The organism is Pectobacterium sp. PL64, assembly GCF_022477975.1.
Classification (GTDB): Bacteria; Pseudomonadota; Gammaproteobacteria; order Enterobacterales; family Enterobacteriaceae; genus Pectobacterium; species Pectobacterium jejuense.
This window is the reverse complement of record NZ_CP092070.1, coordinates 2993802-3109144: the sequence shown is the minus strand read 5'-3', so window position 1 is coordinate 3109144 and position 115343 is coordinate 2993802. Positions and strand designations below refer to the sequence as shown.

The window sequence follows — 115343 nt, the reverse complement described above, 5'->3', positions numbered from 1 at the left end:
GGCAGGCAGATGAATATCCCGTACGGTGACATTACCGGATAAGCCAGTTTTTTCACCCAGCGTTGAACCCGACAGTAAGTTAACGCTGTCCGGTGCGGTGGTCTGGTATGCCGCGGCGGGCGTTTTAGCGTGTACCAGTGTGAAAGGGGCGGAAAGTATCAGAGCTAAAGCTACACTTTCTGAAAAACGTTTTGCCATGGTCAGACATATCCCTTGTTGGTTAGTCGAAAACGGTTAATGAACCCAGGCGTTATCAAAGGAAGGTCGCTGTTTTTTATCGCTCTTGTCACGGCCTTTAGCGAGAACGTCGGGCTTTTATTGTGCACCCAAGCCTATGCCTAAACGAGGCTTCTTTGATGAAATAACTATTCATTAAAAATGAAATGTTATTTTAATAAGACCTTGTTTTTTGTGACCCACCTCTTTTTTAGCGGAGCACTGCCGTATTGGCATATAGATTTGTGATCAATAAGGTGTTTTATACCCGTCATACTTCAAGCTGCTTGCGCGTTGGCCGCCCTTACTCACCCCAGTCACTTACCTGTAGTAAGCTCCTGGGGATTCGCGCAGTTGCCGCCTTCACGCAACTTGAATTATTTAGGGTATGTTCTGGTGGTTTTCTGAAAGATGAAAAAAAGGCCGCAAAAGCGGCCTTTGGGTTTGATCCGTTATCAATGAGGGTTAGACAACTTTATGCGGACCAAAACATTCGTAATGCAGTTGCTCAGCGAGGATACCCATAGCCAGCAGCTGCTGTGCGATAAACTGCATGAAAACCACGGGGCCGCACAGGTAGTAGTGCATATCTGGCGTGGTTAATTCATCTTTTAACGAGGCCAACTGCATCAGCCCGCTGTGATGATAGTCTTCGCCCGGACGATCGGCCTTCTGCGGTTCCCGATACCAGATGTGGTGCTGGAACTGTGGCAGCGACTGTCCCGTTTTTCCGGTTTCATCCGCAAACGCATGCGCCGTGCCATTTTCTGCTGCATGCAGCCATAGCACCTTTGCCTGATGATTCTGCTGCTTGAGCGTATGCAACATGCCCAGCATCGGGGTTTGCCCTACGCCGCCAGAAATCAGGGCAACCGGCGTGGAAGCGGGGATATCAAGGAAGAAATCGCCGTGCGGAGCCGCCAGATGAATGATATCGCCTTCACGCGCGGTATCATGCAGATAGCCGGAAACGGTGCCCTGTGCTTCACGTTTCACTGCAATCCGGTAGGATTTTCCATTTGGTGCGTGAGTCAGAGAGTATTGGCGAATCTCCTGGTTGGCAAAACTGTCATGCTTGATGTAAACCGCCAGATACTGGCCCGGTTGAAAATCAGCAATAGGCTGGCCGTCGGTGGGTTCCAACGTGAAGCTGGTAATCACCGAGCTTTGCGGCTGCTTGTTCACAATACGGAAAGGTCGCACGCCGCTCCAGCCGCCGTTTTGCGCTTCGGTGCTGCGGTAGATATCGCCTTCGCGCTGAATGAAGACATTCGCCAGCACGCCATAGGCTTTACCCCAGGCATCCAGTACTTCTTGCCCTGGGCTAAACAGTTCATCCAGCGTTGCCAATAAGTGATTACCCACGATCTGATACTGATCGGCCTGAATGTTAAAGCTGGCATGCTTCTGGGCGATACGCTCAACCGCAGGCAGCAGCGCGGCCAGGTTTTCAATATTCGTCGCATAAGCACAGATGGCATTGAACAACGCTTCACGCTGATCGCCATTGCGCTGATTGCTCATGTTAAAAATATCTTTGAGCTCAGGGTTATGCATAAACATGCGGTCGTAGAAGTGTGCGGTCAGTTTCGGGCCTGTTTCCGCCAGCAGAGGAATGGTTGACTTAACGATGGCGATAGTTTGGCTATCCAGCATGGTGACTCCTTATTTATTGGCATGACTTATAAGTTGTATTTTATATGCATCTTATTGGGTTTGTCCGCCGCTGTAAATTACCTTTTTGGTGGTAGGGGTTTTTAGGCGGAGCCAAAGGGAATAACATGAAGAAATAGCAGGTTGAGAATGAAGAAAAATCCGTTTACCACTGCGCAGCAGATATTTGCTGAAGCCTTGTGCTGCCTGTAGCTAATCGTTTGCGTAAAAACCTCTGTCAAGACCTATCTTCATTAGGGAAAAACGGTTTACACTATACGCCATTCCCCAAAAGGGTAGCCCAATTCCCAAATGGGCCATTAATTCCCAGTATATTTATGTTAGCTGAGTCAGGAGATCCGGATGTTAAAGCGTGAAATGAACATTGCCGATTATGATGCCGACCTGTGGCAAGCAATGGAGCAAGAAGTGGTGCGTCAGGAAGAGCACATCGAACTGATTGCGTCAGAAAACTACACCAGCCCACGCGTTATGCAGGCTCAAGGGTCTCAGCTGACGAACAAGTATGCTGAAGGTTATCCGGGCAAGCGTTACTACGGCGGCTGTGAGTACGTTGACATCGTTGAGCAGTTGGCGATCGATCGTGCGAAAGCGCTGTTCGGTGCAGATTATGCCAACGTGCAGCCGCACTCTGGCTCTCAGGCTAACTTTGCCGTTTACACTGCGCTGCTGCAGCCGGGCGACACCATTCTGGGTATGAACCTGGCGCACGGTGGTCACCTGACGCACGGTTCTCCGGTTAACCTGTCAGGTAAACTGTATAACGTCATTCCTTACGGCATCGACGAAAGCGGTAAGATCGACTACGACGAAATGGCTGAACTGGCGCGTACGCACAAGCCAAAAATGATCGTCGGCGGTTTCTCTGCTTACTCTGGCGTCGTTGACTGGGCGAAGATGCGCGAAATCGCTGACAGCATCGGTGCTTACCTGTTTGTTGATATGGCACACGTTGCTGGCCTGATTGCCGCGGATGTTTACCCTAACCCGGTTCCTCATGCTCACATCGTGACCACCACCACGCACAAAACGCTGGCTGGTCCACGCGGTGGCCTGATTCTGGCGAAAGGCGGCGACGAAGAGCTGTACAAGAAATTGAACTCTGCGGTATTCCCTGGCGGTCAGGGCGGCCCGTTGATGCACGTTATCGCCGGTAAAGCGGTTGCGCTGAAAGAAGCGATGGAGCCTGAATTCAAGGTTTACCAGCAGCAAGTCGCGAAAAACGCCAAAGCAATGGTTGAAGTCTTCCTGTCACGTGGTTTCAACGTGGTTTCTGGTGGAACCAGCAACCACCTGTTCCTGCTGGATCTGGTGAGCAAAAACCTGACTGGTAAAGAAGCTGATGCTGCGCTGGGCCGTGCAAACATCACCGTGAACAAAAACAGCGTGCCTAACGATCCGAAGAGCCCGTTCGTGACTTCCGGTATCCGTATCGGTACGCCAGCGGCAACCCGTCGCGGCTTTAAAGAAGCGGAAGTGCGTGAACTGGCTGGCTGGATCTGTGATGTGTTGGACAACATCAACGACGAAGCGACCATTGAGCGAGTGAAACAGAAAGTTCTGGAGATCTGCGCCCGCTTCCCGGTTTACGCATAATTCGGCATTTTCTCTGACATCACTGTCGGAACACGTCCTAAACGCCAGCCTGAGTGCTGGCGTTTTTTATGGCGGCCATCCGGCCGCCACCCTTCGGGCCGTCGCAAGCGACGTTGAAAAACGTTCCTCACGTTTTTTTATGGCGGCATCCCTGGCCGCCATCCTTCGAGCCGTCGCATCATGACACTATCCCCGTTCACGTTTAATGGTGAATAACGCGTTGCACCGCCGTGTGCTCTCTGACAGAGTAGCCAGCAAAAAAGAGTAGCTAGCAAAAAAGAGGCGAGGCTAGGGGAGTTCGTCATCGAAAGGGAGACATCATGGTTTTGCAATCGACGCGCTGGTTGGCGCTGAGCTATTTCACCTACTTTTTTTGCTATGGCGTTTTCCTGCCATTTTGGGGCGGGTGGCTGAAAGGCGAGGGGCTGTCTGCCGAGTCGATCGGCATGCTGCTGGGCGCGGGGCTGGTGGCGCGCTTCGTCGGCAGTCTGGTCATCACGCCCAGCGTGAAAGATCCGTCCAAATTGATTACGGTATTACGTGGACTGGCGTTGCTGTCACTGGCGCTGGCTGTCGGTTTCTGGCTGGGGAATGCCTGGCTGTGGCTGATGATAGTGATGATCGGGTTTAACCTGTTTTTTGCGCCGCTGGTACCACTGACGGATGCATTAGCCGCGACGTGGCAGCGGCAGATTGTGATGGATTACGGCAAGGTTCGCGTCTGGGGTTCGATCGCGTTTGTTATCGCTTCTGCGGCGACGGGGGAATTGGTCGCTATTTGGGGACACCCCGCGATTCTGGCAATCCTCAGCGCGGGACTGGCCGTCATGCTGTTGGGCATGCTGCTTCGCCCTAGCGTGATGCCGCAAGCGGCAACGTCGACAGCGCAGTCGGTTAGCGTGACGCCGTGGAAAACCTTGCTGACTGAACCCGCAGTATGGCGCTTCCTGCTTTGTGTGTCGCTGCTGCAAGGCGCACATGCGGCTTACTATGGTTTCAGCGTCATTTACTGGCAGGATTCGGGCTATTCCGCCTCGATTATTGGCTATCTCTGGTCGTTAGGCGTGGTCGCGGAGATTGTTATCTTTACCTTCAGCCAACGCCTGTTCCGACGTTGGAGCGCCAGACAGCTTCTTTTGCTCTCTGCCGTATGTGGCGTGGTGCGCTGGGGCTTGATGGGCGCGACGGTGGCTCTGCCATGGCTGATTGTGATACAGATATTGCACTGTGGCACCTTCACCGTCTGCCATCTGGCCGCCATGCGCTTTATCGCCGCACGCACCGGTGGTGACATCCTGCGGTTACAGGCGGTGTATTCCGCGCTGGCGATGGGCGGAAGTATCGCGGTGATGACGATGGTGTCCGGTTTCCTGTTTGAACACTTGCAGGGTGGCACGTTTTGGGTGATGGCGCTGCTGGCGGTTCCGGCCCTGTTTATTCGGCCTTCTGTCAGTCATCACTCTGTGGCCGGAAAAGCATAAGAAATGGCGTGCATTGTCAATATAACGCAGTATGGTAAAAATAATGTTACATTATAACGCTTTGAAACGATGGTGCGGACGGATAACGTTGCTGATGACAGGTCTGGCGTTCGGCCAGCCCGTTTTCGCTCACCCACACAGTTTTATTGATATGCAGACGACAGTTGAGAGCCAGAACGACAACATCACCGGTTTACGCATGCTGTGGACGATGGATCCCATCACGTCTGCCGACCTGTTGTATGATGCTGGGAAGGCCAAGAAGGACTCTGAAGTCTGGAAAAAGCTGGCGGCGGAAGTGATGGCGAATGTGTTAGGACAGCACTATTTCACCGATATTTACCGTGATGGTCAGCCCGTGAAATATGCGCCGATGCCAACCGAATATCACCTTTCCCGCAAAGGCAATCAGGCGGTACTGGAGTTTGTGCTGCCGCTGGCGCATCCACAGCCGCTGGCCGGCAAGCCTTTGCTGATTTCTACTTACGATCCTACCTACTTTGTCGATATGTCCTACCAGAACGATAAGGCCGTTACGCTGGCGCCAGCGCTGGCTTCACGTTGTAAAATCTCACTCGTCACGCCGGAACCTAACGCTGAACTGCAATCCTATGCGCTGTCGCTGGATAAGAACGATGCGCCGGATGAAGACATGGAGCTAGGGAAACAGTTTGCGCAGCGGGTGACGTTGCAATGTCAGTGAACCTCGGCTCACTGCCGCGTCAGCGCTCGCTGTTGAGTCGATTGCGCGATCTGTGGCCGCTGTGGCTGTTCTTGGCGCTGCTGGTCTCGGCGCTGCATTACATCGTGGGATACTGGCCGCAAATCGTGCTGCAAAGCGCGATCTGGCAGAAGTCGCTGCATCAGCAGATGTCGCACCTATTGCAGATGGTGGAACAGCAGCCGCATCAGGCGGGGCTGAGTCTGATGATGTTCAGTCTGGTCTATGGCGTGCTTCATGCCGTCGGGCCGGGGCACGGCAAAGTCGTCATCATGACCTATCTGGCGACACACCCGTCGAAGCTGAAAAGCAGCCTGAAGTTGACGCTTGCCGCGTCGCTGGTTCAGGGGCTGATGGCGGTAGCGCTGGTGACCATAGTATTAGGGATCTTGCAGTTATCCAGCCGAACGTTGCATAACAGCAGTTTCTGGATGGAAAAGGGGAGCTTTGTGCTGGTGGCGGGGCTCGGGCTGCTGCTCTGTTTCCGCGCGTTGAAACAGCTGTATATCGCCGTTGTGCGGCAGCCTAAACCGGCGACGATTTTGCGTGTAACGCCTTTGCACGTAACCCCTTCTCACGTCAGCCAGTTTAACGTACCAACCGATAAACGTATGGTGCTTCGCCCGGCGCCTGCGCTTTCCTCTTCTTCTCATCAACACGATGCCGACTGCGGCTGCGGGCACCGCCATCTCCCGAGCAATGAAGAACTTGAGCGCGACAGCAGCTGGCGTACGCGCCTGATGATTGTGCTGGCGATGGGAATGCGCCCGTGTTCCGGCGCTATTCTGGTGCTGCTTTTCTCTAAAGTGATCGGCGTGTATTGGTGGGGCGTCGCCTCTGCGCTAGTGATGGCGGCTGGAACGGCGATCACGATCTCGGCACTGGCCGTGTTGGTTTTTTACTGTCGTCGCGTGGTTGAGCGCTTAGGTGCAAACCGTGCCTCGCCCGTGTGGCAGCGTGCGACGTTTTCTCTTCTGGCGTTTGCCGGCGGGCTGGTTTTAGTTGGCTCCGGTGTCCTGCTTTACCTCAGCGCACAGCCCGCAATGATGGGCGGCATTCGGCCATTCTCCGGCTAATTTTACCTTTTATTAACGCTGCGCTAAAAACCCATTGCTTCGGATAATCACGGCAGGATATCATTTCAATAATGATAACTATTATCATTTATAACCATAATCGCAGAAGGGAATAATAATGAAGAAATGGCTGTTTTCAGTCGTTGCTCTGTTGGGACTGAGCGCGAGCGTTGTCGCTAGCGCTAACCCGATTGTTATTGAAGACGTTAGTGGCAGGAAAGTAGAGATCAAATCCGAAGTGAAGCGGATTATCCTCGGGGAAGGTCGACAGATTTATCTGCTGGCTGCCTTTGATACCGAGGCACCGTTCCAGCGCGTGGTTGGCTGGCGTGACGATCTGCCAAAAGCCGATTATGACGGCTATATGGCTTATGAAAAGCAATACCCGGAAATCAAAAAGCTGCCGACCTTTGGCGGAGCGAAAGACGGCACCTTCAACGTTGAGCAGGCATTGACGCTGAAACCGGATTTGGTACTGATGAATCTGGAGTCAAAAGCGGCGACGGATGAAGGCAAACTGATCGAGAAACTCAATTCGCTGGGGATTCCAGTGGTGTTCATCGATTTCCGTGAGAAGCCGTTTGAGAACGCAGAAAAAAGCATTCACATCATGGGGCAGCTGGTTGGCAAACCACAGCGTGCGGAAGAGATCATTAAATTCCGCCGTGAGCAGATTGAGCTGGTCACCGATCGGTTGAAGAACTATCAGGGTCCACGTCCGAAAGTGATGATCGACCGTGCGGGCGGTTATGACGAAGAATGCTGCATGTCATTCGGTGATGAAAACTTTGGCCGCATGGTTGAGGTTGCTGGCGGTGACAACATTGCCAAAAACATCATCCCCGGCACGTTTGGTACGCTGAACCCAGAGCAAATTATCAGTTCTCGCCCGGATGTCGTGGTGGTGACCGGAGCTAACTGGAAAAACTACAACACGGCGAATGGCTGGGTTGGCGTTGGACCGGGAGCCGATCAGAAGGAAGCGCTGCAACGCCTGCAAAAACTGATGGAACGCTCAGCATTCAAAACGCTGCCAGTAGCAACCGATGGCAACGCGCATGCAATCTGGCATCAGTTCTATGATAGCCCGTATCAGTTTGTGGCGATTCAGGTGTTAGCAAAATGGATGCACCCGGAACTGTTCAAGGATATCGATCCTGATGCAACGTTCCGTACTTTCCACGAGAAGTTCCTGCCGCTGCCATATCAGCCAGGCTATTGGGTTACGCTGCCAGCGAAGAAATAACATCGTCACACAGTAAGCCAGATAATGCAGTAAGCCAGATAATGCAGTAAGCCAGATAATGCAGTAAACCAGATAATTCAGTAAACCAGATAATAGAAAAGCACTGAACCTCATCGGTCAGTGCTTTTTTTTGTGCTTTTTTCACCGATTTTATCGCCTGACGAACAATTGAAAAATATATCTACCGTTCATCGCAACATGGCTGATGAAGGATTTTTCGCAAGCCATTCTCTTCTAATTAATTTGTTGCAGGATCAATGGATGTTTGTGACGATCGATTATCTTACTTTGATAGATTTTAACTATTGTTTTGGGATTATTAAGTGATTTTAATGATCGATGCTATCAAGCTGTCTGCTTCTGTGGCGATAATTGAACGTGGTAAAGGTATGTCTGACTTTTACGCAAAACGCCACGTAGGGAGGGACATTCGGTTTATTCGACATACCGGAATCAGGAAAAAAATGCGGTATAAAAATTCAAAAAATGGAGCGGTTATGAATATCACGCAACGCCTGCTGTTGACGTTTTCACTAATGTCGCTGGCGCTTATCTCATTAGTTATTGTCACTTTATCATTGTTATCAGGGTTCCAATCTCGTTTTGAATATGTTCAGGATAATGCGATTCCGAGCATTAAAGATTTAAATAGTCTGGTGGATAAAAGCAACTCGCTGGTGCTTTTTTTGTATCGTCATCAGACCACGGATGACGATCGCAAGCTGCCCGCGATCGAGCAGGATATTAATAGAACCATCGATGAAATAAAGACGCTTAATGAGTATTACCTGATCAATGATGCCTCCAGCGAGGAGGATCGCCAACTGACCCATACGGCGATTGATCTGACCAAAAAATTACAGGCGTCGCTACCTGTTTTTCTTAACGCATCAAAGGCGAACCAAAACGAGATCGCGCTTGGCCTGTTGCAAGGAGCAAACGGACCTGGAGAAGCGGTACGTGAGTTACTCGCCAATTACCGTAAGCAATTCGATCTTAATGTTGAAATGGGCGACGAACTGCGTCAGATGAATAAACGGATTTATGATCAAACGTGGTTTGGTCTGTTGTCCGGTACGTTATTGATCGTGTTGCTGATCGGCTTTTTCGCGGTGAGAACCATTCTGGGTATTAGAAAAAGTTTGAATAACATGAGTCAGACGATGGAAAGCGTTAGCACCCATCTTGACCTGACGATTCAAGCGGACGATCGACGCAAGGATGAAGTGGGAAATACCGCTCGTGCCTTTAACAGCCTAATGCAGCGGGTATCCTCTGCGCTGGCTTCGGTGAGTGCTTCATCGCAGTCGGTGAGCAGCGCGGCGACGCAGATTGCGGCGGGGAATGAAGATCTGTCATCCCGCACCGAGGAACAGGCTGCTTCGCTGGAACAAACGGCGGCCAGTATGACGGAAATCAGTGAGACGGTGCGCCAGAACGCGGAGAACACGCAACAGGCGAGCTTGTTGGCAGGCAATGCCAGCAAGATCTCCATCAATAGCGCGGATTCCGTCAATACGATGCTGAATACGATGGAACACATTCGCACCAGCTCAGGCAAGATCACCGAGATCATTGCGCTAATCGAAGGTATCGCGTTTCAGACCAATATCCTCGCCCTGAATGCGGCGGTAGAAGCTGCTCGCGCCGGTGAGCAGGGGCGTGGTTTTGCGGTGGTGGCGGGAGAAGTGCGTACGCTGGCACAGCGATCGTCTACAGCGGCGCGTGAAATCAAGGATTTGATTGATGCCTCAAACTCGCTGGTGTCGGCGGGCGTGGATCAAGCCAGCGATGTAGGGAAAAACATGTCGGCGATGAAGGATGCGATCCAGCAGGTGACGGATCTAGTCAATGAAATCGCGGCGGCGACCGAAGAGCAAAGTCAGGGAATCAGCCAGGTGCATCAGGCGGTTAACCAGATGGATGATGTGACTCAGCAAAACGCCTCATTAGTGGAAGAAGCGTCTGCGGCGTCGCAGTCGTTGCAGGAGCAGGCAAGTACGTTGAGCCAACTCGTGGGGCAGTTCATTGTGGGACAGGTTACCCCTCTGGCGCTGGCTTCCGCTTCTGCATCCGGGCTACCAGGAATATCCGCGCCGCGTCTTTCTCCCGTAAGGAAAAAAGCTGCCGTTGCTTCGGATGAAGCGGACTGGCAGCGTTTCTAATCTATCGCGCCGTATGCTGTGCAGTAAGGCGGTATGCGGCTATAGGTTCGATTGACCAGCGGCGAAAACCAAGGGAGATGACGGTATGGAACCGATTGAGCACAGTGCGGAAAATCTGGGGGATTATGCGTCGCTACTGACGGAATTCGAGCATATGACCGCCTTGCTTACTCAGCTAATGAAAAGCGATTACCGCACGCTTGATCTCTATCTCAATAATTGCAGCCACCTTATTTTGCGATTTACAGCAATCTATAAACTGCTCGATAAGCCCGAGTTTGAACATTATCTGAAGCATTATGACGCGGCGCTCTACTACAACGTAAACAGCGTGGGTTTGGCATTGCGTTTGTTTGAGAACATGCTGACGAACATGCGCGATGGGCTTGCCTCTGCGCGTTTGTGCTGAATAGCGGTAACGTGAGGTATAGCACGTACGGTGTATGGTTCTGGTGTGGTGAATCAGCGTCGTCGCGTTTGGTAAGGTGAAGGTAAGGAAGACGGTGAGGGAACTCACCGTCTATTCGTCCAGAGAAAAGCTTAGATGGTCGGTTCGCTGACCAGCCCGTCGATAATCACCTGCGGCACGCCCTGCGAACAGCGCTCGATGCGTCCGCGTACGCCATAAACTGCTGACAGGCTTTCCGGGCTAATCACTTCTGCCGGTGCGCCATTGGCAATCAAATTGCCGTTTTGCAGCATCAATACGTGGTCGCCGTGACGCAGCGCGATATTGATGTCATGCACTACCACGACGGTGATGATGTTGCGCTTACGCGTTTCCTTGCGTACCAAATCCATCACGTGGAACTGATAGTTCAGATCCAGCGCGCTGAGCGGTTCGTCCAGCAGGAGCAGCGAGGGTTGACGGATCAGCGATTGCGCTAACCCTACCAGCTGTTTCTGTCCGCCGGAGAGCTGCTCGAGATAGCTCAACGCCAGATGCTCAATGCCCAACTGGCGCAGCAGGCTCATCACTTCATCCTGCTTTTCGGCGTTGTGCATGCCGCCGGACGCGCGCTGTGCGACGATAATCGATTCCAATACGTGCAGGTGAACGCCCGCAGGCAGGGATTGCGGCAGATAAACGACTTTTTCCGCCCGCTGGGCAAAAGGCAGTGCCATCAGGTTGGTGTCATCCAACCACAGTTCACCTTCGGAAGCATTCAGACCTGCCATTGCACGCAACAGCGTGGATTTACCGCTGCCGTTAGGGCCTAGCAGCACGGTAATTTTCCCGCGCGGCAGCTGTGGTACGGACAGATCGCGAATCACCTGACGCTTGGGGTAACCGGCGCGAAAGTGGGAAAGGCGTAATCCAGAAGAGGTTTGCTGGTTCATACGTTTCCTCTGTGGCGCAGGATGATACTCAGGAAGAAGGGAACACCAACCAGTGATGTGACGATCCCGACCGGGATAATGACGCCGGGGATGAGGTTTTTCGAGGCAACGGACGCCATCGACAACACCAGCGCGCCAGTTAACGCACTGGCAGGCAGATAAAAGCGGTGATCTTCGCCGAAAATCATGCGTGCGATATGCGGAGCCACCAGACCGATGAAGCCGATAGGGCCAACAAACGCGACTGAAATGGCGGATAAAATACTGATGCGCAGCAGCGTCGCCAGACGCAGGCGGCGGACGTTAATGCCAAAACTCACGGCGCGATCTTCACCCAACCGCAGCGCGGTCAGTTTCCATGAGCTCATCAGGGAAATTGGCATCACGATGACGAGCACCAGCAGCAGAATTCCCAATTTTTCCCACGAGGCGCGGGCCAGACTGCCCATCGTCCAGAACACCAAACCTTGCAGCGTGTCTTCATTGGCGATGAACTGGAGCATGGAAACCAGCGCGTTGAAGGTGAACACCAGCGCGATACCGAACAGCACGACGCCGGAGGTGGCGACCTGCGTCCAGCGCGTAATGCCATCAAGCAGCAACGCTGCCAGCAGCGCAAAGATAAAGGCGTTTGCGGAGATAAACCACTGAGCCGGAATACCGGGGATGCCGATACCGAGGACGATAGCCAGCGCAGCACCGAACGCAGCGGCGGAAGAAACGCCGAGCGTAAACGGGCTGGCCAACGGGTTGTTCAGGATCGTCTGCATTTCTGCACCGGCCAGACCAAGCGCTAGCCCGACCACGATAGCCATCAGCGCGTAAGGCAGACGAATATCCCAGACGATCACGCGCGTACCCGCATCGGCGCTGGCCGGATCGGTCAGCGTCTGCCAAAGTACATCAAGCGTCAGCCCTGAAGGCCCCATCGTAAAATCCAGCAACAACGAGCCGATGATGATCAACAGCAGTATCGCCATAACACCCACACGGCGTCGAATGATGCCGCGATAGTTGTCCATAATGGTGTTGGCATCCGCGGCAGTATTGCGGATACCCGGTTCAGTGGTTGTACTCATTAAAAATTACTCACCTTGTTTCCAGGCAAAGATAAAGTCACTGTCAGGCAGCGAGGTAAAATTCTGAATGATATGGTGATACGTATCATCAGGATTCAGGCTGGTAAAGGCCTGAGGATAAATATCCTTGGCCAGATATTCCATACCGACAATGTTGTAGGGATGGTTGTAAAAATGGTGGTAAACGCCGTAGACGTGTTTTGCCTGAACCGCGGGGATCTGACTGATACCCGTGCGATTTAGCAGCGTAGCGGCCTGATTGCGCACGTCTTCTACGCTGGCACCCAAGCCTAGCGGCAGGACCTGACTGTTGCCACGCTTAGAGCCTGTCATAATGTAGACATCGGGCTTCATGCTGATGATTTTTTCCAGTGAGACAAAGCCTGATGCACCCGGCAGCAAATCTGATCCTATATTTTTCGCGCCGACCGCTTCAACCAATCCGCCCCAGCCGCTGTTGCTGTGTGTGAAGCAGCAGGAGTCTGAGTTACCGGCAATCGGTTCAACAAAGACGTTAGGTTTCGGGGCGATTGCAGCGGTTTTCTGCTGAATAGCATCGAAATGTTGACGATAGAAATCGGTATACGCTTTGGCATTGGCTTCCCGGTTTAGAACTTTACCCAACAGGTCGACGCTGGGGGCGGTATCTTTAGCCGGATTCACTTCATAATCGACGAACAGTACCGGAATATTCAGCGCGCTGAGCTTGTCGATCACACCGCTTTCCTTCAGCGCTGCCTTGGCACGCAGCTGGGCAATCATCAAGTCCGGCTGTTTTGACAGCACGCTTTCCAGATCGACGTTACCTTTGTCACTGAAGCCCATATCCAGAATGCCAACGGACTGAGGCCATTTTCCTTTCAGCATATCCCAGGTTGCGGTGTCCTGTTTTTTCGCCAGATTGTTCCAGGCGACCAGACGCTGAAAGGGATTATCGCGGTCAAGCAATGCCATCGTCATAATATCGCGCCCATCTTGCAGAATGATGCGCTGTGGCTCTTGTTTAATGGTAACACTTCTTCCGTCGAAATCGGTGACGGTAAGAGGGTATTGGGTGGCGTAGCTGAAAAGCGGGGTGGTGAGGAGTGCGGTCAGAAAGAGTGATCTTACTGATTTTCTTAACATGGTGGCGATCCTAATTCACAGTTTATCAATGTGATGAAGTTATCAGTGTAATGAGTTTGATAATTATTATCGTATAAGGATAAACAATGCGTATACAGGATTCATATGTAAAGAAAAATAACAACTCCGGCCCAATTTCGTTTTTATGGCGGTGGGCCGGAGTGGGTCGGAATTAGCGTTTCAGCGCGTCGCTCAATTCTTCACGGATGGTGCCCAGAATGGATTTCACCACACGTGGGTTACCTGCAACCAGATTGCCGGATGCCAGATAGTTATGGCCGCCAACGAAATCGGTCACGATCCCGCCAGCTTCACGTACCAGCAATTCGCCACCAGCAAAATCCCACGGCTTCAGGCCGATTTCAAAGAAACCGTCAACGCGACCCGCGGCCACATAGGCCAGATCCAGTGCAGCAGAACCCGTACGGCGGAAATCCGCACAGTGGGTGAACAGCGCGCCGATGGCGTTGATATAGCTTTTGCTGTGTTGTTTTAATTTGAAAGGGAAACCTGTTGCCAGTACGGTGCCTTCCAGATCGCGGGCAGTGCTGCTGCGCAGACGGTAGCCGTTCAGCTGTGCGCCTTGACCACGAGTCGCGGTAAACAGTTCATTACGCATAGGATCGTAAACAACGGCAACTTCGGTACGGCCTTTAATACGGACCGCGATAGAAACAGCGAAGTGAGGTAAACGTTTGATGAAGTTGGTGGTGCCATCCAGAGGATCGATAACCCATTGTACTGCCGGATCTTCGCCAACCAACTCGCCAGACTCTTCACCAATAATGGTGTGCTGTGGGTAAGACTTACGGATGACTTCAACGATCAGACGTTCTGCATCCCGATCGACGTTGGTCACAAAATCGTTGCTGCCTTTCTGGCTAGCTTCGACGGCGTCTGGCGTTTCATAGTTCTTGGCAATTAAATTACCGGCTTTACGCGCAGCGCGTATAGCGATGTTGAGCATCGGATGCATGGTATCGGTCCACTGGAATGTTAAAGAACGGAAAGCGGCGCAGAGTATAGCAGTAGAAAAGTAAAATAGCTAAGTTTGTGTTAAGGTATGCCGTTTTCCTTTTCGCACGACTTCCTTCTATCTATCGCATAACAGAGTTCATATGTTAGACAATATTCGCATTGTTCTGGTTGAAACGTCGCACACTGGCAATATGGGATCAGTGGCCAGGGCGATGAAAACCATGGGGTTAAGCAAACTGTATTTGGTCAACCCATTGGTGAAGCCTGATTCGCAGGCAATTGCGTTGGCGGCAGGCGCCAGCGATGTTATCGGCAATGCCACTATTGTGGATTCGTTCGATCAGGCGCTCGAAGGCTGTGGTCTGGTCGTTGGCACCAGCGCGCGTTCTCGAACCTTACCTTGGCCGATGCTGGAACCACGCGAGTGCGGCGTTCGTAGTGCGCAGGAAGCGGAACACGCGCCGGTCGCGCTGGTGTTTGGGCGTGAACGCGTGGGGCTGACGAATGAAGAGCTTCAGAAATGCCATTATCACGTGGCGATTCCCGCGAACCCGGAATACAGCTCGCTCAATCTGGCGATGGCGGTGCAGATCATTGCTTATGAAGTGCGCATCGCGCATTTGGAGCGCTTACAGGCTGGGCAGCCGGAACACGAAGAGTCGCCGTACCCGCTGGTCGACGATCTGGAGCGGTTTTACCAGCATCTTGAACAGACGCTGCTGCAAACCGGATTTATCCGACCGGCACATCAAGGGCAGGTGATGAACAAGCTGCGCCGCCTGTTTACCCGCGCCAGGCCTGAAAGTCAGGAGCTTAACATCCTGCGTGGAATACTGAGTTCGGTACAGAAAACACACGACGAATAATACTTGAGTGTTTTACTTGGTTAAATAGTTGACTAAAACACTCAGGAATGTCAGACTCGCGGTATGTTCTGCCAATACATGTTTTCATAATACATGTTTTATCTACAGGTACCACTATCATGAGACTGACATCCAAAGGCCGTTACGCCGTTACCGCCATGCTCGATGTGGCTCTGCACTCCCAGGAAGGACCCGTTCCATTGGCGGATATTTCTGAACGCCAGGGTATTTCACTGTCTTACCTGGAGCAGCTGTTTTCGCGTCTGCGCAAGAATGGGCTGGTTGCCAGCGTTCGTGGCCCAGGCGGCGGTTACCTGCTGGGTAAAAACGCGAATGAAATCGCTGTTGGTATGGTCATTTCGGCCGTCGATGAATCCGTTGATGCAACGCGTTGCCAGGGCCGCGAAGGCTGCCAGGGTGGCGATCGCTGCCTGACGCACACGCTGTGGCGCGATCTGAGTGACCGTATTACCGACTTCCTGAATAACATCACGCTGGATGAGCTGGTGAATAATAAGGAAGTGCTGGATGTGGCGGATCGTCAGGATGCTGACACGCGCCGCATCGCCAATGGACGTATCCAGGAAACGATCAACGTTAACCTGCGCGCCTGATACACCTTCAACGTGACGAGTAACCCTTACTCGTCACGTTTTGCCTTTCTGATAGCCGCATAATCCTGACCACATTGCCCAATGTGGCGTTGGTGTTAGTCCGACTGTCACGGCGTGTTCTGACGATAAATGGTTCCACGATAACATCGCCAGATTTTTGCATTGGCCCGAGAGGTTGCGGGTATAAACAGCCTGTCAATAAAACAAAACGCATTGTACGTTTTGAAGTGATGTACGGAGTTTATGAGCAATGAAGTTACCTATCTATCTCGACTACTCAGCCACCACGCCGGTTGACCCGCGCGTCGCTGAGAAAATGATGCAGTGTTTGACCTTGGACGGTACGTTCGGTAACCCGGCTTCCCGTTCCCACCGTTTTGGCTGGCAAGCGGAAGAGGCGGTTGATATCGCCCGTAACCAAATTGCTGAATTGGTCGGTGCCGACCCACGTGAGATCGTCTTCACGTCAGGCGCGACCGAAGCCGATAACCTCGCGATTAAAGGTGTTGCCAACTTCTATCAGAAGAAGGGTAAGCACATCATCACCAGCAAGACCGAGCACAAAGCCGTGCTGGATACCTGTCGTCAGCTTGAACGCGAAGGCTTCGAGGTCACTTATCTGGCCCCGCAGCGTAACGGCATTATCGATCTGGCTGAACTCGAAGCGGCAATGCGTGAGGACACCATTCTGGTTTCCATCATGCACGTCAATAATGAAATCGGGGTTGTGCAGGATATTGCCGCTATCGGTGACATGTGCCGCAGCCGCGGTATCGTGTTCCATGTTGATGCCACGCAGAGCGTAGGTAAACTACCTATCGATCTCAACCAGTTAAAAGTGGATCTGATGTCTTTCTCCGGCCATAAAATCTATGGGCCGAAAGGGATCGGGGCACTGTATGTTCGTCGTAAACCCCGTATTCGTCTCGAAGCGCAGATGCACGGCGGCGGCCATGAGCGCGGCATGCGTTCTGGCACCTTGCCTGTGCACCAGATTGTCGGCATGGGCGAAGCCTACCGCATCGCGAAAGAAGAGATGACCGCAGAAATGGATCGCCTGCGCACGCTGCGCGATCGTCTGTGGAACGGTATTAATGATATTGAAGAAGTCTACCTGAATGGTGATATCGAGCAGGGCGTACCCAATATCCTGAACGTCAGCTTCAACTATGTTGAAGGTGAATCGCTGATTATGGCGCTCAAGGATCTGGCGGTATCGTCTGGTTCTGCCTGTACGTCGGCCAGTCTGGAGCCCTCCTACGTGTTACGTGCGCTGGGCATGAATGATGAGCTGGCACATAGCTCGATCCGTTTCTCGCTGGGACGTTTTACCACCGAAGAAGAGATCGACTACACCATCGAGCTGGTACGTAAATCCATCGGCCGTTTGCGCGATCTTTCTCCGCTGTGGGAAATGTTCAAGCAGGGCGTGGATATCAGCAGCATCGAGTGGGCGCATCATTAATTCAGCAGTTCGGGGACGACTATCATGGCTTACAGCGAAAAAGTAATTGATCACTATGAAAATCCACGCAACGTGGGTTCATTTGATAACGCCGATCCTTCTATCGGCAGCGGCATGGTCGGCGCGCCAGCGTGCGGCGATGTGATGAAGTTGCAGATAAAAGTCAACAATGAGGGTATCATCGAAGATGCCCGCTTCAAGACATACGGTTGTGGTTCTGCCATTGCCTCCAGCTCGCTGGTCACAGAGTGGGTAAAAGGCAAATCGCTGAATGAAGCTGAAGCGATTAAGAACACGCAGATTGCCGAAGAGCTTGAGCTACCGCCGGTGAAGATTCACTGCTCCATTCTGGCGGAAGACGCTATCAAGGCAGCGATTGCGGATTACAAAAGTAAACGCGACGCGCAGTAATCTCTGCGGCTGAACTCGGCGGGGCACCGTTTCTTGCGGTGCCTGATTCCGTCGAGGTGGCGAACGATCGAGGTAACAGTATGTCGATTTCTCTGAGCGAAAGTGCGGCACAACGCGTGAACGCTTTCATCGCAAACCGGGGCAAAGGCCTTGGGCTGCGTCTTGGCGTACGGACATCCGGCTGTTCCGGTATGGCGTACGTGCTGGAGTTTGTTGATGATTTGAACGATGGCGATACGGTCTTTGAAGACAAAGGCGTGAAGGTCATCGTGGACGGCAAAAGTCTGGTCTATCTTGACGGAACCGAGTTGGATTTCGTCAAAGAAGGGCTGAACGAAGGCTTTAAGTTCAATAATCCGAACATTTCCGGCGAATGCGGTTGCGGCGAAAGTTTCAACGTCTGACCCCTCTTGGGTAGTGAGCGTGCGATCGGTTAATGGCATGCGTTGCTACCCAGAACTCCCAGAGTACCACTATGGATTACTTTACGTTATTCGGGCTGCCGATTCGCTATGATGTGGATGGCGGCCTGCTTGCATCCCGTTTTCAGGACTTGCAACGTCAGTTCCATCCTGACCGTTATACTGCCAGCCCAGAGCGCGAGCGCATGCTGGCGGTGCAGCAGGCGGCGACGATCAATAACGCCTATCAGGCGCTCAAGCATCCGCTGAGACGCGCGGAGTATATGCTGTCGCTGCACGGTTTTGATGTGAACAACGAACAGCATACGATGAAGGACACAGCATTCCTGATGGAACAGCTGGAACTGCGCGAAGAACTGGACGCGATCTCACAGCGACTGGATGCCGATGAGGCGCTGACGGCCTTCGCCGAGCGATTGCAGGCAACGATCGTTAAGCGCTGTTCACATATGCGTGATGAACTCGATAATGAGACGTGGACAGACGCCGCAGACACCGTGCGCAAGCTACGCTTTTTAGACAAGCTCCAGCAACAGGTTGAAGAACTCGAAGAACAATTGCTGGACAGATAACTGGTTAATCCGGCGGGTAACCCGATGGTGATTGCCATACCGGGTTTTTCGCCAGCCAATTGATGGAAGCTCAATATGGCCTTATTACAAATTAGTGAGCCTGGCCTTAGCGCCGCACCGCACCAGCGTCGTCTGGCTGTCGGTATTGATTTAGGCACCACCCATTCTCTTGTTGCCACCGTACGCAGCGGTGAAGCTCAGACGCTGGCAGATAGCGACGGGCGAGACCTGCTGCCGTCGGTTGTCCACTATCGTCACGATGGTCACAGCGTCGGCTGGGATGCACGCGACAATGCTGCCCACGATCTGGAAAATACCGTCAGCTCAGTGAAACGCCTGATGGGGCGTTCTCTGGACGATATTCAGCAGCGCTACCCGCATTTACCGTATCACTTTCATGCCAGCGATAACGGCCTGCCGCTGATTCAGACCTCGGCTGGCAATCTTAATCCTGTACAGGTATCGGCGGATATTTTGTCCGCGCTGGCTGCGCGTGCGGAAGCGGCGTTAGGCGGCGTGCCGGATGGCGTGGTGATTACCGTTCCTGCGTACTTCGATGACGCACAGCGTCAGGGCACCAAAGATGCGGCACGTCTTGCCGGGCTGCACGTATTGCGCCTGCTGAACGAACCGACTGCGGCCGCGATTGCCTACGGGCTGGATTCCGGTAAAGAAGGCGTGATCGCCATTTACGATCTGGGCGGTGGCACCTTTGATATTTCCATTCTGCGCTTGAGCCGTGGCGTCTTTGAAGTGCTGGCGACAGGCGGCGATTCTGCGTTGGGCGGTGATGATTTCGATCATCTGCTGGCGGAGTGGCTGCGTGAGCAGGCGGGCATTCACGATCGTGACGACCGTCAGTTAGATCATGCTTTTCGCCACGCGGCGGTGAAGGCTAAAGTTGCACTCAGCAGCGCCGAGTCGGCGCGTGTGGATGTGGCTGGTTGGCAGGGTGAGATCACCCGCGAGCAGTTTGATTCGCTGATTGCTTCGCTGGTGAAACGCACGCTGCTGTCCTGCCGTCGCACGCTGAAAGACGCGGGGCTGACGCCGGAAGAGGTGCTGGAAGTCGTGATGGTGGGCGGATCGACGCGCGTTCCACTGGTGCGCGAACAAGTCGGAACGTTTTTTGGTCGTACACCGCTGACGTCGATCGATCCAGACAAGGTTGTCGCTATCGGCGCGGCGATTCAGGCGGATATTCTGGTGGGCAACAAGCCAGACAGTGAAATGTTACTGCTGGATGTGATCCCCTTGTCGCTGGGGCTGGAGACGATGGGCGGGCTGGTGGAAAAAATCATTCCGCGCAATACCACGATCCCGGTTGCCCGCGCACAGGAGTTCACCACCTTCAAAGACGGCCAGAGCGGCATGATGATCCACGTCTTGCAGGGTGAGCGCGAAATGGTGGCGGATTGCCGCTCGCTTGCGCGTTTCTCACTGCGCGGCTTGCCGCCGCTGCCTGCCGGTGGGGCACACATTCGCGTGACCTTTCAGGTTGATGCGGATGGCCTGTTGAGCGTCACGGCGATGGAGAAATCGACGGGCGTCGAGGCTTCCATTCAGGTTAAACCGTCATACGGTTTGAGCGATACGGAAATCGCCACGATGATCACCGATTCGATGCTGAATGCGAAGGAAGATATCGGGGCGCGTCGTCTGGCAGAGCAAAAAGTGGAAGCGGCACGCGTGCTGGAAAGCTTGCAAAGCGCGCTGGTGGCTGACGCCGAGTTATTGAGCAATGACGAAAAAAGCATCATTGTCGCGGCATCCGAACATCTGCATACGATGATGCAGGGAAGCGATCCCGTGGCGATTGAAGCCGCGATTAAAACAGTCGATCAACAAACCCAGGAATTCGCCGCCCGTCGCATGGATGCCTCTATCCGTCGCGCGCTGGCAGGCCATTCTGTGGATGAGGTGTAACATGCCTAAGATAGTCTTTTTACCGCATCAGGATCTGTGTCCTGAAGGGGCGGTTTTGGAAGCGGAACGCGGTGAAAGCATTTTGGAAGTCGCCCTGCGTAACGGTATTGACGTTGAGCACGCCTGCGAAAAATCCTGTGCCTGCACCACCTGCCACTGCATCGTGCGCGAAGGCTTCGACTCGCTGGCAGAAAGTACAGAAGAAGAAGACGACATGCTGGATAAGGCCTGGGGGCTGGAGCCGGAAAGTCGTCTGGGCTGTCAGGCGCGTATCGCCGGGGACGATCTGGTCGTCGAGATCCCGCGCTATACGATCAACCACGCACGCGAGCATTAATCTGCATAGGGAGCAACCGTTATGGGATTAAAATGGACAGACAGCCGGGCTATCGGCGAAGCGCTTTACGACCAGTTTCCCGATCTCGATCCGAAAACCGTCCGTTTCACGGATATGCACCAGTGGATCTGCGATCTGGATGAGTTTGACGATCGGCCTGATGCCTCCAATGAAAAAATTCTGGAAGCGATCCTGCTGGTCTGGTTAGATGAAGCTGAATAGCACGATGACGGGGCTGCCTTGGGTGGCCCGTTTTATTCTCGTGCCAAAATTCGTAACATTTGCATGTCATGATGCACCGTTTATTTATCTGCAAACCGAGTATTTATAAGCGAGAGCGTTTATAAACACGTATTGAGAAGCAGAACGTCTGTAAATATGAACATCACCTGCAAACATGAAACGTGGCAGGAATACCTATTATCGGAGAAGCACTATGACGAACAATACCATGCTGATTTCACTCTCCACTCAACCTGCTGACGCGCGCTGGGGAGAAAAAGCGACGCTGAGTGTGAATGAGCAGGGTTTTACCATTCATGTAGGGGCGTCCCTGAATGGCAAAGCTGCACAGGCGGTGATCCAACGTGCTGCCCGCAAAATTGATGGGCAGGGAATTAAACACGTTCAGTTAGCCGGTGAAGGCTGGGATCTGGCAAACAGCTGGGCATTCTGGCAGGGGTATCGCGGGCCGAAAGGGCAAAGAACGGTTGAATGGGCGGAACTGAACGACGCTGACAAGAAAGAGCTGAACGATCGCCTGAAGATTGTGGACTGGGTGCGTGACACCATCAACCTGCCTGCTGAAGATCTGGGGCCAGAGCAACTGGCGACCCGTGCAGTCGACCTGCTGTGTGACGTTGCCTGTGATGCTGTCAGCTACCGCATCACCAAAGGTGAAGATCTGCGTGAGCAGAATTATGCTGGTCTGCACACAGTGGGCCGCGGTTCTGAGCGTCAACCAGTGCTGCTGGCGCTGGACTATAACCCGACGGGTAACGCGGATGCGCCCGTCTTCGCCTGTCTGGTAGGTAAAGGGATTACGTTTGATACCGGCGGCTACAGCCTGAAGCCTAGCAGTTCCATGGATTCCATGAAATCAGACATGGGCGGTGCTGCCACGCTGACGGGCGCGCTCGCGCTGGCAGCGGCTCGCGGTTTGCAACAGCGCGTGAAACTGTACCTGTGCTGTGCAGACAACATGGTGAGCGGCAATGCATTCCGGCTGGGTGACATCATTCGCTACCGCAACGGTAAAACGGTTGAGGTCATGAACACGGATGCGGAAGGGCGTCTGGTGCTGGCGGATGGCCTGATCGATGCCTCCGAGCAGAATCCACAGTGGATTATCGACTGCGCAACGCTGACGGGTGCGGCAAAAATGGCGCTGGGCAATGACTATCACGCGTTGTTCAGCTTCGATGATGAGCTGGTGGCGGCATTACAAGAAAGCGCGACAGAAGAAAACGAGCCATTCTGGCGTTTGCCGCTGGAAGAATTCCACCGCAGCCATCTGCCGTCCAGTTTTGCGGATCTGAACAACATTGCCAGTGGTGCACATACCGCCGGTGCCAGCACAGCAGCGGCTTTCCTGTCGCACTTTGTGAAAAATTACCAGCAAGGCTGGCTGCACATTGACTGTTCCGCGACGTACCGTAAAGGCGCGGTAGATCAGTGGGCGACGGGCGCAACGGGACTCGGCGTACGCACGCTGGCGAATCTCCTGCTGAGCAACGCCAAGTAATCGGTTCAGGTCTTAAAGCGTCGGTTTTTAACGTAATCATGTTGAGGAAAGTATGGAGTTTTCGCCACGTAATAAACTGGAAGAAGTGCTGATTCTGGCTGCAACAGAGCCAGCGCATCGTCCTGAATTTTTCAGTGAACTGATGGAAGCCACGGTGTTTGTGCTGGGCAGTACCGATGACGGGGATGAATCCGGTGAGGTGGTATTGCACGCGGGCAGTAATGTGAACATTCAGCACTGGGAAAAAGACGATGGTTCATCCGCCATTCCTTTCTTCTCTTCTCTGGAAGCATTGCAGAGCGTGATTGAGGAAGAAGCCGCTTTTCTGGCCCTGCCGACGCGTTCGCTGTTTGAAATGACGCAGGGTGTCACGCTGTTCCTCAACCCTAAGCTGCCGTATGGCAAAGAGTTTTTGCCACAGGAAATTGAACATATTCTGTCTGGCGAAGGTAACGGTTTTGTTCAGCAGCGCGTTGTTGAAGAAGAGATGCAGGTCGTACTGAGCCAGCCAGCCGAGATGCCAGCGCAGATGATTGATTCCCTGACGCAGCTGTTTACCAAACATCGCCATGTAAAACGGGCGTTTTTGGCACAGATTCAGGAACCGGGCGAAGAGCAGCCGCACCTGCTGATTGGGATTGATGCCGATCAGGATGAAGAAATCATCATCCGTGAAGCGGGCAGCGTCGCCAGTGACACCTTACCGGACGAGCGCCCTGTCGACCTATGTCTGGTGAAGGACGGCGAATCGGGTATCAGTCATTATATGATTAAGCACACCACGCCGTTCTACGAGCGTAAGTGGGGGAGTTTCCTGAGGGAGTTTAAGGGAAGCGGCAACGCCTGATACCGGGTATATAAATTTGATGAAGGCAACGGCGGATTACGATTTTTCCGCTGTTGCCTGCAATAGCAGTAGATCGATCAACATCACCAGATTCGATTCAAATGAGCTAATCTCACCGGCTTCCGCCGCATAGTGAACCGCATCATCGTAGAGCCGGAAGTGCAAATCGGCTAACTCGCCTAATGAATTCAACGACGCACGGGTAAATGCGATGACCTTCATGCCAATGTTTTTGGCGATACGCGCCTTATCCAACACCTGCTCGGTTTCCCCACTGCGGGAGATGGCGATAAACACCTGATACTTTGGCGCATTATTGAGAAAAATGCCTCGGCTGTCTCCTAATCCGGAAGAGAAGGCATCTTTCCCCAGCACCTGTAGTTTCTTCGCCAAATATTCAGCAAACAGATGGGAAAACCCCGCGCCGTACAGGAAAAAGTGGCTTTCCTGTCGCAGGATAGCGCTGAAAGCGGCTCTATCCTGATGGCTAATGTAGGCAAACGTGCGCTGGTAATTGTCGACAAAATGCTGGAAAGCATCAGGAAGCGAAGCGTTATTGGGCGTAACGACAGGCGAGGGAGCCAGACGCGGATGCTCCGTGAGCAGCGTTTTGCAGTGATAAATGAATTCACTGTAGCCGCTAAAGCCGATTTTCTGGCACAGCCGCATGATAGTCGCCGTGGAAACATAGGTTTTCTGCGCCAGCTCCCGCACCGTGATTTTGCCTATCAGCGATGAATGGTCGGCGATAAAAGCCAGCACGCGGTATTCCGCGCGCGTCAGCACCTGACCGTGCTGCATTAAAGACGCCAGCCGATTATCCACCTGCTACCCCTGATTGACGGCAATAAAACACGGAACGGAACTAATCACGCTCAATTGGGACATCATCGCGGCTCCCCCAATCGCTCCACGATCCGTCGTACAGCGTCACATTCGGGACATTTAACTGCGTCAGCGCCAGCACGACGACAGAGGCCGTTACGCCGGAGCCGCAGCTGGCGACGATGGGACGAGTAAAATCAACCCCGTGTTTATGCAGAATGGTCGCCAGTTCGGCATTAGGTTTCAGCGCACCGTTACTTACCAAATCAGTCCACGGCACGTTCAGGCTACCGGGAATGCGACCGCGATGCAGGCCGGGACGCGGTTCATCCACCTCGGCATTAAAACGGGGTGCGGGGCGGGCATCGACAATCTGTTCTGATTTATCCCGGCTGATGGAAAGCACGTCATCGCGTGAGCGAATGGCGTTTTCATCCAGCGTGGCATGGAACGTGGTCGGCTTAGGTGTTACATCACCCTGTTCCAATGGCAAATTCTGTGCTTTCCAGCCCGCCAGACCGCCGCTCAGGATTGAGATGGATGTCGCACCGAAGGTGTGCAGCATCCACCACGCACGTGGTGCGGAGAAGAGATTGCCTTCATCGTAAATCACCAGATGCTGCTGACTATCGATCCCCAATTCGCCCATCGCGCGTGCGAAGTCTTCGCGAGTCGGCATCATATGTGGCAGATCGGTGCTGTGATCGGACAGCGTTTCAATATCAAAAAAAACCGCGCCAGGCAGATGACCGGCGCGGTATTCAGCGTGAATATCACGGGTGCTGTTGCCCGGCGGTAGCATCCGGGCGTCGATGAGCGTGATGCTGCTGTCATTCAGGTGGCTGGCAAGCCAGTCTGCGGAAACAAACCGCTCATGAGAAACGGGCAAATCAGAAGACGATGCTGACATAGATCCTCCACGTTGAGGCCGACGAATTCGACCCCGAATCTATCATTGATGTGCAATGATAGATTCATTGTCAGCGATTTTCCCTCATCCGACAAGTCGCAGATTATTGGGCAATACCGTCTCTATATGCTTGTTTTAATTGCGGCCAGTAATCCTGATTGGCTTCAATCATCTCGTCCAGAATGGCTTTGGCGTGCTGCATTGTCGGCACGGTTCGGTTCAGAGTAAATGCCTGCAAGGCCTTCTCGTAGCTGCCTTCCAGCGTGGCTTCCACCAGCAGTTGTTCAGACGCCAACTGCTGTTCCAGCAAGGCACGATGGAACTGCGGTACATTCCCCATCCTCACTGGTTCTGGACCTTGCGCGGTGATATAAGCGGGTACTTCCACCATCGCGTCGTAAGGCAGATTGGCGATGGCACCTTTATTCTCGACGATCACCAGATGACGCTGGCGCAGATCGAACGCCAGTGAACAGGCGACATCAACGATGAACGAGCCGTGCACGCCAACGTGGAACGCATCGGACAGAATCCCCGTTTCCTTGTAGCTGGCGGCGGCCGCAAACAGCTTCTTCTCACGCCCGTCCATCACTTCATTGGCGCGCGTATAGTCAGGATCCTGATGCTCCACGATCTGATTCGGCATCAGGTAGTACTGCAAATACGGATTCGGCACGAACTCTGGGAAATGATCCATGACGGGTTTGATATTACGCCAGGTTTTCACCCATGACGGATCGGCGTGCTGCGGATCGGTATCGGCGGCATCGGCAGTCAACAGGCCGTAGCGGGCGATGTGCTCGCGCAGCTCTGGCATACGATCGACGCCGTCGACCAGCACGCGGGTAAACCAGCCAAAGTGATTCAGCCCAAAATAGTCCACCGTGATGTCGTGACGATCGACGCCCAGCACGGCAGCGATGTTACGCATCGCGGCAACCGGCATATCGCAGATATTCAGTACGCGGGCGTTAGGACGCAGGCGGCGCACGCCTTCGGCAACAATCGCGGCCGGGTTGGAGTAATTGACGATCCATGCCTCTTTATGCGCATAGCGCTCAACCAGATCGATCAGCTCAGCCATCGGCAGAATGGTACGCAGGCCGTAGGCCAGTCCGCCGGGGCCACAGGTTTCCTGCCCGACGACGCCGTGACGTAGTGGGATTTTCTCGTCCTGTTCGCGCATCTTGTACTGGCCGACGCGCATCTGGGCAAAGACAAAGTGGGCGCCGCTAAACGCGGTCTCCGCGTCGGTTGTGACGGTAAAGACGATGCTGTCACTGTGGTCGCGAATCACTTTTTCCACCACCGGTGCAATGATGTCCTGTCGCGGGCCGTCGATGTCATACAAACGAATCTCCGCCAGCGGGAAATCCGCGAGACGTACCATCAGACTCTTTACGATGCCTGGGGTATAGGTGCTGCCGCCGCCGGCAATCGTCAGAATGAATGGGGGTTTCGTCATGGTCAGTCTCCTGTTAAAGCGCGTTTTCAACTGCTTCGCGTATCGTTTTGACGTGAAGTCCGTAAACCACCTGTACGTTGTTACCCTGTCGGATAACAGCTTTCGCACCGGTGTTCTTAAGCTGTTGTTCGTCTACCAAAGCCGTGTCGATGAGCGTGACCCGCAGGCGGGTGTAGCAGTTGTCCACCACCTCGATATTGGGTTTGCCACCCAGTCCGGCGATGATGGTGGCACCCACAAGCTGGGCATCGCTTTTCACTGGCTCCTGCGTTTTTGCCGGATTCTCGGCCTTGGCCTGATATTCGGTTTTGGAATACAGCCGCGTCTCTTCCTCATCGGTTTCACGCCCGGGGGTTGGCATGTCGAAATACAGAATCAGGAAGCGGAAGACGAAGAAGTAAATCACCGACATCGTCAGCCCGACCGCGATGTACATCGGCCAGTTGGATTTCTCGATGCCCAGCGGCAGGTTATAAAGCAGGAAGTCGATGACGCCGTTGGCACCAATCGCATGCACGCCCATGATGGAGAACAGCATCATCCCTATGCCGGTCAGTACGGCGTGGACGGCAAACAGCATCGGGGCGACGAACAGGAACGAGAACTCCAGTGGTTCGGTGACGCCCAGTAAGAAAGAAGTAAACGCGGCCGGAATCAGAATGGCTTTGGCGGCCAGCCGTTTTTCTGGCTTCGCTGTCACGTACATCGCCAGCGCAGCGGCCGTTAGACCAAACATTTTACTGATGCCGCGTGCATCCCAGACCACGGTGGAACTTAGCTGTTTGACGTCCTGACAGGCCATTTCAGCAAAATAGATGTTACGTGCGCCCTGATACAGCTTGCCGCACACTTCTGCGGTTCCGCCCAGTTCGGTGTACAGGAATGGGGTATAGACCAGATGATGCAGCCCGGTAGGGATCAGCACGCGTTCCAGAAAGCCATATATCGCGATGCCAACAGGGCCCGCACCTTTTATAGCGAAGGCGAGCCAGGTAATGCCGTGTTGAGCAAACGGCCACAGGGCGCTCATCGCAAAGCCCAGAGCAATCGCCAGCGGAATAATCAGAATGGCGACGAAGCAGTGGCCGGAATAGATCGCCATCACGCCGTTAAATTGTTTACTGGAATAGCGGTTATACAGATAGCCTGCGAATCCGCCGATCAGGATACCGGCGAAAACGCCCATTTCCAGCACCTGAACGCCCAGCACCATACCTTGCCCAGCGGCGCGCATTTCTGCGGCTGGTACGAGTTTGCCCTGTAATTGCAGCGTGATGTTCATGGCATTAATGAAGATGATAAACATCACCAGACCAATCAGCGCAGCGTAGCCCTTATCGCGTTTCGCCAGCCCGATAGGGATCCCGACGGCGAACACCAGCGCCAAATTAGCCAGAATCGCCACGGCAGATTTGGAAACCAGTTGACCAAAATCCTGAATCAAAGGATGGTTAAGTAAAGGGACATAGCCCGCTAGATTGCCGTTACCGAACACATTCCCAAATGCGATGAATAACCCGACAATCGGGAGTATCAGCACCGGCCCATATAGGGACTTGCCGAAATTTTGCAATGCATTGACCGCTCTTTTCATTATCAGCCCTCTTACTGGCCATTATGGTGGGTACAGCAGCAGGCTAGCAGTGAATGACAAAGAAATTCCAGTTATCTTATTGTTTTAAAAACAAATAACCTATAACGTTACAAGTAACCTTCAGAACTGTGATCGCCGATGATTTGTTACATTCAGTACGGGTGCGGTAGGAAACGAAAACGTACGATGCGTAATCGTTAATGAAGGGAAAACGAGAGGTAATATTTTTTTAATAAAATGTTATTTCCTTGGTAGGCAACAACGGCCGCTACCCCTATAATTTGCGCCACTTTCACTGGCTGGGTATACAATTCTTATAATCCGGCTGTAATCTGACAGTTTAGTTAATGAGGTCAATATGACGATAGAACGTACCTTCTCCATCGTAAAACCTAACGCGGTTGCTAAAAATGCCATCGGTGCGATTTACGCACGCTTTGAAAGCGCGGGTTTTACCATTGTTGCGGCTAAAATGCTGCGTCTGAGCCGTGAGCAAGCGGAAGGTTTCTACGCTGAGCATAAAGGCAAGCCGTTCTTTGATGGCCTGGTCGAATTCATGATGTCTGGCCCGATCATGGTGCAGGTGCTGGAAAGTGAAAACGCTGTCCAACGTAACCGTGACATCATGGGTGCCACTAACCCAGCAAACGCACTGGCGGGAACGCTGCGTGCTGATTACGCGGACAGCTTCACGGCGAACGCGGTACACGGTTCTGATTCTATCGAATCCGCTCAGCGTGAAATCGCTTATTTCTTCAGCGATGACGAAATCTGCGCGCGCGCGTAATCTTGCGCGTGATAAACAGGTTAGCGCGAGTGATGTTGCTTCTTTTTCGTTGCGTTAGTGCGCCGTGTCGATGTAATGACACAGAAAAAAAGCGGTGATGGTAGCTTACCTGTTTTAAAATTTGTACAATGCTGCGCCCCGGATGAGCCTGCACTTATCCGGGGCGTTTCTTTGGTGATCACCATCGAATTCAACCTTCTTTTTAGCGCCATAACGTGTAATAACGAGGCCAGGATTGACAATGTCTAAGCAAATCGCGTCTGAAACCGTCGTGTCTGAAACGACGGCATCTCACACTACCGCATCTAACACTACCGTATCCGAGCAAACCGTGTCCGAATTCTCTCCGGCGTCTGCTGATGCCTCTCAATCCGTCAAAGCCAGTGCGGAAAAAATTAATCTGTTGGATCTTAACCGCCAGCAAATGCGTGACCTCTTCATGTCGATGGGAGAGAAACCGTTCCGCGCCGATCAGGTCATGAAATGGATTTATCACTACTGCTGTGATGACTTCAACCAGATGACGGATATTAACAAAGTCTTCCGCAGCAAATTGCAGGAGATCGCTGAAATTCGCGCTCCTGAAGTGGTGGACGAACAGCGCTCTTCTGACGGCACGATTAAGTGGGCGATTCTGGTGGGTGGTCAACGGGTTGAAACCGTTTATATTCCAGAAGAAGATCGCGCCACGCTGTGTGTGTCATCTCAGGTAGGTTGTGCGCTGGAATGCAAATTCTGTTCAACGGCGCAGCAGGGCTTTAACCGTAACCTGCGCGTATCGGAAATCATCGGTCAGGTGTGGCGTGCGGCGAAGATTATCGGTGCGTTTAAAGTTACCGGCCAGCGCCCCATCACCAACGTCGTGATGATGGGCATGGGCGAACCGTTGCTGAACCTGACTAACGTCGTGCCAGCGATGGAAATCATGTTGGATGATTTCGGCTTTGGTTTATCCAAGCGCCGTGTGACGCTGTCCACGTCAGGCGTGGTGCCTGCGTTGGATAAACTGGGCGATATGATCGATGTTGCGCTGGCGATTTCTCTGCATGCGCCGACCGACGACATCCGCAACGAAATCATGCCGATCAACAAAAAGTACAACATCGAGACGTTTCTGAGCGCGGTACGCCGCTATCTGGAAAAATCCAATGCAAATCAGGGACGTGTTACCGTTGAGTATGTGATGCTGGATCATATCAATGACGGCACCGAACACGCGCATCAACTGGCTGAATGCCTGAAAGATACGCCGTGCAAGATCAACCTGATTCCGTGGAACCCGTTCCCGGGCGCGCCGTATGGCCGCAGCTCAAACAGCCGCGTTGACCGTTTCTCCAAGGTACTGATGGAGTATGGCTTCACGACGATCGTACGTAAAACCCGTGGGGATGATATTGATGCCGCCTGCGGTCAGCTGGCGGGTGAAGTCGTAGACAGAACCAAACGTACGCTGAAGAAGAAAATGGCCGGTGAACCTATCTCGGTGAAAGCGGTCTGATAACAAATGGGCGCGGGTTAACGTGAAGCGCTAGCCCGACGTCGTCCGCTGAGGTAATTTGCAGGGCAAAAGTGAGCAAATTGCGAGGCGCGCCGCGTTGTTGTCAGGCCCGACTGCCACGCTGTTCATATTCAGGTAACCTCGCTGGTCAGGATGTCTGGCAAAGACGACAAGGCGAGGGGCAGGGATGGCAAAGCCACTATCACAGAGACTTTCTTTATGGCAGAGAATGTCTTTATTACAGGGAACGTATTGGCTGAGTGGCCTGTTTGCGGTGCTGTTGCTGGTGGGGTGTGTGAAATCGCCTCAGGAGACGACCAATCCAGCGGTTGCCCAAACCCGCTTGCAGTTAGGGTTGACCTACCTGGCGCACAATAATCTGGATGCGGCCCGGCAGAATCTTGAGAAAGCGGTTGCGATTGCTCCGCAGGATTATCGAACACAATTGGGGATGGCGCTTTACGAGCAGCGGATAGGTGAAAATCGTCTGGCTGAACAGCGTTATCAACATGTGTTAAACATGGCGCCGGAAAATGGCAGCGTCATGAATAATTACGGTGCGTTTCTGTGTAGTTTAGGGCAGTATGTAGCGGCTCAGCGACAGTTTAGTGCGGCTGCACAACTTCCTGATTACAGTCAGGTTGCTGATGCGTTGGAAAATGCGGGATACTGCTTTTTCAATGCCGGACAGGCTGAAGATGCGCGCAATTTATTAAGTCGGGCGCTGAAGTATGACCCGACGAAAGGCAGTGCCTTGCTGGCGGAAGCAAACAAACAGTTTGCTGCCGGGAAAAATGAGCAAGCGCGGCTGCTGCTTGATGTTTATCAGCATAGTCTTCCGGCCAGTGCCGAAAGCTTATGGTTACAGATTCGTTTCGCCGCGTTAGCGGGCCATGATGGCGATAAAGAACGTTATGGCAACGTGCTGGCGCGAAGTTTTCCACAATCTAAACAGTACCAGCATTTCTTAGCTAATGAATACTGAAGCCACCCAAGATACAACAGAAGCAAAACTACCCGGCGAACGTCTGCGTGAGGCGCGTGAACGCCTTGGGCTAACTCAGCAAACTATTGCTGAGCGTTTGTGCCTTAAAATCACCACCGTTCGCGATATTGAAGACGGTACGACGCCTGCCGATTTAGCGCCGACTTTTCTGCGCGGCTATATCCGTTCTTATGCCAAGCTGGTTCATTTACCCGAAGATGAACTGCTTCCCTCTGTGGATAAACAGGCCATACCTAAAACGATCTCTGTTTCGCCGATGCAGAGTTTTTCGCTGAAAAAAAGCCGCAAAAAGCGTGATGGCTGGTTGATGACAATCACCTGGCTGGTCGTGCTGGTTGTTTTGGGGCTAACGGGCGCATGGTGGTGGCAAAACCATCAGGCTCAGCAGGCGGAAATCAACAGTATGGTCGATCACGCCAGTTCGATGCAGGCACAAACGGAAGGGCAGTCTGTTCCGCTAATGGACAACAGCGCACCGCAGGAAACGGCGACGACGGATTCTGCTACGGCACCGGTTTCTACACACGTCGACCTTTCAGCCACTGGATCGGAGACACCGTCAACGCCTTCTTCTGCCTCTACACCGTCTGCTGCACCTTCCAGCCAATCACCTTCACACGCGAACGCTGCACAGCCTGTGGGTAATGCATTGTTAGGTGCCGGCGCTGTAGCTCCCGCTGCGGGTACGGTAGCGGAAACCAATCCAGCCCCTGTTGCTCATGCATTAGTGATGACGTTCACGGCCGATTGCTGGCTGGAAGTCACCGATGCCAGCGGTAAAAAACTGTTCAGCGGCATGCAGCGTAATGGTGGCACACTGAATCTGGATGGTCAGTCACCCTATAAACTGAAAATCGGTGCACCTGCTGCGGTACAGATTCAATTTCAAGGCAAGCCGGTTGATTTAAGCCGCTTTGTGCGCAGCAATCAGGTTGCACGCCTGACGCTGACCGCAGAATAACGTGTTGTTCAGGTAAGACTGCAATGTTGGAGATGAAGTAATGCATAACGCTGCACCCATAACCCGTCGAAAATCAACACGAATTTACGTCGGCAAGGTGCCTGTTGGTGATGGTGCGCCGATTGCGGTGCAATCCATGACCAACACCCGAACCACCGACGTTGAAGCAACCGTCAACCAAATCAGAGCGCTGGAACGTGTTGGCGTCGATATCGTCCGCGTTTCCGTACCAACCATGGACGCGGCGGAAGCTTTTAAGCTTATCAAACAGCAGGTGAATGTCCCGCTCGTCGCCGACATCCACTTTGACTACCGTATCGCGCTGAAAGTTGCGGAGTACGGCGTCGACTGTCTGCGCATCAACCCCGGCAATATTGGCAACGAAGAGCGTATCCGCTCGGTTGTCGACTGCGCGCGTTACAACAATATCCCGATCCGCATTGGCGTTAACGGCGGTTCGCTGGAAAAAGATTTGCAGGAAAAATACGGTGAGCCAACGCCGGAAGCGCTGCTGGAATCAGCGATGCGCCATGTCGATATTCTCGACCGCCTGAACTTCGATCAGTTTAAAGTCAGTGTTAAAGCCTCGGATGTCTTCCTGGCCGTGCAATCCTATCGTCTGCTGGCGGCACGTATCGATCAGCCGCTGCACCTTGGTATCACCGAGGCCGGTGGCGCACGTAGCGGCGCGGTGAAATCGGCTATTGGCCTCGGTCTGCTGCTGTCTGAAGGCATTGGCGACACGCTGCGTATCTCGCTGGCGGCCGATCCGGTTGAAGAAGTGAAAGTCGGCTTCGATATCCTGAAGTCACTGCGCATTCGTTCACGCGGAATCAACTTTATTGCTTGCCCGACCTGTTCCCGTCAGGAATTTGACGTGATCGGTACGGTGAACGCGCTGGAACAACGACTGGAAGATCTCATCACGCCGATGGATGTCTCGATTATCGGTTGTGTGGTGAATGGTCCAGGTGAAGCGCTGGTGTCCACCATTGGTGTTACGGGTGGACACAACAAGAGCGGCTTCTATGAAGACGGCGTGCGGCAGAGAGAGCGCTTCGATAACGAACAGATGATCGATCAGTTAGAAGCCAAGATCCGCGCGAAAGCCTCCATGATGGACGAAAATCAGCGTATTACCGTCAATCTGGTAGATAAGTAACTCTGACGGCGTGACGGTCTGCCGTCACCCGCCTAATTCACGATTCCTGAACCCGATGGGGATGCCCCGCATTGAAGATGCGACGACAATCCCTCTATAATCGGGTTTATTTTTTGAAAAACGCATAGAGAACTGACGTGGCAAAAAATATTCAAGCCATCCGTGGCATGAACGATTACCTGCCAGCCGAAACGGCATTGTGGCAGCGTATTGAAAACAGCCTGAAACAGGTGCTCAGCGGCTACGGCTATAATGAAATTCGTTTGCCGATTGTTGAGCAAACGCCGCTGTTTAAGCGCGCTATCGGTGAAGTGACCGATGTCGTCGAAAAAGAGATGTATACCTTTGACGATCGCAATGGCGATAGCCTGACTCTGCGCCCGGAAGGGACGGCTGGCTGCGTCCGCGCCGGTATTGAGCACGGTATTCTCTATACATCAGGAACAGCGGCTGTGGTATGTCGGCCCGATGTTCCGCTACGAGCGTCCGCAGAAAGGGCGCTATCGCCAGTTCCATCAGTTGGGCTGTGAAGTGTTTGGTCTGCAAGGGCCGGATATTGATGCCGAACTGATCCTGATGACAGCCCGCTGGTGGCGTGTGCTGGGCATCGCCGATCATGTGAAGCTGGAACTGAACTCGATTGGTTCGTTAGACGCGCGCGCCCGCTATCGCGAAGCGCTGGTGGCGTTCCTCGAACAGCATAAAGATCAGCTGGATGAAGACTGCCTGCGCCGGATGTACACCAACCCGCTGCGCGTTCTGGATACGAAAAATCCGCAGATTCAGGAACTGCTGAACGATGCGCCAGTGCTGACGGACTATCTGGATGACGAATCACGTGCACACTTTGAGGCACTGGGTGAACTTTTAACGCAGTCCGGCATCCCATATACCGTTAATCCGCGTCTGGTTCGTGGTTTGGATTACTATAACCGCACCGTATTTGAGTGGGTGACGACCAGTCTGGGCGCACAGGGCACGGTCTGTGCCGGTGGGCGTTATGATGGTATGGTGGAACAGCTGGGCGGACACGCGACGCCGGCGGTTGGTTTTGCCATGGGTCTGGAGCGTCTGGTGCTGCTGGTGCAGTCTGTGAACCCGGATTTCAAAGCACAGTCAGGCGTAGATGTTTATTTGATTTCTTCCGGTGCGGGAACGCAGGTTGCGGCAATGCAGCTGGCGGAGAAATTACGTGACGCGCTGCCGCAGTTGAAACTGATGACCAACTACGGCGGTGGCAACTTTAAGAAGCAATTTGCTCGCGCTGACAAATGGGGCGCACGCGTCGCATTGGTATTAGGCGAAAATGAAGTGGCGGCTGGTCAGGTTGTGGTTAAAAACCTGAGCAATGGCGAGCAGGATACATTGGCACAGGCCGACGTCGCATCGCGGCTGGCAACGTTACTGGATTGAGGAGAGAGACACCGTGGAAGTCTATACCACAGAGAATGAACAGGTTGATGCACTACGTCGTTTCCTCGCGGAGAACGGAAAGGCGTTAGTTGTCGGTGTTGTGCTGGGCGTTGGCGCACTGGTTGGCTGGCGTTTCTGGCAAAGCCACCAAAATGACAGCGTAATGGCGGCATCTTCATCTTATCAGCAGGTGACGGAGCAATTGGCCGAAGGTAAAGCCGACGCGATTACGGCAACCGAGAAATTTACGGCTGAGAATAAGAATACCTATGGCGCGCTGGCTTCTCTGGAACTGGCTCGTCATTACGTTGATCAGAAAGATTTTGCTAAAGCAGCGCAGCAGCTGGTACAGGCGCAGTCGCAGACTAAAGATGCCGACCTGCTGGCTGTGGTGAATCTGCGTCTGGCGCGGGTTCAGCTACAGGAAAACAAAGCGGATGACGCGCTGAAAACGTTGGATGCTATCAAGCTGGAAGGCTGGGCATCACAGGCTGCGGAAGTGCGTGGTGATATTCTGGTGAGCAAAGGCGATAATCAGGCTGCGCGTGATGCTTACAACAAAGGGTTGTCTTCCAATCCATCGCAGGCACAGCAAGCGTTACTGCGTATGAAACTGAATAACCTGTCCAGCTAAGAGGAATTCCATGCAATTGCGTAAAACACTTTTGGTAGGACTGGTTTCTGTTGCCCTGCTGAGCGGATGCTCGCTGTTTAACAGCGAAGAAGATGTTGTCACTATGTCTCCACTGCCGCAGGTGGAAAACCAGTTCACGCCAACCAAGGTGTGGAACAGCTCGGTTGGGAGTGGTATTGGTGAGTTTTATTCCAATCTTCACCCCGCATGGCAGGATAATCGCGTTTTTGCGGCCGATCGCCGTGGCACCGTGAAAGCGATGGATCTGAGTGATGGCAAAGAGATTTGGCGCGCGGATCTGTCAGAGAAGACCAATTTCTTCTCCCGCAATAATCCGGCGCTGCTGTCCGGTGGCGTAACGGTTTCTGGTAACCATGTCTATGTCGGCAGCGAAAGGGCGCAGGTCTATGCGCTGAATGCGGAAGATGGTACGCCAGTATGGCAGACCAAAGTGGCTGGCGAAGCGCTGTCTCGCCCTGTCGTCAGCGACGGCGTGGTGCTGATTCACACCAGCAACGGTATGCTGCAAGCATTGAATGAAGCCGATGGCGCAATCAAGTGGAGCGTCAACCTGGATATGCCGACGCTGTCTCTGCGCGGCGAATCTGCCCCGACAACCGCATTTGGTGCGGCGATTGTGGGTGGTGATAACGGTCGTGTGAACGCCGTGATGATCAATCAGGGTCAGCTCATTTGGCAGCAGCGTATTTCACAGCCGAGTGGCGCAACTGAAATCGATCGTCTGAACGATGTCGACACCACGCCAGTAGTTGCGGGCGAAGTGGTTTATGCGCTGGGTTACAATGGCAACATGACCGCGCTGGATCTGCGTTCTGGTCAGGTTCTGTGGAAGCGTGAACTGGGTTCAGTGCATGATTTCATCATTGACGGCGACCGCATCTATCTGGTCGATCAGGACGATCGCGTTGTTGCATTGAATACCAACGGCGGCGTGAGCCTGTGGCGTCAAAGCGATCTGCTGCACCGTAACTTAACGGCTCCGGCACTGTATAATGGTTATCTGGTTGTCGGTGATACCGAAGGGTATCTGCACTGGCTGAATACGGCAGATGGTCGCTTCGTGGCGCAGCAAAAAGTGGATAGCTCAGGCTTCCTGAGCAAGCCTGTGGTTGCCAGCGACAAGCTGCTGATTCAGGCGAAAAACGGTGATGTCTACGCGTTCACTCGCTAAGTAACCCGTATCAATTTGGAGCACAGCGTTTTGGGTGTGCTCGTATAACGGCTCCTGACATTATCAGGGGCCGTTTCGTCTTTTTATCGTCAGCGAGTATTTCGCTGTAACGTATTGAAATATAAGTAATGAGGTTGTAACAATGATACCTGTCGTCGCGCTGGTCGGGCGCCCGAATGTGGGGAAATCCACGCTATTTAACCGCTTAACGCGCACTCGTGATGCATTAGTGGCGGATTTCCCTGGGCTGACTCGTGACCGCAAGTATGGTCGTGCAGAAGTGGAAGGGCATGAATTTATTATCGTCGATACCGGTGGTATCGATGGCACCGAAGACGGCGTGGAAACGCGCATGGCGGGTCAATCGCTGGTCGCGATTGAAGAAGCGGATATCGTGCTGTTCATGGTGGATGCACGCGCAGGGTTGATGCCTGCGGATGAAGGCATTGCCAAGCATTTGCGCAGCCGCGAAAAGACAACCGTGCTCGTCGCTAACAAAACCGATGGTCTTGACCCAGATATGGTCACGGCAGATTTCTACTCGCTCGGAATGGGCGAAGTGTACGCGATCGCGGCGTCTCACGGCCGTGGCGTAACGTCGCTGCTGGAAACGGTTCTGCTGCCGTTTGTACAGGATGAAATAGAAGAGCCAGTCGAGCTAACCGAAGAAGAAGAGAACGCGGCTTACTGGGCAGCGTTAGAAGCGGAAGAGCAGGCCAGCGAAGAAGAAGCAGAAGACGATTTCAATCCTGAAGATTTGCCGATCAAACTGGCGATTGTCGGGCGTCCGAACGTGGGTAAATCCACGCTGACGAACCGTATTCTGGGTGAAGAGCGTGTGGTGGTGTTCGACATGCCCGGCACGACGCGCGACAGTATCTACATCCCTATGGTGCGCGACGAACGTGAATACGTTCTGATTGATACCGCCGGGGTGCGTAAGCGCGGCAAAGTAACGGAAACGGTAGAAAAATTCTCTGTCATCAAGACATTGCAGGCGATTGAAGATGCCAACGTAGTCCTGCTGGTTATTGATGCGCGCGAAGGCATTTCCGATCAGGATCTCTCGCTGTTGGGCTTTATCCTCAATAGTGGGCGCTCACTGGTGATCGTGGTGAACAAGTGGGATGGCCTGTCGCAGGAAGTACGTGAGCAGGTGAAAGAGACGCTGGATCTGCGCCTCGGCTTTATCGATTTTGCCCGCATCCACTTCATTTCTGCGCTACACGGTAGCGGCGTAGGTAACCTGTTTGAGTCGGTCACCGAAGCCTATTCTTGCGCCACTCGTCGCGTTAGTACGGCCATGTTGACCCGCATCATGCAAATGGCATCAGACGATCACCAGCCGCCGCTAGTGCGCGGTCGCCGCGTGAAGCTGAAATATGCGCATGCCGGTGGTTATAACCCGCCGATTGTGGTGATTCACGGTAACCAGGTGAAAGACCTGCCGGATTCTTACAAGCGCTACCTGATGAACTACTATCGTCGTTCGCTGGAAGTGATGGGCACGCCGATTCGTATTCAGTTTAAAGAAGGGGAAAACCCCTTTGCAGACAAGCGCAATACACTGACGCCAAACCAGCTCCGCAAGCGTAAGCGTTTGATGTCGCATCTTAAAAAAAGTAAGTGATTTATTTACGGGGCGAATAGCGATATTCGCCCCGTTTTGTTAGAGGTGAAACAAGCAGTCGCTAATAAAACGACCATTCTAATAAAACCAATAATCATCAAGGAAAGTCATGTCCTGGGAAACCTGGAGTTTTGCGTTCAACGTCACAATGCCCAATTTGTTGATGTTGTTTATGGGCGTTGCGTTGCGCAAAATCGGCCTGCTAAATGATGCCTTTTGCGATGCAGCGATGCGTTTGGTGTTCAATCTCTCTTTGCCTTGCCTGCTGTTTTTCAGTGTGGCAAGCAATCATCAGTCGTTTTCGGATCAGTGGCCGTTGGTGCTGTATGGCACGCTAGGCACGCTGGCGACATTCCTGTTGCTGGAAATTGCTGCTGTCCGCCTCATTAAAGAACCCACTGAGCGTGGCATCTTCGTGCAGGGCGGCTTCCGTTCTAACACGGGCATTATGGGGCTCGCGTTTGCCGTGAGCGCATATGGTGAAGAGGGCGTGGCGGTGGGGTCGCTGTATCTGGTTGTCACGGTGATCATGTTCAACGCGCTGTCAGTGATTACCCTCACGCGCAGTTTGCAGCGTAAGTCACCGGATCAACGCATCAGCGTTCTCATGTTATTACGAGGCATCGCCACCAACCCGCTGATTATCGGTTTACTCTGCGGTGCCGCGTATGCGCAGAGCCATTTGCCGATGCCTGGCGTGATTAAACAAACGGGCAGCTTTATTTCCTCAATGGCGCTGCCGCTGGCGTTACTCTGCGCCGGAGCCAGTCTGGAATGGCGCAGCATGTTTCGGTCATCTAACGTCGCCATGCTTGCTTCCGTGGCGAAGCTGTTGGTCGTTCCGGGGCTGCTGACGTTTGGGGGATGGCTGGTCGGTTTCCGCGGTGTTGAACTCGGTATTATCTTCCTGTTTTCCTCAACGCCGACGGCATCGGGTAGCTACGTGATGACGCGAGCGATGGGCGGAAACGCTACGCTAGCGGCCAATATTATCGGGCTGACGACGGCGGGAGCCTTCTTTGTGATTGCGCTGGGGCTCTACGTTTTACGTTCACTGGGTGTGATTTAGCGCTGTTGGCTTCTGTTGCAGTAAGTGACAGAGTCTTACGTCTGCCTTTTGGCTGACAGAACAGGAATTTGATAGCGTACTCTTGGACAGTCTTTTTCCTGAGGCGCAGTGATGAAAACAACACATTCTGAGCGGGACGTATGTTGCCAGCGAATTGCCCCGCAGACCCAGTATCAAGGCAAACAAGGCTTGGTTTATTCGGTTGGGATTTCACGCGAGACGGTGGGGTCTCAACATCTTCATATGCAGTTAGCGTGGATTCCACCGCGTTCGCAAGGAAAGGCGCACAAGCACGAACATCACGAAACGGCAATTTATGCGCTAAGCGGTGTTTCCTGTGTGTATTACGGGGAACAGCTTGAAAACATGATTGAATTACCCGAAGGCAATTTCCTCTATATCCCTGAGAACGTCCCGCATTTGCCCTATAATCCCAGTGACGATGTCGCCGTGCTGGTCATTTCCCGCACTGACGCCAATGAGCAGGAAAGTGTGGTTATGCTGCCGGAATTGGACAGAAATGTGCTGCCTGAACGTGGTGAAACGAGAGGATAAATATGGAAGCAAATTGCCCGAGCTGTGGTCATCTTCTGGCCTGGAAAAGCGGTGCGCGGTTTCAGTGTACTGCCTGCCAGCAAGATTATCTGCGTGAGGCTGCGTGCCCTGAATGTAAGCACTCGCTTCAGGAATTGAAAGCCTGTGGCGCGGTGGATTACTTCTGTCAGCAGCACGGGATGATTTCCAAACGGCAAGTTGTGTTCAGCTACGCGCCTGCCGATTAAATTCATTATTACTTAATCAATGGTTACTCCTGTACGCCGTTGCGCCACAGCTCGGTCAGCTCCGGTGGCGCGCGGTCTTCGGGGATCAGCAGAATGATATCGGTATATTGATTCTGCTGCGGTTGGCAGTAGCTGATGTGGATGCGGTAATAGAACTGGTCGCCGCGCCCTGGGCCATCGGGTTCGCCGGGTTCGCGAGCCTGAGGAGCGGCATTACGGATCGCGTTACAAATCCGCTCCCGTTCGGATGGCGGTACGCTGGCGAGCGCGAAGCGTCGCAACCCCGCCAGCTTGGGGATAAAGGCGAATCCCCCTTCACGCGCCAGCTCAATGATGGCATCGTCGTTGAGCTCCGGCAGCGTTTTCATAAGAACTCCTGCCGTACCTCCACCCCTACCGTTTCCCACGACTGCATGACGATATCGGCAACGGTGTGGTTAAAACGTTGAGCGGCATGTTGAATGGTGTGGCGTGCGAAAATTTCGAAATCCGCATTTTGCGGCAGCGTTTTATCACACAGCGTGTCGTACCAGATGCGACCCGCTTTTTCCCATGAATGGCCGCCCAGTGCGATGGCTGTGAGATAGAATGCCCGGTTGGGAATGCCTGAATTCAAGTGTACGCCGCCGTTGTCTTCACGCGTGTTCACATACTCGTTCATGTGAGAGGGCTGCGGGTCGATACCGAGTAGCTCATCATCATACGCCGTGCCCGGATGAGACATTGACCGCAGCCCCATGCCGTGAATACCATCGGCCAGAAGCTTGTCACCGATAAGCCAATCGGCCTGCTCAGCGGTTTGCCCCAAATGATACTGCTTGACCATGGAACCAAAAACATCGGACAGCGATTCATTTAGCGCACCGGACTGCCGGAAATAGATCAATCCCGCTTCATTTTCGGTGATGCCGTGCGTGAGTTCATGGGCGACCACATCAAGCGCAATCGTGAAGCGATTAAAGATTTTGCCGTCGCCGTCTCCGAACACCATCTGCTGCCCGCTCCAGAAAGCATTCTGGTACTCCTGACCGTAGTGTACTGTGCCAGCCAGCGGCAGCCCCTCGGCGTCCAGCGAGTTACGTTGGAAAACCTTCCAGAAGAAATCGTAAGTGACGCCTAGATAGTTGTAGGCCTCATCGACGGCAACATCACCGTTGCTGGGTTGGCCTTCCGCGCGTACTAGCTTGCCGGGCAACTGTTGTTGCTGTTCGGCATCGTGAATACTGCGATTTGCCTGCCCGGCGGGTAATTTCTCATGGGGTTCCGGGCGTGGATTGTGGCTAACCATCAATGACTGAACGTGCATCAGTGTTTGTTGCGCGCAGTGGCGCTGCTCGTCTGTGCCGTTTGCGATAATGCGATGCAAAATGTAAGGGGGTATCACGCTACAAATCGGTCTGGACTTCATACCTCATCTCCTTGAAAACGCTCATCAGGGGTAACACAGACGATCAACAAAGCTCACTGTCTTTTTATCCTATCCGCGTCACCGCGCAGAGGCTGATAACCCGTGCGGTGAAAACGGTGAATATAAGTTAGTGAGCTGGGAATAAGTATAGTTCAGATGGCGGGGGTAAGAATGGGGGATCGCCGTTGTTTTAGGACAAATCCCCGTTCACACATTTTATACCGATCGCGTTATTTTGGCGTCGGGGATGAGGGTTTTCGCCGCTTTTTCTCGGAGTTTTGATTCGGAGCCAGCGTCGTGACCTGACTTTCTACCCAACCGTCCTGCAAGCGGGTTTTCAGCGTGTCGCCAGGGGAAATTTGCGCGACGTTTTTCAGCACTTTACCGTCCGAGGCGGTGGTGACGTTATAGCCACGCGCCAGCGTCGCCAGCGGGCTAACGCCTTCCAGTCGCGAACAGGCGATGCCTAGCTTTTGCTTGTTCTGATTCAACTGACGTTCTACTGCGCTTTGCATCTGATAGCTAAGCTGCTGCAAACGCTGCTGCGCTCGATGAATACGAGTCTGCGGCTGCTGTTGCATTAGGCGCTGTTGTAAGCGTTCACTTCGGCGTGAGGTCTGCCGGAGCTGCTGCTGCATGGCGTCCTCCAACCGCTGACGCAGTTTAACCAGCTGTGCCTGCTGACGTGCCAGTCGCAACTGCGGATGCTGCTGCTGTAAACGGTGGTGCAGACGGGTAAATTCCCGATTGCGCTGAGCAAGGTAATAATCCATCGCCATTTCCAGACGCTGGCGCTGGGACTGTATCTGACGCAATAGCTCAAGTTGGTTACGACTCACTAACTCGGCAGCGGCGGACGGCGTGGGTGCGCGCAGGTCACCGACGAAATCGGCGATGGTGACATCGGTTTCATGGCCGACGGCGCTGACGATAGGAATGCGGCTGGCGAAAATCGCGCGGGCGACCCGCTCGTCATTAAAGCTCCACAGATCTTCCAGCGAACCCCCGCCGCGCCCGACGATTAACACGTCACACTCATCCCGCTGGTTAGCCAGCTCAATAGCGCGAACAATCTGTAGCGGCGCTTCCGCACCTTGTACCGACGTGGGATACACGATCACTGGCAGCGACGGATCGCGGCGCTGCAACACTTGCAAGATATCGTGCAGGGCGGCACCGCTGGCTGACGTAATCACGCCGACCTGTTTGGCGGGAGAGGGGAGCACTTGCTTGAACTGCTGGTCGAACAACCCTTCGGCAGCGAGGCGCTGCTTGAGTTGCTCAAACTGTTGCTGCAACAGGCCGTCGCCGGCGGGCTGCATACTTTCCGCCAGTAGCTGATAGTCGCCACGAGGTTCATATAGCGTGATGGTTGCACGAATCAGGATCTGCTGACCGTTCTGTGGGCGGAACGTCACTTTGCGGTTGCTGGTGCGGAACATCGCACAGCGCACCTGCGCACGCTCGTCTTTCAGCGTGAAATACCAGTGGCCGGATGAGGGCTGAGAAAGGTTGGAGATTTCGCCGGAGAGCCAAATCTGGCCCATTTCCATTTCCAACAGTTGTCTAACCGTCTGATTCAGGCGGCTAACGGTAAAAATTGCAGAGGAGGGAAATTGAGACATTGTGAGCCAGATCAAATTTTAAAACAGTCACTTAATTGATCGATACTACCTACCTGAAACAGGTAATCAAGCATTTTAGTAAAATAATGCTGGAGGCAACCGATTACGCTCTGTATAATGCCACGGCAATATTTTATCTATTCTTACATCCACCTTGGTGAGATATTGCCCATGCTACGTATCGCTAAAGAAGCACTGACGTTTGACGACGTCCTCCTGGTTCCCGCTCATTCTACTGTTCTGCCTAACACTGCCGATCTGTCCACGCAGTTGACGAAAAACATTCGCCTGAATATTCCTATGCTGTCCGCAGCGATGGATACCGTTACCGAATCCGGCTTGGCCATTGCGCTGGCGCAGGAAGGCGGTCTGGGCTTTATTCACAAAAATATGTCCATTGAGCGTCAGGCTGAAGAAGTTAGCCGCGTGAAAAAACACGAAAGCGGCGTTGTGGTTGATCCACAAACAGTGACGCCAGAAACGACGCTGCGTGAAATGAAAGAGCTGACCGAGCGCAACGGCTTCGCTGGCTACCCAGTTGTGGCGAAAGACAACGAGCTGGTCGGTATCATCACCGGTCGTGACGTGCGTTTTGTTACCGATTTGGAAAAACCGGTTAGCGCGTTCATGACGCCAAAAGAGCGTCTGGTTACGGTCAAAGAAGGCGAAGCGCGTGATGTCGTGCTGCAAAAAATGCACGAAAAACGCGTCGAAAAAGCGCTGGTGATTGACGATCAATTCCACCTGATCGGCATGATCACGGTAAAAGACTTCCAGAAAGCAGAACGTAAACCGAACGCGTGTAAAGACGAACACGGTCGCCTTCGCGTAGGCGCAGCGGTTGGCGCAGGTGCAGGCAATGAAGAGCGTGTTGATGCGCTGGTTGCTGCAGGCGTTGACGTTCTGCTGATCGACTCCTCACACGGCCATTCTGAAGGCGTATTGCAGCGCATTCGTGAAACACGTGCTAAATACCCGAACCTCGAAATCATCGGCGGCAACGTGGCAACGGGTGCAGGTGCAAAAGCGCTGGTTGAAGCGGGCGTTAGCGCCGTGAAAGTCGGTATCGGCCCTGGTTCTATCTGTACGACGCGTATCGTGACTGGCGTGGGCGTTCCGCAGATTACGGCGATTTCCGATGCGGTTGAAGCGCTGGAAGGCACAGGCATTCCTGTCATCGCCGATGGTGGTATCCGCTTCTCTGGCGACATCGCTAAAGCCATCGCAGCAGGCGCGGCGTGCGTCATGGTCGGCTCCATGCTGGCGGGTACGGAAGAATCCCCAGGCGAAATCGAACTGTATCAGGGCCGTTCATTCAAATCTTATCGCGGTATGGGTTCACTGGGCGCGATGTCCAAAGGTTCATCAGACCGTTACTTCCAGACCGATAACGCTGCCGACAAACTGGTGCCAGAAGGTATCGAAGGCCGCGTAGCCTATAAAGGCCGCCTGAAAGAGATCGTTCACCAGCAGATGGGCGGCTTGCGCTCCTGCATGGGCCTGACCGGTTGTGCGACTATCGACGCACTGCGCACGCAGGCTGAGTTTGTACGCATCAGCGGCGCGGGCATTCAGGAAAGCCACGTTCACGACGTTACCATTACTAAAGAGTCACCGAACTACCGTATGGGTTCATAAGGTGATTTAACGCAATAAACCCTGTACTATTTCGCGCCGCTCTGCCTTTGCATAAGGCTGAGCGGTTAGCTGGGTTTACTTTTCGCTTTTGTCTTTTGCTTTTTGGAACATGCTCCTCATGACTCAAAACATTCATCAACACCGCATTCTTATTCTGGATTTCGGCTCGCAGTACACGCAGCTGGTTGCACGTCGCGTGCGTGAACTGGGCGTTTACTGTGAACTGTGGGCATGGGATGTCACGGAAGCACAGATTCGCGGGTTTAATCCGAACGGGATCATCCTGTCCGGCGGCCCGGAAAGCACCACTGAGTTTGGCAGCCCACGTGCGCCAGAATACGTTTTCAATGCTGGCGTACCGGTATTAGGCGTGTGCTATGGCATGCAGACGATGGCGATGCAGCTGGGTGGCCACGTTGAAGGTTCCAACGAGCGTGAGTTTGGTTATGCGCAGGTAGAAGTGAAAACGGATAGCGCGCTGGTGCGTGATATTCAGGATGCGCTGAGCGCCGCTGGCGCACCGCTGCTGGATGTCTGGATGAGCCACGGCGACAAAGTGACGGCGATCCCTGAAGGGTTTGAGACCGTTGCCAGCACCGATACCTGTCCGTTTGCCATCATGGCGAACGAAGAGAAGCGTTTTTACGGCGTGCAGTTCCACCCGGAAGTGACGCACACCCGTCAGGGCCAGCGCATGCTGGAGCGTTTTGTTCTTGATATCTGCCAGTGTGAAGCACTGTGGACGCCAGCCAAGATCATCGACGATGCGGTGAACCGTATTCGTGAGCAGGTAGGCAACGATCACGTGATTCTGGGTCTGTCTGGCGGCGTGGATTCTTCCGTTACCGCGATGCTGCTGCACCGTGCGATCGGCGATCGTCTGACCTGCGTGTTTGTCGATAACGGCCTGCTGCGCCTGAACGAAGCCGATCAGGTTCTGGAAATGTTCGGCGATCATTTCGGTCTGAACATTGTTCACGTGGCAGCGGAAGATCGCTTCCTGAGCGAGCTGGCGGGTGAAGATGAGCCAGAAGCCAAGCGTAAAATCATCGGTCGCGTGTTTGTTGAAGTGTTCGATGAAGAAGCCAGCAAACAAGCCGACGTGAAATGGCTGGCGCAAGGCACCATCTACCCAGATGTGATCGAATCAGCGGCTTCTGCGACGGGCAAAGCGCACGTGATCAAGTCACACCACAACGTGGGTGGCCTGCCGAAAGAGATGAAGCTGGGTCTGGTTGAGCCGCTGAAAGAGCTGTTCAAAGACGAAGTACGTAAGATCGGTCTGGAACTGGGTCTGCCGTACAACATGCTGTACCGCCATCCGTTCCCAGGCCCAGGTCTGGGCGTGCGCGTGCTGGGTGAAGTGAAGAAAGAATACTGTGACCTGCTGCGTCGTGCAGATGCGATTTTCATCGAAGAACTGCACAAAGCCGACCTGTACAACAAGGTTAGCCAGGCATTCACCGTCTTCCTGCCGGTTCGTTCCGTGGGCGTGATGGGCGATGGCCGTAAATACGATTGGGTTGTCGCGCTGCGTGCGGTAGAAACCATCGACTTTATGACCGCGCACTGGGCACACCTGCCATACGATTTCTTAGGTCGCGTCTCCAACCGCATCATCAATGAAGTCGACGGCATCTCCCGCGTCGTTTATGACGTATCGGGTAAACCACCTGCTACGATCGAGTGGGAGTGAGGCTGTTATTTAACCTATTGTTTTAATTGATTTAGTGAATGCCATTGATGATATTGACTGCATTATCAATGGCATTTTTCATGGTATAAGGCCGACGCTGAATCGAAGATATAGCAAATACCATGTGACCGCATCAGCAAATGCCATGGTATCGACAACCGGGGGCATTGCAGCGCTGTGCTGATGCCATCGATGCCCGCTTTTGGTCATAACCGCTCTCTCGACCCAAGCCTCCAGATCGTTAAATATGCGCCAGAAGAGCACCTCGTGATCGAAATTGTGAATAAGACAGCCGCCGCTCGGAATCGAAGTCTCCATATGGGTGAATAAAGTTTGCGGAAAACACGCTGAGAAAATAGAAAAGCTTCAATGACGGGACATAGCAATGGCGATTAACGGAGAGGACGGTGTTAGTGCAGTCACCGTGGATGAACTACTCAAGCAAGGCCTTCGGATACCGAACTATCAACGCCCATACAGTTGGGAAGTATTGACCGCTCTACAACTGGTGGATGATCTCAGCGAAGCTCTTCGAGATACCGAACGAAAAGATATTCCCTATGTTTTGGGTGCAATCATTCTTCACGATGATGGTGAGTATCTCAATGTAGTCGACGGACAGCAACGTCTGCTGACTTTGCGAATGATTCTTGCGGCCTTAGATCCGATAAATCATCAGATTTCGGTGTCTGGTAACAGCGAAACCCCTGTCTCCCTGGTTTGGATGGAGCTTCAAAGACGCCTGTCGCAGTTGCAAGATAAAAAAGAATTTTTGGATTTTATCTGTCACAAATGTCAGTTGGTGCGTATTGTGACGGACGATATTGATGAGGCATTTCGTGTCTTTGATTCCCAGAACTATCGCGGCAAACCGCTTGCCCCTCACGACTTGCTCAAAGCACACCACCTGCGCGAAATGCACGATGAGTCCGCTGCTATGAAAGTGGCTGTCGTTGAGGCTTGGGAAGCCGTAAAAGATGAGGATCTGGACAGGCTTTTTTCTACTTTTTTATACCGGATATCCAAGTGGTCACGAGGCGAAAGTTCGCTCGAATTTGCTATTCGGGACATCGGCATGTTCAAGGGAATTTCATCACGATCCCACAGAACATTTTCGCCAAATCTGCGATATCACCTTGCAGCACAAGCCGCTATGCCACTTCTAAGTGCATGGGCGGTGTCCTCTACACATGATGCACGAAATGCCGGGCGCAGCCGCTTTCAGCTTGATGCCCCGATAATCGCTGGGCGCTCATTTTTCGAGATGGTGACATTCATGCTTGACGAATTGAAGATACTGGAGAAAGAGGTTATCGACAGAGGTTTCAAAAACTTTGGCCCATCTCAAAGTCGCTACCGCTACGTGTACGAATTGTTCATTGCCGCGCTGCTTTGCTATACAAACAAGTTTGGCGATGAAGATGTGGATGAAGTGCGAAATAGGTTATTCGCATGGGCATATGCCTTGCGGGTCGAGTTACTTCGTGTGCAATTTGTATCTGCTGACAACCGAGCGCGAGGTAAAAACGATGCAAATAAATCGCCTTTTGTTTTGCTACGCAACGCGATGACTGGAAGTGTTGTCCGCAAACTTTCAATAGCAAGTCAGCCATACAACGATAACCACGAAAAGGAACTCGTTGCTTTTATCAAGGGGCTGCAATGAGCAAGAAGGAGTTGAAACCCGAACTGCTAACAGTCGGCAAGCTATTCACGGACAATTATCTGATTCCTGTTTATCAACGGAACTATGCTTGGCGGGCCGAACAGATTGAGCAACTTATCAGCGATATTCAAGACTCGGTGGTTGGGGGCCAGGACGACTATTTTCTTGGGAACCTTGTTGTAGTCAAGCGGGGTAGAGAGGACGAGTTCGAAGTCATAGATGGACAACAACGACTTACAACCCTCTATCTGCTTCTGACCTTCCTGGAGCAAGACGGTGAGGGTGAGAAGCCGTCGGTTGGCCATGCAGGCCACTTGCAATATGAGTCGCGCGCACGGGCAACGGAAGCCCTGCGGCGAGTAGTACAGGAGGCGGCTAAGGAGCACGTCCGACCGCAGGGCTCCACGAGTAATGCAGATGCTGGCATCCATGAAGGCTACAGCATCATCAATCAGTTCTTCAAACAAAATGAAGCCCTTAATCGCTCACGCGAAAAATTCTCCGATTTCTTGCTAACGAAGGTGACTGTCGTTCGTGCCTCGCTGCCACCCAATACCGACCTCAATCGCTACTTCGAGATCATGAACACTCGTGGGCAGCAACTCAAGCAGGTTGATATTGTTAAGGCTCGCCTGATGAGCAAGCTGCCCAATCAATATGAACGCGAATGCTTCGCGTGGATTTGGGATGCCTGTGCTGACATGGATTCTTATGTCCAGATGTCTCTGACCCGTGGTGACACCAGTTTGCGAAACAAAGTATTTGGCGATGAATGGTCCTGGCTGGAGGTGACCAGCTTCGCGTCGCTAATGGAAAGTCGTCCGCAATCCGGCATCAATTCATCAAGGCAATCCTCCGAAGGGGTATCGTTGTCCTTGGATGAGGCGTTGTCAAAATACGCTAAAGAGATCGAGTCAAATTCCACTGAAGACGAGGGCAACGAGCGGTTTCGTTCGACTATTGAGTTTCCGGCCTTTCTGCTACACGTTCTAAGAATTATGAAAGGCGATGAGGTCGAAGACGAAGGCCAGCTTGACGACAAGCGCCTCATCAAGTCATTTGACGACACCGTAAATAATGTACCCGATGCTAAAGCCGATTGGGTGCGTAGCTTTGCATTCATGCTTCTCAAGTGCCGCAACCTCTTCGATGGCTTCATCTTGAAGCGTCAATTCACGGCGAACATCAGTGACGATGGCGATTGGTCTCTCCAGCGATTGAAGAAAGGCGGCGCGGACAAGAAGCCAACCCCGACGTACATCCATGTTTTCTCGGCCAGCAATGGAAACTTAGAGGAGGACGGCGGTGCTGACGCACATACCCGAGATGTGTTGCTGCTTCAGTCCATGCTTCGGATTACCTACACTTCTCCGCGAACGATGCACTGGATTACCAAAGTTCTTCGCTGGCTATCCGTTAAAGCTCCTCAAGACACGAAACATGCGGATCTTGCCGATTTGTTGAAGGGGTATGCCCGCAGCAAGGTCAAAGAGACATTCCCCTTTGAGGAAGATCAGCAACCACAAGGGTTTGGTATCAGCCGTATCGTCTTTTCGTATCTCGACTATCTTCTGTTGAGCGATTCCTCAAAACGAGATTTCAAATTTCAGTTCAGAACTTCCATTGAGCACTTTTATCCACAGCATCCGGACAAAGAACAGTCTGGTGCGGTTGTTTCAGGTTCTAGCCTTAACCTGCTTGGCAACCTCGCGCTCGTAAGCGTCAGCGCGAACTCAAAATTCAGCAATAGCCTTCCCAGAGCGAAGGCCGAAAACTTCAAGGATACGATTGAACGTCAAAGTCCCAAGCTCAAGAGAATGGCGGAAATCACTCGAAATACAAGCTGGGACGATCAGCAGATATCAGCACATCATGAAGAGATGGTGACATTGCTTCGTGATGATGTAAGTCTGGTGGAGGCAAGCGGAAGATCCTACCCGGGGCGTTGACTTCTTTGAATAACCACTTTTGGACGAATGTCCCTTGTGGAGTGCAAGTTATCAGTCTAATAGCGTTTTGCGTCGGGCGACGCGATCAGTACAGCTCCCAAGTTTTCTTGCCATGGTATTTTGTATGGTATCGACATGCAAATAAAATGATATCATGTTGATTTTATAGTTTTTTAATGTGGCATTGATCATCGAGTGGGAATGATTTTTTAATTCATTGATTTTATTGTTTTTTTTTGTGAAATTGGTGATCGCAGTGCATCATCAATGGCATTTTTAATTGTATCGATCTTGGTGTCACAAAAATGGCGGCACCGATACCAAAGTTGAATGTATCAACTGGCATGGTATCCGTCTGAAACTTACGAAGTTGCGTAAATTGAGTCACTTGTTATCGTTCTCTCGGTGGAAGGCTCTGACTGTTCTGCAGCGTTCACGGGCATTGGCGATTTGACGCTGAATCTCTCTGATTGGCCGAAAGCGGACCTTTATCAGGTCAAGCCCTTCCCCAGAAACTGACCAACGGACATTTGCGATTGGTGGCACAGGGGGGTTGGCGATACCTTTCCCCCCTGTGATGCAGTTCAGGTACCCCTGCACGGTTTTTCTGTATGTTGAATGCTAAGTCCAGCAGCGCCTCGTTGAGGGTGTCGAACAACTGCACCTACTCCTCCGTAAATGCAATTCACACTCAGAGAAGCAGCCAAGATTCCTGGCTGTGGACGTCGATAGACACATATTCGGGCTGCCTCTAACCCAGTATTGGTGTTGTGGTGCACTGGATGCTTATACCACCACCACATGGGGGATTGAACACTGCGGGCAGGCCGTTCCAGCCCACTAGGATACCACCAAGATTTGCGCCGGCGACTCCAGCAGCAGTATGTCGTGCGGTCGCTCTGACGTCATCGACGGAGTTAGGATCCTTATCAGCCGGAGTGGGTAAGTGCCATGCTCCATGAACCCACCCAGCCCCTATATTTAGCGTCGCCACGTTGAGTGTCGGGTGGCGAACACCTGTTGCCCCGTGTGCATTGTCGGGGCCAAATGAATAGAGCAGGCGGCAGTACCCGTCAACACCGCGGAATGGATTTGGTGCAGTGCCCCCTCCACTAAGGTTTGCTCCATGATGAGGGACTATCACAGCAATAGGATTCGTAGGCGCCAATAAGGGCTCGATATGCTTATAGTTGCAGTCGCCAGTTAGAAGCCAAGTTCTACTAGGACTTAGATTTCTGTTCTCCACTACGGCAACAATTCCAGTGTCGTTTCTGCCATTCCCGGTTCCGAGCGCCAATCGGAGTTCTGTCCTCATAGAGAGTGCGACCGTATCAATCTTTCCTGGGGGCGGGCTGTAGATTAAGAGGTTGCCACCTTGGGCAATTATGTCATTTGCAAAGGCAATGTGCAGTGGTCCGACGGCTTGTAGCGGTGCAATCCATGTGCGCAGAAGTGCGGGATAGGTTAGTGGAGTACTGACTCCAGATGCGTACGCACCAGCCCAATGATCTGCATCCCAGTGTGACAGTATAATTGGCGGGCAGAGTGTAAAGCAGAAAAGCAAGGGAGTCGGCGTCGTGTGCTTGTTACGGTATACCCCAGCACCAAGGTCAAAGTAGAGCGACGGTAGCGGATGACAAGAGGCGAATGAATTCAATTTGAGTAAAGCGTTCGCGTTTCCCTGTCCGACATCGTAGACAGCGAGCATGTCTGCGGTAGTTTCGTTGAGAGTAGCTTGAAGGTCAGCCCCCGATACCTTTTGAAAATGCTGTAGCGAAAATATTCCTGCCAGTGCATTGGCGTGAACAGGTGTCGGCATCATTCCCTTAACAAACGCGGGAACGGGCGGGGCGAATAAGCCCGGATAGATTAGCGCAGGCGTGAAGCCTTTACTGTCGGTTGCAGACACCTCGAACCTAAACCATGCGCCCTCTAAAGCCTGCGCACCTGTGTTCGTATTTCCTCCTTCGTAGTCAGGCAAGAATGGCAGTCCAAATGGATTTGTTCCGACATCTAATTCTACTTCAATGCGAAATAGTGGGGCGCTTTCAAAGATGCTCGGAGTTCTAGGTGTTGGGAAGCCTTGGCGCTTCCAGGCTGCAGCTGCTTTTGTTGGACTATCAATGTCAAATCGCGAGTCTTGTTTTGCTTGGTCATTCAGCCACTCGACGTCAATTGCATCAACTGCAATTAGCACAATGTTGGCCGGAGGCCCGGACGTAACGACATGGTCTACCCGCCCAAATACACTTGGTGGCAACTTGACACAGTCGTCAAAGTCCCTTTTGAAATGGCGATTCATACGCCTCCCTTTTTCAGAATTGTTGAGTTATCGAACAGTGGCGGACATATTATGTTATGTGTGCCGTACGACGTCATTTGATCGATGTAAACGGGCCAAGCTTGTTGCCGCGCAATTAGCACAGGGCTGTATCAGGCAAGGTAAGCTTTAATACCCTGGATAACGACCTCTATTGCGGCAAACGTGAGGTCTACGAACGTCCGGTGACTGGTGCATAGAATGACTTCCAGTAAGCCGACATTCGCAAAACGACTGGAATCGCCGCATACCTTCCTTCCGGTGGCACAATCTGAAAAACCGCAATGAGCTTGGTCCGGACATTCGGGCCTTGAATGCGAGTTCCCGTGGTTGGCGGATGTGTGGCACTATGCGTTGACCATAAACCCGATTACACTCCGTTACAATGCTATCCTTGCCGCCATGCATTTCTACAATGGCATTTTTCATGGTATTGAATAGTGTATGATTTTCATCATATTGTTTTATAATGCTTTGTTATTGTTATTGTTATTGTTATTGTTATTGGTGATTGAGTGGGAATGATTTTTTTCTAAATTTTGTACCAGTGAAAACACCAGTATGTTTTTTGGCTACTGGTGTTTTTTATCGGGAGTCCACTCTCATATTTGTGATGAGTATATTATTAATATTGCAGGGAGGTAAATTATGGGAGATATCTAAGTGCCCGTTTTACTATCTATAGATTACTTTTTTTGATTAATTGCATTTGTAATAGCCAAGCGAATTTCATTGAAGACAGCATTACTGTTTGAGGGAGTTACATTGATTTTAATATTGTAGATGTTATTCGATTTTGCTGTATCTATCTCCCATTTCACCCAAGGGGAAACTCTAATAGAGGCTGTATTCAATAGAAGAAAAATATCTGCTTGTTGAAGTTCATTTTCAACCCTCGCTTGTTTATCTTCAGAGTTATTATGCAAGAGATCAATGTATAAACATCCTAAGTCAGATATTCTTGATTCTAACTCAACAAGAAAATCGCTTGTTATTATATTATCTCTAGTTGTATAGCTAATGAATATTTTCATGCTGAGTGACTATTTATGCAGTTTTTTAATAAAAAATAGGTTATGGAGTTTAAAAAGATAAACATGAATACTCCAGTGCAGTACATATAAAGTATCATTGATTTATTAAAAATAGCTGCAATCCAGGAATTTTCAAGCTGAGTTGCTAACTTATTCTCCCCAAAATTTCTATTTGAAATTTTTGTTTGAATGTCATGAATTCGTTGTCGATTAACCCGTTGATAATAATAGGCCGTGGTATCACACATCCAGAATCCTATAGTAATAAAAAGACAGGTCAGCGATAGTAATAATGGATTTGTTTCTGTCCCAATTTTCAACATTGCTGCTATGATTATGCCAAGAGCGCCCACACATAATTTTTTGTATTCGAAACACTGATTACTAATTTGCATTGTCGATTCATGATACTGATTGATAGATGAAAAATCCAACTCATCAGCGCAGCTTTTTTTATACTCAGACGTCATGTTATCCATAGCGAGTCCTCTTCTTAAAGTAGCAATCATACTCTTTAACAGAGTTTTTTCCAATATTAAAAAATCAATAAAGTATCATAAAATGCAGTCTTAGCTCGGTATTAGGTCAGCAAAGCCAACATTTCTTGAATTTAACTTAATCCTCTTTTCTTGGAAAAATCGAACTGTTTTTTGATTTTTGGCGTATACGATACGCTTTCAAAAGACTGCCTCGCGTAGAATGTCACTGTTTAGATATTTTCAAGGTATTAAAACTATTCTAATATTAGAAAGAATTTTTTTCTTCTTTGAGGTTAATTGGGGTATGACTGGAGATATTCGTAGGATCTCAGCCGTGTTATGAGCACAAATAATATAGAATTTACTCCAGAGTAATAGTTACAACTTGACGCTAATCTATCCTAAGATGCACGTGTCTTCACAAGGTTAGGAGTCCTGAGCGTTTACTTCATCCCCACTCATGCAACAGAGATTTAGCGAGTCATAAGCTAACACCTTAAAGATGTGACTCATCGTCCGTGGTCTTACTCATCACAAAGCGCGATCCTACCCACACGGAAATCAAAAATGGTTTTTGATAGGTGGAGGGAAATGGAATGAATCACACTGACTGGCACCCGGCGGATATTATCGCGGGATTACGGAAGAAAGGGACGACGCTGGCGGCGGTTTCCAGAGCGGCGGGGCTGGCGTCATCTACGTTGGCGAATGCGCTCACCAGACACTGGCCGAAAGGCGAACGGCTGATTGCCGAAGCGATGGGGAAAAGGCCGGAAGAGATTTGGCCGTCGCGTTATTCAGGCGTGAAATGAGGGCAGGGAATAGGGGAAATAAGCGAGAAAGCGCCATTCATCGATGGCGCTTTTTCATGTAAGTCGTAAGTCCTATCGTGCAATGAAATCATGCAAACACGACTTTAACGCTACCCGGTGTGCGGCGCGGCTTCCCTACAACGATCTGTATATCGCGCCCCAGCTTCGTAAGGCATTCCAGCATTTTGGTTTCGCTGATTCCCCTGAACTGACCACGTAATAAGTTGGATAGTTTTGGTTGGGGCATGCCCAATAGCTTCGCTGCTTCTGCCTGTGTGAGACGGCGGCTTTTGATGATTGAGCTAATCAGGGTGGCAAGCTGCGCTTTGACCAACATATCTTCAGCATGCAAGTTGCCAAGGTCGGCGTACACATTACCGCTGCTGACTTCAATATCCTGGCTCATGTTATGCTCCTTTTGCATGGTTCTCTGCGGTTTTAAGGCGTTCACGAATGGTGTTCATATCGGGTTTTGGTGTTGCAATTCCAGATGACGATTTTTTCTGAAAAGCATGTAGAACGTATACTGCCTCTCCAAATTTGACGGTGTAGACTGCGCGATAAGTATCGCCGATATAATCCTCAACAACTTCTAATACGCCTGCACCACCAAAACCTTTAAGCGGCTTGGCTTGAGTGTGCTTACCACCAGTCTGAGCCACATGAAGTGCGTAACCGAATACATCCTGCACATCTGCAGGCAGCGACTGGAGATCCTTTTTGCTACTGCCAACCCAGTAGAGTGATTTCATTAGCGCGATCCATGTGTTTATATCTATATGGGTATAATTTAGCATAGTAAATGAACGATGACTAGCTGAGGTCAGATTGAAGTGAGGGTAGGGAATAGGGAAGATAAACAAAGCGCCATAGTTTACTGGCGCTTTGTTTATATGATTCTGCCAGATGACAGAGTCATACAGAGAGCATCGTGATTGAGTATGAGAACTAACAGTAGCCATGTCGGTGAATGCGCTGAAAGGCTAAATAGCCCAGCTCTCTGGGCTATCAGTATGGAGAATCAAGCATTCACCGCGAGTGTTAACGCTTTTCCTGTTGCTTTAAAATCCCTGCCTTAAGCACATCCACTTCCTCGCCGTTAATCGTGGCGGTCGCAGAGGTGACCTGAAATTTCAGATCGCTGAACTGACAAAAACCGGATTGGTACATTGGTATGAGTGCAGATTTGCGGGACACGATGTATTGCTCCCCAATCGTTTCGGCATCAAGGCTATTTGCCCCAAACACAGGGAAAGCGAGCGTTTGTTCTGTGGATGCGCCCTCGCTGTTTCTGAGTTGCAGCGTGGCGCGAAAGTTGGCGACTTCGCCTAATTTATTTGTATTGATAGAGAAATTAAGCTCGCATTGATACGGGGTGTCCTTTCCGCCGAGGAAGATTGATTCATGCTTTAACGTTAAGATCGGTAATTCACTGCGCGTTGCCTTTCTCTCTTGTTTATCCTTCTCACACTGACGAAAATAATTATTGTCTGGTGTTCTGGCCGTTTCTTCGTAATATTTTTTGGCTTGATGGCAATCTGCTTCAACATACTGCCCGTTGTAATACATCTGGGATAAATAGTTGCCGGCATTACGAACGTTATTTTTATAAGTCCGTTCGAACAGTGAATAGGCTTTTTGGTAATTGGTTCTGACTCGTAATCCAGTGTAATACATCCTCCCCAGATTCATCTGCGCAGTGTTATCGCCCTGGCTGGCTGCACGCTCATACCATTTAAGCGCTTCATCTCCATCAATGTTAACGCCCCATCTTCCTTCTTCGTACGCCAGACCGAGTATATTCTGGGCATCCCGTTGACCGCCCTCTGCCGCGACACGGAACCATTTCAGGGCTTCGATATTTTCATTTTCAATATCGCCATAGCCAAAGTTATAGAGATGGCCGACAAGGAAATTCATTGCTGGATCGCCATCCTTTGCCCAGGCTATGGCTAGCCGCAGAATATCCTGCTGGCTAAAACCGATACGGCTGAAGAAGAGCTGGGTTTCATCGTCGCTGCTGCTTAAGTATCTTTTTACTGCCTGAATCAAGCGGGGGCGATCCGATATATCGCGTTCCGCAGCGGCTTTAGCGTTATAAATAGAGCGGGTGATTGTGTTTATGACCTCAGCACCTATTTTGAGATCGGTTCGATTCATTTTTTCTGCGAACTGTTTGGCGCGTGCTTTATCCTGCGCCACACCTTTGCCGTATTGATAAAAATACCAGACGTTGTAGCAGCCAAAATTGCCGTCTATTTCGCAGGCCTGCTGATAATACTGGAGTGCTTGCGTGGTGTTTTGCGGGACGGTGATGCCGTATTCATAGATGAACCCCAGCGTGCTCAATGCCTGCGGGTCGTTGTCTTTCGCTAATGTCGTCAACGCGGTTAATGCAGTAGCATCCTGCTGCGTGAGGCGTTCGTAGAGCGTATCTACCTTGTCATTTGCCTGACTGATGGATGCTGCCGACAGGCCGATCAGCGTGGCAATAACGGTTTTCCTTATCATCAATTTTATGTCCTTAATGCATTCCCTGAATGAATAGCAATGTAATGTGTAGCAAAGGTCGATCAAGGCGGGGGGGGTTAGCGTCAGTCGTGTTTTTCAGAGCTATCGCCTTAATCGCCATTCTCATTATCCAACGCGCGCGGTTTATTACTCCTCAACAGCGCCCATTTTCTGAACTGGGTCGGCGTCATCTCCATCTGCTGGGAAAAGGCACGTCTGAACGCGGTATCTTCACTGTAACCGCATTTGGCGGCGACTTGCTTGATATTGGTCACCGGGTTTTCAAGCAGCAGGCAGGCCATTTCGATCCTGACGCGGGTAATAAAGCTTTTCGGGCTTTCCGCCGTGAGTTCTTTGAGCTTGCGATGAAGTGTCCGGTCGCTGAAATTCAGGGCGCTCGCTAATTCTTCTGCGGTGATTGACGGGTTCTCATAGCGAATGAGTTGTTCGGCACGCAGCAGCAGGGGGTGTACGGTGTTAATGAACCCCTGTGGAGCGTAAATACGTTGAGAAAGCGGTTGGCTATCCGCCACGGCGATATCTGCCGCCAATTTTGCGATCTTAGGTCCGCCACTGCGGCGGATAATATGCAGAGCAAGCTCGACCCAGGACAGCGGCCCGCCGGTGGTAATGATGTCATCTTGCTCTTCCAGCGCTTTGCCCCACACCGGTTTTGCCTTCGGGTATTTCTGCTTAAACGTGTGGTAGAGCCACCATGTCGTGGTGCAAAACCGGCCATCCAGCAGCCCGGCTTCGGCCAGAATAAAACCCCCCGCACAGGCACCGCCTATCAGCGAGCCCTGTCGATATTGCTCCCTGAGCCACAGCGCGGATTCATTAACGGATGACATCGACATCGGTAATTTATCGGGCCCGAGCATCATTCCGGTCGCCAGCACGACATCCGATTTGCCCACCGCGTCAAATGAGCTGTCTACGTGAATCAGTCTGCCCTGAGCATCACGCACAGGTTTGCCGTCCGCACTGACAATCGACGTTTCAAAAGACAACGGTGAGGCTGGGGAAGAAGCGCTGTCAGGCTGTGTAATCAGCGTTTGATTCACCATCCAGAAGATATCAGAAAGCCCGGAGATGGCCGACTGCATACTGCCAGGCAGCGCCAGAATGGAGATGTGCATAGTGATTTTCCTGCCAGACAGCATTTGGCGAATTTTGCATGAACTATGTCAAGTTTGCCATCTTACCGCAAGCATCAACCACGATTAGAATTCAACCATTCGCTACCCCTGATGAAATGCATCGGGGAAACCGGCAGCCGAATCACTCCTTCAGAGGAAAGCATATGACGCATTACCGCATTAAATGGCTCGGCCACCTGGCTATCGCGTTAGGGCTGGTGCTGTCTGCCAGCGTTCACAATGTTGCGGAGGCGGCAAAAATTAACAATATCGTTTTAGTCCACGGCGCCTTTGCCGATGGCTCTAGCTGGTCTGCCGTCACGGCCCGACTACAGGAAATGGGATACCACGTGACGGCGGTGCAAAACCCGCTCACTTCTTTAGCGGATGACGTTGAAGCGACGGATCGCGTACTGCAAAGGCAACAGGGCGATGTGCTGCTGGTCGGGCATTCGTGGGGCGGGGCCGTCGTGACGCAGGCTGGCAATGATCCCAAGGTCCGCGGCATCGTCTATTTGTCGGCGCTGGTGCCAGACAGCGGGGAATCTGTCTCTGATTTATTGCAGCGCCTGAAAGCGCCGATGGAAGGCATGACACCCGATTCTAATGGCCTGATTTGGCTGGATAACCCTGAACAGTACCGTGAGGTGATGGCGGGTGATGTCCCATTGAAGAAAGCACAGGCGCTGGCGGCGGTGCAACAGCCGATTGCCGCAAAAGCCTTTGGCGATCGCGTTCAGCAGGCAGCGTGGAAAAATAAACCAACCTGGTATCTGTTGACGGAGAAGGACAAGGCATTACATCCATCGATTCAGAAAGCCATCGCGAGCCATATCGGTGCAAAGACGCGAGCTATTGCGTCTAGCCATATGTCTCTGGTGTCACACCCGGAAGCTGTCGCGGATTTTATTGATAGCGCGGCTAAAGCAGTTAAATAAGTGAGCGTTAAAACTCAATGTAGGAGAAGTCATTGTGAATATTTTACATATAGACTCCAGTATTCTTGAGAATGGTTCCGTTTCCCGACAGCTTTCTGCTGACGTTGTGGAGCAGTTAGTTAAACAGCATCCGCAGGCCGTTGTCTCTTATCGGGACGTGGTTAAAGATGAAATTCGCCACTTAACTGCGCCGATTGCCGCCGGTTTCCGCCAACAAATAGTGTCCTCTTCAGCGGGCGAGGCAACGCTGCGGGAACATCAGTTATCTGAAGCGCTGGTCGCGGAATTTCTGGCGAGTGACGTGATTGTCATTGGCGCGCCGATGTATAACTTTTCCGTCTCGAGCCAATTGAAATCGTGGCTGGATCGGCTGGCGCAGGCCGGCAAGACGTTTAAATATACGGAACAAGGCCCGGTGGGGATGGCCGGTGGCAGAACGGTTATTGTGGTTTCTTCCCGTGGTGGTTTTTATACCGCTCCACCTTTTTTGGATATGGATTTTCAGGAACGCTATCTTCAGGGCTTTTTCCGCTTTCTTGGTATTACTGATATTCATTTCGTCCGCGCGGAAGGGGCTTCAAAAGGGGATGAAATCAAGAATCGTGAAATCCAAAATGCAAAGTCCTCTATCCATGCTGTGATTACATCCATAGCTTAAACAATATATAGCCGATCAATAATCATTGAGGTAGCAATCATGCTCTATGCCATTACGCTATATTACACCAGCCCGAAAGATGAACTTGAAAAGAGTATTGACGCACACAAAAAATGGCTGGCTGATAATATTAAAAAGGGAAATGTTATTTTTGCCGGCCCGCTGGACGATAGCACAGGTGGGTTTATTTTAGCCTACGGGTTAGATGGCTCTGACATGGAGGACATTCTTGCCGACGATCCGTTTGTTAATCTGGGATTAGTCAAAACAGAGGTAAAGGCAATCGAGCCTGGCATCTGTTCGAGCCATTTCTATAGCGAATGGGCAGGGCATGCGAAGGCATTTGTAAATAGTCTATCGATGTCCTTATTTATTATGGCTGTGAAAAAGCGCCATAGAATCATGGCGCTTTAACGTTATTGTGGAGTAAACAGGATGTCGGGGAAGAAGGGAGAGCTCGAAGAAATATGGCATAGATTTATGAACGATACGGGTATGCCAGTGAGTGGAGGTAATATTCATCATGTTTGGTAAGGCGTAATGATAGGTAATGGAATAATACGATAGCTGAGGCGTCTTTTTCTTTCTCTATCCACACTGTATCTACATAACGTAAAAATAGGTCAATATTTCACCCAGTGCTTTAACCTGACCGCCAACTGGCAGTACACTGGTGGCGTGATTTTTTGACCGATTTTCACTGTGGGCTCCCGTCTGCAGGCGTATCGATTCCGTTCCCTCTTTTTCAGTGAGCTATCTGGCCTATGACGTACCTCAAATTCTTGGGGATTGGGTTTATTTGTGTGCTGTTGTTGTCTTTTTGGCAAAGCTGGGCGCAGTCAACGCGTAACGGCGAAACGTTTAATGGGCAAAGCTGGTGGTCGGCCAAACGCGATTCTTCCGGCTTAGCGCCGAACCCTGTGCAATTTCGTCAGACTGCTATCGTGCAGGTTTATGCTGCGCCGACTTACGGCTGGCGTGGGCTGGTGGCGGTACATCCGTGGATCATTTTCAAGAACGCGGGTGAAACGCAATATCGCCGCTATGAAGTCGTGAGCTGGGGGAGCGATAACGTCGTCCGTCTTAACCGTTCGGTGGCAGATGCATATTGGTATGGCGCGAAACCGAAGCTGTTGGTGGAACACCGTGGCGATAAGGCGGAAGCCATGATCCCGCAGATTGAGGCCGCGATTAAAAGCTATCCGTGGCCGAATACCTACCACGCCTGGCCGGGGCCGAACAGCAATACGTTTCTGGCGCACATTGGCCGTGAAGTGCCCGCGCTCAAGCTGGATATGCCCGCTAATGCCATTGGCAAAGATTACCGCCCGATCACACGACCGGTTGGACTGTCGCCATCGGGAAGCGGCGTGCAGATTTCGCTGCTAGGCGTGCTGGGTATCACGATGGGCCTGGAAGAGGGGATAGAGGCCAACATTCTGGGGCTGAACATGGGCGTGGATATGAACCCGCCTGCGCTGCGTTTACCCTTTGTTGGCCGCCTCGGCTATGAAAAAACGGGTAGTGAAGAGGGCTGAGGGCAGCGCTTCGCCTTTACGCGCCGCATTGCCGCAGGTGTGTCAGCAGATTAGCGACTTCGGGTTGCAATGTCGCGCCGGATTTCACGCCCAGCCAGAGCTGGCGTGAAGCCCATTCGTCGGTGAGGCTGATGGCGCGTAATCCGGTGCCGAGCACTCCCGGACGAATCGCGCCCTCTGGCAAGACGCTGATCCCCAGCCCCGCTTCGATCATGCGACAAATACCGTCAAAGCTGCTGACCTGCACCCGCAGGCGCAGCACTCTCCCCAGCTCATCCGAAGCGTCTTTCAGCTGTTTCAGCAACGAACTGCCATTATTGAGGCCGACGTAGTCGTAGCCCAGTGTCTCGTTAAAGCTGACTTCTGGCCGCGCGGAAAGTGGGTGCTGGGGAGGAACGAGTACGACAAGCTTATCCTGACGATAAGGTATCTTCTCGACCCCCTGCGAGCCGACATTGTCAGCGAAGATGCCGATATCCGCTTCACCCATCGCCAGCGCCGTTACTACGGTCTTACTGAGCTTTTCCTCCAGGTTAATACGAATGAGCGGTCGGGCCAGAAGGAATGACGCCAGATCTTGTGGAAGAAACTGAATAATTGCTGAGGTGTTCGCCCACATGTGTACGTGTCCGCGCACGCCAACGGCGTAGTCATTCATCTCACTCGCCATACGCTCCACGTTGCTCAACACATTGCGCGCGTGATTCACCAATTCCTTGCCTGCCGGAGTTAACGTCAGGCCGCGCGGCATTCGGATGAATAACGCACAGTCCACGGTACGCTCCAGTTCAGCGATACGCTTGCTCAGGGCAGAAAGCGTGATGTGGAACTTTTCTGCCGCTTTGGTCAGGCTGCCGGTTTGGGCGACCTGCAAAAAGATGCGGAGCGACTGGAGGTCAAAGTGCGTCGGGTTAATCATGGTGTATCGAGCGTCCTCAGCAGGGCAGAAAAGCAGGCCAATTACCGGCGTATTGATACCGCGCAGCATGCGGGCACATTTCTTATGTCACGCTGTAATGTAGCACAGCGGATGGTTTTCCTGACAGGAAAGGGTCATTGAGTATTCAGGGATTATCAAAACGCGGCTCTGCGCCTAGGATGGCGTTGTCCTCTCTCTATTTTTGCCCGATGGGTTATCTGGTTGCGTTATGTTCAGTCTAATGATGTTAAGCGATATGTTGCTGTGTTTGTTTTTGGGAGTAGGGCTGGGGGTTTGTGGCGGTATGCTGGGGATTGGCGGCGGATTGATCGCCATTCCGGTGTTGGGAATACTCTTTGGTATGGATCAGCATCTGGCGCAGGGAACGGCGCTGGTGATGATCACGCCCAATGTGCTGATCGGTTTTTTGCGTTATCGCCAGCGTAATCGCATCGATACGCGGATTGCGCTGACCATGTGTGTGTTTGCGTCGGTGTCCGCTTATTTTGCTGCACACATTGCCTCGTCGATTGATGTTCATCATCTCCAAAATGCCTTTGCCATCTTCCTGCTGGTGCTGGCGGCGTACTACATGTTTCAGTGGTACAACAAACAGCGTAATCATTCCTCGGACATTGTGTTGTCGACTAAATACCTGCCGCTGCTCGGCGTGGCGAGCGGGTTTATGTCGGGCATTTTTACCGTCGGTGGTGGGTTGGTCGTCGTGCCCGTGCTGGTCACGCTGTTTGCCTTTGCTCAAACGCAGGCGCAGGGCATGGCGCTGATACTCGTGGTGCCGGGCGCACTGGCGGCGCTGCTTTCCTACTCGCAGGCGGGGAACGTTGACTGGAGTATCGGCCTGCCGCTGGCGCTGGGCGGGATCTTCAGCGTGTCGTGGGGTGTCGCTCTGGCGCACAAGATGCCAGTTGCTTACCTGCGCGGCGCGTTTTGTCTGGTACTCGTCGGCGTGGGAATCACCATGCTGGCGGTGAAATAATGCGGTGAGAACGGTGGTTAGCGCTGTTACTCATACTTATTTCTTTAAATAGACAGGTATTCAGCTTAAAGTTTTCAGCGCTTTCTCCGTTGATAGGTAGGAAGTGATGCGGTTAGCGTGAACGACTTCTCTGCGTCCTGACCGCTGCTGGAACGGCCCGAGTGAAGCAGGGCCGCGTCCTCTCTGAAGCACAATCTGAATAAGGCGTGATGTATGAGTCTCGTGAGCTATCTAGGAAAGCAAACTCTCGGTGTACTGGCGGGTTATAAACAGGATGGCGTGGTCATCCATATTTGTGGCGTCTATCCCAATGCGGATAACAGCCTGCGCGTTTTTTTCCCACACGGGCATGAGTTTGCCGTTGGCGATCTGGCAACTATCCACCTTGATAACCGCTCCGGGGTTGATGAATTTGATGCCAATATTCAGGTCTATCGTACTTCTTACAAAGGGCGCGTCATCGTCAGTGACGGAGATTGGGTCGTGCTGGAACCGCGAGAGTGCCAGCTTCTGCACGGTTTCACGCCTGTGCTGGATATTCGCGAACCGGGCTATCAGTTTCCGCAAGATAACCGTCCGTCAAAACCGGTGCCTCTGACGCCGATGTTCGATTTCCCACAGACGGAAAAGCAGGATTTCTCCAATAAGGTCGGTGTACTCATTACTATGGCCGCCGAACAGCCGCATACCACGGTGCTGGCGTTTCTGTCGTCTGTGGATAACGATATTTTCCTGATTACGTTCCCCGAAACTTTTAAATCTCAGCTGCTCAAACGTAATCCACACTGCTTTTTTGCAATGGATGAGCGCAGCCACTATACCTTCGAGCGGGCGATTGAATGGAACTACACCATTATTGAAGGGGAAGCGTTTATTATTGCGCGCGACAATCCACTTTATGAAAAAGTGCGCCATGAATTCGTCACCAAGAACCCGTGGGAAATTGCCTTCTTCACGCGCCCTGACGTCGAGGTTTACCATATTAAAAGCAAACAACTCGTGTGCCCCGGCAATACCCAAGCGATTAGCTAAGCTATAAAGAAAAAATGGGATAGCACAGTGCTATCCCATTTTATATAAGTGGCATCGGGCTACTGCATTTTTTCTTTCGGTTCCAGCGCCCATTCAACCTTGCCTTTACCCGTGCTCTTGGCTTGATACAGCGCGACATCCACGCGTTTCATAAAGTGTTCGGTGGGCTCCTGAGGCTGTTTTTGGCCGGCACCAATACTGACGGAAAGGTAATGCCTGTTTTTAATAATGATTTTGTTCGCGTTTTTTAATACTTCTCTTGCCAGCGCCTCTGCCCGATCCGGTGTTCCGGAATACAGAATAATCGCGAACTCTTCGCCCCCGATTCGGGTCGCCACCACCTCACTGTTATCGAAGCGGGAAAGGATATGGCCGAATTTACTTAATACTTCGTCGCCTTTTATGTGTCCATATTTATCATTGATGACTTTGAAATTATCGATATCGATAATAAATAAATAGGGCGATTTCGCTTCGAGCTTTTTTAATTCATTAATAAAAAATCGGCGATTAGGGAGCTGGGTGAGTTCATCACTGAATGACTGTATTTTGGCTTCGATATACTTATCGTTGATTTTATAGATCAGGTTATACACGCCAAACCCGACGCCAAACATCCCAATAATTCTCAGTAAATCCTCAACGTAATATCCAATGAATTTAGTCTGATAAACAAATTCATCCATAAAGTCAAACGTGGCGGAGCATATCCAGATGTGTAGCCCGAGGCGAATGGATAAAGCCGAAGTATGGTTAAGTGATATTTTACTGGTACACGATAGGATAAAAAAAAGAAAAACCAGTGCGATCGCATCGGTATAAGATCCAGGATTGTTGTGCAACTGCTCCTGAAAATCTCGATGCTCTAAAAACAGGACATTAAATATAACGATCAGCGCTGACGATAACAGGGCGAGCCTTATGGAATAAGACGCCTTTTTATTTTTATCAATGAAATCATAATCATATTGTTTGAAAGGCATCACTCACCTCCTCTTGTATCACCTTTTAATCCTATCATGAAACAGATTGAATAGATTCAGTATTATGCTAACCGGTGGTGTACTCCAGAGAATGACGTAGGGCAGGCTGATGCTGCAAAAAGCAGACGCCTGATGGCTCAGGCGTCTTTACCGATTAAAAATCGGCTTTCAGTACCACGCGGTAGCGGGCTTTGCCGTCACGCACGTGCTGGATGGCATCATTGATTTTCGACATCGGGAACAGTTCCGTCTGCGGTTTCACGTTGGCGCGCGCGGCGAGCTTCATCAAGGAACGCAGCTCATGCGGTGAACCGGTAGAAGAACCGGAAACACTGCGGTCGCCCGCGATAAGGGTGAAGGCTGGAACGCTGAATGGCTTCATCACCGCGCCGACGGTATGGAACTTCCCGTTATAAGCGAGCGCGTTGAAATAGGGCTGCCATTCCAGATCGACGCTCACGGTGTTGATGATGAGATCGAACTGGCCTGCCAGTGCGGTCAGCGCCTGCGGATCGCGGCTATTAACGACCTTATCGGCACCCATCGCCAGCACTTCTTGCTCTTTGGCTGGGTTCGAGCTGAACGCCGTGACTTCACAGCCCATCGCGTGCAGGAGCTTAATTGCGATATGACCCAGGCCACCGATACCGATCACGCCGACGCGGCTAGTTGCGGTGATATGATGCATTAACAGCGGTTTGAACACGGTGATGCCGCCGCACAGCAACGGACCCGCTGATTCGATATCAATGGAGTCAGGAAGCGGAATAGCCCACTGCCAGTTCGCACGGATTTTATCGGCAAAACCGCCTTTATTCAGGATCGTCGGCACGCTGCCTTGCTGACAGTTGGTTTGGCTACCGCTGATACAGGCATCGCAGTGCCCACAGCTGCGTGCTGTCCAGCCAATACCGACACGCTGACCAACCTTTAATCCTTTGTTTTTCGCCGCGTCACCCAGTGCGTGTACACGGCCAATGATTTCATGCCCGGCAACCAGCGGATAGCTCGACATGCCCCATTCGTTATCGATCATCGACAGGTCGGAATGGCACACGCCGCAGTAATCAACCGTGACTTCTACGTCTTCCGCTTGCAGTTCACCCGCATCAAACTCATACAACTCCAGCGCTGCGCCTGCTTCCGGTGCGGCATAACTCTTTATCATCGTCATCACAATTTCCTCAGTATGGGTTTGATTAACCAGTCTAAAGGGTTATGGCGTTTTTCTCTATGTCACAACGTGCCTGTGGTTTTTCATTTTGTGTCGGGTGGGCCGCGCTTGCTTTACGTTACCCACTTACTTATGCTGCAAAGCGTAGTACATGACTCGGGGTGCCCTTCTTTGTGAAGGCTGAGAAATACCCGTACCACCTGATCTGGATAATGCCAGCGTAGGGAAGTCACGGTATGCCCCACCGGTTGCCGCCTTCTTCCACGCCGGTTGGGAGACTTATGAACACGCGACCCGCCGACTTTTCTGCCGCTCAGGCTGCAACATCACTCACTCAATTCCGTTCTGCTTCGCCGCTGGTGCACTGTCTGACCAATGATGTGGTGCAATCTTTTACTGCTAATGTGCTGCTGGCGCTGAATGCATCGCCTGCAATGGTGGTCGATCCCGAAGAAGCTGCGCAGTTCAGCGCGGTGGCCGATGCGCTGCTGATTAATGTCGGAACGCTGGAACGCACGTGCGCTGAGGCGATGCGAGCGGCGGTAAACAGCGCCCATCAGGCGGGGACGCCGTGGGTGCTCGATCCGGTTGCCGTAGGCGGTTTGACCTTTCGGAGTGAATTCTGCCGTGAACTGCTAGCGTGGAAGCCAGCGGCGATTCGCGGTAATGCGTCTGAAATTATGGCGCTGGCGGGCTTAGCCGCACAGGGGCGGGGCGTGGATAGCGCCGATGATTCGCTGGCGGCACTCCCTGCTGCGCGCGAGCTGGCGCGGCAAGTGGGGACGATGGTTGCGGTGACCGGCGTGGTGGATTATGTCACGGACGGCGAGCGAGATATCGCGGTAACTGGCGGCGATAGCATGATGACGCGCGTGGTCGGTACGGGCTGTGCGCTGTCGGCGGTTGTGGCGGGTTTCTGTTCTCTGGAGGGGGATCGCTTATCGCATGTAGCGGCGGCGTGTTATGTCATGGCGCAGGCGGGACAGCAGGCAGCCTCGGTGGCGCAGGGGACGGGGAGTTTTATACCCAACTTCCTCGATAGACTCTATACCCTGCGCGCGGAGGATCTGGCATGAAGCGTATCAATGCGTTGACGATTGCAGGCACCGATCCGAGCGGCGGGGCGGGTATTCAGGCGGATTTAAAAGCCTTTTCCGCGCTGGGCGCTTACGGCACCTCGGTCATTACCGCGCTGGTGGCGCAAAACACGCGCGGCGTGCAGTCCGTCTACCGGATTGAACCGGATTTTGTCGCAGCACAGCTGGATTCCGTGCTGAGCGATGTGCGCATCGACAGCGCCAAGATTGGGATGCTGGCGCAGACCGATATAGTTGAAACCGTTGCCGAACGCCTGCGTCATTACGCGGTGCCTTTCGTGGTGCTGGACACCGTGATGCTGGCGAAAAGTGGCGATCCGCTACTCGCGCCGGAGGCGGTGGAATCGATCCGTCGTGAGCTGCTGCCGCTGGTTTCTCTGATTACGCCTAACCTGCCGGAAGCCGCTGCGCTGTTGAATACCTCACCTGCCGCTAACGAACAGGAAATGCGTGAGCAGGGGGAGGCGCTGCTGGCGATGGGCTGTCAGGCGGTGCTGATGAAAGGCGGTCACCTCAGTGAAGCGGAGAGCCCGGACTGGCTGTTCAGCCGTCAGGCCGAGCCACAGCGTTTTAGTTCTCCGCGCGTGAATACACGCCATACGCACGGCACTGGCTGCACGCTGTCTGCTGCACTGGCGGCGCTGCGACCGCGCCACGATAGCTGGGGCGAGACGGTCAAGGCAGCGAAGGACTATTTACAGCAGGCATTACAGCAGGCCGACACGCTGGAGGTCGGGCACGGCATCGGCCCCGTTCATCACTTCCACCGCTGGTGGTAGCACCATAAGTAAATTGACTTGTACTTCGCGTGACATATTTGCCAGTAATTTCAAATTAAATTAAGCGTATTCGGCATAGACAGTGCGTGATCGTCCGGTTATTTTGCTGTGAATTCTTGGCGTTAATGTGAAATAGGGTGTGGGGATAATATATGGCAGGTTCTGCTCGCAGTGCGATGGCTGCCAAGGCGCTTCAGACGATACTCAATATCGGCCTGCTGGTGCTGGCGATCATTCTGGTGATTTTTTTAGTCAAGGAAACGTTCCATCTGGCGAAGGTGCTGTTGATCTCCAACGAGAAAGATTCCTCCTATCAGCTGATAGAAGGCATTGTGATCTATTTCCTGTATTTTGAGTTCATTGCGCTAATCGTGAAGTATTTCCAGTCCGGCTATCACTTCCCGCTGCGCTACTTTATCTACATCGGCATTACAGCCATCATTCGCCTGATTATTGTCGATCACAAAAGCCCGTCGGATACGCTGGTGTATTCCGCGGCGATCCTGCTGCTGGTGTTTACGCTGTATCTGGCAAACAGTAATCGCCTGAAACGGGAATAGTAGAAACAGGAATAGCTGAAACGCGCCGCTATTCCAGCAGCGAGCATTGGGGCGGCAGCCGACAGTGAATCGCCGCGGGAAGCACCTCGATATGGAAGCGTTTGGCGCTGAACGGCTCGCCGTCCAGATTAAACGTCATATCGTCCGGGGCGGTAATCTCCAGCCACGGCAGGGTAGCGGAAATCATGTTCTGGTTTTCGCTGCCGGTGAACCAGGCTTGCAGCATATTCGGTAGCAGCTCGGTTGCCGACAGTACACTCAGTTCCAGCAGTCCGTCATTGATCAGCGCCTCCGGGCAAAGCTGCTGCCCGCCGCCTGCCTGACGACCATTTCCTACCGCGACAACCAGTGTATCCCCTGACCAGTGAAAATCTGGCCCGCGAATCTCACAGCGTTCGGCTTGCAGCATGTCCATGCGAAAGAGTGCGTGCAGCACGTATGAGGCGCTCCCGAGCGCGGCCTTCATCTTGGCCGGTGTCTCGGTGGTGATACGTGTGGCAAATCCGCCCGTCGCCATGTTGATGAAGTAATGGTTGTCGTTCACCTTGGCGATATCAATGGCGGTGGCGCGGCCTTTGATCGCCAGCGTCAGCGCGTTGTGCATCTCCGTTGGAATCTGACAGCTGGTGGCGAAATCGTTGGCGGTGCCCAGCGGCACAATCCCCAGACACGGACGCACCGCTTCCGGCTGCACCGCTAAGGCTGCGGCGACTTCATTGACGGTGCCGTCGCCGCCAGCGGCGATCACGTTATCCGCGTTAAGTTGAATCGCCTCTTCCACATAGCGTTTAGCATCGCCGTATTCCCAGGTCACGCGCACATGCAGCGTATAGCCGTCCTTGCGTAGCGCATCAATGGCTTCGCGAAGTTCTTCATTACCCGCACTTTTTCCATTCAAAATCAGCAGTGTGATTGGATTTTTTTCCATGTCTTATTTCTCTGGCTGCGATGTTGTTAATACAGAAACGTTGCAGTTAATCATAGACACTAAATTGGTAGGCAGATATCAGAAGAGTCGGTGAATGTACCCGTCATACTTCAAGTTGCATGTGCGTTGGCTGCGCTAAGTCACCCGAATCACTTACCTGAGTAAGCTCATCGGGATGCCTTCTCTTGCCGCCTGCCTGAAACTCGAATTATTTAGGGTATGTTTGCGGTGGGAAAATGGGTGAGTGTAAGAAAAAGAAAAGCCAGCTCAAGGGAGATTGAGCTGGCCAAGGAGGTGGTTCCTAGTAGTATCACTACGCTTATTTTTCGTTCTATGTTTTCTCAGCGACGCAATATTAACCACAAGACCGGCTAATTGATGTGATCTGTTTCTAATATTCGTTAAAAAACCCTGAGCTTTGTAACGATACCTTTGGGTGGTTGACGCGCTTGTTCGTAGTAGGGAAGCGGCAGTGATAGGGGGACATACCGTAAAGGAAAGAGGGGGCTGACGAACGGGGTAGCCGGATGTATGAGACATCCGGCGATATTACCGGTTTATTCTGCGTTAGGATTGCGCGTGGTCGTGCCCGGCAGATTGCGCAGCAGTAGCGCATAATCCAGCGAGACATCGTCCGGCACCGGCAGATAGACGATATGGCCGTTACCCGGTGCGACGTCGGTCGGTTGGCCTTTGGCATTCTGCATGGTGTCGATGGTGAATTGAATATTGCCGTTCGGCGTCATCATCTCCACGCTGTCGCCACAGGAAAATTTGTTCTTCACATTGACTTCCGCCAGCCCATCGCGGCGCACGCCGGTGAATTCACCAACAAACTGCTGACGATCGGAAACGGAATAGCCGTAGTCGTAGTTCTGGTAATCTTCATGCACGTGGCGACGCAGGAAGCCCTCGGTATAACCACGGTGCGCCAGACCTTCCAGCGTTTCCAGCAGCGTCGAATCGAACGGTTTACCGGCTACTGCGTCATCGATAGCGCGACGATAAACCTGTGCGGTACGGGCGCAATAATAGAATGACTTGGTGCGTCCTTCGATTTTCAGCGAATGAACCTGCATTTGCGTCAGGCGTTCAACGTGCTGAATGGCACGCAGATCGCGGGAGTTCATGATGTAGGTGCCGTGCTCGTCTTCAAATGCGCTCATGTACTCGCCGGGACGCAGGTTTTCTTCCAGCATAAAGACTTTGTCGGTCGGTTCGCCGATGCCCAGTGCGGGTTCAACGTTTTTCACCGCGATAGGTTCATGCTGATGGACGATATTCCCGACGTCGTCCTCTTTGCCTTCCTGAACCTTATATTCCCAGCGGCAGGCGTTGGTGCAGGTGCCTTGATTCGGATCGCGTTTGTTGATGTAGCCGGACAGCAGGCAGCGACCGGAATACGCCATGCATAGCGCGCCGTGAACGAAAATCTCCAGTTCCATATCCGGGACGTTCTGGCGGATTTCTGCAATCTCTTCCAGCGACAGTTCGCGGGACAGAATCACACGTGTCAGCCCCATCTGCTGCCAGAATTTCACCGTCGCCCAGTTGACCGCGTTGGCCTGAACGGAAAGGTGAATATCTATCTGTGGGAAGTTTTCCCGCACCAGCATAATCAGGCCCGGATCGGACATGATCAGCGCATCCGGCCCCATTTCGATCACGGGTTGCAGGTCACGCAGGAAGGTTTTCAGTTTGGCATTGTGCGGCGCGATGTTAACGACCACGTAGAATTTCTTGCCCAGCTCATGCGCTTCGTTAATGGCTTGCGCCAGCGTCTGATGGTTGAATTCGTTATTGCGCACGCGCAGGCTGTAGCGGGGTTGACCGGCATAAATCGCGTCTGCGCCATAGGCAAAGGCGTAGCGCATATTTTTCAGCGTACCGGCCGGAGAAAGCAGTTCCGGTTTAAACATGGTATCTCTCGATTCTGATCACAAGTCAGGCTGCTCCACGGCGGGAACAGTAAAGGCGGAGGATTCTAGCGCTAATAGGGGGAAATTGCAGTAGACGACATATGAAATGTGGGGCCTTTGTTTGACGTAAATCAATCGTTTGACGTAAATCAATTTTTTGGCCTAAATAAAGAATGGCCTGCCATTAATAGAGCAGGCCAGATAAGCAGGATTAACGCGTCGCGATACGGGATTTTCCGAACGTTCCGCGATTGTGGTCCTGATATAAATCGACCTGTGGGCCAACCGGTATAATCTGTGTCGGGTTCAGCCAGGCAATGCCGTAATAGCCCGCTTTGATGTGGTCGATATTGACCGTTTCCGCAACGCCTGGCCACTGATACAGCTCACGCAGGTAATTCGACAGATTCGGGTAGTCGGCAATACGTTTGAGGTTACATTTGAACGCGCCGTGATAGGCCACGTCAAAACGTACCAGCGTCACAAACAGACGCCAGTCGGCCTCGGTCAACGTGTCACCGAGCATATAGCGATGGCTGCCCAGATGATTGTCTAACTCATCCAGCGTGGCGAATAGCGTGGTGACGGCACCGTTATAGTGTTCCTGCGTTTTGGCGAACCCGGTTTTATACACGCCGTTGTTGACGTTGTGGTACACGGTTTCGTTCCAGCTGTCGATCTCAGCGCGCAGCTCTGACGGATAGAAATCGAGGTGGTTGTCGGTCAGATCGTTAAATTCGCTGTTCAGCATGCGGATGATGTCCGCCGATTCGTTATTCACGATGCGGCCTTCCACCCGATCCCACAGCACAGGGACCGATACCTTTCCGGTATAGTCCGGCACGCTGGCGGTGTAGAGCTGGTGCAGGTAGTGAATCTCACCCACATGCTCGCCGGCATCCTGCGGGGTGGCAAATTCCCAGCCGTTATCCGCGATACGCGGGTTGGCAACGGAGAGAGAAATGATGTTCTCCAGCCCTTTCAGCTTGCGGAAAATCAGCGTGCGCGACGCCCACGGGCAGAGATAGGAGACAAAAAGCTGGTAACGACCGGCTTCTGGCACCAGCTCGGTTTGCCGAAATTTAGTTTCTTCGCGGTGGAACGCCCCATTTTTGATCTCTTCCGCCGCGACATCGCCGTTAACCCATTTGCCATTCACTAAGCCTGACATCGTTTTTCCCCTTATCCGTTCTGTTGCAGGTGACCCAAGTCCCGCACGCCGTGCGGGGTGATACCCGTTATTATTGTAGGCCTAAAAGAGTAACAGCCTTGGGAAAAGAGAAAATGACAAAATTTTCATTAAGTCAGACAGTATTTTTGACCAGACTGGGAAGGCGTTGACTAACGTTTAGCCGCCAGCAGGCCGTATAGCGCAGAGTCGGATACCTCGCCGTCGACGATCCAACGCTGTTTCAATAGCCCTTCCTGCGTGAATCCCAGCCGTTCCAGCGAACGGGCTGAAGCCACGTTGCGGGGATCGATTTCGGCTTCCAACCGACTGAGTCCCGCCGTTTCAAAGGCAAAATCCCGCAGGGCAGAGAGCGCTTCTGCCATATAGCCTTTGCCTTGCGCACTCGCCGCCAGACAGTAGCCGATTTCGGCGCGTTTAGACTCAATCTCAAGGTTGAACAGCACGCAGGTACCGATCAACTCGCCGCTCTCTTTAACTTCCAGACCCAGCTTCATGTGTTGCCCGGCGCACAGCGCGCTCCAGTATTCGTCAATCGCGTCGTGCGCTTGCTCGATGTGCTGCCAGGGCGGATGGTTCCAGAAGCGCATCACAACCGGATCGGACATAAAGACGAACAGTGCTGGCGCATCATCACGATAAAGCGGGCGCAGCAGCAGGCGCGGTGTCTCGATTTTGGTGGTTTCGGAAAATAGCGCAGTCATTATCGTGAAAGCCTCTTTTTCGTGTGGAATGAATTCGTATGGAATGGAAGACGGTTATTCGGACAGATGGCCAGCTTGCAGTGCCGCAATATCACCCGCAGCGATGATTTCCAGATGACGGGTGATTTTTTCTATTGGCCAGTCCCACCAGCTCAACGCTTCCAGTGCCTCGATGACGTCCGGCGCAAAACGGGTTTTAAGGATTTTGGCCGGATTGCCGCCAACGACCGTATAAGCGGGCACATTGGCGGTGACCACGGCGCGTGACGCAATGATGGCGCCATTTCCAATGCGGATGCCGGGCATGATCAGCGCGTCATAGCCAATCCAGACATCATTGCCGATAAGCGTATCGCCTTTGTAAGGCAGATCGCCGGGCTTGGGCGTCACTTTTTCCCAGCCGTTGCCAAAAATCTGAAACGGGTAAGTCGACAGGCCAGAAAGCCGATGATTGGCCCCGTTCATGATAAATTTTGCGCCGCGCGCGATAGCGCAAAACTTGCCGATGACTAATTTGTCGCCGAGAAACGGATAGTGGTAGAGCACATTTTGCTCGAAGTTTTCCGCGCCATCGGGATCGTCATAATAGGTGTAGTCGCCAATTTCAATATTCGGGTTGGTGACAATATTCTTGATGAAACACACTTGGGGGAAACCGGCCATGGGGTAGCGGTTATCAGGGTCTGGTCCGTTCAACATGGTCTCCATAACATCATAAGGCGGTGGGCGTTATACCTCATTACAGGGCGCGGCTTCCCAGCGATAGCCAATGCCGTATACCGTGCGGATAAATGAGGTCTCTTCGTCCAGCTGTTCCAGCTTGCGACGCAGGTTTTTGATGTGGCTATCGATGGTGCGGTCGGTCACGACGCGGTAATCGTCGTAGAGCTTATCCAGCAGCGCTTCGCGGGAAAACACCTTGCCCGGCTCGGCGGAGAGCGTTTTGAGCAGGCGAAACTCCGCTGGCGTGAGATCGAGATTCTGCCCCAGATAGCTAGCCTGAAAGCCGCTTTTATCAATCAACAGGGCCGTTTCGGTTTTCTCGACGGCTTTCAGCCCGTCATTCTGCCAGCCGCAGCGGCGCAACAGCGTTCTGACGCGCACGACCACTTCGCGTGGGCTGAAGGGCTTACAAATATAGTCATCGGCACCAATTTCCAGCCCCAGCAGGCGATCGATCTCTTCGCTGCGGGCGGTGACCATGATAATTGGCACGTTGGAAAACTGGCGGATGGTGCGGCAGAGCGTCAGGCCGTCGCAACCCGGCAGCATCAAATCCAGCAAAATGAGGGAAGGGGAATGCTGTCGCACCCACTCAACGACATCATTGCCGTTGGGCAGCCAGTGCGTGGCATAGTCCGCTGCCTGAAGGTAATCCACCAGCAGTTGTCCCAATTTGGGCTCATCTTCGACGATCAGAATCGGTGATGCCATAGCGAAATCGGGTGCGGTTGTCATAGCTCTGCTTATTTAGAAGTGGATCTTAATCAGGTTCGTGCAAGGGAAGCTCAATGGTAACCATCACTCCCCCTAATGGCGAATGTTCAGCATACAGCCGTCCGCTATGCGCCTCAACGATATTATTGCAGATCGCCAGCCCCAGCCCGGAGCCGCCGCTGGCGCGGTTGCGCGAACTTTCCGCACGGTAAAAGCGCTCAAAAATCAGCGTGAGCTGCTCGTCGGTCACGCCGGGGGCGCTGTCCTGCCAGATAATCGCCCAGCGTTTATGCTGCTGAATAACCGTAATGGTCAACTGACCCTGCTCATCAGTGTAGCGCAGGCTGTTTTCCAGCAAATTATTAAACAGCTGGCTTAGCCGGTCGGGATCGCCAAAGACGTCCGCCTGCGCGGGTAAATCGGTGGTGAGCGTAATCTGCTTTTTCTGGAAACGCTCATGAAACGCGGCGATAGCAATATGCAGAATTTGCACCACGTCTACAGAGGCCTTGCGGTAGGCCAGCGCTCCACGATCGGACAGGGTGAGTTGATGCAGGTCGTCCACCAGCTTGGTGAGCGTCGTGACCTCAGACTGGAGCGAATGCAGAGAGTGCGAATCGGGCTTGCGCACGCCATCCTGCAAGGCTTCCAGCTCGCCGCGCAGCACCGCCAGCGGCGTGCGCAATTCGTGGGAGACATCGGCCATAAACGCGCGGCGAGACTGTTCGTTTTTTTCCAGCGTGATGGCAAGCTGATTGAAATCCTGCGCCAGCCTGCCCAGCTCATCGTGCGAGCTTGCCGTCACACGGGTGCTAAAATCGCCCGAGGCCAAACTGTGCATGCCGCTGACCAGCCGTTTGACGGGCGCGAGCAGGCCGCGCGCGGTCAGCCAGGTGGCGATGATCGCGAGCAGCGTCGAGAGTGCGACAATCAGCCAACTGGTGCGCTGCTGCTGCCTGTCGAAACTGATGTCGGCGTTGCGCGTCAGACGTTCAACGGGTGAGGCGACAATCCAGCCGACCGTCTGGTTTTGTACCTGAATCGGCTGCCAGGTGCCTTCATTCGGGATCGGCGCAGGAGAACCGAACAGCTTGCGTTTGCCGGTATCCAGCACCCAGAGACGCACCCGCAGCCCCCGCATGCTGTTGTCGGTGTCATTGTTTTGGTCTAGCGAGTGCAGCATTTTGAACACCAGATGCTCATTGTTGCGCAGGAATGACCAGTCGCCGTGCAGCTGATATTGCTCCGCCAGTGCATCGCGCAGTTGCATGACCCGCTGTTCGTTGCCGCGCTTAATGTAGTCGATAAAGCCGCGCTCGAAGCTGGCGCGCACGCCCCAGTGCATAGTAATCAACACCAGCATGCAGGTGGCGAAGATCGCGAGGAACAGCTTGGCGGTGATTCCGAATTTCATGACAACCTCACGATTTGCGCGGCAGCGTGGACTGCTTGACGCCGTCCGTCGGGACGCGGTTAAAAATCAACACGGGCAGGGCGATGATGACGATCATGCTGAGATAGGTGTAAATAAACACCATGTGTGTTTCGTCGCTTCCCGCCGCCATATGCGGCTGGGAAAACATGCCCAGCAGAATGCCTGCGATACTGACGCCGAGGCTGGTGGACAGCTGCATGGTCATCGACAGCAGGCTATTCCCGCCGCTGGCGAGCGTATCCGGCAGATCCTTCAGCGTCAGCGTGTTCATGGTGGAGAAGCGAACGGCGTTCACCGTGCCGAGGAAGAACAGCACAATCGGGATCATCCAGATCCATTTCATCAGTGCGACCAGTGCAAACAGCGCCGTGACCAGCGCCAGCAGCAGCGTGGAAACCATCAGCACGCGGCGGTAGCCGAGTCGGTTAACGACCTGCACCACGATCCGCTTCATTCCCATGCTGCCTAGCACCATCGGTACCATCATCAGCCCGGCGTGGAACGGAGAGAATCCCATTCCCAGTTGTAAAAACAGCGGTGTCATAAACGGTAACATACCGCTGCCGATGCGTGCCAATAGCCCGCCGCTCAGGCCGATAGAGAAGGTCGGTGTGTCGAACAGATGCAGATTAAACAGCGCCTGTTTGTTGTGACGGGCGTGCAGCCAATAGCTTAATAGCGCGATCAGCCCGATGGCGATTAATGCGAAAATGGCAATCGGCGGAATGCCCAGACTGCGGTTGCCGTCCAGCGCCAATGTCAGCGTGGCCATGCCGACGGCAAGCCAGAGGAAGCCGCTGATGTCAAAGCGCTGCGTCCGCATGGTGTAATTGGGCATCAGGAACCAGGTGGCCAGCGCGCCGATGATGCCAACGGGCAGGTTGATGAGGAAGATCCAGTGCCAACTGGCGTATTCCACCAGAAAGCCGCCGAGTGCCGGCCCCATGAGTGGGCCAATCTGGCCGGGCAGCGTCACGAATGTCATTGCCGCCATATACTGATCGCGCGGGACGATTTTCATCACCGTCAGCCGGCCGACCGGCACCATCATCGCGCCGCCGACGCCCTGAATAACGCGCGAGACCAACAGCTCATTCAGCGTTTCTGAACGGGCGCACAGCAGCGACCCGAGCGTAAACAGCAGAATCGCGGTGAAAAAGATATTCTTCACGCCGATACGATCCGCCAGCCACCCGCTGGCGGGCAGCATCACCGCAACGGTTAGCACATAGGAAACAATCACCGAATGCATATGCAGCGGGCTTTCATTCAGACTCGCGGCCATTGAAGGCAACGCGGTATTCACGATGGTGGTATCCAGCGTCTGCATAAAAAAGCCAAAGGCAACAATCCAGAGCTGCCAGCGGACAGAAGCCGGTTGGGTCATATTCCTTGACCCTCTGAATTGTTGAATACATTGGGCATAGTCGGTGGTGTCCTCACATTTCGCATGATGATATTAGGGGGAGGTTTCGTGCGCTCAAGCATCACCGTTTTTCTAGTAGCGTTCCGAACGCGCCCGACCAAGGGCGGCTCAATTGCCGTCGCCCTTGGAACCCTGGCTTTTGGCGGGAAATTATGCCGCTATGCGGTGCCTTCGGGAAAAGCATCCTCTTTGCGGACCGCCGCTGACGCGTTCCCTACGCGGCATCGGCTTGCGCGGCATCCATGCCGCTTATCCGAGAGTCTGCTTTTCCCTCAGCATAATTTACGCCAAGGAAAATGCTAAGCGCACGAAACCTCCCCCCTGAAATAGCATGTTATTAGCTCTTTACCGTTACTCATGTTCAGTCATGATAGTGACAAATCCTTCTCCGGGGCTTTGCGCCGAATATTCCTCAGCTTGTCGAAAAACAGATACACCACCGGGGTGGTATACAGCGTGAGGATTTGGCTCATCACCAGCCCGCCGACAATCGTGATGCCGAGCGGCTGACGCAACTCCGCACCGTCGCCGCTGGTTAGCACCAGCGGCAGTGCGCCAAACAGCGCGGCCAGCGTGGTCATCATAATCGGGCGGAAACGCAGCAGGCAGGCCTGAAAAATCGCATCCTGTGCGCTCAGCTTGCCGCTGCGCTGCGCCACCAGCGCAAAATCCACCATCATGATCGCGTTCTTCTTCACGATCCCAATCAACAGCATGATGCCAATCAGCGCCACCAGACTAAACGGCGCACCGAACCACTCCAGCGCCAGCAGTGCGCCCACGCCCGCGGAGGGCAGGGTAGACAGAATCGTCAGCGGATGCACGTAGCTCTCATACAGCACGCCGAGCACGATATACACAGTGATAATCGCCGCCAGAATCAGCAACAGCTGGGAAGACTGCGACTGCTGGAACGCCTGCGCCGTACCGGAGAACTGGCCGCGTACCGCTGATGGCACGCCCAGCGATGTCATGGTTCTTTCTATTGCCGCCGTCGCGCTGGACAGATCGGTGCCTTCCGGCAGGTTAAAAGAGATCGTCGAGGCGGCCGACAGCCCCTGATGGTTCACCGACAGCGGGGCGTTGATCGGCTTCCAACTGGCGAAGTAAGAGAGCGGAATGGGCTTACCTTCGTTATTGATCACGAACATCTTGTCCAGTGAACTGACGTCCTGCGTGTAGGCATCGTCCACTTCCATCACCACCTTGTATTGGTTCAGCGGCTGGTAAATGGTCGAAATCTGGCGCTGTCCGAAGGCGTTATTGAGCAGCGCGTTAGCGGCAGAAACGCTGATGCCAAGCTGCGCCATCGCATCACGATCGTAGGTGAGCGCCATTTCCGCCCCTTTATCCTGTTGATCGGAATTCACGTCGGCCAGCTCAGGCAGTTTGCTGAAAGCGGTACGAATCTTGGGTTCCCAGATGCGCAGCTCGCTCAAATCGTCAGACAGCAGCGTGTACTGATATCCAGCGCTCGATTCGCGTCCGCCGATACGGATATCCTGCACCGGCATTAAAAACAGGTTGGCACCGGGTTCTTTTGCCAGCTTGACGCGCAGGCGGCTGATCACCTGCTGTGCTGATACATCGCGCTCGGACAACGGCTTCAGCGAGATAAACATCGATCCGCTGTTGGTGCGCGAGCCGCCGGTAAACCCGTTCACGTTATCCACCGCTGGGTCGTTGCTGACAATGGTCATGAAGTTCTGGAGTTTCACCGTCATAGCCTGAAAAGAAATGCTCTGGTCGGCTTGAATAAAGCCCATCAGCCGGCCCGTATCCTGTTCCGGGAAGAAGGTCTTCGGAATGCTGATATACAGCCAGACGTTGAGCGCGATGGTGCCCAACAGGAGCAGCAACACCCAGCGCGCATGGTTGAGCACCCACTTCAGCGAGCGCCCGTAGCCTTGTTGCATCGCCAACAGCACGCGGTTAAAACCGCGCTTACGCGGCTGACTGCGTTTGGGCACGGCACGTAGCAGTCGTGCACACAGCATCGGCGTGAGCGTGAGCGAGATCAGTAGCGAAATCATGATCGCTACTGACAGCGTGACGGCGAATTCGCGGAATAGCCGCCCTGGCAAGCCGTCCATCAGCAGCAGTGGGATGAACACCGCAACCAGCGATAGACTCATGGATAAGACGGTGAAGCCCACTTCACGCACGCCCTGAAGCGACGCCTGTAGCGGCTTCATACCCGCTTCGATGTGGCGGGAAATATTCTCCAGTACCACGATGGCGTCATCCACCACGAAGCCGGTGGCGATGGTGAGCGCCATCAACGACAGATTATTTAGGCTAAAGCCGCACAGGTACATCGCCGCAAAGGTACCGATCAGCGATACCGGTACGGCCAGCGCCGGAATGGCGGTTGCCCGGGTTGAACGCAGGAACAGGAAGACGACCAGAATAACCAGCGCGACGGCGATAATCAGCGATTGCTCGACTTCCGCCAGCGAGGCGCGAATGGTGGGAGAACGATCCTGCGCAACATCCAGCTGTATTTCTGCGGGCAGGCTGGCGCGCAGCTCCGGCATCGCGGCGCGGATATTGTCTACCGTGGTGATAATGTTGGCATCCGGCGCGCGGCGAATCATCACCAGAATCGCAGGCTTCGCGTTCACCATCCCCGCATTCCGGGCGTTCTGTACCGAATCTTCTACCGTGGCGACGTCGCTCAGGCGGACGGCAGCGCCGTTGTTGTAGTGGATAATCAGTGGCGCGTAGGCGTCGGCGGTTTTTAGCTCATCGTTGGTTTGTATCTGCCAGCTTTTCTGACTGTTTTCCACATTCCCCAGCGGCTGACGTACGTTCGCCTGCGCGATGGCCTGCCGTACCTCATCGAGTGAAATCCCCTGATTAAACAGTGCCACTGGATTCAGCGCGACGCGCACGGCGGGGAGCGAACTCCCGCCGATGGATACATCGCCGACGCCTTCCATCTGCGAAATTTTCTGCGACAGCTGAGTAGAAGCAAAGTCGTACATCTGTCCCTGACTGTAGGTGTCCGAGGTTAGAGTCAGGATCATGACGGGGGCATCGGACGGATTGACTTTGCGGTAGGTCGGGCGGCTGGACATACCGGACGGCAGCAAATTCTGCGCCGCGTTAATAGCCGCCTGTACATCGCGCGCTGCACCGTTGATATCGCGATCGAGGTTAAACACCAGAATGACGCGCGTGCTGCCGAGCGAACTGGTTGACGTCATTTCGCTAACACCTGCGATCCTGCCGAGTGCCCGTTCCAGCGGCGTGGCGACAGCGGAAGCCATGGTTTCGGGCGAGGCACCAGGCAGCGAGGCACTGACCGAAATCACCGGGAAATCCACCTGCGGCAGCGGTGACACTGGCAACAGACGGAAACCCAGTGCGCCACAGAGCGCGATGGCCAGCGTTAGCAGTAAGGTGGCGACGGGGCGGTGGATGAACAGGGCGAAGAACTTCACTCGGTTTCTTCCTCCTGACGCGCTAAACGGCGGAAACGCATCGCCAGACGGTCAAACAGCAGGTAGATCACCGGTGTCGTAAACAGCGTCAGGATTTGGCTCATGATCAGGCCGCCGACCATACAGATCCCCAGTGGCTGGCGCAGCTCTGCACCGACGCCGGTACTCAGCATTAGCGGTAGCGCACTCAGCAGCGCCGCCATGGTGGTCATCAGAATCGGCCGGAAACGCAGCAGACAGGCTTGATAAATCGCGTCATACGGTTTCATGCCCTGTTCTCGCTCCGCCGCCAGCGCGAAGTCGATCATCATAATGGCATTTTTCTTCACGATCCCGATGAGCAATATGATCCCGATAATAGCGATCACATCCAGCTCATTCCCCGCCATCATCAGCGCCAGCAGCGCGCCGACGCCCGCCGTTGGCAGCGTAGACAAGATGGTGATGGGGTGAATAAAGCTTTCGTACAGCACGCCGAGCACAATGTACATCGCGACAATCGCCGCCACGATCAGCCACACGGTGCTGCTCAGCGCCGACTGGAACGCCAGCGTACTGCCCTGAAAACGGGTGGTGATATCCGCAGGCAGATTCATCTGCTGCTCGGCCTGCGTGATGGCATCAACCGCTTCGCCCAGCGCATAGCCGTCGGCGACGTTGAAGGAGATCGTCGTCGACGGGAACTGGTCAATATGGTTGATCGCCAGCGGCCCTTGACGCTCTTCAATGGTGGCAATGCTGCTGAGCGGAATGGTACCGCCGTCGCTGCTGATGAGGCGCACGTCGTTCAGCGCGTCCAGACCGGTGTTGTTCGTCGTATCGTGCTCTAGCACCACGCGATATTGGCTGGCCTGCGTGTAAATGGTGGAAACCAGTCGCTGACCAAAAGCGTTGTATAGCGCGCTGTCGACCTGTGACATCGTGATGCCCAAACGGCTGGCGCTGTCGCGGTTCACGTTGACGTAGGCAACCGCTGCGCCGTCTTGCCAATCGCTGCTGACATCTTCTAGCTGCGGCAGCTTTTTCAGCTCGGTCATTAGCTTCGGTACCCACTGACTCAGTTCGTCCAGCGACATCGCCTGCAACGTAAACTGGTACTGGGTGCGGCTTATTTGGGTGTCGATGGTGAGATCCTGCACGGGTTGCAGATACAGCTGGATGCCGGGAATCTGCGCAGTCTGCTGTTGCAAACGATCAATGATCTCTGGAATACGTTCGCTGCGTTCACTAAGCGGTTTCAGGTTGATTTGCAGTCGGCCACTGTTTAGCGCGGCATTCGTGCCGTCAACGCCGATGAACGAGGATACGCTCTCCACCGCGGGATCTTTCATGATGATAGACGCGACGCGCTGCTGTCGGTCGGCCATATTGCTGAACGAGACCGTCTGCGGTGCCTGCACGGTACCCTGAATGATGCTGTTATCCTGTATCGGGAAGAAGCCTTTCGGGATCCAGATATAGAGTAAAACCGTTAGCAGCAGCGTACCCAGCGCAACGCTAAGCGTCAGCCACGGATGGTTCAGCACCTTGCGCAGCCAAACGCCGTAGGCATCAATCAGGCGAGTGAAGAACCGCTCGCTGGCGCGGGTAAAACGGTTCTGTTTACGCAGCGACTGATGGCTCAGCAATCGAGCGCACATCATGGGCGTTAGCGTAAGCGACACGACGGCGGAAATCAGGATAGACACCGCCAGCGTGACGGCAAATTCTCGGAACAGGCGTCCAACGATATCGCCCATAAACAGTAGCGGGATCAGCACGGCGATGAGCGAGAAGGTCAGGGAGATAATAGTGAAGCCAATTTCTCCTGCACCTTTCAGCGCTGCGTTCAGCGGTTTTTCCCCTTTTTCGATATAGCGGGCGATGTTTTCGATCACCACGATGGCATCATCCACCACGAAACCGGTGGCGATGGTCAGCGCCATGAGCGTCAGGTTGTTGATGGAGAAACCGAGGAAATACATCGCCGCAAAGGTGCCAATCAGCGACAGCGGTACGGCAATGCTGGGGATCAGCGTAGCAACGGCGTTACGCAAGAACAGGTAAATCACCATCACGACCAGCGCGATAGCTAACAGCAGCTCGAACTGGACGTCTTTCACCGAGGCGCGAATGCTGGTGGTGCGGTCAGTCAGCGTGGTGACCTCGACAGAGTTCGGCAGGCTGGCTTTTAACGCAGGCAGCATCTTGCTAATACTGTCCGTGGTTGTGATGACGTTAGCACCCGGCTGGCGCTGAACGTTGATAATGATCGCCTGCTGCCGATTCGCCCAGGCACCGAGATGAATATTCTCGGCGGCCTGCTCAATCGTCGCGACATCCTGAAGCCGCACCGGTGCGCCATTCTTCCACGCGACAATCAGCTTGCGGTAATCATCAACGGATTTCATCTGATCGTTGGCGGAGAGCGTGACCGAGCGCGTCGGACCGTCCAGACTCCCCTTGGCGGAATTCACGTTGGCGGCCGTAATGGCGGTGCGTATTGTCTCGCTGGTCAAGCCGTACGCGGCCAGCGCTGGCGCGTTCAGGCTTACCCGCACAGCCGGACGCTGCCCACCCTCTAACGACACCAGACCGACGCCCGTCACCTGTGAGATTTTCTGTGCGATGCGGTTGTCCACCATGTCCTGCACCTGCGTCATCGTCATGGCGCTGGAGGTGACGGCCAGCGTCATAATTGGCGGATCCGCCGGATTCACTTTGCTGTAGGTCGGTGGATAGGGCAGATCGTTAGGCAGCAGGTTGCTGGCCGCATTGATGGCGGCCTGCACATCCTGTTCAGCGATGTCCAGCGATAGCTCAAGCTGGAACTGAAGCGTGATAACGGATGCGCCGCCTGCGCTCTGCGTCGACATCTGTTTTAGCCCGGACATCTGGCCGAACTGCCGCTCCAGCGGCGCGGTAATCGCGGAGGTCACCACGTCGGGGCTGGCACCGGGATATAGGGTAATGACCTGAATCGTTGGATAATCGACTTCGGGCAGGGCGGAAACTGGCAGCGCCCGATAGCCGATGATACCGGCCAGCAAAATAGCGATCATCAGCAGCGTCGTGGCGACCGGACGCAGAATAAACAGGCGTGACGGCCCACCGCCGCTGGCTGGAACGGTATCCTGCATCAGGATTTCTCCCCGGCGATTGCGGGCGTTTTCTCTGTCAGCGCGGAGGGCACGACTTCCACTTTCGCCCCTTCGGTCAGGCGGTCGATACCGTCAGTCACGACCTGAACATTGGCGTCCAGTCCGGCGGTGACGACAACCAACTGGCCGTACTGAATGCTGGTAGTAACCTGACGCTTACTGACTTCATTTTTATCATTCAGAATCCAGACGAAGCGGCCTTCATTGCCCATTTGTACGGCGGCGGACGGCGCGACGACGGCATTTTTCAGCGTGTCGACCTTCATACGGATATTCACGAACTGGTTCGGGAACAGGGCATCATCCAGATTGTCAAAACGCGCCTTGAGCTTGATCGTGCCTGTGGTGGTGTCGATCTGATTGTCCATGCTCAGCAGGATGCCCTGCGAGAGTTTCGTTTGATTGGCACGATCCCAGGCTTCCACCACGGGCGGCTGACCTGATTTCTGCGCACTCAGAATCGTGGAGATTTCCGCTTCTGGCACGGTAAAAACGATATCGATAGGGTAGGTCTGCGTAATCACGACAATGCCGTTGGTGTCGCCGCTGGTGATGTAATTTCCCACATCGACCTGCTTTAAACCTATCCGACCGCTGATCGGGGCGGTGATTTTACTGTAATCCAACTGGAGCTGTGCGCTGGCCACTGCACCTTCATCGGCTTTTAGCGTCCCTTCCGCCTGACGTACAGCGGCAGTCTGTGCATCTAACTCCTGACGGGAGATCAGGTTGGTTTTCACCAACTGCTGATAGCGCGCTAAATCCTGTCGGGCATTAGCCAGTGCGGCCTGATCTTTTGCTAACTGCCCCTGTGCCTGCGTCAGTTCAACCTGAAAAGGACGAGGATCGATTTCTGCCAGTAAGTCGCCAGCCTTAACCTGTTGCCCTTCCTGAAAGTGCAGCGCCATCAACTGACCGTTCACCCGACTGCGCAGCGTCACGGTATTGGCCGCTGTCACTGTGCCTAAACCAGACAGATAATAGGGCACAGAAGCGGACTGCGTCATCGCAGCCTGCACGGGGGACAGCGTGCGCATGGCAGCACGGCGTCCACCGCCACTGCTTGCCGAATGTGACGTACGGGCGGCGTGCTGCTCACTCGTGCCGGAAACGGCAGGCGACGTCTGGGTAAAATGGCGCCAGATCAGCACGGCAATAGTGATAACGGCGGCAAGTACCAGCAGGCCTCGGATACGTTTGGCATTCATAGTGATGGATTACTCTCTCCAGGTTGCGTGGGAAGCTCGGCGTGCGTGTTCGCCATACTTCACGTTGCATGTGCGTTGGCTGTCATACCCAGCACGTTATTAGACCAATGGCCTTATTTTACTAGTTTAAACAGGAGATGCCGGACAAAAATGAAGGAAATGTGGAAGATATGTCAGGGTTTGTAGGAAAAAAATCCGGCAGCACAAGGCCGCCGGATAGAGATAAAAATTTTATGACGTGATGAAGGATTACAGCACCAGACCCGCGATAGCAGCGGAAAGGATGCTCACCAGCGTAGAACCGTAAACCAGCTTCAGGCCGAAACGGGAAACTACGTTGCCCTGTTGTTCGTTCAGGCCTTTAATCGCGCCGGCAATAATACCGATGGACGAGAAGTTGGCGAAGGACACCAGGAACACAGACAGGATGCCCACGCTGCGTGGAGACAGTTCGCCAGCCACTTTTTGCAGTTCCAGCATCGCCACAAATTCGTTAGAAACCAGTTTGGTCGCCATGATGCTACCAACCTGAAGGGCTTCGTGAGACGGAATACCCATGATCCAGGCGAACGGATAGAACGCGTAGCCGAGGACTTCCTGGAAGCTGATGCCAAAAATGGCGCTGAAAACGGCGTTGACCGCGGCAATGAGTGCAATGAAGCCGATCAGCATCGCTGCAACGATAACGGCCACTTTGAAGCCTGCCAGAATGTATTCGCCCAGCATTTCAAAGAAGCTCTGGTTTTCATGCAGATTGCCCAACTGCAATTCCGGCTCTTCACCGACTTTGTAAGGGTTAATCAGCGAGAGCACGATGAAGGTACTGAACATGTTCAGAATCAGCGCGGCAACGACGAATTTGGCATCCAGCATAGACATGTACGCGCCGACGATAGACATCGAAACGGTCGACATAGCGGTCGCGGACATGGTGTACATGCGTTTTTCGGACATCTTGCCCAGAATGTCTTTGTAGGCAATGAAGTTTTCGGACTGGCCGAGAATCAGTGAACTGACTGCGTTAAAAGATTCCAGTTTGCCCATGCCGTTCACTTTGGACAGGACCGTACCAATCGCGCGGATGATGATGGGCAGCACTCTAATGTGTTGCAGGATACCAATCAGCGCGGAAATGAAGACGATAGGGCAGAGCACTTTAAAGAAGAAGGAAATCAGGTTCTTCTCACTGTTAACCATGTCACCGAATACGAAGTCCGTCCCTTGACCTGCAAATCCGAGTAGTTTGTCGAACAGCGCTGCGACCCCTTTGACTGCGCCTAATCCAATGTCCGAATACAAGAAGAAATAAGCGAGCAGAATTTCGATGACGAGTAACTGAATAATAAAACGAATACGAATACTTTTACGATCGCGGCAGACGAGTAGCGCCAGCGCCGCAACAACAACCAGCGCCAGAATAAATTGCGCGATATGGGACAGGGACATGTGTGCTCCAAATATGAGGCAGGCCTAATTTTCCACGTCATTTTATGTAACGCGTGCATTAAAAATGAGAGGAAGAACGCAAAAAAACAATTATACCTTGGGATTTTATCTAAACTAAATGCTACGTCTCGTTATTCGCACTTTTCTGTTCATTCATTATTCTTATTCCACACATACTCGTCATCCTTCAAGTTACATGTGCGTTGGCTGCGTTCAGTCCCCCGAATCACTTACTTGAGTAAGCTCATCGGGACTCCCTCGCTTGCCGCCTTCCTGAAACTTGAATTATTTAGGGTATAGAAAACGAACCGCCGTGTTCTGCATTGCAGGCTGGCGGGATTTTTTCATGATGTTTTCTGCATGATTCAAAAGGAGAGTGATTATGTCAGTATCAAATACCACACGTGAGCTTGGACGTTCAGGAATCGTGGTTCCACCTTTTTCGTTCGGCGGCAATGTCTTTGGCTGGACGGTCGATCAGTCGACATCGTTTAGTCTGTTGGATGCGTTGCTGGCGCACGGGCTGAATTTCATCGATACCGCGGATGTTTATTCGCGCTGGGCACCCGGTAATCAGGGCGGTGAATCTGAAACCATCATCGGCAACTGGCTGAAAAAGAGCGGCCAGCGCGACAAGGTTATTATTGCTACCAAAGTGGGGATGGATTTGGGTGATGGCAAGAAAGGGCTGTCTCCTCGCTATATTCGTCAGGCGGTCGAGGCTTCATTACAGCGTTTGCAAACTGACTATATCGATCTGTATCAGGCTCATACTGACGACAAAGAAACGCCACTGGAAGAAACGCTGGCGACGTTTGATGCGCTGATTAAAGAAGGAAAGGTACGTGCGATTGGCGCGTCTAACTACAGCGCGGCGCGTCTGGGTGAGGCGCTGAAAATCAGTAAAGCTAATCATCTGGCGCGGTATGAAACGCTGCAACCGGAATACAACTTGTACGATCGGCAGGGCTATGAAGCCGCGCATGGAACCGCTGGTGCGTGAGCAGGGGATTGGCGTCATTAGCTACTATTCGTTGGCTAGCGGATTCCTGTCAGGCAAGTATCGTCAGCCGAAGGATGCATCGAAAAGTGCGCGCGGGCAGGGCGTGGTGGAGAAATACCTGAATGAGCGCGGCCGCACCATTTTGGAAGCGCTGGATAGCGTGGCGAATGCACATCAGACGACGCCGTCGCAGGTGGCGCTGGCCTGGTTGATCGCTCGTCCGAGCATCACCGCCCCGATCGCCAGTGCGACATCGCTGGAGCAGGTCGCTGAACTCGCGGGCGCGACCCGGCTGGTGCTACCGGCAGAAGATATTGAGTTGCTGGATCGTGCGAGTCGTTATTAATTAGGAAGCGGCTTTCTTCGTCACATTTTATATTAATGCGAACGGGGGAACGGTTTCGTGCGCCACAAATGTCGTGACTTATGATGACCTTGTTGTTATCCGGCGTAAAAAATTATGCATCGGTAGGCTGGACCGCCGAGTGAGCGGCATGGACGCCGCGAAAGCCAGTGCCGCGTCGGGAACGCGTCACTGGCGGCTCGATTAGCGGGCATGAATACCGATGGGACCGCGTAGCGGCATAATTTCCGCCAAAAGCCTAGGGGTCACGGGGCGAGCGGCGTTTGAGCCGCCCCGTGTCGGGAGCGTGCTACGAGGTAGCATGAAAATGACGGTATTATCGCGCACGAAACTGCCCTAATAGTGGCATAAAAGTGACTACCTAAAACCACTACCGCGCTTCTGCGCCATCATCCTCAAACCAGGCGGCCAGTTCGCGGCGCAGGTTATCCGACTGGGTGCCGAAGATGGCCTGTACCTGATGGCCGACAATAATTACGCCGATAGCCCCCAGTTTTTGTAGGCTGTCGCTGTTCACCAACCGCAGGCTGTGAACCTCGACCCGCAGGCGGGTGATGCAGGCATCCAGACTGACGATATTTTCTTTGCCACCAAAGGCGGTTACCAACTGCTGCAAGTTTTCTTTGTCTAGCGGTGAAGCGATTTCAATTTCGGTAATTTGCTTACCCAACATTGATGCGAACAATTTCCGAAAATTGTGAATCTTGCCCATCGTAGTCACCTCTTCGTTTGTTTATCAGCATGCGTATGATAATGCCGTTCACGTAACATTACTGTTAGGCGAAACACGGTGATGACGTTCCGTAGGAACCTCTGCACCGTGCCCGCCCGGTATCGTAATGCTTAACTAACAAGTATGAATCTTACTGCAACGCGCGGCGTAGGATCCGGCAGCCGTAACCTGACAGGTCGAGTACCCCTGAAAGCGTACTGCCAGTGGTCATTTCTTCGTAGGCGGCAGGCAGTGTGATCTGCTGCGGTGTTGCCGTGTAATTCTGTACGAAGATAAACTCACTTTCCCCATCATCGCGACGATGAGCGACAATGCCGTAAGGCAGATCGGTCGGTAGCGCACGCGGTAGACTCAGCGTTTGTATCAGCGTAGTGAAGAAATCACGCTGGAAGGCGAGATCGTTGCGCGACGCGATGTAATAGGCCTGACCCTTGCCGTAATCATTGACCGTAACGGCCGGACGTCCAGCGTAGAAATCGCTGTCATAGCTCGCCAGCGCCCGCGCGCCTTCGAGATGAATCAGCTCGCACAGGTGGGTGACCTGATACGGGCCGACCAGACGTTGCTCGTTACCGTCCAGACCGCTGATGCTGTTGCTTTCATGATCGTACAGCCCGTCGATTTCTTCTGCCCAGATCCCCATGATAGGACGTAGCGGACCAGGGAAGCCGTTTTGGTGGCACAGATCGGTTTCGTTGACGACGCCAGACCAGTAGGTGGTGACGAAGCTGCCGCCCTGTTTGACGAAGGCATCGACGCGTTCGGCAAAGCCATCACGCACCATGTAAAGCATCGGTGCGATGACGAGCTGATAGCCGCTGAGATCGACATCGGCGTTGATGATATCCACCGCCACGCCCTGTTCCCAGAACGTACGATAATGCTCGGTGACGGTTTTTTCATAGAACAACCCCGCGTTACGCGGCCCTTGGGCGTTGTCCATCGCCCAGCGGCTTTCCCAGTCGAAAATGATGGCGACTTTGGCGTCAACCCGGCTGCCTGCCACCGGTGCGAGTTTGTTGAGTATGTCACCCAATTCCTTCACTTCACGCCCGACGCGGGTGTCGATATGTCCGACATGATCGACAACGGCACCGTGGAATTTCTCAACGGAACCGCGGCTCTTACGCCACTGGAAATACTGTACGGAGTCTGACCCGTGCGCGACAGCCTGAAGCGAAGACAGGATGTGCATTCCCGGCTTTTTCAGTTTGCTGATCGGCTGCCAGTTGGTCATGCTCGGCGTTGACTCCATCAGGTAGAAAGGCTTTCCACCTTTTAGCGTACGCATCAGGTCGTGATACATCGCGGTGTAGGCACCCAGCGTGCAGTCATCTTCTGCGTTATGCCACAGCGGATAGCTGTCCCAGGAGATGAAGTCGATTACCTTCGCCAACTGCCAGTAGTCGTAATCATAGAAGTATTCCATGAAGTTCGTCGTGGTTGGCAGAGACGGATTTTCGGCTTTTAGCGGCGCAATTTCGGCGGCACAGAAATCGCTAACCTGTGAGGTGTTAAAGCGTTTCCAGTCCAGATTCAGGCCGTGAATCGACATTTCACCGATAGGCGATGGGGGTTCTAACTGCGACCAGTCGGTGTAGGTGTGGCTCCAAAAGGTGCTCCACCATGCTTTATTCAGCGCGTCTATCGTGCCGTAGCGGGCTTTCAGCCAGCTCTGGAAGGTGCTGCGGCAGGTATCGCAGTGGCACTCGCCGCTGTATTCGTTGGAAATATGCCAACCGATCACCGCAGGATGATTCGAGTAACGTTTTGCCAGCTGGGTGTTGATTTGTTTGACTTTCTCGCGATAGTTCGGCGAACTCAGGCAGTGGTTATGGCGACCGCCGTGCAGCGCCCGCACGCGGTTGCTGCCTACGCGCAACACGTCGGGGTATTTCTGTGATAGCCAGGCTGGGCGCGCCCCGCTCGGTGTTGCCAGAAAAACGAAGATACCGTTGGCATACAGCGTGTCGAGGATGCCGTCCAGCCAGCCAAATTCGTAGCGGCCTTCTTCCGGCTCAATCCCGGACCAACTGAAAATGCCCACGGACATGACGTTGCACTGGGTCTGCTTCATCATCTCAATGTCTTTTTCCAGAACCTCGGGATCGTCCAGCCATTGGTCAGGATTATAGTCTGCGCCGTGCAGCAGAACAGGCACCTTGCTGCTTAATGGGGGGAATTTGAACATCGTTCTCTCCTAAACGGGTTGTCAACGCGTTGAATACGGTTTGCGTGTTCGAGATAGCTGACAATGTGCTTACACGGCGATGATGGGTAGATCGTAAAGACGCTGTGAATACATCCCTGTACGCTCGAGTTGCGCCATCCATGGCGCAAACGCTTTACTCTTCTATCCCATTATCGCCGCTCTTGTTCAGTAAACGGATTGTCACGCTTTGAATACGGTTTACGGCTTACTTAAACGCTTTGATGGAAGGCAGGACGTTGCCTTTGCAGTCGAACAGCGCCTGATTTTCCCGCGCGTTGCCTTCCTTCCATTCGTCGTTGTTGTATTTCATGCCAGCTTTCGTGGCCCAGGTTGCGCCGGGAGTCGGCAGCCAGATTGGCTCCCAATAGAAGACGCCTTTGCCGCGCTGATTGGGGACGTTGATGACGCTTTGCATCAGGTCATGCAGGTAATTGGCCTGACCCTGAACGGAAGCCGGGTAGCCGCCCGCATCCAGCTCTTTTTGCTGGAAGCTGTTTTCCGCGTTATCGCAGTTTTCCAGCGTATAGGCATAAGCGGCTTCAACCACGATGATGTCTTTATTGTAGCGCTTGGTGACGTCGTTCATATTGTACTGCAACGCGCTGATAGGGCCGTTCCAGTAGGTGTAGAACGAGGCACCAATCACATCAAACGGGACATTACGTTTGACGATTTCATCGAACCACCAGATAAAGGTGTCGTTTTTGGTGCCTTCTGCCAGATGCAGCATGATCTTGACGTTATTCGCGCCCTGTACGTCCTTAACACCCTGAATACCGGCTTTCAGCAGCGCCGCGAGGCGATCGAATTCGCCGCCGCCTTGACCCCAGCTTTTTCCTTCCGGCCACAGCATCCCGCCGTTCAGTTCGTTACCGATCTGCACCATATCCGGCATGACGCCTGCTTTTTGGAATTCGCTAATCGTGGCTTTGGTGTAGTCATGTACGGCCGTTGTGAGCTGCGCGACGTTGAGGCCAGACCAGGCTTTGGGCTTGTTTTGGTGGGCTGGATCGGTCCAGAAATCGCTGTAGTGGAAATCCAGCAGCACTTTCATACCGTTCGCTTTGGCGCGTTTAGCCAGCGCCAGCGTGGTTGCCAGATCGTTGTTACCGCCGCCGTAACCATTGCCCGCCGCATCTTTCGGATCGTTCCAGATGCGCAGACGGATATAGTTAATGCCGTTTTCTTTCAGGATCAGCATGGCGTCTTTCTGCTTGCCGTGCTCGTCATAAAATTTTCCGCCGTGCTTTTCCACCTCGTTCAGCATGGAAATATCCGCGCCTTTGATGAAGTCGGCAGGGACGTTCGTCAATTTGTTGATCGTCACATTTTCTGCGGCATACAGGGTTTGCGGCAGGGAGACAGTCAGCAGGCCAGTTGCGAGCATGGCGGCCATCAGTACGCGTTTTTTCATTTTCATTTTACGTTCCTGGAATTTGTACAGATGTTGAGTAATTACCCTTTGGTTCCGCCTGAGGTCAGGCCGGAGACAAAGTACTTTTGCAATGAAAGATAAAGAATGGCGACCGGCACCGCGATCAGCACGGCTCCAGCGGCGTAGGTGGTGTAGCTAGCGCCCATCTTCTGCGAAACCAGGTTGTACAGCCCGATGGGCAGCGTGTACTGATCCGGCGTGCGCAGGATGGTGCTGGAGAGAATGAAATCACCCAGCGGACCGGTAAACGAGAACAGGGCGATCACCGCGATGATCGGCTTGGACAGCGGCATAATGATCTCGATAAAGATGCGGAAGTTACCCGCGCCGTCCATACGAGCGGACTCATCCAGATCTTTCGGAATGGCATCCAGATAGCCTTTCATCAGATAGGTGTTCATCGGGATCATGCCGCCGACGTAAACCAGCACCAACGCGATATGGCTGTTCACCAGTCCCAGCATCTGCGCCAGTACGAAGATGGCGATCAGGGCGGAGAACTGTGGAATCATCTGCAATAGTAGAAACAGCATTAGCCCGTTCTGGCGGCCGCGAAAGCGGAAGCGAGAGAAGGAATACGCGGTGAAACTGACGCTGATGAGCGTCAGAATCATGGTCAGGAAGCTGATCTTCATCGAGTTCCAGTACCATGCGGCGTAGTCAATCTGACCGTTGAACAGCTCCTCGTAGTGAATGAAGGAGAAGTTATCTGGGATGATCGAGGTGTTGAGCAGACTGTTGCCGGGGTTCAGCGACGCGCCTACCGTCCAGATCAGCGGATAAATAATGATGACCGCCACGATCGACAGCAGCAGGTAGGTCAGGCCGAGTTTGATAAAATTCTGGCGTTTAACGCTGTGTTTTTTCATCTGCGCGCTTTCCTATGCCATGTTGTCTTGTTTGAAGGAATTGGTTGCGCGGAACTGCCACAGCGCGACGCCCACGACAAAAATCGACAGCAGAATGGTGATGCTGGCTGCGATCGCATATTGGGAAGAAGACATGGTCAGCTTATAAATCCAGGACACCAGAATATCCGTCCCGCCCGCGTTGGAGCCGATCACCGCTGGTCCACCGTTGTTGAACAGATAGATGATGTTGAAATTATTAAAGTTGAACGTGTACTGCGTGATGATGATGGGTGCAATGGAGTAAAGCACCAGCGGCAGCGTGATGGTCGTCAGTTTGTACCAGCTGCTGGCGCCGTCAATGGTTGCGGCTTCATACAAGTCATCAGGAATCGCCTGCAATACGCCGGTGGTCATGGCGAACACAAACGGGAAGCCTAACCAGGTTTGCATCAGAATCAGCGCGGTCTTGGTCCAGAACGGATCGGTCATCCACGCTTTAGGCTCAATCCCTAATGCGGCCAGAATGCCGTTATTAATCACGCCAAACGTTTCGTTAAACATCCCTGCGAAAACCAGAATGGTAACGAAGCCCGGTACCGCCCACGGCAGGATCAGAATGGTGCGGATCAGCGGCTTGAAACGCAGGCCTTTCTGGTTCACCAAAATCGCCAGCAGGATGCCCACGGCGCACTGGAGTGTGGTCGCAATCAGCGTCCAAATCACCGTCCATTGCAGCACGTCAAAGAACGTCGAACGCCAGAGATCGAGCCGGAATATGTTGATAAAATTCGTCATCCCCACCCAGTCGACCAATTTAGCGGGCGGCGTGTGGTAAAGGTTGTAATTGGTAAAGGCGATGGAAAAGCCGAAAATAATCGGGAAAACCACGACAAAGACCAGCAGGATGAAGCCGGGCGTAATCATCAGATAAGGGAAGCCTTCGCTCAGCAGCATCTGATATTGCTTCTTCACGCTGTTCAACGGCAGGCCTTTATCGCGTCTGGCACCGCACACGTAAGCATCGCGCAGGCTGAGATAGTAAACGCCGACGCCAAAAGCGGCGACGATCACGCTGATAATGCCTTTTGCCAGCAGAAAAATAGAGTGATCGCGCGGCAGCTCGGTGCCCAGCGTGATGAGCCCCCAGGCGCCGTTTCGCAGGAAATCATGGAATATGCCGATGAAGCAGGCCATGACGATAAAGAAAAGCGCGCCTTTGACGAACTGGCGATTATAAATCTGTCCGAGTCCGGGGACGAGCGCCAGCAATACAGCCGTTCTGGCGTGGCGACATCCTCTTTCTTGTGGCGTAAGGCCGCTGGCGTTGACGGTCACATCTACCTCCATTCTCTTAAAAACATGGGGTTCCCTTACACCCCGAAACCTTATTGGGGAGAAATAAGGGATCCCATGTTGACCCACGGTGGTGCGGGGGATTACTGGTTACTGTGGTTAGCTTCGATCTGCATTTTGATAATCTTCACGGCAGATTCCAGCGCCGCTTTGGTGTCCTGCTTACCGGTCACGCTCAGCTGCAGCGCGCTGTTCGCGGGTGTCCAAACTTCCTGCATTTCCGGTACGCTCGGCATAGGAACGGCATAGCCAGATTGGATTGCGACAGCACGAGATTTTTCGTCGTCCTTAATCAGCGGATCGTCAACCAGCGCAGCAATCGGTGGGATCTCACCGGTTAACTGGAAGCGGACTTTGGCGTACTCAGGCTGATTGATGAACTCAATGAATTTCTGCGCCAGCTCTTTGTTTTTGGAGTAGGTGGAAATGCTGTAGCCTTTCACGCCCAGCAGCGAACGTGGATGCTCGCCGTTTGGCAGCAGCGGCAGTGGGGCGACGCCATAGTTTACGCCTGCATTTTTGTACGGCTGGAATGCCCAAGGACCGGTAATGACGGCAGCGGCCTTTTTCTCGGTAAACAGGGAATCGATCGCGTTAGCGCCGGTTTCACCGACGATGCCCGGTGGGAACAGGCCATCGGCGTAGAATTTCTTGATGTAGTTGACGGCATCAATGGTGGCTTGTTTATCCAGACCGATGTCTTTTACGTTCGGTGAACCGTTGCTGTTCTGCCCGAAAATGTAGCCACCCATCCCGGCGATGACGCCATAGGCGTAATAAATTTCGTCAAATTTCGCCAGCAGGCCGTAACGGCCTTCTGCACGTTGCTGTTTGGAGAAGGTGAACAGGTCGTCGAATTTTTCCGGCGGCTGTGGCATCAGATCTTTGTTGTACACCAGCACGGTGGTTTCAACGGCTTTCGGCACGCCATACAGCTTACCGTTATAGGTTTGTGCTTCCAGTGCCGGTTTGGTGAAACTCGACAGGAATGTCTGATCCAGCTTCAGCTCGCTAATCAATCCCTGAACCACGGCAGTCCCGACCTGATCGTGTGGCATCACGATCACATCCGGGCCGATTCCTGCTGGGCCATCCAGACGGAGTTTCTCAATCTGCTGCGCGTAGGGCGTTTCCAGCACTTTGATTTTGACATTATTCTGTTTTTCAAAGGCTTTGATCGCGTCGGCGATGCCGTCGGATTTCTTGATATCTTCCCATACCAGAAGTTCTTTGTCGGCTGCCAGCGCTGATTTGCTGAGTACACCGGTGATACCCAGTGAAATCATAATGACGGTGGTCAGTGTTTTCATTTTCATCATTAGTCCTCAAAGCCCTGGTGGGCCCATCATGGTAGGAAATCGTCGCGTACTTTCCGCTTTCGCCGTTTTTGCTGTCTCTGCGCGATGCTGTGTAACGTTACATCACACGGCAGTACACCGCAGGGAATGAGGCATCTAACAGTACACGTTGTTTGGCGATCGTCGCTGTGTGGTGCTTGACGCTTTATTACGCGTTTTCCACAAACTAGGATAACGGTTACACCAATGGCGATTACATTAAGCAGAGTGCGCCACGTCTGCCAGCGAAACATGTAAAGGCTGTGATCTTATGCACAAAAGTAACCCCCTGTTTGTGCAAACGGTTACACCATGCTGTTATATTGCAATTATGACCAGCGTGCAGGTAAACCTGACCGGATGCTAGTGCGTCTGGAAGGGCTACCGAGCCATTTTGAGTAGACGACCACTGGGCCGTTGTGACTCAGCGCTTATATCCTGAAAAGCAAAATTATCAAGAGGTTACCGTTATGGCGTCGATCCAGTTGGATAGAGTGAGTAAGCATTTTGGCAAAACGATTACGCTTCACGATGTGAATCTGACGATTGCGGATGGCGAGTTCGCCGTTTTTGTTGGGCCGTCTGGCTGTGGTAAGTCGACGTTGCTGAGAATGATTGCCGGGCTGGAAGATGTCACAGGCGGTGAAATCATGATTGATGAGGCAGTGGTGAATGATGTTGCCCCTGCTCACCGTGGCGTGGCGATGGTGTTCCAGTCTTATGCACTGTACCCGCACATGACCGTCGCTGAGAATATGGGCTACGGCCTGCGCGTGAATGGTGTCCCGAAAGACCAGATTAAGCACCAGATCGAGATGGTGGCGAAGACGCTGCAACTGTCTCACCTGCTGGAGCGCAAGCCGAAAGAGTTATCCGGTGGTCAGCGCCAACGTGTGGCGATAGGGCGCGCCATCGTGCGTAACCCGAAAGTGTTCCTGTTTGATGAACCGCTGTCGAATCTGGATGCGGAACTGCGTGTGGATATGCGGTTACACATCGCCAAGCTGCATCAGGAATTGAAAACGACGATGATCTACGTGACGCACGATCAGGTCGAAGCCATGACGCTGGCCGATAAAATCGTGGTTATGAATTACGGTAAAGTCGAGCAGGTAGGATCGCCGATGGAGCTTTATTATCATCCGGTTAATCAGTTTGTCGCGGGCTTTATCGGCTCGCCAAAAATGAATTTCCTGCCTGCGCAGGTTATCGATTGGACGCCGGATAGCCTGACGGTGAATATCGCCGAGCAGCTACAGCTTGAGCTGCCGATCCGCACTGGTGAACTGAGCGTTGGCAGCACGGTCACGCTGGGGCTGCGGCCGGAACACGTGTCACCGGAAGGTGAGGGGATTCGCCTGTCATTCGGCTGCGAGGTTGTCGAGCGTTTAGGTAACAGCACCTACCTGTTCGGTCAATGCTGCGGCATCGATAACTTCAAGCTTCTGCTGGCGGGCGACAGCGCCTTCAAACCGTATGAACACATTGAGGTGTTCTTCTCGCCCAATAACTGTCTGGTGTTTAACGCCGATGGCCTGCGTATCAGCGCGTAGTAAGCGACGGTATCGCCGAATCTAAATAGCTAAAATCCCTTCTAAACAGAAACAGCGCCCTTCGCGGGCGCTGGCTTTGCTTCCGCTGTCTACGGCCTATTGTAGAAACTGTTTTTCTTTATACTGGTGCGGTCTGGTGCGGTGTAAACGTTTCGTGCGTGTTAGGCACCTTATTTCTCTGCGACATTGTCACACGCCCGACAAGGCGCGCTTAATCGCCGCAGCGCCTTGACCACTGGCTTTTCGGCGTGATTCGCGCCGCTGCGCGGTGCCTTCGGTGTTCATGCTCGCAATTCGGACCGCCTGCGACGCGCTCCCGACGCGGCGCAGGCTTTCGCGGCGTCCATGCCGCTCATCCGGCGATCATGTACACCTCAGCGCGATTTTTTACGCCAATGTAAGAAAAACAGTGAGTGCGTAGATATCAGAAACGGAAAAAGGCCTTCGGTAGAAGGCCTTTTGGGAAATACCCGACGGGAATGATGGGCCCGTCGAGCTGAGGGTTAGTGCGGTATCACCACCAGGCTTCTGCCTGAATACCGAAGTTCACTGCATTACTGCGAGCGTCGTTGAAGGTGTTGCGGTTTTCATTTCCACGGTTTTGGTAAGACACGAAGAAACGCAGTTCCGGGCGTGTCAGCATAGGAATATCGGCACTGAAGGCGTGTGCCAGCGTGTATTTCTCACCACTGTATTTGGTTTCTGTACCCGCTTTCCAGCTGTCTTTTTTCTGGTATGCGCCAGCTTCCAGATAGGTTTTCTGGTTCTTGGTCCAGGCATATTGGCCACGGCCTACCGCAGACAATAACTCTGTGCTGTCGCGCCAGCGGCTGATTTCATCCGCTTTACCGTAGGTCAGAACATGGCTAAGCGAAATATTATCCGTGATCGGCAGATCACCGGCCTGAATGATGCGGTAGCCTTTGGCACTGTCGTTAATGCTCCAGACGTCATACCAGCCGCCGCCCTGATCGACCATGTTGTGTGCCAGTCCTTTGTCGGCATATTGCAGTACCAGTTTCTGGTTGGATTTGAGGCCAGAGAAGTATTGGCTGAGCTCGCCGGTGATCATCATCGAGTTTTTAGGATCGAATTTTTGCCCTTCCGCGAGGAAGATATTTTTCTGCGTGTCCGCTTCATTTGGCATCGCGTAGGAGATACCGAACTCCGTCCATGCACCATCCCACGGCTTCCATCCCGCATAGCGTGCGTCCAGATAGTTGATATTCAGATCGTCGTAGGTATCTGTTCTGCTTTGACATTCCTGACTGTTAATGCTGTTGCTACAGTCGACGTTCATGTTTTCAGCATCGGCACGGATCCAGGCAAAAGAGAACGCGCCTTCGCCCGCTTTGACGTTTTCGATCCCGGCACCCGCACCGGAGATATTCCAGTATTTGGTATCGATGATGTGCAAATCATGACGCTGATAGTAGCGTTTCCCCGCCCATACTGTGGCATCTGGCAGGCCAGGAACAAAGCCTTTTGCCTGAAGATTCAACTGGCGTAAACCAAACTCGGCATCGTCATTTTTTGTCGTTTCATTATCGTTCGAGCCGTTGGAGAACATGGAAATCATGCTATCGAAGTAAAACGTTTTCCCATTTTCGTTATACAGCTGCTGCCCTAATTGGATTTCGCCGTAGGTGTCATCTTCGTTACCTAATCTTCCTACATAGCTTTTATCGGCTGCCTGTTGTTTTCCGTGGTTTGAAGCCCCCACGCCAGAACGGAAGTACCCTGAAAAATCAACAGAATAAGAAGGGGTTGCCAGCATTGCCAAACTCAGCGCAATGGATGTTGTCAGCAGTTTTCTTTTCATAATATACCTTTCGCTTATTCGGGTAAGAATGTGGATGTTCCAAATAACATGACGTGAACGGAGGTAAAACGTTTCCACTCATGGCGAAGGATTATGGGGGAATAAAATGGCGCGTGACATGATTGTTCTCACAAAATACAAAAGAGTTACACCACTATTTACACTGATTTAACGATGTTACAGATGGGTTTTTGATTATTTATCAGCACTGTCTTGGTGTTATTTGCTGTGTAATGGTGTGTAAATGGTTACATATCTTGTCTGTGTGCCTGAAATGCAGCATAAAAATTTTTTATGACAGAGTCGGCGACGTTACATAAAAGGAGTGATGCGATGCCGAGTAGGAAACATTTCAGAAAAATAGTGAAAGCGTGTCAGCGGAAGAGAAATAAAGAACAGGGTGTGTAAGTGCAGAAAGGCAATGATGTCGTGCTTGCCTGATGCGAAGGAGCAACGCATCGGGCAAGCTGAATGATAAAGGCAGCTATTTCTTACGGGCTGGGGGACTGACAGAATGGCGGCGTACCAGCGTCGGGCTAAACATGTTCGTGGTTTCACTGAGCTGTTTACCGTGGGATAACGCGATGGCTAATTCTGCCGCCTGAATTGCCATCGCGGAAACCGGATAGTGCACGGTCGTCAGACGAGGACGAAGGTAGCGGGCAATCAATACGTCATCAAACCCGACCACCGACATATCCTGCGGTACGCTGATGCTGTTATCGCTCAGGACAGAAAGGGCACCTGCGGCCATGGAATCGTTGTAACACACCACCGCCGTCATGTTGCCGCCCCGACTCAACAGTTCCATCATGGCGGATTCACCGCCCACTTCGTCCGGTGAGGCGCGGGCAATGAGGCGTTCATCCCGTGCGATGCCGTGCTCTTGCAGCGCATCCACATAGCCTTGCAGGCGGTCGGCGGAGTCGGAAATTTGGTGATTAGAACAGAGAAAACCGATCCGCTGATGTCCTTCCTGAATTAAATGACGCGTTGCCAGCCAGGAGCCATAGCGATCGTCGAGCGCAACGCAGCGGTTTTCATAGCCGGGTAACGTGCGGTTAATGAGTACCATGTCAGGAATGTGGCTCATTAGCGCCGCCAGTTCCTCATCTGAAAGCATTTTTGCATGCACGATCAGCCCCGCGCAGCGGTGGCGAATTAGCTGCTCAATGGCTTTCTTTTCCTGCTCGGCATTGTGATAGCCGTTACCAATTAGCAGAAAGTTACCGGTTGCCTGGGCAATTTGTTCGACAGATTTCACCATCGTCCCGAAAAAGGGATCGGACACATCCGCGACAACCAGCCCCATGGTCTCCGCACTTTGGTGCGCGAGCGCTCTGGCATTGGCGTTCGGATGATATTGCAGCTCCGCCATGGCCTTGTGTACGGCTTCCCTTGAGGCGGTACTGGCTTTGGGCGAGTTATTAATCACGCGCGAAACCGTAGCGACTGATACACCTGATAGACGAGCAACATCCTTTATTGTGGCCATTGGCATTCCTGAGCGGTCAAATGCGTGGTGAGGCGGACCGCAGCCTAACGCACACGTTAAAAGAAAAAATCGATTACTTATATTTATAAATGTACAGGTTTTTGGGGGATGTTACCTATCCGACCACCTTTCCTTTTTGATCCAGACCGTACTTATGTGATCGCTATCAACAATCATCGGTCATTTCTCTCTTCCAAAATACCATTCCGAGGTTTAAATTTAGGGTAACCGATTACACTTACATGGTGGTTAAACGATAGCTGACTATCATTATTCAGCATTATTACAGCTGTTTTATCCATGCCATATAGTGAAACTGATTACATTAAGGGGTTTTTCTGGCTGAGTTTACAGACTGACCTGATGCCTCTCCGAGATCTCTGACGGACTGTTAGCGCCATACAATTGGCTGCGGATGGTGCCGCGGTTGTACCGAATTTGTGTTTTGTATTGAGGAATAGCTTATGCAGTTTGAGCCGACTGAACATCCGCATCGCCGTTTTAACCCGCTGAAAGGCGAATGGATTCTGGTTTCTCCGCATCGTGCCAAGCGCCCCTGGCAAGGGCAGCAGGATGAACCGGATCGCGCCACGCCACCGCCTTACGATCCGACCTGCTATCTGTGCGCGGGCAATAAACGCATTACTGGCGATATCAACCCGCACTATCAGGGCACCTTTGTTTTTACGAATGATTTTTCGGCATTGATGGAGGACACGCCGGATGCACCGTCGGGCGACGACGAGCTTTTCCGCGTGCAGCAAGCCCGTGGCGTCAGCCGTGTCATCTGTTTTTCTCCCGATCACAGTAAAAGTCTGCCACAACTTTCGCTGCCAGCGCTGAAAGCGGTGATTGATACGTGGAGCGATCAGACCGAGGAACTGGGCCAGCGGTATCCGTGGGTTCAGGTTTTTGAGAATAAAGGGACGATGATGGGGTGCTCCAATCCCCATCCGCACGGGCAGGTTTGGGCTAACGATTTTCTGCCGAACGAAGTACAGCGTGAGGATGAGCAGCAACGCGATTATTTCTCCCGCCACGGTTCGCCGCTGCTGCTGGACTACGTTCGTCGCGAGCAGGCTGACGGCTCGCGCACCGTGGTGGAAACGGAGCACTGGTTAGCGGTTGTCCCTTATTGGGCGTCGTGGCCGTTTGAAACGCTGGTCCTGCCCAAATTCGCCGTACAACGGTTGCCGCAGCTAAATGACGTTCAGCGTGACGATCTGGCGTTGATCCTGAAAAAACTGACCAGCCGTTACGACAACCTGTTCCAGTGTTCCTTCCCCTATTCGATGGGGTGGCATGGCGCGCCCTTTAAAGGTGATGACATTGCACACTGGCAGCTGCATGCCCATTTTTATCCCCCGTTATTACGTTCCGCCAGCGTGCGCAAATTTATGGTCGGCTATGAAATGCTGGCTGAGACACAGCGTGATCTGACGGCAGAGCAGGCCGCTGAACGTTTACGCAGCGTGAGTGATATCCATTTTCGTGAGCAAATTTGAGGTCATTTTATGAGCCGTATTGATTCTCTACGTCAGTTAACCGAGTCTGTTTTTGTCCGATTATTTGGCTATGCGCCGCACGCGGCTATTCAGGCTCCCGGTCGGGTCAACCTGATTGGTGAGCATACCGACTATAACGATGGCTTTGTCTTGCCTTGTGCTATTGATTACCAGACGGTGGTCAGCGCAGCGGTACGCCAGGATGGCATTGTGCGGGTGGTCGCGGTGGACTTTGACAACCAGCAGGATGAATTCGATCTCGCCAAAGAGATCGTGCCTCACCCGGACTACACCTGGGCGAACTATATCCGTGGAACGGTGAAGTTTTTGCAGGCGCGTGGCCTGCCGCTCACCGGCATGGATATGGTGGTCTCCGGTAATGTGCCTTCTGGTGCAGGGCTAAGTTCTTCGGCCTCGCTGGAAGTGGCGATCGGGCAGACGTTCAAAGAGCTGAATAATCTGGATATCAGCCAGTTGGATGTGGCGTTGAACGGCCAGCAGGCGGAAAACGATTTTGTCGGCTGTAGCTGCGGCATTATGGATCAGTTTATTTCCGCTCAAGGGCGTGTTGGCCAGGCGCTGTTGATCGACTGCCGTTCTCTGGAAGGGCGCGCTGTGCGTATGCTCGACGGCGTTGACGTCCTGATCGTGAATTCTAACGTGCGCCGTGGGCTGGTGGACAGCGAATACAACACGCGACGCCAGCAGTGTGAAGCGGCGGCGCGTCACTTTAACGTCAAGGCGCTGCGTGATGTTTCACTGGCACAGTTTGAAGCGGGAATCGAGGGGCTGGATCCGGTAGCGGTACGACGTGCGCGACACGTTATTACCGAGAACCGTCGTACTCTGGAAGCGGCTGATGCGCTGGCGCGTCAGGATGCGCACCGTTTGTTTACGCTGATGGCAGAATCACATGTCTCCATGCGTGACGATTTTGAAATTACCGTGCCACCGATCGATGCGCTGGTGGATCTGATTCAAGAGTATGTCGGTGAGCGGGGCGGTGTGCGTATGACCGGTGGCGGTTTCGGTGGCTGTATTGTCGCCCTTATCCCTTCGGCGCTGACGGATGAAGTCAAACAGGTGATTGAACGGGAATATCCGGCGCGCACCGGCCTTCAGCCGTCTATCTATCTGTGTCAGGCATCCGGCGGTGCAGGGCGTGTGAGCTAAGTTCAGGCTGGAAAAGGTGAGCGAAAAGGGCTTTGATTAAAGCCCTTTTTACATTTCATGTGTTTTACATTGCATATGTTTAAGGTAGCAGGAATAGCGTTGCCAGCCCGAGGAAGATAAAGAAGCCGCCGGTATCCGTGATCGCCGTAATCATTACGCTGGAGCCGACGGCCGGATCGCGGCCGAGTTTCATCATGATCAGTGGGATCGCGACGCCCATCAGTGCGGCGAGCAGCAAGTTCAACAGAATCGCCAGCATCATCACGCCCCCCATCGCGGCGCTGCCATAGAGCAGGAAGGTCACCACGCCCATAATCGTGCCCCATATCACCCCGTTTACCAGCGCAACGCCTAATTCTTTCAGTAGCAGGTATGATTTTTTGCCGTGTTCCAGTTGATGCAACGCCAGTGCACGCACGATCATGGTGATCGTCTGGTTACCCGTATTCCCGCCAATTCCGGCGACAATCGGCATGAGCGTTGCCAGCGCCACCAAATGAGATAACGTGTGCTCAAACAGGCCGATGACCCGCGAGGCGATGAGCGCCGTACAAAGATTGATGGCCAGCCAGGCCCAGCGATTGCGAAACGATTTATACACGGGCGCGTAGACGTCTTCAGAAGGCGTTAACCCCCCTGAACGTCGCAGGCTGCTGTCGCTTTCTCGGTTCACGACGTCGAGGATATCCTCAATCGTCAGGCGTCCCATGAGTTTCCCTTTGCTATCGACCACGGCGCTGGAAATTAAGTCGTAACGTTCAAAAGCCCCTGCGGCTTCTTCGACTTTATCTTCAGGCTGGAATCTCAACGGTTGATCGTCCATGACGTCATTAACCAAAGCCTGAGGCGAGTGGAGCAGAATGCTGGCCAGCGACAGCTCGCCGATCAGCGTATTTTTGCGATCGGTGACGAACAGTTTGTCGGTGGAATTGGGGATAGTTTTACGGTAGCGCAGATAGCGCTGTACGGCCGCGAGCGTAACATCGGCGCGCACGGTGATGAGTTTGAAATCCATCATGTGGCCGAGGCAGTCTTCATCATAATTGATGGCGGCACGTAGCTGCGCGCGCTGCTTTGGCTCAAGCGAGGTCAGTATCCTGCCCAGCAGGTGGCGGGGGACGAGGCGAGACAACTGAGCCTGCTCATCAACGTCCAATATCCGAACCGCCCTCAGGATTTCCTTGTCCTGCATGTCGCCGATCAGATCGTCAGAAATGCTGTCAGAGGCCTCAATCAACACGCGGCCGCGCTTCTTTATGGGGATCAGTCGCCAGAGCGCTAGCCGTTCATCATGCGGTAAAGATTCCAGCAAGTCGGCAAGGTCAGCGGCATGCAGCCCGATGATGAGCTCGCTGATTTCTGCGGTTTGATCGAGCAGGATGCTTTTTTCACGCAGCCTGATTTTGTTATTTAATTCAGCATTGTCGCCCAATGCGGCGTCATCGCGTTCCGTAACGCGCGGTTGCCGGTTGATAATGTCTTCAACCAGTTCTTTGTTTTCCAACAGCAGAAGGGAGATGCGGCGACGGAGGTCGGTAAGTTTTTTTACACTCGACATAATGTTTTATGCTCGATCTGTTTTTTATCCGTGTTTTATTAAACGTAGCGCAAAATCAGTAGATTAAGAATAGGATTACTGGCGAATCGCAGTCTGAAAGATGTGCGATAGTGCCCAGACGTGTTTTTTTATGAGGGATTTTATCTAACGAATTATTAAATCGCTTGCTACTTAGTTTTTGGCGATATATAGTCAGTTCCAGAAACGTAACCGATACCGATGGCAGAGACGATGAACGACAACGCTTACAAACTGGATGGACAACTGTGCTTCGCACTGTATTCAGCCAATCTGGCGATGAATAAACTGTATCGTCGTTTGCTGTCTGAGCTGAATCTGACCTATCCCCAATATCTGGTGATGCTGGTGTTGTGGGAGCGTGATGGTTTGACGGTGTCTGAACTGGGTGAGCGTCTGTATCTCGATTCCGCTACGCTAACGCCGTTGCTCAAGCGGTTACAAAGCGCAGGCTTAGTGGTGCGTAACCGGGGAACAGAAGATGAGCGTCAGGTGCTGGTCGGCTTAACCGAAGCAGGGCGAGCACTTCAGCAACAGGCGAAAGCGATTCCTGAAAGCGTGTTTTGCGCGACGGAATGCCATCTTGACCAGCTACAGACGATCAAAAAAGATTTAGAGACGCTGCGTAAGAATCTGATTGGGCATCTTTGAAAATACTGGCGGTTGCCTTGTGCATCCGCAGCCTGTCAGACAGCGTTATATTTGTTAAGTAGTATGCTTTTACGTGATTTTCTTTATATAAATTTCTTTATGCAAATAAGTAGTTAGCGATTTAATTTTTTGCTATGTAATTAAAGCCTGAGCAGCATCTATACTGCCTTAGGCCATTCCCTAACTATCTGGAGTCACATTATGTCTATTGAAAAAGTATTATACGTTGCTCATGCTCAAGCTACCGGTGGTCGTGATGGTCGTGCGGTGTCTTCCGATAAAGCGGTTGATATTAAATTGACGACCCCACGTGAGCTGGGCGGTGCAGGCGCTGAAGGGACAAACCCAGAGCAGTTGTTCGCCGCGGGCTATTCTGCCTGTTTCCTTGGCGCGATGAAGTTTGTCGGTGCGCGTGACAAAATCGCTGTCCCTGCTGATACCACGGTAAACGGTAGCGTAGGCATCGGTGCCATTCCGACAGGATTTGGTATTGAAGTTGAACTGAAAATTTCTCTGCCGGGCCTGGATCGCGCCGTGGCTGAAGATCTGGTGCAGAAAGCCCATATCGTTTGCCCATACTCCAATGCAACGCGCGGCAACATCGACGTGACCCTGACTGTCGTCTAAGCCCGACTTGAAGCAAGTACATAATTGATTGATGAATTCGATTGATTAATGAACACAATTGATTGATAAAAACGGTGGCTGCGAAGATTCGCACTGCCGTTTTTTTTATTGGTACGGCATAGCTGAATGGGCAACGGGCGTGAATGACGGGCACGGAAATACGAAGGCAGTATGCCTGATGAAGAAAAATAGAATATAAGAAACGGGTTGGTTAAGCGCTATTCTTTCTGATTGACGAGTACGTTAGCAGGAAGCAGTAATTGTTCAGCACGCTGCTGCTGTTTGTCTTGATGATGACCAAACGCGGTGATGGTGGAGTAGGCAAAGCGGCCTAAAAGAATAATGAAGCTGATGAGTAAAACGGCACGGGCGATCCGAGAGCCACTTCGTCGCGGGCGTATCGATAATCGTCGTTTATGGGTAAGCGTGGACATTACCAGTTAATCCTCTGTGAAAGCGAACATTCGCTGTTGTTTATTTAGGCACAAGCAGTAGACGAGGTCAATCTGCCGCAGTGAAAAAGATGATGGCCGATCCGGTTTTCGCACGTTCGGTATAAGGGGAGGAAGGAAGCGTGAAGAGAGGGGAGAATAAGGGGCGGAGAGAACCACCAAAAACCCGCTCAAACAAAAACGAATAAGCGGGTTGTGTGGTGCAAGGGATTACGCCGTGGTATTGACGTTACGCCCAATCGCCGGATTTGCTGGCAGAGGTGGTAATGCCTGCAAAATACCAGCAGCAACAGCTTCTTGGCTGTCGAGCGCTTTTTTCATCACAAGCGCGCTGGCCTCACTGCTGGTACGCATGCTGCTGAGGTCGGTCGCGAGTGATGCAATCTGTGATACATCCATTTTACTCTCCTTAAGACTGAGTTGGATTGATATCCGGTATGGAAAGGAAGCGCGCCTTTCCGCCGAGGTTGCATGATGTTGGCGAAAATTCTCGCCAGCCATCATTTTGGTATCGGCCCTATCCCTATAAACTTTATGTTAACCGGGCTTCATCGACCAGCTCGGCTGCACAATTTTGCGTCACGATACTGTGCGGAATACGTTCGGTTTTCCACGTAACGTTTTCATCAATCAGGCTTTTTCTTCCTCAATCATCAGCTTCCAGCCGGTGACGTCCTGCCAATACTCCTGTTCCCGTTCCAAATCCAGCTGTACCAGCGTGTTGTTGGTAAAGAAGTCGCGTGGGAACGTCAGCGTCCAATAGTTGTCATCGGTATGCAGCCGTAACGATTCCGGCGTTGTCGTCGCCTGACGCTGGTTATTCAACAGCGCGGCAAGGCGCAAAAGCTGCACCAGTGGCAAATACTGTTTCTTTTTGAACAGGTTCAGCCGCGGCAGCTCTTCCAGTTTGATCGCTTTACGGTGCAATCGCACGATCAGGGACAGCACAAGCTGCTGTTCCTGATTGAAGCCGGGCAGGTTGGTGTTTTGCAGAATGTAGGCGGAATGACGGTGCATGCCGCTATGGTTAATGCCCAATCCAACCTCATGCAGCATGGAAGCCCAGTTTAAGATGGCTTCGAGCTGTGGATGCACCAGGTTAGGATTTTGCTCTGCCCATTGTGCATAAAGCTGCTGCGTGGTTTCCCGCACGCGTCGCGCCTGCTCACGGTCGATATTGTAATGGGTCGCCAGGCTCTGCGCGGTACGGATACGAATATCCTGATGGCGGAAACGACCTTCCATTTCGTACAGCACGCCTTCACGCAGCGCGCCATCGGACAGGCGTAGTTCTTTGATCGCCAGCGCGTCGAAAATACCACACAGAATAGCCAGACCGGGCACCAGCACCGACTGGCGATCCTCGGACAGACCCGGCAGGCTCAGTGACTTGAAGTGCTTAAACTGCAAGATCTGCGTGCGTAGCATTTCCAGCCGCTCGGGAGTAATCAGGCCGTCTTTCTCTCCCATCTCCACCAGAATTTCATGTGTGGCTTTGATCGTTCCAGACGCGCCGAGGGCGAATTTCCAGCCGTATATGCGGTATTCCCAAGACAGCGTCTCCAGCTTTTGTGCTGCGGCCAGCCGGGCGCGCTTGAAGTTGGCTTCGCTGATTTCACCGTTCGGGAAAAACTGCTGTGCGAAGCTGACGCACCCCATACGACGGCTTTCCACCAGCATCGGCTCGAAATCTTCACCGATGACCAGCTCTGTAGAACCGCCGCCGATATCGATGACCAGCTTGCGGCCTTTTTCCGGCTGCGTATGCTCCACGCCCATAAAAATCAGACGGGCTTCTTCATGGCCGGAAATGATCTCTATCGGATAGGGAATGATATCCGCTGCGCGGCGCAAAAATTCCTGCGCGTTAGCCGCCTGACGCAGCGCGTGCGTGCCGACGATGGACACGTTCACAGCGGGGAAGCCTTGCAGCCGTTCAGCAAACAGCGCCAGACAGCTCAGGCCGCGTTGAATGGCTTCTTCGCTGAGCATATTTTTGCTGTCCAGCCCATCGGCCAGATGTACCCGCTGTTTTAAACGCCCCAATACCTGAAGCGCACCGTTTACCACGCGTGCGATCACCATGTGAAAACTATTGGAGCCCAGGTCGATAGCCGCGAATTCTTGCGGCTTTATCTCGGTTTTTTCATTGTTCGTTAACGGCATTATTCAGGCTTATCTCCAGGTTGCTCCAACGCCTTGATGTAGTCGTAAATGGCATTTTGCGCGCGTACTTTACGCTTGTTGCCGCGTGAGACATAGCGGTTGCTCGATTCTTTATCAATGACACGGGCTTTTACCGTATCGCTGAACAGAATATCCAGCGTTTCCAGCACGCGATTTTTCAACACAGGATCAAGAATTTCCACTGCGACTTCAATGCGATAATCAATGTTGCGTGTCATCCAGTCTGCGGAAGAGAGGTAGACTTTCTTGTCCCCGCCGTTGTTGAAGACATACACCCGATCGTGTTCCAGATAGCGGTCAAGAATACTGATGACCTGAATATTTTCACTGATCCCCGGTAAATTAGGGATAAGTGAACACATGCCGCGCACTAGCAGATTGATTTTCACGCCCGCAGAGGAAGCCTGATACAGCTTTTCTGCCAGCCCTTTATCCACCAGATTATTTACCTTAAGCGTAATGCCTGCATCACGATTCGCCAGCGCATTTTCGATCTCGGTATCGATCAATTGGTACAGCTTGTCGCGGGAGTTTTGCGGTGACACCAGCAGGTGTTCGAAGCTAACCGGGCGGTAAGGATTTTCAATGAAGTTGAAGACGCGACGGACTTCGTTGGTAATGCGTTCGTCGGCGGTCAGCAGCGAGTAGTCGGTATACAGGCGGGCGGTTTTCTCGTTGAAGTTACCGGTGCCGATGTGTGCGTAACGCACGATGTTTTCCCCTTCGCGGCGGGAAATCAGGAACAGTTTGGCGTGAATCTTCAGCCCAGGCACTGAGAAAATGACGTGTACGCCGGCTTCCGTCAGGCGCTTGGCCCAGTGAATATTCGCCTCTTCGTCAAAGCGCGCCTGTAGTTCGACCACTACCGTCACTTTCTTGCCGTTGTGAGCCGCATGGATCATCGAATTAATGATGCGCGAATCTTTGGCGACGCGGTAAATATTGATTTTGATGGACAGCACGTTAGGGTCGAAAGAGGCTTGTCGCAGCAGTTCCAATACGTGCTCGAAGGTGTGGTACGGGTAATAGAGCAGCACGTCGCGTTCGCGGATCGCATCAAATCCGTTGCGAAAATGGTTGAAGCCGGTGTGTCGCAGGCGCGGCAGGGGTTTGTTGACCAGATTGGCGCGTCCGACGTTCGGGAAAGAAATAAAATCTTTGAAATTGTGGTAGCGCCCGCCGGGGATGACGGAATCATAAGAAGAGATCCCCAGTTTATCGAGTAGCATGGCGACCATCGCGTCCGGCATGTCGCGCTGATAGACGAATCTCACCGGCTCGGCGGTCAGACGCTGCTTCAGGCTGGAAGACATCAGCTCCAGCAGGCTGGATTCCATTTCCGTCACCAGATCGTATTCCGCATCGCGCGTCATCTTCATGGAGTACGCGTTCAGCGCATCATAATCAAAGAAGCCCTTGAAGATATCATCCAGACAGTAACGCAGAATGTTATCGATGAGGATCATGGTCTTACGACGGCGCGGCGCTTCCGCTGGCAGGTTGACGAAGCGCGGTATTTTATCCGAAGGAATTTCCAGCAGGGCGTAACTGATCTCATCGCCACGAATAATTTCGACGGCAAGATAGGTATAGTTATCCTTCAGGAACTCCACCAGATCGGTTTCGTCAAAGATCAGTATTGGCGTGATATGCGGGCGCAGATATTGCCGGAAGTAATCTCTCAGCCACTCTTGCTGATTAGGGGAAACCTGACGCTCATTGACCAGAAAAATCTGGTTACGCGCCATCTCCAGCAGCAGTTCGTTGTACAGGCTATCAAAGATTTGATCGGTTTTGAGAACACGCGCCTGAATTTTGCCTAAAAGGTGTCGCAGATTGCCGTCCAGACCTTGCTCTTCGTTAATCAGAATGCGTCTTTTCAAATCGGCAAAACGGACTTTATAAAATTCATCAAGGTTGCTGGAGTAAATGCCCAGAAAGCGCATGCGTTCGATTAACGGATTGCTTTTATCTGCTGCTTCCTGAAGTACTCGTTCATTAAAGGATAACCAACTTAATTCTTTCTCTATGTAGAGTTTGTCCTGACCCATTGTCACTCCGCTCAACTCATGTACTGAAGGTTCATCCAATATTCATGCCCTTCTTCTGTGGGGATAGGGTACAACAACATTATGGCGTGTTGATGACGATAAAATCTAATTCATAGACAGACTTACCATTGTCATATTATGGGCGTAAAGGCAACATATGCTACCCGCAATACGTTAGCAACACGACTCTGGCGGCTTCACTCTAACGGCGAGAATAATGGTAAACACAGGCAATACATCACAGTATCGGGATCGTCGGCGAGCGTGGATCGACCGCTTGGTTCACCGCATTGTTGCGGGCAGTGGGCTGCTGGTGCTGGCTATGCTGTTGTTAATCTTCTTCTATCTACTGTATGTGGTGACGCCACTGTTCCTTTCTCCCACCGTTAATGGCCAAAAAACGGTGCCACGCCAGGGTGCGGAACCGTCGCTGGCGCTGGGGCTTAGCGACAACGGGCAGATCGGGTTTCGCATCGACAGTCAGGGCTACGGCGAGTTTATCCCGTTTGCAGAAAATCAGCCCATGTCGCGTATTCAACTAGTTCCTGCGCTGAGTTTACTGGCGCAGAGTCAGGGGGAGCGACAGGTTTATGCCCTGAGTCAGCCTGATGGCCGTTTGGTTTTCGTGCAGCCTGTGTTATCGCGTACGGAAAACCGTTCTCCCATCTGGGATTATCCGCTGGGTGAGCAGGCGTACTCGCTTGGATTGCCTGCGCAGCCGCTGCGTTATCTGGCAGTAGCGGCAGTGGGGGAAAAGCATGTTGTTGTGGCAGCGATCGGGCAGGAAAATGCGTTGATTATTGCCGACGTTGATAAAAACGGTGTGCGGCAACGGGCACAGATTACGCTTCCGGCGGGTACGATTAGCCAACTGCTGCTGACACCAGACGGGCAGCAGGTGTATTTGCTCAGCGGTAAGACATTAACGCTGTGGCAGGTGGGGGCGAACGCGCTGACGCTGCGGGAAGAGCGACAGTTACAGTTGGCGGAACCGCTGCATCTGGCGCTGCTGTCCGGTGGACGATCGCTGCTGGTGCAGTCTGCTGACGGGCGGATTAGCCAATGGTTTGACGTTCCGGGCGAAAAGGGCGCGACGCTGACAGAGATTCGTCAGTTTCCGCACGTTGCGGGCGAATCGGTGTTGTTGGCAACAGAGGCGCAGCGGCGAGTCTTTGCCACATTGAGCACACAGGGTGAGCTGTCGCTGTTTGCCAGCAAGCAGTCGCATGCGTTGCTGACGCAGACGCTACCGGCTCATGCACAAACGCTGGCGTTTTCGCCGCGCGGTTCAGCTTTGCTGGTTGAAACGGCGCAGGGCTGGCATCGCTATCGGGTTGATAACCCATATCCCGATATTGGCTGGCGCGGGCTGTGGCAAAAGCTGTGGTACGAGAACTATCCGGAGCCTGCCTATATTTGGCAATCCACGTCTGCGGATGACAGCTATCAGGCTAAATTCAGCATGATGCCGCTGATGCTGGGCACGATGAAGGCCGCGATTTACGCGATGCTGTTTGCTACGCCGCTGGCGCTGTCCGCCGCGATCTATACCGCCTGCTTTATGTCGCCGACGTTGCGACGCTGGATTAAACCCACGCTGGAAATCATGGGCGCGCTGCCTACGGTGGTCGTCGGCCTGATTGCGGCCATCTGGCTGGCCCCGCATTTTGCGACCTATCTGTCCGCGATTCTGGTCATGCCGATTTTATGGATGCTGGCCGTGCTCGGCTGCGGCTGGCTGATTGAATGCCTGCCGGCGCGCTGGCGCGTCCGTTTCCCTGCTGGCTGGGACGTGCTATTCCTCATTCCCACGATCTTGCTGACATTTGTGGTCGGCTGTTGGCTTGCGCCGCGGATGGAGATCTGGGTGCTGGGGCAGCCGCTGTACCAGTGGCTGGGTGATGATTTTGTGCAACGCAACACGCTGGTGGCGGGCGTTGCTCTTGGCTTCGCGCTGATCCCGCTGATTTTTTCGCTGGCAGAGGATGCCTTGTTTAGCGTACCGGCTCGTTTAAGTCAGGGATCGCTGGCTCTGGGTGCGACGGCCTGGCAAACCTTGTGGCGCGTCGTGCTGCCGTCCGCCAGCGCTGGGATTTTCGCCGCACTGATGCTGAGTTTTGGCCGCGCCGTGGGGGAAACCATGATTGTGCTCATGGCGACGGGCAACACACCGATTATGGATGAAGGTCTGCTTCAGGGCCTGCGTTCGCTGGCGGCGAATATCGCTATTGAAATGCCGGAAGCGGTGACGAACAGTGGTCACTATCGGGTGCTGTTCTTAACGGCATTAACGCTGTTTGTTTTCACGTTCATCGTGAATACGCTGGCTGAAACTATCCGGCAGCGCTTACGCCAACGCTACCGTGATGAAGGAGAAAACGCGTGAAGCGCTGGTTCCGTTCGGGAAGGCCCTGGGTGTGGCTGACCGCATCGTCAATTTCCATTAGCCTGCTGGCGATGCTGGCAATTATCGTGCTGCTGGCCGGGCAGGGCATGGGCTACCTGTGGCCGCAGCCTGTCTGGCTGCTGACGCTACAGCCGGAGCAGGGTGCGCAGCGTGCACTGATAGGGGAAATTTATGCCGAGCAGACGCTTTCGCGCCAGCAGCTGGAACAGGCTGGTTTGTCCTCTTCGTCTGAGGATGATGAAACACGCTATTTGATCAAAATTGGCCAGCGCGAAATTCATGGGCAGAGCTTTCGCACGCTGCTGTCGCGCGACATTGTCCGCTTTGATAAACCTGCCGACATTTTGGTGTTGAAGCGGACGAACAATGGCACAGCTTATGGTTATCTGGCTGGCATGCTGGAGGGCGAGCAGCCGCTGGTGGCAACGGATCTCCCCGCCACCTTACAGCATCGCGTCGAGCAGGTGCAGGGATTGCTTGCGAAGACGCAGGCCAT

98 protein-coding genes, 3 pseudogenes and 1 riboswitch (2 of these 102 cut by a window edge) are annotated in these 115343 nt (G+C 52.9%); of the genes and pseudogenes, 52 read left to right on the top strand and 49 right to left on the bottom strand.

Annotated features, from left to right (window positions below; all coding sequences use genetic code 11):
- Both paeY and hmpA read right to left on the bottom strand, forming a co-directional pair.
- On the bottom strand, positions 1-198 hold the beginning of the coding sequence (paeY, locus tag HP572_RS14010; RefSeq protein WP_240583539.1) for a pectin acetylesterase PaeY. 1485 nt of this gene lie to the left of the window's left edge; the window shows 198 of its 1683 coding nt (coding positions 1-198); its start codon is at positions 196-198; its stop codon lies beyond the left edge, outside the window.
- A 483-nt stretch (positions 199-681) separates the two neighbouring features.
- Entirely contained in the window at positions 682-1872 is a 1191-nt protein-coding gene (hmpA, locus tag HP572_RS14005) for an NO-inducible flavohemoprotein (protein ID WP_240583538.1), read from the bottom strand.
- Between the two features lie 360 nt (positions 1873-2232).
- Here hmpA and glyA point away from each other — a divergent pair, with 360 nt between their 5' ends.
- From glyA to HP572_RS13980, 5 genes are all read left to right on the top strand, one after another.
- A complete protein-coding gene (gene glyA, locus HP572_RS14000; RefSeq protein ID WP_014916229.1) occupies positions 2233-3486 on the top strand; it encodes a serine hydroxymethyltransferase in 1254 nt (417 codons plus the stop codon).
- A gap of 320 nt (positions 3487-3806) precedes the next feature.
- On the top strand, positions 3807-4967 hold the full coding sequence (locus HP572_RS13995; protein WP_205550201.1) for a 3-phenylpropionate MFS transporter: 1161 nt from the start codon (positions 3807-3809) through the stop codon (positions 4965-4967).
- Between the two features lie 43 nt (positions 4968-5010).
- A complete protein-coding gene (locus HP572_RS13990; protein WP_240583537.1) occupies positions 5011-5670 on the top strand; it encodes a DUF1007 family protein in 660 nt (219 codons plus the stop codon).
- A complete protein-coding gene (locus HP572_RS13985; RefSeq protein ID WP_240583536.1) occupies positions 5661-6764 on the top strand; it encodes a nickel/cobalt transporter in 1104 nt (367 codons plus the stop codon). The genes HP572_RS13990 and HP572_RS13985 overlap by 10 nt, the downstream gene beginning before the upstream one ends.
- A gap of 118 nt (positions 6765-6882) precedes the next feature.
- Positions 6883-8010: an ABC transporter substrate-binding protein gene (locus tag HP572_RS13980; RefSeq protein ID WP_240583535.1), complete on the top strand. Its 1128-nt coding sequence runs from the start codon at positions 6883-6885 to the stop codon at positions 8008-8010.
- On the opposite strand, the gene HP572_RS13975 is transcribed toward HP572_RS13980, so the two are convergent.
- Positions 7988-8155 carry a hypothetical protein gene (locus HP572_RS13975; RefSeq protein WP_240583534.1) on the bottom strand — a complete coding sequence of 56 codons (168 nt, stop codon included), beginning with the start codon at positions 8153-8155 and terminating at the stop codon, positions 7988-7990. The two genes, HP572_RS13980 and HP572_RS13975, sit on opposite strands and share 23 nt — an antisense overlap.
- A 352-nt stretch (positions 8156-8507) precedes the next feature.
- Here HP572_RS13975 and HP572_RS13970 point away from each other — a divergent pair, with 352 nt between their 5' ends.
- The gene (locus tag HP572_RS13970) at positions 8508-10175 is read left to right on the top strand and encodes a methyl-accepting chemotaxis protein (protein WP_240583533.1); all 1668 of its coding nucleotides are present in this window, start codon (positions 8508-8510) and stop codon (positions 10173-10175) included.
- A gap of 85 nt (positions 10176-10260) precedes the next feature.
- A complete protein-coding gene (locus tag HP572_RS13965) occupies positions 10261-10584 on the top strand; it encodes a hypothetical protein (RefSeq protein WP_180773758.1) in 324 nt (107 codons plus the stop codon).
- Between the two features lie 131 nt (positions 10585-10715).
- Here the strand turns inward: HP572_RS13965 and HP572_RS13960 are convergent, their stop codons facing one another.
- From HP572_RS13960 to suhB, 4 genes are all read right to left on the bottom strand, one after another.
- Positions 10716-11516: an ABC transporter ATP-binding protein gene (locus HP572_RS13960; protein WP_240583532.1), complete on the bottom strand. Its 801-nt coding sequence runs from the start codon at positions 11514-11516 to the stop codon at positions 10716-10718.
- Positions 11513-12595 (bottom strand): iron ABC transporter permease, encoded by a 1083-nt coding sequence (locus HP572_RS13955; RefSeq protein WP_039284478.1) that lies wholly within the window; start codon positions 12593-12595, stop codon positions 11513-11515. Before HP572_RS13955 ends, HP572_RS13960 begins: the two co-directional genes overlap by 4 nt.
- Positions 12596-12601: 6 nt before the next feature.
- A complete protein-coding gene (locus HP572_RS13950) occupies positions 12602-13720 on the bottom strand; it encodes an ABC transporter substrate-binding protein (protein ID WP_240583531.1) in 1119 nt (372 codons plus the stop codon).
- Between the two features lie 172 nt (positions 13721-13892).
- Positions 13893-14696 (bottom strand): inositol-1-monophosphatase, encoded by an 804-nt coding sequence (suhB, locus tag HP572_RS13945; protein WP_240583530.1) that lies wholly within the window; start codon positions 14694-14696, stop codon positions 13893-13895.
- A gap of 142 nt (positions 14697-14838) precedes the next feature.
- Here suhB and trmJ point away from each other — a divergent pair, with 142 nt between their 5' ends.
- The 11 genes from trmJ (at position 14839) to sseB (ending at position 23902) form a co-directional block, all read left to right on the top strand.
- Positions 14839-15564 carry a tRNA (cytosine(32)/uridine(32)-2'-O)-methyltransferase TrmJ gene (gene trmJ / locus HP572_RS13940; protein WP_240583529.1) on the top strand — a complete coding sequence of 242 codons (726 nt, stop codon included), beginning with the start codon at positions 14839-14841 and terminating at the stop codon, positions 15562-15564.
- A 119-nt stretch (positions 15565-15683) separates the two neighbouring features.
- Positions 15684-16178, top strand: a complete 495-nt coding sequence (iscR, locus tag HP572_RS13935; protein ID WP_151241606.1) for a Fe-S cluster assembly transcriptional regulator IscR — start codon at positions 15684-15686, stop codon at positions 16176-16178.
- 250 nt (positions 16179-16428) lie between these two features.
- Positions 16429-17643, top strand: a complete 1215-nt coding sequence (locus HP572_RS13930; protein WP_014916218.1) for an IscS subfamily cysteine desulfurase — start codon at positions 16429-16431, stop codon at positions 17641-17643.
- Between the two features lie 24 nt (positions 17644-17667).
- Entirely contained in the window at positions 17668-18054 is a 387-nt protein-coding gene (iscU, locus tag HP572_RS13925) for a Fe-S cluster assembly scaffold IscU (RefSeq protein ID WP_005970177.1), read from the top strand.
- Between the two features lie 80 nt (positions 18055-18134).
- The gene (gene iscA, locus HP572_RS13920; RefSeq protein ID WP_014916217.1) at positions 18135-18458 is read left to right on the top strand and encodes an iron-sulfur cluster assembly protein IscA; all 324 of its coding nucleotides are present in this window, start codon (positions 18135-18137) and stop codon (positions 18456-18458) included.
- Between the two features lie 71 nt (positions 18459-18529).
- Positions 18530-19048: a co-chaperone HscB gene (hscB, locus tag HP572_RS13915; protein ID WP_240583528.1), complete on the top strand. Its 519-nt coding sequence runs from the start codon at positions 18530-18532 to the stop codon at positions 19046-19048.
- 75 nt (positions 19049-19123) lie between these two features.
- A complete protein-coding gene (gene hscA, locus HP572_RS13910; RefSeq protein ID WP_240583527.1) occupies positions 19124-20974 on the top strand; it encodes a Fe-S protein assembly chaperone HscA in 1851 nt (616 codons plus the stop codon).
- 1 nt (position 20975) lies between these two features.
- Positions 20976-21311: an ISC system 2Fe-2S type ferredoxin gene (fdx, locus tag HP572_RS13905; RefSeq protein ID WP_005970171.1), complete on the top strand. Its 336-nt coding sequence runs from the start codon at positions 20976-20978 to the stop codon at positions 21309-21311.
- Between the two features lie 21 nt (positions 21312-21332).
- Complete coding sequence (gene iscX, locus HP572_RS13900) at positions 21333-21533, top strand: Fe-S cluster assembly protein IscX (protein WP_240583526.1); 201 nt, start codon at positions 21333-21335, stop codon at positions 21531-21533.
- 214 nt (positions 21534-21747) lie between these two features.
- Positions 21748-23055, top strand: a complete 1308-nt coding sequence (pepB, locus tag HP572_RS13895; protein WP_039284498.1) for an aminopeptidase PepB — start codon at positions 21748-21750, stop codon at positions 23053-23055.
- 52 nt (positions 23056-23107) lie between these two features.
- Positions 23108-23902 (top strand): enhanced serine sensitivity protein SseB, encoded by a 795-nt coding sequence (gene sseB / locus HP572_RS13890; protein WP_180791102.1) that lies wholly within the window; start codon positions 23108-23110, stop codon positions 23900-23902.
- Positions 23903-23938: 36 nt separating this feature from the next.
- Here sseB and HP572_RS13885 read toward each other — a convergent pair whose 3' ends face one another.
- From HP572_RS13885 to HP572_RS13870, 4 genes are all read right to left on the bottom strand, one after another.
- Complete coding sequence (locus HP572_RS13885; RefSeq protein WP_240583525.1) at positions 23939-24727, bottom strand: MurR/RpiR family transcriptional regulator; 789 nt, start codon at positions 24725-24727, stop codon at positions 23939-23941.
- Positions 24728-24767: 40 nt separating this feature from the next.
- On the bottom strand, positions 24768-25637 hold the full coding sequence (gene sseA, locus HP572_RS13880; RefSeq protein WP_240583524.1) for a 3-mercaptopyruvate sulfurtransferase: 870 nt from the start codon (positions 25635-25637) through the stop codon (positions 24768-24770).
- 103 nt (positions 25638-25740) lie between these two features.
- The gene (locus HP572_RS13875; protein WP_010280068.1) at positions 25741-27102 is read right to left on the bottom strand and encodes a 6-phospho-alpha-glucosidase; all 1362 of its coding nucleotides are present in this window, start codon (positions 27100-27102) and stop codon (positions 25741-25743) included.
- Between the two features lie 13 nt (positions 27103-27115).
- Positions 27116-28696, bottom strand: coding sequence for a PTS transporter subunit EIIC (locus tag HP572_RS13870; RefSeq protein ID WP_240583523.1), 1581 nt, complete (start codon positions 28694-28696; stop codon positions 27116-27118).
- 358 nt (positions 28697-29054) lie between these two features.
- Here HP572_RS13870 and ndk point away from each other — a divergent pair, with 358 nt between their 5' ends.
- The 12 genes and pseudogenes from ndk to HP572_RS13810 all read left to right on the top strand — a co-directional run bounded on the left by ndk (position 29055) and on the right by HP572_RS13810 (position 40830).
- Positions 29055-29483 carry a nucleoside-diphosphate kinase gene (gene ndk, locus HP572_RS13865; protein ID WP_010280064.1) on the top strand — a complete coding sequence of 143 codons (429 nt, stop codon included), beginning with the start codon at positions 29055-29057 and terminating at the stop codon, positions 29481-29483.
- Positions 29484-29724: 241 nt separating this feature from the next.
- Positions 29725-30981, top strand: coding sequence for a bifunctional tRNA (adenosine(37)-C2)-methyltransferase TrmG/ribosomal RNA large subunit methyltransferase RlmN (locus HP572_RS13860; RefSeq protein WP_219610526.1), 1257 nt, complete (start codon positions 29725-29727; stop codon positions 30979-30981).
- A 229-nt stretch (positions 30982-31210) separates the two neighbouring features.
- Complete coding sequence (gene pilW, locus HP572_RS13855) at positions 31211-31966, top strand: type IV pilus biogenesis/stability protein PilW (protein ID WP_039511701.1); 756 nt, start codon at positions 31211-31213, stop codon at positions 31964-31966.
- On the top strand, positions 31956-32948 hold the full coding sequence (rodZ, locus tag HP572_RS13850; protein ID WP_240583522.1) for a cytoskeleton protein RodZ: 993 nt from the start codon (positions 31956-31958) through the stop codon (positions 32946-32948). The genes pilW and rodZ overlap by 11 nt, the downstream gene beginning before the upstream one ends.
- A 40-nt stretch (positions 32949-32988) precedes the next feature.
- The gene (gene ispG / locus HP572_RS13845; RefSeq protein ID WP_010280052.1) at positions 32989-34110 is read left to right on the top strand and encodes a flavodoxin-dependent (E)-4-hydroxy-3-methylbut-2-enyl-diphosphate synthase; all 1122 of its coding nucleotides are present in this window, start codon (positions 32989-32991) and stop codon (positions 34108-34110) included.
- A 137-nt stretch (positions 34111-34247) separates the two neighbouring features.
- A pseudogene (gene hisS / locus HP572_RS13840) lies at positions 34248-35523 on the top strand (histidine--tRNA ligase).
- A 13-nt stretch (positions 35524-35536) separates the two neighbouring features.
- Complete coding sequence (locus HP572_RS13835) at positions 35537-36157, top strand: YfgM family protein (RefSeq protein WP_010280046.1); 621 nt, start codon at positions 35537-35539, stop codon at positions 36155-36157.
- Positions 36158-36167: 10 nt separating this feature from the next.
- Positions 36168-37349: an outer membrane protein assembly factor BamB gene (gene bamB, locus HP572_RS13830; RefSeq protein WP_010280044.1), complete on the top strand. Its 1182-nt coding sequence runs from the start codon at positions 36168-36170 to the stop codon at positions 37347-37349.
- A gap of 142 nt (positions 37350-37491) precedes the next feature.
- The gene (gene der, locus HP572_RS13825) at positions 37492-38979 is read left to right on the top strand and encodes a ribosome biogenesis GTPase Der (protein ID WP_014916204.1); all 1488 of its coding nucleotides are present in this window, start codon (positions 37492-37494) and stop codon (positions 38977-38979) included.
- Positions 38980-39088: 109 nt separating this feature from the next.
- Entirely contained in the window at positions 39089-40048 is a 960-nt protein-coding gene (locus HP572_RS13820) for an AEC family transporter (protein ID WP_240583521.1), read from the top strand.
- A 111-nt stretch (positions 40049-40159) separates the two neighbouring features.
- Entirely contained in the window at positions 40160-40603 is a 444-nt protein-coding gene (locus tag HP572_RS13815; RefSeq protein WP_240583520.1) for a cupin domain-containing protein, read from the top strand.
- A gap of 2 nt (positions 40604-40605) precedes the next feature.
- On the top strand, positions 40606-40830 hold the full coding sequence (locus HP572_RS13810) for a zinc ribbon domain-containing protein (RefSeq protein ID WP_205550159.1): 225 nt from the start codon (positions 40606-40608) through the stop codon (positions 40828-40830).
- Positions 40831-40853: 23 nt separating this feature from the next.
- Here the strand turns inward: HP572_RS13810 and HP572_RS13805 are convergent, their stop codons facing one another.
- The 3 genes from HP572_RS13805 to xseA all read right to left on the bottom strand — a co-directional run bounded on the left by HP572_RS13805 (position 40854) and on the right by xseA (position 43863).
- Entirely contained in the window at positions 40854-41198 is a 345-nt protein-coding gene (locus tag HP572_RS13805; protein ID WP_240583519.1) for a protealysin inhibitor emfourin, read from the bottom strand.
- Complete coding sequence (locus HP572_RS13800; protein WP_240583518.1) at positions 41195-42238, bottom strand: M4 family metallopeptidase; 1044 nt, start codon at positions 42236-42238, stop codon at positions 41195-41197. Before HP572_RS13800 ends, HP572_RS13805 begins: the two co-directional genes overlap by 4 nt.
- A gap of 230 nt (positions 42239-42468) precedes the next feature.
- Positions 42469-43863 (bottom strand): exodeoxyribonuclease VII large subunit, encoded by a 1395-nt coding sequence (gene xseA / locus HP572_RS13795; protein WP_240583517.1) that lies wholly within the window; start codon positions 43861-43863, stop codon positions 42469-42471.
- A 171-nt stretch (positions 43864-44034) separates the two neighbouring features.
- Between xseA and guaB the strand changes: the two genes are divergently transcribed.
- The 4 genes from guaB to HP572_RS13775 all read left to right on the top strand — a co-directional run bounded on the left by guaB (position 44035) and on the right by HP572_RS13775 (position 50812).
- Complete coding sequence (gene guaB, locus HP572_RS13790) at positions 44035-45501, top strand: IMP dehydrogenase (protein ID WP_014916197.1); 1467 nt, start codon at positions 44035-44037, stop codon at positions 45499-45501.
- A 118-nt stretch (positions 45502-45619) separates the two neighbouring features.
- Entirely contained in the window at positions 45620-47197 is a 1578-nt protein-coding gene (gene guaA / locus HP572_RS13785; protein WP_240583516.1) for a glutamine-hydrolyzing GMP synthase, read from the top strand.
- 385 nt (positions 47198-47582) lie between these two features.
- Positions 47583-48863, top strand: coding sequence for a DUF262 domain-containing protein (locus HP572_RS13780; RefSeq protein WP_240583515.1), 1281 nt, complete (start codon positions 47583-47585; stop codon positions 48861-48863).
- Positions 48860-50812 (top strand): DUF262 domain-containing protein, encoded by a 1953-nt coding sequence (locus tag HP572_RS13775; protein WP_240583514.1) that lies wholly within the window; start codon positions 48860-48862, stop codon positions 50810-50812. Before HP572_RS13780 ends, HP572_RS13775 begins: the two co-directional genes overlap by 4 nt.
- Before the next feature lie 751 nt (positions 50813-51563).
- Here the strand turns inward: HP572_RS13775 and HP572_RS13770 are convergent.
- From HP572_RS13770 to HP572_RS13760, 3 genes are all read right to left on the bottom strand, one after another.
- Positions 51564-53114, bottom strand: coding sequence for a hypothetical protein (locus HP572_RS13770; protein WP_240583513.1), 1551 nt, complete (start codon positions 53112-53114; stop codon positions 51564-51566).
- A gap of 704 nt (positions 53115-53818) precedes the next feature.
- On the bottom strand, positions 53819-54166 hold the full coding sequence (locus HP572_RS13765) for a TIR domain-containing protein (protein WP_240583512.1): 348 nt from the start codon (positions 54164-54166) through the stop codon (positions 53819-53821).
- A complete protein-coding gene (locus HP572_RS13760; RefSeq protein ID WP_240583511.1) occupies positions 54163-54645 on the bottom strand; it encodes a hypothetical protein in 483 nt (160 codons plus the stop codon). The genes HP572_RS13765 and HP572_RS13760 overlap by 4 nt, the downstream gene beginning before the upstream one ends.
- Before the next feature lie 596 nt (positions 54646-55241).
- Here HP572_RS13760 and HP572_RS13755 point away from each other — a divergent pair.
- On the top strand, positions 55242-55457 hold the full coding sequence (locus HP572_RS13755; protein WP_010279992.1) for a helix-turn-helix transcriptional regulator: 216 nt from the start codon (positions 55242-55244) through the stop codon (positions 55455-55457).
- 88 nt (positions 55458-55545) lie between these two features.
- Here HP572_RS13755 and HP572_RS13750 read toward each other — a convergent pair whose 3' ends face one another.
- From HP572_RS13750 to HP572_RS13735, 4 genes are all read right to left on the bottom strand, one after another.
- Positions 55546-55863, bottom strand: coding sequence for a helix-turn-helix domain-containing protein (locus HP572_RS13750; protein WP_039538898.1), 318 nt, complete (start codon positions 55861-55863; stop codon positions 55546-55548).
- 1 nt (position 55864) lies between these two features.
- Positions 55865-56209: a type II toxin-antitoxin system RelE/ParE family toxin gene (locus HP572_RS13745; RefSeq protein ID WP_010279985.1), complete on the bottom strand. Its 345-nt coding sequence runs from the start codon at positions 56207-56209 to the stop codon at positions 55865-55867.
- A 289-nt stretch (positions 56210-56498) separates the two neighbouring features.
- Positions 56499-57968 (bottom strand): SEL1-like repeat protein, encoded by a 1470-nt coding sequence (locus HP572_RS13740; protein ID WP_240583510.1) that lies wholly within the window; start codon positions 57966-57968, stop codon positions 56499-56501.
- 110 nt (positions 57969-58078) lie between these two features.
- Positions 58079-59107, bottom strand: a complete 1029-nt coding sequence (locus HP572_RS13735) for a GlxA family transcriptional regulator (protein ID WP_240583509.1) — start codon at positions 59105-59107, stop codon at positions 58079-58081.
- 164 nt (positions 59108-59271) lie between these two features.
- On the opposite strand from HP572_RS13735, the gene HP572_RS13730 reads away from it, so the two are divergent.
- The 4 genes and pseudogenes from HP572_RS13730 (at position 59272) to HP572_RS13715 (ending at position 62241) form a co-directional block, all read left to right on the top strand.
- Positions 59272-60045 (top strand): alpha/beta fold hydrolase, encoded by a 774-nt coding sequence (locus tag HP572_RS13730; protein WP_240583508.1) that lies wholly within the window; start codon positions 59272-59274, stop codon positions 60043-60045.
- Positions 60046-60079: 34 nt separating this feature from the next.
- Positions 60080-60703, top strand: coding sequence for an FMN-dependent NADH-azoreductase (locus HP572_RS13725; RefSeq protein WP_240583507.1), 624 nt, complete (start codon positions 60080-60082; stop codon positions 60701-60703).
- 39 nt (positions 60704-60742) lie between these two features.
- A pseudogene (locus HP572_RS13720) lies at positions 60743-61042 on the top strand (YciI family protein); the annotation flags it as partial.
- Positions 61043-61467: 425 nt separating this feature from the next.
- On the top strand, positions 61468-62241 hold the full coding sequence (locus HP572_RS13715; protein WP_014916185.1) for a DUF3750 domain-containing protein: 774 nt from the start codon (positions 61468-61470) through the stop codon (positions 62239-62241).
- Positions 62242-62257: 16 nt separating this feature from the next.
- Here HP572_RS13715 and HP572_RS13710 read toward each other — a convergent pair whose 3' ends face one another.
- On the bottom strand, positions 62258-63229 hold the full coding sequence (locus tag HP572_RS13710; RefSeq protein WP_240583506.1) for a LysR family transcriptional regulator: 972 nt from the start codon (positions 63227-63229) through the stop codon (positions 62258-62260).
- Positions 63230-63389: 160 nt separating this feature from the next.
- Between HP572_RS13710 and HP572_RS13705 the strand changes: the two genes are divergently transcribed.
- Both HP572_RS13705 and HP572_RS13700 read left to right on the top strand, forming a co-directional pair.
- On the top strand, positions 63390-64157 hold the full coding sequence (locus HP572_RS13705; RefSeq protein ID WP_240583505.1) for a sulfite exporter TauE/SafE family protein: 768 nt from the start codon (positions 63390-63392) through the stop codon (positions 64155-64157).
- A gap of 213 nt (positions 64158-64370) precedes the next feature.
- Positions 64371-65189 (top strand): hypothetical protein, encoded by an 819-nt coding sequence (locus tag HP572_RS13700; RefSeq protein WP_240583504.1) that lies wholly within the window; start codon positions 64371-64373, stop codon positions 65187-65189.
- Between the two features lie 59 nt (positions 65190-65248).
- Here the strand turns inward: HP572_RS13700 and HP572_RS13695 are convergent, their stop codons facing one another.
- Both HP572_RS13695 and HP572_RS13690 read right to left on the bottom strand, forming a co-directional pair.
- A complete protein-coding gene (locus HP572_RS13695; RefSeq protein ID WP_205550129.1) occupies positions 65249-66172 on the bottom strand; it encodes a GGDEF domain-containing protein in 924 nt (307 codons plus the stop codon).
- A 154-nt stretch (positions 66173-66326) separates the two neighbouring features.
- Positions 66327-67346: an NAD(P)-dependent alcohol dehydrogenase gene (locus tag HP572_RS13690; RefSeq protein ID WP_174865080.1), complete on the bottom strand. Its 1020-nt coding sequence runs from the start codon at positions 67344-67346 to the stop codon at positions 66327-66329.
- 147 nt (positions 67347-67493) lie between these two features.
- Positions 67494-67590: riboswitch (TPP riboswitch) on the top strand.
- Between the two features lie 37 nt (positions 67591-67627).
- On the opposite strand from HP572_RS13690, the gene thiM reads away from it, so the two are divergent.
- The 3 genes from thiM to psiE all read left to right on the top strand — a co-directional run bounded on the left by thiM (position 67628) and on the right by psiE (position 69782).
- Entirely contained in the window at positions 67628-68422 is a 795-nt protein-coding gene (gene thiM / locus HP572_RS13685; RefSeq protein WP_240583503.1) for a hydroxyethylthiazole kinase, read from the top strand.
- The gene (gene thiD, locus HP572_RS13680) at positions 68419-69222 is read left to right on the top strand and encodes a bifunctional hydroxymethylpyrimidine kinase/phosphomethylpyrimidine kinase (protein ID WP_240583502.1); all 804 of its coding nucleotides are present in this window, start codon (positions 68419-68421) and stop codon (positions 69220-69222) included. Before thiM ends, thiD begins: the two co-directional genes overlap by 4 nt.
- A 152-nt stretch (positions 69223-69374) precedes the next feature.
- The gene (gene psiE / locus HP572_RS13675; RefSeq protein ID WP_174865083.1) at positions 69375-69782 is read left to right on the top strand and encodes a phosphate-starvation-inducible protein PsiE; all 408 of its coding nucleotides are present in this window, start codon (positions 69375-69377) and stop codon (positions 69780-69782) included.
- A 28-nt stretch (positions 69783-69810) separates the two neighbouring features.
- On the opposite strand, the gene yegS is transcribed toward psiE, so the two are convergent.
- The 12 genes from yegS to HP572_RS13615 form a co-directional block, all read right to left on the bottom strand.
- Positions 69811-70710, bottom strand: coding sequence for a lipid kinase YegS (yegS, locus tag HP572_RS13670; protein WP_240583501.1), 900 nt, complete (start codon positions 70708-70710; stop codon positions 69811-69813).
- A 557-nt stretch (positions 70711-71267) separates the two neighbouring features.
- Positions 71268-72629, bottom strand: coding sequence for a tRNA 5-hydroxyuridine modification protein YegQ (gene yegQ / locus HP572_RS13665; RefSeq protein WP_102118918.1), 1362 nt, complete (start codon positions 72627-72629; stop codon positions 71268-71270).
- A 211-nt stretch (positions 72630-72840) separates the two neighbouring features.
- The gene (locus HP572_RS13660) at positions 72841-73800 is read right to left on the bottom strand and encodes a glutathione S-transferase family protein (protein WP_240583500.1); all 960 of its coding nucleotides are present in this window, start codon (positions 73798-73800) and stop codon (positions 72841-72843) included.
- Positions 73801-73970: 170 nt separating this feature from the next.
- The gene (locus HP572_RS13655) at positions 73971-74522 is read right to left on the bottom strand and encodes a GNAT family N-acetyltransferase (RefSeq protein ID WP_075278253.1); all 552 of its coding nucleotides are present in this window, start codon (positions 74520-74522) and stop codon (positions 73971-73973) included.
- A gap of 54 nt (positions 74523-74576) precedes the next feature.
- Positions 74577-75221 carry a Vat family streptogramin A O-acetyltransferase gene (locus tag HP572_RS13650; RefSeq protein ID WP_371745272.1) on the bottom strand — a complete coding sequence of 215 codons (645 nt, stop codon included), beginning with the start codon at positions 75219-75221 and terminating at the stop codon, positions 74577-74579.
- Positions 75222-75251: 30 nt separating this feature from the next.
- Complete coding sequence (baeR, locus tag HP572_RS13645; protein WP_205550115.1) at positions 75252-75980, bottom strand: two-component system response regulator BaeR; 729 nt, start codon at positions 75978-75980, stop codon at positions 75252-75254.
- A 25-nt stretch (positions 75981-76005) separates the two neighbouring features.
- A complete protein-coding gene (gene baeS, locus HP572_RS13640) occupies positions 76006-77373 on the bottom strand; it encodes a two-component system sensor histidine kinase BaeS (RefSeq protein WP_240583498.1) in 1368 nt (455 codons plus the stop codon).
- Positions 77374-77380: 7 nt separating this feature from the next.
- On the bottom strand, positions 77381-78781 hold the full coding sequence (locus tag HP572_RS13635; protein WP_240583497.1) for an MFS transporter: 1401 nt from the start codon (positions 78779-78781) through the stop codon (positions 77381-77383).
- A gap of 404 nt (positions 78782-79185) precedes the next feature.
- Positions 79186-82266, bottom strand: a complete 3081-nt coding sequence (gene mdtC, locus HP572_RS13630) for a multidrug efflux RND transporter permease subunit MdtC (RefSeq protein WP_240583496.1) — start codon at positions 82264-82266, stop codon at positions 79186-79188.
- Positions 82263-85385 (bottom strand): MdtB/MuxB family multidrug efflux RND transporter permease subunit, encoded by a 3123-nt coding sequence (locus HP572_RS13625; protein WP_240583495.1) that lies wholly within the window; start codon positions 85383-85385, stop codon positions 82263-82265. The genes mdtC and HP572_RS13625 overlap by 4 nt, the downstream gene beginning before the upstream one ends.
- Positions 85385-86614, bottom strand: a complete 1230-nt coding sequence (locus tag HP572_RS13620; protein ID WP_240583494.1) for an MdtA/MuxA family multidrug efflux RND transporter periplasmic adaptor subunit — start codon at positions 86612-86614, stop codon at positions 85385-85387. Before HP572_RS13620 ends, HP572_RS13625 begins: the two co-directional genes overlap by 1 nt.
- Positions 86615-86863: 249 nt before the next feature.
- Entirely contained in the window at positions 86864-88054 is a 1191-nt protein-coding gene (locus HP572_RS13615; protein WP_275901590.1) for a NupC/NupG family nucleoside CNT transporter, read from the bottom strand.
- Between the two features lie 388 nt (positions 88055-88442).
- Between HP572_RS13615 and HP572_RS13610 the strand changes: the two are divergent.
- Positions 88443-89409: pseudogene (locus HP572_RS13610) on the top strand (aldo/keto reductase).
- 388 nt (positions 89410-89797) lie between these two features.
- On the opposite strand, the gene HP572_RS13605 reads toward HP572_RS13610, so the two are convergent.
- From HP572_RS13605 to HP572_RS13580, 6 genes are all read right to left on the bottom strand, one after another.
- Positions 89798-90139, bottom strand: a complete 342-nt coding sequence (locus tag HP572_RS13605; RefSeq protein ID WP_010301002.1) for a glucose PTS transporter subunit EIIB — start codon at positions 90137-90139, stop codon at positions 89798-89800.
- A gap of 151 nt (positions 90140-90290) precedes the next feature.
- Positions 90291-92351, bottom strand: a complete 2061-nt coding sequence (locus HP572_RS13600) for a beta-galactosidase (RefSeq protein ID WP_240583493.1) — start codon at positions 92349-92351, stop codon at positions 90291-90293.
- A gap of 226 nt (positions 92352-92577) precedes the next feature.
- The gene (locus tag HP572_RS13595; RefSeq protein WP_174871601.1) at positions 92578-93792 is read right to left on the bottom strand and encodes an arabinogalactan endo-beta-1,4-galactanase; all 1215 of its coding nucleotides are present in this window, start codon (positions 93790-93792) and stop codon (positions 92578-92580) included.
- Between the two features lie 35 nt (positions 93793-93827).
- On the bottom strand, positions 93828-94676 hold the full coding sequence (locus HP572_RS13590) for a sugar ABC transporter permease (RefSeq protein WP_205550096.1): 849 nt from the start codon (positions 94674-94676) through the stop codon (positions 93828-93830).
- A 12-nt stretch (positions 94677-94688) separates the two neighbouring features.
- Positions 94689-96005 carry a sugar ABC transporter permease gene (locus tag HP572_RS13585; RefSeq protein WP_010300993.1) on the bottom strand — a complete coding sequence of 439 codons (1317 nt, stop codon included), beginning with the start codon at positions 96003-96005 and terminating at the stop codon, positions 94689-94691.
- A gap of 89 nt (positions 96006-96094) precedes the next feature.
- Positions 96095-97327, bottom strand: coding sequence for an extracellular solute-binding protein (locus tag HP572_RS13580; RefSeq protein WP_039284604.1), 1233 nt, complete (start codon positions 97325-97327; stop codon positions 96095-96097).
- Between the two features lie 491 nt (positions 97328-97818).
- Between HP572_RS13580 and HP572_RS13575 the strand changes: the two genes are divergently transcribed.
- Positions 97819-98901 carry an ABC transporter ATP-binding protein gene (locus tag HP572_RS13575; RefSeq protein ID WP_240583492.1) on the top strand — a complete coding sequence of 361 codons (1083 nt, stop codon included), beginning with the start codon at positions 97819-97821 and terminating at the stop codon, positions 98899-98901.
- Positions 98902-99415: 514 nt separating this feature from the next.
- On the opposite strand, the gene HP572_RS13570 is transcribed toward HP572_RS13575, so the two are convergent.
- A complete protein-coding gene (locus HP572_RS13570) occupies positions 99416-100723 on the bottom strand; it encodes a maltoporin (RefSeq protein WP_240583491.1) in 1308 nt (435 codons plus the stop codon).
- A gap of 484 nt (positions 100724-101207) precedes the next feature.
- A complete protein-coding gene (galR, locus tag HP572_RS13565) occupies positions 101208-102218 on the bottom strand; it encodes an HTH-type transcriptional regulator GalR (RefSeq protein ID WP_039274381.1) in 1011 nt (336 codons plus the stop codon).
- A gap of 464 nt (positions 102219-102682) precedes the next feature.
- Here galR and galT point away from each other — a divergent pair, with 464 nt between their 5' ends.
- Entirely contained in the window at positions 102683-103723 is a 1041-nt protein-coding gene (galT, locus tag HP572_RS13560) for a galactose-1-phosphate uridylyltransferase (RefSeq protein WP_240583490.1), read from the top strand.
- A 9-nt stretch (positions 103724-103732) separates the two neighbouring features.
- On the top strand, positions 103733-104896 hold the full coding sequence (gene galK / locus HP572_RS13555; protein WP_014916151.1) for a galactokinase: 1164 nt from the start codon (positions 103733-103735) through the stop codon (positions 104894-104896).
- Positions 104897-104975: 79 nt separating this feature from the next.
- Here galK and mgtE read toward each other — a convergent pair whose 3' ends face one another.
- Positions 104976-106454 carry a magnesium transporter gene (gene mgtE, locus HP572_RS13550; RefSeq protein WP_240583489.1) on the bottom strand — a complete coding sequence of 493 codons (1479 nt, stop codon included), beginning with the start codon at positions 106452-106454 and terminating at the stop codon, positions 104976-104978.
- A 219-nt stretch (positions 106455-106673) separates the two neighbouring features.
- Here mgtE and HP572_RS13545 point away from each other — a divergent pair, with 219 nt between their 5' ends.
- Positions 106674-107123, top strand: a complete 450-nt coding sequence (locus HP572_RS13545) for a MarR family winged helix-turn-helix transcriptional regulator (RefSeq protein ID WP_014916149.1) — start codon at positions 106674-106676, stop codon at positions 107121-107123.
- A 201-nt stretch (positions 107124-107324) separates the two neighbouring features.
- Entirely contained in the window at positions 107325-107750 is a 426-nt protein-coding gene (locus tag HP572_RS13540) for an organic hydroperoxide resistance protein (RefSeq protein WP_205550082.1), read from the top strand.
- Positions 107751-107968: 218 nt separating this feature from the next.
- Here HP572_RS13540 and HP572_RS13535 read toward each other — a convergent pair whose 3' ends face one another.
- The 4 genes from HP572_RS13535 to ppk1 form a co-directional block, all read right to left on the bottom strand.
- Positions 107969-108184: a YfgG family protein gene (locus HP572_RS13535; protein ID WP_010300967.1), complete on the bottom strand. Its 216-nt coding sequence runs from the start codon at positions 108182-108184 to the stop codon at positions 107969-107971.
- A gap of 228 nt (positions 108185-108412) precedes the next feature.
- On the bottom strand, positions 108413-108601 hold the full coding sequence (locus HP572_RS13530) for a YjfB family protein (protein WP_240583488.1): 189 nt from the start codon (positions 108599-108601) through the stop codon (positions 108413-108415).
- Between the two features lie 231 nt (positions 108602-108832).
- The gene (gene ppx / locus HP572_RS13525) at positions 108833-110368 is read right to left on the bottom strand and encodes an exopolyphosphatase (protein ID WP_240583487.1); all 1536 of its coding nucleotides are present in this window, start codon (positions 110366-110368) and stop codon (positions 108833-108835) included.
- On the bottom strand, positions 110368-112440 hold the full coding sequence (gene ppk1 / locus HP572_RS13520) for a polyphosphate kinase 1 (protein WP_205550076.1): 2073 nt from the start codon (positions 112438-112440) through the stop codon (positions 110368-110370). The genes ppx and ppk1 overlap by 1 nt, the downstream gene beginning before the upstream one ends.
- 217 nt (positions 112441-112657) lie before the next feature.
- On the opposite strand from ppk1, the gene HP572_RS13515 reads away from it, so the two are divergent.
- Positions 112658-114826, top strand: a complete 2169-nt coding sequence (locus tag HP572_RS13515; RefSeq protein ID WP_240583486.1) for an ABC transporter permease subunit — start codon at positions 112658-112660, stop codon at positions 114824-114826.
- Positions 114823-115343, top strand: the beginning of a protein-coding gene (pstA, locus tag HP572_RS13510; RefSeq protein ID WP_205550072.1) for a phosphate ABC transporter permease PstA. Its footprint extends 1126 nt past the window's final position; the window shows 521 of its 1647 coding nt (coding positions 1-521); the start codon lies at positions 114823-114825; the stop codon falls past the right edge of the window. Before HP572_RS13515 ends, pstA begins: the two co-directional genes overlap by 4 nt.

What these genes read in the sequence shown, in the direction of transcription:
- hmpA (WP_240583538.1), bottom strand. Translation starts at nt 1,872, where the DNA reads ATGCTGGATAGCCAAACTATCGCCATCGTTAAGTCAACCATTCCTCTG.
- glyA (WP_014916229.1), top strand. Translation starts at nt 2,233, where the DNA reads ATGTTAAAGCGTGAAATGAACATTGCCGATTATGATGCCGACCTGTGG.
- HP572_RS13995 (WP_205550201.1), top strand. Translation starts at nt 3,807, where the DNA reads ATGGTTTTGCAATCGACGCGCTGGTTGGCGCTGAGCTATTTCACCTAC.
- HP572_RS13990 (WP_240583537.1), top strand. Translation starts at nt 5,011, where the DNA reads ATGTTACATTATAACGCTTTGAAACGATGGTGCGGACGGATAACGTTG.
- HP572_RS13985 (WP_240583536.1), top strand. Translation starts at nt 5,661, where the DNA reads ATGTCAGTGAACCTCGGCTCACTGCCGCGTCAGCGCTCGCTGTTGAGT.
- HP572_RS13980 (WP_240583535.1), top strand. Translation starts at nt 6,883, where the DNA reads ATGAAGAAATGGCTGTTTTCAGTCGTTGCTCTGTTGGGACTGAGCGCG.
- HP572_RS13970 (WP_240583533.1), top strand. Translation starts at nt 8,508, where the DNA reads ATGAATATCACGCAACGCCTGCTGTTGACGTTTTCACTAATGTCGCTG.
- HP572_RS13965 (WP_180773758.1), top strand. Translation starts at nt 10,261, where the DNA reads ATGGAACCGATTGAGCACAGTGCGGAAAATCTGGGGGATTATGCGTCG.
- HP572_RS13960 (WP_240583532.1), bottom strand. Translation starts at nt 11,516, where the DNA reads ATGAACCAGCAAACCTCTTCTGGATTACGCCTTTCCCACTTTCGCGCC.
- HP572_RS13955 (WP_039284478.1), bottom strand. Translation starts at nt 12,595, where the DNA reads ATGAGTACAACCACTGAACCGGGTATCCGCAATACTGCCGCGGATGCC.
- HP572_RS13950 (WP_240583531.1), bottom strand. Translation starts at nt 13,720, where the DNA reads ATGTTAAGAAAATCAGTAAGATCACTCTTTCTGACCGCACTCCTCACC.
- suhB (WP_240583530.1), bottom strand. Translation starts at nt 14,696, where the DNA reads ATGCATCCGATGCTCAACATCGCTATACGCGCTGCGCGTAAAGCCGGT.
- trmJ (WP_240583529.1), top strand. Translation starts at nt 14,839, where the DNA reads ATGTTAGACAATATTCGCATTGTTCTGGTTGAAACGTCGCACACTGGC.
- iscR (WP_151241606.1), top strand. Translation starts at nt 15,684, where the DNA reads ATGAGACTGACATCCAAAGGCCGTTACGCCGTTACCGCCATGCTCGAT.
- HP572_RS13930 (WP_014916218.1), top strand. Translation starts at nt 16,429, where the DNA reads ATGAAGTTACCTATCTATCTCGACTACTCAGCCACCACGCCGGTTGAC.
- iscU (WP_005970177.1), top strand. Translation starts at nt 17,668, where the DNA reads ATGGCTTACAGCGAAAAAGTAATTGATCACTATGAAAATCCACGCAAC.
- iscA (WP_014916217.1), top strand. Translation starts at nt 18,135, where the DNA reads ATGTCGATTTCTCTGAGCGAAAGTGCGGCACAACGCGTGAACGCTTTC.
- hscB (WP_240583528.1), top strand. Translation starts at nt 18,530, where the DNA reads ATGGATTACTTTACGTTATTCGGGCTGCCGATTCGCTATGATGTGGAT.
- hscA (WP_240583527.1), top strand. Translation starts at nt 19,124, where the DNA reads ATGGCCTTATTACAAATTAGTGAGCCTGGCCTTAGCGCCGCACCGCAC.
- fdx (WP_005970171.1), top strand. Translation starts at nt 20,976, where the DNA reads ATGCCTAAGATAGTCTTTTTACCGCATCAGGATCTGTGTCCTGAAGGG.
- iscX (WP_240583526.1), top strand. Translation starts at nt 21,333, where the DNA reads ATGGGATTAAAATGGACAGACAGCCGGGCTATCGGCGAAGCGCTTTAC.
- pepB (WP_039284498.1), top strand. Translation starts at nt 21,748, where the DNA reads ATGACGAACAATACCATGCTGATTTCACTCTCCACTCAACCTGCTGAC.
- sseB (WP_180791102.1), top strand. Translation starts at nt 23,108, where the DNA reads ATGGAGTTTTCGCCACGTAATAAACTGGAAGAAGTGCTGATTCTGGCT.
- sseA (WP_240583524.1), bottom strand. Translation starts at nt 25,637, where the DNA reads ATGTCAGCATCGTCTTCTGATTTGCCCGTTTCTCATGAGCGGTTTGTT.
- HP572_RS13875 (WP_010280068.1), bottom strand. Translation starts at nt 27,102, where the DNA reads ATGACGAAACCCCCATTCATTCTGACGATTGCCGGCGGCGGCAGCACC.
- HP572_RS13870 (WP_240583523.1), bottom strand. Translation starts at nt 28,696, where the DNA reads ATGAAAAGAGCGGTCAATGCATTGCAAAATTTCGGCAAGTCCCTATAT.
- ndk (WP_010280064.1), top strand. Translation starts at nt 29,055, where the DNA reads ATGACGATAGAACGTACCTTCTCCATCGTAAAACCTAACGCGGTTGCT.
- HP572_RS13860 (WP_219610526.1), top strand. Translation starts at nt 29,725, where the DNA reads ATGTCTAAGCAAATCGCGTCTGAAACCGTCGTGTCTGAAACGACGGCA.
- pilW (WP_039511701.1), top strand. Translation starts at nt 31,211, where the DNA reads ATGTCTTTATTACAGGGAACGTATTGGCTGAGTGGCCTGTTTGCGGTG.
- rodZ (WP_240583522.1), top strand. Translation starts at nt 31,956, where the DNA reads ATGAATACTGAAGCCACCCAAGATACAACAGAAGCAAAACTACCCGGC.
- ispG (WP_010280052.1), top strand. Translation starts at nt 32,989, where the DNA reads ATGCATAACGCTGCACCCATAACCCGTCGAAAATCAACACGAATTTAC.
- bamB (WP_010280044.1), top strand. Translation starts at nt 36,168, where the DNA reads ATGCAATTGCGTAAAACACTTTTGGTAGGACTGGTTTCTGTTGCCCTG.
- der (WP_014916204.1), top strand. Translation starts at nt 37,492, where the DNA reads ATGATACCTGTCGTCGCGCTGGTCGGGCGCCCGAATGTGGGGAAATCC.
- HP572_RS13820 (WP_240583521.1), top strand. Translation starts at nt 39,089, where the DNA reads ATGTCCTGGGAAACCTGGAGTTTTGCGTTCAACGTCACAATGCCCAAT.
- HP572_RS13815 (WP_240583520.1), top strand. Translation starts at nt 40,160, where the DNA reads ATGAAAACAACACATTCTGAGCGGGACGTATGTTGCCAGCGAATTGCC.
- HP572_RS13810 (WP_205550159.1), top strand. Translation starts at nt 40,606, where the DNA reads ATGGAAGCAAATTGCCCGAGCTGTGGTCATCTTCTGGCCTGGAAAAGC.
- HP572_RS13805 (WP_240583519.1), bottom strand. Translation starts at nt 41,198, where the DNA reads ATGAAAACGCTGCCGGAGCTCAACGACGATGCCATCATTGAGCTGGCG.
- HP572_RS13800 (WP_240583518.1), bottom strand. Translation starts at nt 42,238, where the DNA reads ATGAAGTCCAGACCGATTTGTAGCGTGATACCCCCTTACATTTTGCAT.
- xseA (WP_240583517.1), bottom strand. Translation starts at nt 43,863, where the DNA reads ATGTCTCAATTTCCCTCCTCTGCAATTTTTACCGTTAGCCGCCTGAAT.
- guaB (WP_014916197.1), top strand. Translation starts at nt 44,035, where the DNA reads ATGCTACGTATCGCTAAAGAAGCACTGACGTTTGACGACGTCCTCCTG.
- guaA (WP_240583516.1), top strand. Translation starts at nt 45,620, where the DNA reads ATGACTCAAAACATTCATCAACACCGCATTCTTATTCTGGATTTCGGC.
- HP572_RS13780 (WP_240583515.1), top strand. Translation starts at nt 47,583, where the DNA reads ATGGCGATTAACGGAGAGGACGGTGTTAGTGCAGTCACCGTGGATGAA.
- HP572_RS13775 (WP_240583514.1), top strand. Translation starts at nt 48,860, where the DNA reads ATGAGCAAGAAGGAGTTGAAACCCGAACTGCTAACAGTCGGCAAGCTA.
- HP572_RS13770 (WP_240583513.1), bottom strand. Translation starts at nt 53,114, where the DNA reads ATGAATCGCCATTTCAAAAGGGACTTTGACGACTGTGTCAAGTTGCCA.
- HP572_RS13765 (WP_240583512.1), bottom strand. Translation starts at nt 54,166, where the DNA reads ATGAAAATATTCATTAGCTATACAACTAGAGATAATATAATAACAAGC.
- HP572_RS13760 (WP_240583511.1), bottom strand. Translation starts at nt 54,645, where the DNA reads ATGGATAACATGACGTCTGAGTATAAAAAAAGCTGCGCTGATGAGTTG.
- HP572_RS13755 (WP_010279992.1), top strand. Translation starts at nt 55,242, where the DNA reads ATGAATCACACTGACTGGCACCCGGCGGATATTATCGCGGGATTACGG.
- HP572_RS13750 (WP_039538898.1), bottom strand. Translation starts at nt 55,863, where the DNA reads ATGAGCCAGGATATTGAAGTCAGCAGCGGTAATGTGTACGCCGACCTT.
- HP572_RS13745 (WP_010279985.1), bottom strand. Translation starts at nt 56,209, where the DNA reads ATGAAATCACTCTACTGGGTTGGCAGTAGCAAAAAGGATCTCCAGTCG.
- HP572_RS13740 (WP_240583510.1), bottom strand. Translation starts at nt 57,968, where the DNA reads ATGATAAGGAAAACCGTTATTGCCACGCTGATCGGCCTGTCGGCAGCA.
- HP572_RS13735 (WP_240583509.1), bottom strand. Translation starts at nt 59,107, where the DNA reads ATGCACATCTCCATTCTGGCGCTGCCTGGCAGTATGCAGTCGGCCATC.
- HP572_RS13730 (WP_240583508.1), top strand. Translation starts at nt 59,272, where the DNA reads ATGACGCATTACCGCATTAAATGGCTCGGCCACCTGGCTATCGCGTTA.
- HP572_RS13715 (WP_014916185.1), top strand. Translation starts at nt 61,468, where the DNA reads ATGACGTACCTCAAATTCTTGGGGATTGGGTTTATTTGTGTGCTGTTG.
- HP572_RS13710 (WP_240583506.1), bottom strand. Translation starts at nt 63,229, where the DNA reads ATGCTGCGCGGTATCAATACGCCGGTAATTGGCCTGCTTTTCTGCCCT.
- HP572_RS13705 (WP_240583505.1), top strand. Translation starts at nt 63,390, where the DNA reads ATGTTCAGTCTAATGATGTTAAGCGATATGTTGCTGTGTTTGTTTTTG.
- HP572_RS13700 (WP_240583504.1), top strand. Translation starts at nt 64,371, where the DNA reads ATGAGTCTCGTGAGCTATCTAGGAAAGCAAACTCTCGGTGTACTGGCG.
- HP572_RS13695 (WP_205550129.1), bottom strand. Translation starts at nt 66,172, where the DNA reads ATGCCTTTCAAACAATATGATTATGATTTCATTGATAAAAATAAAAAG.
- HP572_RS13690 (WP_174865080.1), bottom strand. Translation starts at nt 67,346, where the DNA reads ATGACGATGATAAAGAGTTATGCCGCACCGGAAGCAGGCGCAGCGCTG.
- thiM (WP_240583503.1), top strand. Translation starts at nt 67,628, where the DNA reads ATGAACACGCGACCCGCCGACTTTTCTGCCGCTCAGGCTGCAACATCA.
- thiD (WP_240583502.1), top strand. Translation starts at nt 68,419, where the DNA reads ATGAAGCGTATCAATGCGTTGACGATTGCAGGCACCGATCCGAGCGGC.
- psiE (WP_174865083.1), top strand. Translation starts at nt 69,375, where the DNA reads ATGGCAGGTTCTGCTCGCAGTGCGATGGCTGCCAAGGCGCTTCAGACG.
- yegS (WP_240583501.1), bottom strand. Translation starts at nt 70,710, where the DNA reads ATGGAAAAAAATCCAATCACACTGCTGATTTTGAATGGAAAAAGTGCG.
- yegQ (WP_102118918.1), bottom strand. Translation starts at nt 72,629, where the DNA reads ATGTTTAAACCGGAACTGCTTTCTCCGGCCGGTACGCTGAAAAATATG.
- HP572_RS13660 (WP_240583500.1), bottom strand. Translation starts at nt 73,800, where the DNA reads ATGTCAGGCTTAGTGAATGGCAAATGGGTTAACGGCGATGTCGCGGCG.
- HP572_RS13655 (WP_075278253.1), bottom strand. Translation starts at nt 74,522, where the DNA reads ATGACTGCGCTATTTTCCGAAACCACCAAAATCGAGACACCGCGCCTG.
- HP572_RS13650 (WP_371745272.1), bottom strand. Translation starts at nt 75,221, where the DNA reads ATGTTGAACGGACCAGACCCTGATAACCGCTACCCCATGGCCGGTTTC.
- baeR (WP_205550115.1), bottom strand. Translation starts at nt 75,980, where the DNA reads ATGACAACCGCACCCGATTTCGCTATGGCATCACCGATTCTGATCGTC.
- baeS (WP_240583498.1), bottom strand. Translation starts at nt 77,373, where the DNA reads ATGAAATTCGGAATCACCGCCAAGCTGTTCCTCGCGATCTTCGCCACC.
- HP572_RS13635 (WP_240583497.1), bottom strand. Translation starts at nt 78,781, where the DNA reads ATGACCCAACCGGCTTCTGTCCGCTGGCAGCTCTGGATTGTTGCCTTT.
- HP572_RS13625 (WP_240583495.1), bottom strand. Translation starts at nt 85,385, where the DNA reads ATGCAGGATACCGTTCCAGCCAGCGGCGGTGGGCCGTCACGCCTGTTT.
- HP572_RS13620 (WP_240583494.1), bottom strand. Translation starts at nt 86,614, where the DNA reads ATGAATGCCAAACGTATCCGAGGCCTGCTGGTACTTGCCGCCGTTATC.
- HP572_RS13605 (WP_010301002.1), bottom strand. Translation starts at nt 90,139, where the DNA reads ATGGGCAAGATTCACAATTTTCGGAAATTGTTCGCATCAATGTTGGGT.
- HP572_RS13600 (WP_240583493.1), bottom strand. Translation starts at nt 92,351, where the DNA reads ATGTTCAAATTCCCCCCATTAAGCAGCAAGGTGCCTGTTCTGCTGCAC.
- HP572_RS13595 (WP_174871601.1), bottom strand. Translation starts at nt 93,792, where the DNA reads ATGAAAATGAAAAAACGCGTACTGATGGCCGCCATGCTCGCAACTGGC.
- HP572_RS13590 (WP_205550096.1), bottom strand. Translation starts at nt 94,676, where the DNA reads ATGAAAAAACACAGCGTTAAACGCCAGAATTTTATCAAACTCGGCCTG.
- HP572_RS13585 (WP_010300993.1), bottom strand. Translation starts at nt 96,005, where the DNA reads ATGGAGGTAGATGTGACCGTCAACGCCAGCGGCCTTACGCCACAAGAA.
- HP572_RS13580 (WP_039284604.1), bottom strand. Translation starts at nt 97,327, where the DNA reads ATGAAAATGAAAACACTGACCACCGTCATTATGATTTCACTGGGTATC.
- HP572_RS13575 (WP_240583492.1), top strand. Translation starts at nt 97,819, where the DNA reads ATGGCGTCGATCCAGTTGGATAGAGTGAGTAAGCATTTTGGCAAAACG.
- HP572_RS13570 (WP_240583491.1), bottom strand. Translation starts at nt 100,723, where the DNA reads ATGAAAAGAAAACTGCTGACAACATCCATTGCGCTGAGTTTGGCAATG.
- galR (WP_039274381.1), bottom strand. Translation starts at nt 102,218, where the DNA reads ATGGCCACAATAAAGGATGTTGCTCGTCTATCAGGTGTATCAGTCGCT.
- galT (WP_240583490.1), top strand. Translation starts at nt 102,683, where the DNA reads ATGCAGTTTGAGCCGACTGAACATCCGCATCGCCGTTTTAACCCGCTG.
- galK (WP_014916151.1), top strand. Translation starts at nt 103,733, where the DNA reads ATGAGCCGTATTGATTCTCTACGTCAGTTAACCGAGTCTGTTTTTGTC.
- mgtE (WP_240583489.1), bottom strand. Translation starts at nt 106,454, where the DNA reads ATGTCGAGTGTAAAAAAACTTACCGACCTCCGTCGCCGCATCTCCCTT.
- HP572_RS13545 (WP_014916149.1), top strand. Translation starts at nt 106,674, where the DNA reads ATGGCAGAGACGATGAACGACAACGCTTACAAACTGGATGGACAACTG.
- HP572_RS13540 (WP_205550082.1), top strand. Translation starts at nt 107,325, where the DNA reads ATGTCTATTGAAAAAGTATTATACGTTGCTCATGCTCAAGCTACCGGT.
- HP572_RS13535 (WP_010300967.1), bottom strand. Translation starts at nt 108,184, where the DNA reads ATGTCCACGCTTACCCATAAACGACGATTATCGATACGCCCGCGACGA.
- HP572_RS13530 (WP_240583488.1), bottom strand. Translation starts at nt 108,601, where the DNA reads ATGGATGTATCACAGATTGCATCACTCGCGACCGACCTCAGCAGCATG.
- ppx (WP_240583487.1), bottom strand. Translation starts at nt 110,368, where the DNA reads ATGCCGTTAACGAACAATGAAAAAACCGAGATAAAGCCGCAAGAATTC.
- ppk1 (WP_205550076.1), bottom strand. Translation starts at nt 112,440, where the DNA reads ATGGGTCAGGACAAACTCTACATAGAGAAAGAATTAAGTTGGTTATCC.
- HP572_RS13515 (WP_240583486.1), top strand. Translation starts at nt 112,658, where the DNA reads ATGGTAAACACAGGCAATACATCACAGTATCGGGATCGTCGGCGAGCG.